The sequence below is a fragment of the Tenacibaculum sp. 1_MG-2023 genome, assembly GCF_030547425.1.
Lineage (GTDB): Bacteria > Bacteroidota > Bacteroidia > Flavobacteriales > Flavobacteriaceae > Polaribacter.
Map to the genome: position 1 here is coordinate 1 of NZ_JAUORH010000013.1, position 100440 is coordinate 100440.

Consider the following 100440-nt stretch of genomic DNA (forward strand, 5'->3'; position numbering starts at 1 on the left):
TGAATTACAAAATGCAACCATATATCTTTAGAAAATCAAGAAAAAGAATAGAAACATTATTTTCTCAACTCTGTGATTAGTTTAATTTTCAAGGGTTTAAGACGATAATACTATTTAAAATAGCTGCCTTAACAATAATTCAATACATCAATAAATTTGTTTTTGATAGAAATATTAACAATATTAAAATTAGCATTATTTAAAATGCACAACGGGTTGGACATAAATATTAGTACATCCAAACCTACTATTTTTTTACCAAGTTCAAAGTTCTATAATTAATTTGGGAGAAGTTCAAAACTAAAGAAAGAGAAAACCACAGGTAGATAAGTATTTTTAATTGATAAAAACAGTTTCACCATCTTCAGGAGTAGAAGTCTTATCAAGTAAGTTATGTTGTTTTAGTATAATTTTAAGCTTTTTTCGGGTTAATGGGCAATGGTTTATAGCTTCCATATGATTAGCAATGACTAAGCCTGAAGAATTTTTTATAAATTGAAGAATATCTTCTACGCTCATAATAAGTTGTTTGAAAACATCAAACTGAGCAGCCCCGCAAGCTAAAACATTAACATCTGGTTTATAATTAGTCAATACATTATGCACAGCATCAGTATAAATAGTATCAGAGCTTAGGTAAATAGTTTTTTTATTGGGTAACTTTATGTAAAAACCAAGTACATTTCCCATAAGTTTAGCTACAAAGCCATAACCATGTTTAGCAGGTATTCCTTCAATTTCACCTCCTAAAAAGGGTTGTTTTTCCCAATATTTTAGACTTTGCACAATGTTTAATCCTCTCTTTTTAAAAGCTTTTTCATCTTTTACACTACAGGTAACAGGAATGTTATTTTTTATTAGAAATTGTACGCCTGCATTATCTATATGGTCAGGATGTTGATGGGTTATTAAGCAATGGGTTACTTTTTTAAGAAGTATATGTGTTTCTATAGGAAGAGGAACAGTTGGATTCTTTCTGGCTTTATGTCTGAATAGTGTAAAAGAAGGCATAATTCCTTGGTTACCTAACATAGGATCTACAAGAATAACCTCTTTTTCAGTTTCAATAATTATAGTAGCGTTTCTTATTTGATGTATGTGTAACATTGTATAACATTTTAGTTATGCAAATGTCTTTTATATACTATTTGTTTTCATTGATTCAAATCAAGAAATCCGTTTTTTAATTCTACTTAACGTTTCTGGAGTTATATTTAAGTATGAAGCTAAGTGATATTGAGGTATGTTTTGTATCCATTCAGGTTTGTAAATGAATAACTCGTTGTATAATTCTTCAGGTGATTTTGTTATGCGATTAAATTCTAATTTTTCTTTTTGTTTTAATAGTTTTTGAAAAGAGGCATCAACAAAGGTTTTACCACATTGATACTTTTCTAACAAATTAAAAAAAGCTTGTCTTTCAATACTTAAAATTTCTACAGAAATTAAGGTCTCTTGATTTTTCTTGGTAGTAGTATTTTGACTAAAAGTTAGTAAATCGGATATAAACTGAGGTTTTATGTAAAAGTTAATATTGACTTCCTTGTCTTCATTTGCGTAATACTCTCTTACAATTCCATTATTTAAAAAACGTAACTTGTTTTCTTTGGAGTTTTCTTGAAGTAAAATAGTTCCTTTAGCATGTTTTTCTACTTTAAATAGACTAAATAGTTCATCAAGTCCGTGTTGATTTAAAGGAAACTCAGTTTCGAAGAATTTGGAAATTTCTGAAAATTGTTTCATTAATCTTGTTTTTCGGTTCCAAATACCAATGGCTTAGAATCTTTATCTAACAAAAATAAAGAAAGGTTTATAAATGAAAATGCGATACTAATAACTGAGAAAAAAGTTAATGACATGTTTATATAGTTTAAGTTGTCAACTTTAAAAATTATCATAATGACAGAAGTAAGACCTATAACATAAGCTATTAAACAAATGAGGTACTTGAGAAAAGAGAAAGTTGTGTTTTTTAATCTCATGTAAACCAGTTTTAAATACCATATAAAAAGTATACATATTACAATTAAGAGAGGTAAAAAACTACCGTAACTTAAAGTAGCTATACTTTTGTTAGTGTTGAATAGTAGAGTAGTTATGATAAGACCGAAAAATGTTGCTATAAACCATATACCTAATTGTTTAATAAATTGATTAATAGTTAAACTTCCTTTCTTATAGACATCTTTTATATAAGATTTAGTTCCTTTAAGAATAGAAAGGAATAGTATTGAGCCTATTCCTATAACAACATAAAAAAGCATACTTGAAATATGAAAAATCTTTATTTGATTATCAATTTCGAATCCCAATAAATTAGAAAATATACCTGTGCTAGTAGTTGTTTTAAAAAAGAGAGCATCAAAAAAAAGAAATATGAATATTCCTACCACTACACCTATCCATAATTTAGATTGTAAATCTTTTACTCGTTTAATAGCTAAAATTACAGCACTGTAAAATAAAATAAAACTTATAGGTAAATTAGGTATAGTAAATGGTTTTATAACTTGATGTGTAGCTAGCAAGTGTACACTTTTTGAGCTTATAATTGACATTATACTAGCATTTATAGTAAAATCACTAATGAAACTAAAAGCAAAAAAGAATAGAACTATTATCCCAAATAAAAATTCTTCTTTATTAATAGTTTCTCTAGGGTCAAAGAGTAGTTTTATTATTTTGTAATTCATAGCTATTGTATTAGAGTGTTATTTTATTAATTTTTGTTTAAATTAATAAGGTAATCTATTGTTTCTTGTTTTGAAGTGAAAATTTTATCAAAAGAACCTTCTATCATAGCATTTAATTTAGAATCGATAAAGGAAGCTCTCATATCAGTATGAAGGCCGATTATATGTTTTTTATTACTGTATGCAATACCAAGCTCAAAGCAAGCACCCTCATCTGGAACTCGACCATCTAGAACAAATAAAAAAATATCACAATTTAATATTTGTTTTATATCTAGATTAAATATAGCTTTATTTCTCTCGGTTTGAGTCATACCATCGAAAGGAGGCTTGTCTAATTCAGCACCGTCTCGTTGAGGTAAAAAAACTGTAAAACCAATATTTTCTATTTTAGATGTAAGGTTTTGATTAAAAGCTCTTTCAGCTTCATTAAAAAGAGGTCCAGCAAAATATACTTTATTTTTTAGCATAAATTAATAGTTAGTTTTTGTAAGGATAGGTTAAATATGTATTGAGGCATTTCGTTTTGTTATATCTAATTTATTCTCTCAGTTAATTCTAAGTAATTATCTTTTCCGAATGATATATAATACAAAGGGTATAGAATAATAACTCCAGCAAGAATCAGAAAAATAAGACTTTTTGAAAACATAAATAAAGCAACAAGTAACATCATAACTGTTCTTATAATTCCCTCATATTTAAAACTGTTAAGAGTTAAGGTTACGGTTTTGTCATCAGTAACATTTATGTTGATTTTTTGACTACCACACCAAGACGCTTTGGCATAAATTTCATATTTGCCATTTTCTAATTCATATTCTTTGTCTTCTCTTTTTATTAGACCTAGTTCTTTTTCGTTAGCATAAATTTTAGCTCCAACTGTGCTCTCAATTTTAATTTTTCCCATTTTAATTTTTAAGTGTTTTAATATATTATGTGTTTCTTTTTTAAAGAACTATAACCAATATTACTTAGCTAGTTCTTTTGTTTTGTTCCAGAGACTTTTCCCTTTGTTTTTTAAGTCCTCTGTACTAGCATACTTTTTTAAGTTATCAATAAAACTTTTCAGATTGTCAATGGTTTTAAATATTTCATCTGTATGGGGAACGTTTTGTTTCTTCATGACTTTTCCCCAATCTACTTTAGATAAAATTGCATACATGTATTTTGTAGCGATTTTACTTAAAAAGAATTTATCATAAAAACCATTTAAGACCTTATCTGATTCTCTGTTCTTAACATATTCAATAGATTCATCTATTCTTTTTTTATCTTCTGAAGAAAGAAAGTCACTTGTTTTAAGTTTGGTTAAAGAAGCAATAGCCTTTTCGTTTTCTTCGTTTTTTAAATATAAATAGGTTTCTATCGACCAGGTAATTTCATTATTTAAACCAATTTTATTAGCGTCTTTTAAAAATGCTTCAAAATCTTCAAGTGCGCGTTTTTCATCAATTTCTCTTTCCATCATCAATCGGTCAAAACCTCTAAATAAATGATTTAAAGAATGAAGCCCCAAATGAGTGTTTTTATTATCAAGATTTCCCCATTGAAAGAAAGCTCTTGTATAAGGTAAATCCACACTTTTATTATTATTTAACCAATTAATGTTTCTTGAAATTTCATCTTCGGATAAGTAATAGAGCCCTTTTTCAAAAAAAAGGAAACCTCTAAAGTATTGTAGTAATGTTTTAATTTCAGAGTTAGGAAGTAATTCTGGGTTTGTTTTTGTGCATTCGTAAAGTGATACTTCCTTACCTAAGTCTTTACTTAATATTACAATTGCACTTAGAGCAGCGTGTTCTATATTTTGAACATATTCTTTTTTCTTTCCTTTATAGTATTCTCTTTTTTTACTTATAGAATCTCCGTAAATTAGATTAAAAGAATCTACTAATGTTGGAAAAATATCCTCATCAGTTTTCATAATGAAGTCTTCCATTTTTTTATAATCACGGTATATTAAAATGTAATCTAAGAGTGATAAATTTTCTGGGTTTTCAATATTATATTTTACAACTTTATTAAAAATCCTATCAAGATCTTTTTTAAAAGACTGAAATTCTGTAGAAATAGTATCTTTTTCTGCTGAAGATCTGATTAGAATTTTACCAAATTTATACGTTGCTATTTTATAAGAATCTAAGTTTTCTTTTAATTCAATTTTGTCTTTTTCAAGTAGTTCTTCATCTGTTTTATTTTTAGTTGAGCAACTAATAGTCAGTAAAAATAGTACAGGGAGTAGGTGTTTAAAGTTTATTATGTGAACTGTTTTCATAGTGGTTTTGGATAATAGAAAGAACGAATAAACTTTAGGCTGATTGTTCTATTCCTTTTTGTATTTAAATAGCAGTTAATTTATAACTATAATTTTTGTCGAAAATATTCATAAAAAAGGTATATGGCAAGCATAAAAAGAGTTTAATTAAAACCTAAGCCTTAAAGAATTTAAGGCTTAGGTAGTTTGTTAGTAATTTACTATTCTTTTAAATTACTGTTAATTAAGAGAGACCATTTATTGGCAATTAATAATTCATTACTTATTAGAAGGTCTGTTTCTTCATTATAAATTGTAATACTAATATTATCTTTTTTACTAGCATTAATGAAGTTAAGTTGTATTAAAGAGAGTGTTCTATCATTTATACTTCTTGTTTTTTTTACAACTGTACATTCTTCAATAGTTTGTAAATCAATAATTTTACTATATGTGTTTTCTTGAGATTGTTTGTAAAAGAAAAGAGTTTTTTTTGTTTTATCAATCCCCAAAACAAAATCGTTACAAAATTCATGCTCTTGTATGGTACAATTATACTCTTGCGAAAGAGTATGTAGTGCTTGGAGTTTTTTATTCCTTTTTGTTAATTGTTTTTTGCGTACGAGTATAAAGGGAGCTACACACATAACTAATAGCGTAGCACCAACAATTGTGGTTCCTAAGTCCATTTTATTTTTAAATTAATTGTATTAAGTTTTACTCTTTAATTTATAAAGAGTATTATTTTTTAATGATGAGTTTGATTAATTCACTGTAAAAACTAAATGAAGCTTCACCAGTGATAATGAAAAGGAAAAATTAAATCGGACTTTCTGTGATTTATTAATATACTTCTTGATAGTAAGGTATATTGAAGGTATTTTCTGTTGAAAAATAATTCAATAGATTTTAAAGTTATACCAAATCCAGAAAATGAATTTTTTGCATTTGTTGTGGGAAGGTTGTTAAAGTAGTTTGAAAGGTTTTCTGATTCGGAAGTACGGTATAAAGCTTTGGTATAGAGCTTTTTAATGTATTTTTCATGAGAAGAATTATCGCTTCCAAAAACTTTAGAAAAAGATTGATTTTTTTGGATATAACTAATAGCATAAAAATACACTACTGTTACAAATAGTACGTTTAAAAACCTTAACAACTTATTCATGCCACAAAGGTAATTTAATATTTAAAATAAAACTGATTTACTATTGGTTTTTAAGGCTACTATTAACTTCTTTAAAAATAGTAATTTTATCAGCAAGGACAATTAAAATGTCAGAAGCATTTATTGTAGTAGAGCCATTGGGAGTAATATAACTTCCTTCTCTTTTTATCATGGCAATTATTGCATTTTTAGGGAAATTCAATTCTACAATTTTTTTACCTACAGCAGCACACGATTTAGTAATTACAATTTCTTCCATTAAAGCTTTTGGGTTTTCTTCTAAGAGCATATCAGTAGCACTCAATTTCTTTGTTTCTTCTGGTAAGGCAACATTTAACCATTTAGCAACAATACTTAATGTAGTACCTTGTATTAATATGGAAGTAACAGAAATAAAAAAAACAATATTAAAAATAATATTAGCTTTATCTATACCAGCTAAAAGAGGATAGGTAGCAAATACTATAGGAACTGCTCCACGTAAACCAACCCATGAAATATAAAAGCGTCTTCTTAATTTCATTTTAAAAAAAAGCAAACTAATAAAAACACCTACGGGACGAGCAATAAAAATTAAGAATAAAGAGATTATAAGTCCAATACCTAAGTAAGGAATTATTTCTGAAGGAAAAACAAGCAGGCCTAATGTTAGGAAGAGTACAATTTGCATTAACCAAGCTAAACCATCAAACATTTTTAAGATGGTTTTTTTATGTATTAAGTTTTGATTTCCTAAATAAACAGCACATATATAAATGGCAAGGAACCCGTTGCCGCCTATAAAATCACTAAATGAGAAGGTAATAAACATAAGCGCAATTACTAAAACAGGATATAATCCTTCAAAATCAAGCTTAATACTATTAATTATAGTTTTACTTAACATTCCAAATAAAAAACCTGTAATAGCTCCAAAAATCATTTGTTGTAAGAATAAAGGAATAATTGAAGTAATACTTTGATCTTGGTTGGTAACTAATGTTAAAAAAGCAATAGTTAATACATATGCCATAGGGTCGTTACTACCACTTTCTAATTCTAAGGTAGGACGCAAATTTTCTCTTAATGCTAAGTTTTTAGAACGTAAAATAGAGAATACTGCAGCTGCATCGGTAGAAGAAACAATGGCGCCTAGTAGCAAGCTTTCATAAATTGTAAAATTGGTAACATTCCAAACAAATAGCCCTAAGGAAACTGCCGTAAGTAATACACCTAAAGTAGAGAGTACTAAACCTTCTTTAAGAATTGGTTTTACTGCTTTCCAATTGGTGTCTAATCCCCCTGAAAATAAAATAAAATTTAAAGAAACAATTCCTATAAATTGAGCAGCTTTTGGATCGTTAAAAATAATACCTCCAATACCATCAGAGCCAGCTAGCATTCCAATACTTAAGAATAACAATAAGGTAGGAACCCCAAATTTATATGATGTTTTTCCGACAATAATACTTATTAAAAGTAATAAAGATCCTATTAATAAAATGTTCTCAATGGTTAAACTCATACAAGGAAAATTTTAAGCAAAGATATAGGTTTTAGTATTTTAATTATTGACTTTTTCATACAAAGAAAAAGCCAAAGCTGTACTGCTTTGGCTTAATTAATAAAACCAAGTATTAGTGTCATCGGAGTTAGCTAAACCAATGAACTAATGTTTTTAATATTGTTACGATAATTAAAATAAGATGTATCTCTTATTTTTTGGTCTCAACAAATTAATGTAGGCTAATTACTTTTGTCATTAACCATTGAGCGTTTTCTTTTTTCCAAATAGCTATAAACTTACTAGGAGTAGACTTAGCATTAGGTTCTCTATTATTAAAAAACGTATGATATCCAATTTCTACAGCTCCATAATTATTTATAGGATACACTTCAATGCTCCCTTTTATTAAGGTACGAGTAACCTTGCCACAAATATTTTTTTTAGTAGCAGCAATAATTTCACTTTTAGAAGTAGATAAACCTCCTTTATCATGAAAAAACTCAATATCATCACTTAAAATATTAGATTGCACTTTCATATCACATGTATTGTAAGCATTGAAAAAAATGCTATCCATTTTTACAATTTGATTGTGTAAGTCAATATCAACAGGCTTGTAATTTGGAATTTTTTGTACTTGTCCGTTCATTACCCAAGAAAGCAATAGTGTATATAGTAGGGTAACTATTTTTATAAAAAAGTTACCCTTAAAGAAGAAATCAAATAAATCGTTCATAGTTTTTCAGTTTATGTATTTACCAAATTTTAAAAGCTAAGCTTTTATCTTCTTCGTTATACTTTCTCGTAAATCCGTGTTTACTGTTATTGATTATTACTCCTTTATAGGCACTGTTACCATTAAATCCGTCGTTACAGTCTACAGTTAAAGAATAGGTTTTAATTTTTCCATCAGGATAAAAATCAGAACCAGAAAAATCGATGTCAATATTTTTACGTTTTTTAAACCAGTCAGCAAGTTTTTCTAATTCTTTTTTAGTAGTTTCTTTAGTAATAATTAATTCAGCTTTTACATTATTTATAGTACTATCAAATAAAAAACTTACATCATCGTCGTTACTAGAGTCCCAATTATCAGAATCATTATTATTGATATCTTCATCATCACAATCCATACATTCAAAACCTTTAGATGTCATTTTAAAATGATGATTAGCCATATCACGATCGTATACATTTTGAACGTTTTTTACATCATCTAAAAAGTTACGAGACGAACCTTCAAAATATATAGTTGTTCCTTCAGGAATGTATAAAACAGCATCAATTTCTTCATCTTTCCACATGTTTTTGTATTCGCTAATAAAAAAGGCATCAAAAACAATAGTATTGTTAGCCGTTTTAAAATTGTACTGAATCGCTTCAGCATTATTATTAGCATCGTTACGTTTTCTTCCTTCTGAAGTTTTTTTGATTTCTATATATGCACTGCCTGTTTCACTCTTACGAACATCTATATTTATATCGTTAGAGTATTTCATTTCTTTATCATTTACATGAACAGATATTGAATTATCACGATTTCGTAAACTGTGTTGGTAATAAATATTGTCATCGTTTACTATTCTTAGTTTTAGTGGCTCTTCTTTATCGTATGTAATGCTGTGTTTTGAAATATGTGCACCATCATAAGCATGAGTGGTAAAATATTCAATACCAGAGAACCCAATAGCTAATAAGGAAATTAGCCAAAGCCCGAATAATGTTAAAACTGTAGTAATACCGAGTCTTTTAACATTAGGAGATAAAATTCGTAATCCTAAAATAAATAAGACAACAAAAGGAATTCCTATTAAAAAGAAAACAAATGTCATTAACAACCATTTAGGCATTGCCGAATCGTAGAAGAAAGGAGGGTAGTGAATCATATCTCCATCAAAATTTAAGATTTCTAAGCTTCCTACCGAAAATAAGCCCAACAATAATGAGATGATGGTAATACCAGCGATAAATATTAATAATACGCCCATGAATTTACCAAACACTTTAAATATGGCTAATAAAATTTTACCGATAGTGTCTATGAAATCCTGAAAACCAGATTTAGTTTGGTTACGTAGTTTTTGATAATCAGCATTGGAAATTTTATCCGATAAATCATGGGCGCCTTCCTTTACTTTTGAAGAAAGGTTTTCAAATTCGTTACGAATTTTTTTTTCAATATTATCAATATTTACAGCTTCACCTTCCATCTGTAATTTTTCTGAGGTAGTTTTAGCTTCAGGCAAAATAACCCATAAAATGATATATCCTATAATTCCGAAACCAAACCCTGCTAATGTTAAAATAAGGAAAGCTAAACGAATCCAAACAACATCAATATTAAAATAATGTCCTAGTCCAGAACAAACTCCTCCTAAAAACTTGTCATCACCATCTCTAAACATTTTTTTGCTAGAGGTGTTTCTGTTGTAGTTGTAAGAGGTATTCTCGTTATACCCTTCTTCAGCCTCTGCATAATCCTCTGGTTGTCCCATGATAGCAATAATTTCTTCAATATCGTTTTCATTTACTACTTGACGAGCATCGGTAATTCTTTCAGATAATAACTCACTAATACGAGCTTCGATATCTGCTATAATTTCATTTTTTCCTTGCGGATCGTTACTTAACGAACGAGCGATGGCGTCTAAGTATCGTTTTAATTTCTGATAGGCAATTTCATCTATATGGAAGAAAAATCCGCCTAGGTTTATATTTATTGTCTTATTCATCTTTAGTTGATTTTGTACTTGTTACTTGGTTTACTGCGTTTACTAAATTATACCATGTTTTATTTAATTCTTTTAAAAACATTCCGCCATTTTCAGTGAGTACGTAATATTTTCTTGGAGGTCCAGAGGTTGATTCTTCCCATCTGTAACTTAATAATCCTGCATTTTTTAAGCGGGTAAGTAACGGATATATGGTTCCTTCAACCACAATCATTTCTGCACTTTTAAGGCTAGAGAGTATTTCAGAGGTATAAGCATCTCCTTTTTGTAGAATAGATAAGATGCAATATTCTAAAACGCCCTTACGCATTTGTGCTTTTGTATTTTCTATCTTCATGTAATGCGGTTTATGGGTTATTTTATAAATTTTATTGTAAGCGGATAATGATACATTTCGCCTTTGTTAGCTTTCATAGCTGCTATAATTATTAGTGCTACTTTAATAAGAGCAACAATGCTTACTATTGAAGCAAATCCAAAAAAGCCAAACAATCCTCCATGTCCATGATGTCCACCAAAATCGATATCTACACCATTAAATCCGTTAAAAAGACTTCCGAAGAAAAAAGGAATAAAGGAAAGACCTAGTATAAAAATGTATAGACTATAACTGATGTTAAAGTTAACAGCTTCTTTACCATGCTCATCTAAAAAATGACTTCTTTCCTTTAAAGTTTGCCATAATATAAGCGGGGTAAGTATACTACCTAAAGGAAATAAATATCCTGCAAAAGCAGCAATATGTATTAAAAAGGCATTGGTGTTTTGGTTATTATGTTGCATAGTGAAATGATTTATATAATACTGTACATTGCAAATATATGTCTTTTAAAAGGTATTATGCAATACATAGTACTAAGATTTAACAAGATTTAACATTTACTTCAAACTAAATAATTAAATAAAAAGCTGTACATTGCCTGTAAATACTGAAAAAATGAAGTTTACACCTCGAAAAGTCAATGCCTTTTTATTATTCAAGTTACCCTCAGCTTTTTTTACAGGAGTGCGATTAAAGTCACTTACAAATAATGCAGCAGTGGTTAAAGTTACCTATAGATGGGTAAATCAAAATCCATTTAAATCGATGTTTTGGGCGGTGCAAGGAATGGCGTCGGAGTTATCAACAGGTATTTTGGTAATGAAAGAAATAGATGCGTCAAATAGAAAGATTTCGATGTTAGTAACCAATATGAATGGAACGTTTACTAAAAAGGCAACGGGTAAAATTCGTTTTGAATGTAATGAAGGAGAGTTAATAAGAGCAACTATTCAAAAAGCAATTGAAACAGGAGAAGGACAAACAATAACTGTTACTTCTGAAGGTTTTAACGAGGAGGGAATTTCAGTTTCGAAATTCGAATACGAATGGAGTTTAAAAGCTAAAAATTAGTTTAAGATGAGGTTTAGTTGGGGTTTTATAATTATTGTATTACTGCTCTCTTGTAAAAATGAAAAAAAGAGTAAAAAAGAGAAGGTAGAAGCAAAGCTTGTAGTTAATAATCAGTTTCAAGAAATTCTTGATAGCACAAAGTTAGAAGGCGCTATACTGGTATATGATTTGAGTAAAGATATTTATTATTCAAATGATTTTGATTGGTGTGAAAAAGGAAACTTACCTGCATCAACATTTAAAATTCCGAATTCTATCATTGCTTTAGAAACAGGTGTAGTTAAAAATGATAGTGTAATTTTTAAATGGAATGGAGAATCTAGATATCTAAAAGTTTGGGAACAAGATTTAACGTTAAAAGAAGCATTTCATCATTCTTGTGTGCCCTGTTATCAAGAAGTTGCTAGAAAAATTGGAGTAGATAGAATGAAATCTAATTTAGCAAAGTTAGATTTTGGTTCAATGGATGTAAACGAAACGACTTTAGATAATTTTTGGTTAGAGGGAAAATCGAAGATCAATCAATTTAAACAAATAGAATTTTTAAAACGACTACATAATTCAGAGTTACTTATTAGTGAGCGTACTGATAGTATCATGAAAAATATGATAATAATGTCTAAAAATAACCAGTATGTACTGAGGGGTAAAACAGGTTGGTCAGTAAAAGGTGAAGTAGATAATGGTTGGTTTGTTGGTTATGTTTTGGTTAAAAACAAAGCTTATTTCTTTGCGACAAATGTAGTTCCAAAAAAGAGCTTCGATATGAGCTTTTTTAATAAAGAAAGGAAAGAAGTAACTTTTAAAGCTTTAGATATGCTTAAAATATTAGGAGAGAAAGAATCATTTGTAACAAAACAATAAAAAACTCTTCTTATAAATATAAAAACAAAAATTATGAATGCACACGAAATAGATTATCGCATTTTTGGAGAAGAAATGCAGTATGTAGAAATAGAATTAGATCCGCAAGAAGGAGTAGTTGCTGAAAGTGGTAGCTTTATGATGATGGATGCCGATGTAAAAATGAATACGATTTTTGGAGACGGTTCAAACCAAGAAAAAGGATTGTTAGGAAAGATTTTTTCAGCAGGAAAACGAATATTAACAGGAGAAAGCTTGTTTATGACTGTATTTACAAACGATGGTCAAGGAAAAAAACAAGTATCTTTTGCATCACCATATCCTGGGAAAATAATCCCGATTGATTTAACTGAGTTTGGTGGGAAGTTTATTTGTCAAAAAGATGCTTTTTTATGTGCAGCTAAGGGTGTGTCTATCGGGGTAGAGTTTTCAAAACGCTTAGGTAGAGGATTGTTTGGAGGAGAAGGATTTATTATGCAAAAAATGGAAGGAGATGGTATTGGTTTTGTACATGCAGGTGGTACCATGGCAAAAAAGGTCTTACAGCCTGGGGAAGTTTTAAAGGTAGATACAGGGTGTATAGTAGGTTTTACACAAGGTGTTGATTATGATATTGAGTTTGTTGGAGGGATAAAAAACACCATTTTTGGAGGAGAAGGATTATTCTTTGCTAAGCTTAGAGGTCCAGGAACTGTATATATTCAATCATTACCATTTAGCAGATTAGCAGGTAGAGTGTTAGCAATGGCGCCTCAAACAGGCAAAGGAGATAGAGGAGAAGGAAGTGTTTTAGGTGGTTTAGGAGATATTTTAGATGGAGATAATAGGTTTTAATTATAACCTATAAAGTAGTATTGAATATAAAAAGCAGCTAAATTAAATTTTAGCTGCTTTTTTAGTTTGTGTTAGTTTTTTAAGTTTAAATACCTAACTCTTCAAACATATTGATTAAACGCTCTCCCTGTGATGGAGCAGGAGCATTAGGACTTACAATATTACCTTCAGGATCTATTAAAATAAATCTTGGTAATCCTTTAATTAAGAAGTTTTGTGCCCACTCTAATTTTAAGTGACTATCACCTGCCATTAACTGTATACCAGTCATCTCTCTGTCTTGAATGGTTTCTTTCCATTTGTCGTCATTACCCTTCGCGTCAACATTAATACTTACAAACTCAATGTTTTTACCATGGTATTCTTGCTCTAATCGCTTTAACAAAGGAATTTCTCTTTTACAATACGCACACCAAGTAGCCCAAACATCAATATATAAGTACTTCCCATGGCCTAATAAATCATCAAAAGAAGTTGTTCCGCCATTATAGTTTACATAGTTTGTAAATTTAGGTGCAGGTTGCCCTTTAGCAGTAGTTTTTAAAAGATCGTAGTCTTTAGTAATTTCTTTTTTATGTGTTTCATTTGTAGAATATGCCATAAATTTTCTGTAAAACTCTTTTAAGTCACTGGTGTATGTTATACTGCTTTCAGCACTATTATATAATAAATCATTTTTAGCAATTGTATCGGTAACTTCAGTTTGTACAGTTTCTAAATAAGTCAAGTATAAATCTTCACCTTCTTTGTTTTTTTCTTTAGCTATGTTGTTTAACTCAGTTTCTAACATTACTCTATAGAAGTATGAAGTAGTATAGTCGCCACCACTATAGTTAAAGTTTTCTAGTGGGTCAGGAAAATTTTCAGAAACAGTGAAATCTTTATTTCCTGTTAACGTTCTGTGATAATCTTGATAATTATATAAGTTTCTTAAACATTCATAGTCAATGTTTTTTACTTCTTTTTTTAAAAAATCAGCAGGTAATTGTTTAGAGATAGAAGCTTCGGTTACAGCATCTTTATATTCATTAGTTTTTGCTAAAAACTCTTCTTCTTCTAAAGCAAAATATTGATTAGCACTAACAAGTATTTCAGGCCAAGTTTTTTGTTTTTCATGAAGGTAACTATTTATTCTTTTGTTAGTACCTTCAAAATTAATAAAGTCAGGGTTATCGTAATCAAAGACAATACCTGTATCATCAGTTTTTGTTAAATATAAATTGATAGTTTTAATAGGTTTAGTATTATAAACTAACGTGTAATACCCATTTCTATTAATTTTAAGAGTATCGATAAAAGAACCAGTTTTTTTATCAAACTTTATTTTCTTTTCAAACTGAAAGCCATTTAAAGTAACATTTCTTTTTTTGAAGTTGTCAATCTTTCCAGTCAAAACTAAGTAGTCTTTAACAGGTTTCTCTTCCTTTTTACATGAAATTATGGTAACTCCTAAGAGGACTAAAAGTACTAGTTTTTTCATTGTTTAATGTTTAGTGAAAATATGGTGTTTAAGGCGCCGAAGTTACTTTTTTTAACTTTTTTATCAAAGAAATTAACATTTTATTTAAACTAAGCTTTATTTTTTACAAAAAATCACCTTGGAGTTTTATCTTTTTTTTGGTTCTTTGTACATCTTAAAAATATTAAAATGGATACTACACATATAATAAATTCACAACCAGTAGGTTTAGAAGATATTCATGGTATTTTATTACTAGATAAAAAACTTTCTTTATCAGAAGAATCAACTGAAAAGATATTAAAATGCCGCGCCTATCTTGACAAAAAAATGAAAATTCATAGTGATCCAATTTATGGAATCAATACAGGGTTTGGTTCATTGTGTAATGTTAAGATTAGTGGAGATAATTTGCAACAACTTCAAGAAAACTTAGTAATGAGCCATGCTTGTGGAACAGGTGATGAAGTGCCACAAGAAATTGTAAAGTTAATGTTGTTGCTAAAAATACAATCGTTAAGCTATGGTCATTCTGGAGTACAGTTGGCTACAGTTGAGCGTTTAATAGAGTTTTACAATAACGATATTTTTCCAGTTGTATATACACAAGGTTCGTTGGGGGCATCTGGTGATTTAGCACCGTTAGCGCACCTTTCATTACCATTAATTGGTTTAGGAGAAGTGTATGTTTCTGGTGAACGAGTTTCTGGAGAAAGTTTATTAGAAAAATTTGGATGGGAGAAAATAAACTTACAATCTAAAGAAGGTTTAGCACTGTTAAACGGAACTCAATTTATGAGTGCTTATGGTGTTCATAATTTATTAAAAGCGTATAAACTTTCATACTTAGCTGATGTTATTGGTTCGATTTCTTTAGAAGCTTTTGACGGACGAATTGAACCTTTTAATGAGTTGATTCATTTAGTGCGTCCACATAACGGACAGTTAGCTACAGCTAAACGTATTAAAGAAGTATTAGAAGGGAGTGAGTTAATTAAGCAACCAAAAGAACACGTACAAGATCCTTATTCTTTCAGATGTATGCCACAAGTTCATGGTGCAACAAAAGATACACTAGAGTTTGTAAAGAAAACATTCATAACAGAAATAAATTCAGTAACAGATAACCCAAATGTTTTTGTTGATGAAGATATTATTGTTTCAGGAGGAAATTTCCACGGGCAGCCACTTGCTTTAGCATTAGATTATTTAGCGATTGCAATTGCCGAATTAGGAAATATTTCTGAAAGAAGAACCTACCAGTTAGTTTCTGGTTTAAGAGGATTACCTGACTTTTTGGTGTCTAATCCAGGATTAAATAGCGGATTTATGATTCCACAGTATACAGCAGCAAGTATTGTAAGTGCAAACAAGCAACTTTGTACACCATCTAGTGTAGATTCTATCGTGTCAAGTAACGGACAAGAAGACCACGTAAGTATGGGAGCTAACGGGGCTGTTAAAGCTAAAAAGGTAATAGATAATGTATGTTCTGTATTAGCTATTGAATTGATGAATGCTTCTCAAGGACTTTCTTTTAGAAAAAATAACACTTCTGAATTTTTAACTTCTTTTGTAAGTATGTTTAGACAAGATGTACCTATAGTAAATGATGACAGAGTATTGCATAACGACATTAAAAAAGCAGAAAACTTTATTAATAACTTAACTATTGAAGTTGAGGAATTGTTTTAAGCAATTATAAAAAATAGTATAAGAAAAGCTCAAACTGTAAATTTTTACAATTTGAGCTTTTTGTTTGTTATTGATGGTTAACTTCCAAAACTAGAATATAAGAAGAACACAATTGAAGCATTTCTATACGTGTCATTTTTAACAGGTGATATTTTTATTCCTGTACTTTCATTTCCTCTCATTAACTCACCATTTTCAGACCATTCGATAAAAGTTTCTGAACCATTGTCCATTTTTCCGTTTTCGTCAATTTTAATTAGAGTTTTACCTTCTGAATCTTGAAGTATATTATCTACTCCTATTGTTGTGATTACAGTTCCGTTTTTATCTGTCACAGTTCCATCTTTTGCAATAGATAAGGTTATTATTAATAAAGCTTGTAGTAAAAAAACTTTTAATCAGAGAGGTAGACTCTTTAGATAAGCCCCCCCTTTTTAAGTTCTTTCTTGATAAAATTTTGGTTTGTACTATAATCTCTTCCTGAAGTTACAAAGCTAAAAATAATTTCCCTAAGAGCTTTATAATCAATATCAAATTACTCATGTATTACCATTTTTGTTAGTGTTTGTAGCTCAATCTCAGCAAGGTTTACATTACTTAGGTGAATATGTCCTGCAATAAGAGATTTCATATTATCTGATTTATTTTTGTAATTGTCTTTTAAATAAATCCAATCTTTTTCATTGAGATTCTTAATAATATCTTCATCGATAGCTTGATGAGCGTGTTCAACCCAATCCATAGAATCTGTTCCTTCTTTTTCATATTCCTCTAACTCAGAGAAAAGTTTTTTATGTTTGGAGTCATGTTTTTATTTTAAAATTGATGTCAACTTGTTTATTAAGGTTTATTATCTGTGAAAATATACAAGGTTTTAATAATATGTTTTTTACTCTTTATTCATTTGAGAACCTATAAAAGGTATTCTTGGGGCTAAAAAATATCCTGTTAAACTTGCAAATAGTATAGGGATGAAATGACCAAACCCTGTTAAAGTAGCAAGTAGAATTGTTGTACTCATTGGTGTTCGAGTTACGCAAGCGTTTATTGCTGCCATACAGCTAACTATTGCTAAAGTCAAATTTATTGATGGAAATAGTTGATGGATGATTATACCTAATGTTGCTCCTACGAAAAAAAGAGGAATAATAAATCCACCTCTCCAACCCGATGTAACGGTTATTGAAATAGCAACTATCTTAAATATTAAAATTGCAAACAATAAACTCAGGGAGAAATTTCCCAAAAGTAACTCGTTAATCTCGTGGTGTCCAAAGTATCTTGTTATTGGAAGATAAAAGGCTATAATACCAAGTATAATTCCTCCAATCAGTGTTTTGATATAAATGGGTATTGGCTTTTTTTCAAAAATAGATTTGAAAAATTTAGTACAAAAAATAAAAACCCAGCCAAAAGTAGCACCGATAATAGCAAATAAAACAGCATAGCCAAAATCAAACATTCCTGAATATTCATAAGCAGATAAGTCCCAAACAGGGCCAAGTCCTAAATGAATTATTAAAGCAAAAACTAAAAAACTAAAACAACTAGAAACAAATGCCGGAATAATTGCTTTGTAATATTCAACTGCGTGTTTGTGGTGAAGTATTTCTAATGAAAAGAGACTACCTCCCAAAGGAGCGCCAAATAAAGCTGTAAACCCTGAAGCCATACCTGCAATACTTAATGACCGTAATTCTTCTCCTTTTAGACGGAATAATTTGCCTATCCAAGTTCCTGTTGATCCTGTCACTTGAACCAATGGTGCTTCGGGTCCAAGACTTCCTCCTGATGCAACACATAACAAAGAAGAGAGAACCATTGATGGATTATTCTTAGGGTTAAGTTTTCCTTTATTAAACCTAATATTGTTTACTATTAAATGTATTTCTCCAGGGTCACCAATAAAGTGAATTATCAAACCTGCTAAAAGTCCACAAATACCCATCAGAGGAATCACTTTCCAACCATTAAAAACAGCTAAATAGTGTGATAAAAATTCAAGTCCAATCCAATAAACTCCAGCTATTATCCCCCCTAACAGCCCAAGTAGAGCCCATAATAGAAAAATTCGACTAAAGACAAAAGGATTGAACCGAATAGGTTGATCTAAAACGTTTAAATACGTTATTAGTTTTCTTTTTTGTTTTAATTTCACTTTATTGTTTTATGTTAAACGATGTGCTGTCTCGAGGACAGTACTAAACTTTGGAAATATACATCACAAGTTGAATATTTCAGAAATAGGTAAGAAGGAATAATTACTTACAGCTATTCTAAATTATATAGTTTTTTACTCGTTTAGAAACTGTTCAGTAGTTAAAACCGTCGAATAATAATAATTTAAAGCTCCTAAAAATGCTTTTTGAACTTCTTTTGTTTTAACTATTTCGGTATTGATTTCAAGGTCTTTTGTAGCACAGGCATCACTTATTACAATACATTCAAATCCGAAATCTTTTGCAGCTCTTATTGTCGCATTTATGCACATATGTGTCATCATTCCACTTATTACCAATTTTTCTATTCCTATAACCTTTAAATATTCCAAAAGTTCAGTTTCTCTAAAGCTATTGGGATAGTTCTTTGTGATTATTTTCTCATTTTTTGTTTTTTTGTCACTAAATAGAATGAATTCTTATGATCGTTAGTCACAGTTTTAAAGTTACAAACTTTTTAGGAAGGTATAGATGTTAGAATTTTTGAGTTAATTAGGATATCTCGTGAAGCCTTTCGTAACTGTATTTACAACTAAAAGGCTACTTTTTTGCACGTTCAACCAATTCTAACTGTTCAATTTTAGCTTCAGTGGTGAACATCCCGTAATTAATAAACGCTTTTTTCTTTTCTACTTTATCAATAGTACCTACGGCATTTCCATCAACTAAACGAACACGATCTCCTATTTTAAAAATATAAGCAGCTTTTTCTTTGGCAATTTTTTCGGCTTCTTTTTCTTTTTCTTCCCGAACCTTCACAACTTTTTGTAGCACTTCTTTTTCTACCTTTTTAATAGCTTCTTGCTGCTTCTGTGTTGCTGCTTTTTCTTGTTTTTTTTCTATTTTAGTTTTCTTTTGTGGCGGATTCTTTTTTAAATGTTTTGTTTTTTCAGCGGTTACCCATTTAAAAAAGTTAGTTGACAATTCTTTTTTATTGTTGGTTTGAAAGTACTTGTTCAATAACTCATTAATCTTTCTACCTAACGAAAGCATACGTTGATTGTTATCATATAATTCTTGAAAACCTTCTAGTTTTTCACGTATTTTAAGCTCTTTTTCCTGTAGGTTTTCAATATGTTCTTGTCCTTTTGATTTTTGTTTGTTTAAACTTTCAGAAGTTTTTTGCAAACGATTTCGCTCTTTTTGAAGTTTAGAAATCGTTTTATCTAAACGAATCTTTTCTGTTTCTACACGTTTTTTAGCACGGTTGATTAAACTGTACGGAATTCCATTTTTCTGTGCTACCTCAAAGGTGAAAGAACTTCCTGCTTGTCCAACATATAATTTATACAATGGTTCTAAAGTTCGTTCATCGAATTGCATGTTAGCATTAGCAACATTATCTAATTCATCTGCCAATACTTTTAAATTAGCATAGTGCGTAGTAATAATACCGAAGGCTTTTTTCTCATAAAATTCTTCTAAGAAAATTTCAGCTAAAGCTCCACCTAATTCAGGGTCAGACCCTGTACCAAATTCATCAATTAAAAACAAGGTATTTTCGTTACATTTTCTAAGAAAAAAGCGCATGTTTTTTAGACGGTAACTGTACGTGCTTAATTGGTTTTCAATAGATTGGTTGTCTCCAATATCTGTTAAAATGGTGCTGAAAAGTGTGGTTTCGCTACGTTCATGTACCGGGATTAACAAACCGCTTTGTAGCATAGCTTGTAGTAAGCCAATAGTTTTTAAAGTGATGCTTTTTCCTCCAGCATTGGGACCTGAAATAACAATAATTTGTTGTTGTTCACTTAATTGAATAGTTTGCGGTATCGTTTCAATGTTCTTAGCTTTATTTTTTTGCCATAAAATAGGGTGGAAAGCATTTTTGAAAAACACCTTTTTCTCTTTGGTAATTTTTGGGAGTAATCCGTTAATCGTCTTAGCATATTTTGCTTTCGCACCAACCATATCTAAATGCGCTAAAAATGAAACGTATTCAGTTAATAGTGGTGTAAAAGGCCTAATTTCACTGGCTAAAGCTCTTAATATGCGTACTATTTCTTGTTTTTCTTCATATAACAAATTTTGTAATTCTCTACTATACGAAAGTGTTGCTTGTGGAGCGATATAAACAATATTTCCTGATTTTGATGAACCTAATAGACTCCCTTTTATTTTACGTCGGTGCATAGCCAAAACCGCTAATACACGCTGGTTGTCAACAACAGTTTCTTTAATATCATCTAAATATCCGCTAGCTATATTTTTACTTAAGGCACGTGAAAAACTTTCAGAAATTTTGCCTCTTACTGAGCCAATTTCCTTTCGTATTTGTTTTAAGGTAGGAGACGCATTGTCGGCAACTTCACCGAATGGAGTAATAACTTTCTTAATACTATCTACAATAATGGTAGTAAACTCAACTTCATCACTCAGAGCAAACAGTGTAGGGTAGTAGGTTTGAAATTTTTTTAAAAACTTCTTTTGTTCATTTACAGTTTCTGAAACTGAAGCAACTTTTAAGAAACCATCTGTTTCTAAAAAACTATTTTCAATAGCAAGTCGTTTAATTTCTTCAGAAACATCTTCAAAATAATGATTCGGAATTCTGTTTTCGTTTTCAAAAGAAGACAAATATTCATTAACCATATTCAGTTCAAAAAATAACTTTTTTTTGTTTGAAATAGGCTGAATTTGCATTGTTTTCTCTTTTCCTAAACTAGAAATACAATGCGTTGCAACTTGTTCTAAAACCGTTGTGAATTCTAAATCTTGAAGTGTTTTTTCTGTAATACTCACTATCAAATTTCTATTTTTGTTTTTAATTGTCACATCGAGTTAATTTGTGAGGAACAAACAAATTTGTATCGAGATGTAAAGAGTTCTCGATACATTTTTCTTCCTTTGTCAGAAAATCACTCGAACTGACATATTTTTTGAGAACCACAAAAATAACAAACAATGCAAGTAAAAATTAATGATAGTTGGAAAAATATTTTACAACCAGAATTTGAGAAACCATATTTTGAGAGTCTTACCAATTTTGTTAAAAATGAATACACAAAACATACATGTTTTCCAAAAGGTTCAGATATTTTCGCAGCGTTTGATTTTTGCTCATTAGACGATTTAAAGGTGGTGATTTTAGGTCAAGATCCATATCATGGGGTAGGGCAGGCGAACGGACTGTGCTTCTCGGTTCATGATGGAATTTCACATCCGCCATCGCTGATCAATATTTTTAAGGAGATAGAAAAGGACATACATATTCCATATCCAAAAAGTGGTGATTTATCGCGTTGGGCAAAACAAGGGGTGTTATTGTTAAACGCTACTTTAACGGTTAGAGCAGGGGAGGCAGGAAGCCACCAAAAACAAGGATGGGAGCAGTTCACCGATGCTGTGATTCAGAAAATATCCGAAGAAAAAAAAGATGTAGTGTTTTTACTTTGGGGTGGTTTTGCAAAGAAAAAAGCAAAACTGATTGATAAAAATAAGCATCACATTTTAACCTCAGGGCATCCATCACCATTGAGCGCCAATCGTGGGTATTGGTTTGGTAACAAACATTTTTCTAAAACCAACGATTTTTTACAAAGTATAGGTGCAACAACTATTCAATGGTAATTTCTGGTAAAATAGTTTTGTTGTAATACGGTAAAATGATTGCATCTAACATATCTTCAGTAACATCAGGGTAGTGGACTTCAATAATTTTGTTAGAGTTAATCCACTTTTCAATTTTAGGAAGCTGTTTTTTACTTAGTTTTTTTACGACTGTAACTCCCATTTCTTTTAAAGTAACAGCGTTGCATTGTTGTTCGTACTGATTTTTCATTGGAATAACCAATAGTTTTTTACGTAAGTATAAAGCCTCTGTAGGTGTTGCAAAACCGGCACCACAAACTATTCCTTTAGCAGAAGCCATGCTACGAATAAAAGCATCGTCGTTTATTGGTAGGATGGTAATATTATGAAAGAATTGATGTTCTTTAGTTTTCTTAGAAAAGACTTGCCATTTTATGTCTTTTATTTTTGAAAGTACTTTGATTATTTTTTCATCACTATAAGATGGTAAATACACTGTGTAATGTCCTTTGTTTGTAATGTTTCTATAGCGAATTTCCTTACGGATAATAGGTAAGAAGGTTGAAGATGAATGAGTTTTAAAATGAAATCCGAATTTATTTTTTGCAGGTGCATAGTATTTAATAATCAAACGCTCTAACCTAAACCTTTTAAAAGCAGAGTTTTTTTCGTTTAACAAAGCATTTTGATTGCTCAAAGAAATAATGGGGACATTTCTAAATAAACATGCCCAAGCTGAGATAGGCTCAAAATCGTTGATAACTAAATCGTACTCTTTTACGGGAAGTGTTTTAATTTCTTTGTAAACTTTCTTTAGGTTTAAGTCTTTTAAGGTGTTAATTAGATCAATTCCACCCTTTTTACCAAAAAAGAACCCCAAGCCATGTAGTTTATATTTTATATCGAAAGGAAGTCCTATTTCATATTGTGACCCGCTAACCAATATATCAACATCACCACGTCTCTGTAAATGTGGAATTATCTCTAAGGCTCTACTTGCATGTCCGTTTCCTGTTCCTTGAAAAGCATATAATATTTTCATCTTTTTAAATTTTTTGTAATTGGTTGTTTTCAGAAAATTACCTATTTAGTAGGTACTGACCATTTCCTAACATAATGCCATTATGGGCTTCATGGTTATTGGGTTTTAATATTAAACTCTTTGAGAAGCTCTGTAAAAAGTTCGCTATTATTGTGTTCAGAACTAATTAGCTCTAAATCTTTTATAGGGTAGTCTAAATGAATATTTTCAGCTATCTCATCTTTTTCATATTCATATAAAGACCACGCTTTATTTTTATATTCTAAAGCTGTTAAATTTTCAATCCAATCGCCAGAATTTAAGTAAGTAGTACTTCCTTTTTCAGTTTTGATAGTTCTTATTTCTGGTTGATGAATATGTCCGCATACCACATAATCGTATCCTTCATCGATAGCAATGTCGGCAGCAGTGGTTTCAAAATTGTTAATAAATTTAAGAGCACTTTTTACGCTATTTTTAATTTTTTTAGAGAAAGATAATCTGCCATAACCCATTTTATGACTTATCCAGTTTACAACGGTGTTAATCAGAATTAAAAAATCATAACCCATACCGCCTAGTTTAGCAAGCCATTTAGAGTGTTGCATGGTAACATCAAAAACATCTCCGTGGAAAAACCACCCTTTTTTACCATCGATATCTAAAACCACTTTGTTTACGATTTCAAAGCTTCCTAAACGAAACCCTTTAAATCTTCGTAGCATTTCATCATGGTTTCCTGTGATATAGTAGACTTTTGTTCCAGAGGTAATAAAATTCATCAGTTGTTTGATGATTTTCATGTGAGGCTTAGGAAAATACCGTTTGTTAAATTGCCAAATATCAATAATATCACCATTTAAAATTAAAACCTTAGGATTAATGGTTTTTAGGTAATTGTTTAGCTCAGTAGCTCTACAACCGAAAGTGCCTAAGTGTACATCTGATATTACAGCAATATCTAATTTACGTCTTTTTTGTTTTTTCATTCTAAGTGTACTTCGATGTTTATCAAAGTTACTTTTCGAATGTTTTTAAAAAGTGAAGTAATTATAAAGTGTTAGTAATAAAATCTTTACTGAAAAGTGTTGTAAAGGTTATGAAAAAGTAAAAAGCTCGGTTTTTACCGAGCTTTTTATATATAATTTGTTTTAATATTATTTGTTGTACAATACCCATTCTCCTTTTTCTAATAAAGGAATAGCTTGTTTGTACTTAACTTCTTTCTCTTCACCAGACATTACATTTTTGATGGTAACCTTTTCGTTACGACCAATTTTTGGCTGCTCACGCACAACAGTTTCTACTACTTGTTGTTCTTGAGTTTGTTGGTTACGAGCATTGCTAATAGCTTGTTGAGTAGAGTTTTGAACTTCGTCTTTACGTAAATCTAATTGCTCACGTTGTTCTTCACGAGCTTCTGATACTTGTGAAGCTTCTTGACTTGGTAGCTTTCCTTTAAATAAGAAAGATAAAACTTCTTTGTTTACTTTATCAATCGTTTCTTGGAATAACTCGAAAGCTTCAAACTTATAAACTAATAAAGGATCTTTTTGTTCGTACGTAGCATTTTGAACAGTTTGCTTTAACTCGTCCATTTTACGTAAGTGATCCTTCCAGTTTTCATCAATAATTGCTAAGGTGATGTTTTTTTCAAAGTCGTTTATTAATGATTTTCCTTCACTTTCGTAAGCTTCTTTTAAGTTGGTAACTACTTGTAAGTTTTTAGTACCATCAGTAAAAGGAACCACAATACGTTCGTAACGATCACCTTCGTTTTCAAAAACATTTTTAATTACTGGGAACGCGTTTTCAGCATTTCTTTCTGCGTCGTTTTTGTAGTGTTCTGTTACTATTTTGTATAGCTTGTCAATTAAATCTTGCTCTGATGTTTTATTGAATTCTTCTTCAGAAAAAGGAGAAGTCATTGCAGAGAAACGGATTAATTCGAACTCAAAGTTTTGGAAATCTTTAGCTTCTTTGTTTTGTCTTACAATTGAATCACAAGTATCATAAATCATATTTGCAATGTCAATTTGTAAACGTTTTCCGTCTAAGGCATGACGACGACGTTTGTATACAAACTCACGTTGTGCGTTCATAATATCATCATATTCTAATAAACGCTTACGAATACCAAAGTTGTTTTCTTCAACTTTCTTTTGCGCTCTTTCAATAGATTTTGAAATCATAGAATGCTGAATTACTTCACCTTCTTTTAATCCCATTCTATCCATCATTTTTGCAATTCTATCTGAACCAAATAAACGCATTAAGTTATCGTCTAAAGCTACATAGAATTGAGAAGAACCAACATCTCCTTGACGTCCTGCACGACCACGTAACTGACGGTCTACACGACGAGAATCATGACGTTCTGTACCAATAATAGCTAAACCACCTGCTGCTTTTACTTCGTCAGATAATTTAATATCGGTACCACGACCAGCCATGTTAGTTGCAATAGTAACAACACCAGGTTTACCTGCTTCTGCAACTACATCTGCTTCTCTTTTGTGTAATTTTGCATTTAAGATATTGTGAGGAATTTTACGAATTTGTAACATTCTTCCTAACAATTCAGAAATTTCAACCGAAGTAGTACCCACTAATACTGGTCTTCCTTCTCCGACTAATTTTACAATGTCTTCAATTACCGCGTTGTATTTTTCACGCGTAGTTTTATAAACTAAATCTTGTTTGTCGTCTCTTTGAATAGGTCTGTTGGTTGGTATTTCAACAACGTCTAATTTGTAAATTTCCCAGAATTCACCTGCTTCTGTAATCGCTGTACCCGTCATACCAGATAACTTGCGATACATTCTAAAGTAGTTTTGTAAAGTAACAGTAGCAAATGTTTGCGTAGCGTCTTCAATTTTTACATTCTCTTTCGCTTCAATGGCTTGGTGTAATCCGTCAGAGTAACGACGACCGTCCATAATACGACCTGTTTGCTCATCTACAATCATTACTTTATTATCCATCACAACATATTCCACATCTTTTTCAAAAACTGAATACGCTTTTAAAAGTTGATTCATTGTGTGGATACGTTCGCTTTTTATACTAAACTCACGATATAATTCTTCTTTTTGATCTGCTTTTTCTTCAGGAGTAGCATCACTGTTATCTATTTGACCAACTTTTACACTAATATCTGGTAAAACAAAGAAAGTTTCATTTTTTGTGATATCAGAAAGGTGTGCTATACCTTTATCAGTTAAGTCAATTTGATTATTTTTTTCTTCAATGGTAAACCATAACTCTGCATCAACTTCAGGCATTAGCTTATTGTTGTCTTGCATGTAAAAGTTTTCAGTCTTTTGAAGAATTTGTTTAACTCCTTCTTGTGATAAAAACTTAATTAAGGCTTTGTTTTTTGGAAGTCCTCTGTAAACTCTTAATAATAAGAAACCACCTTCTTTAGTATCACCTTCTTTAATTAAACGTTTTGCTTCTGCTAAAACACCTACTAAATATTTATTTTGAAGTGAAACTAAATCAGCTACCAAAGGTTTTAACTCATTAAACTCATGAGTATCTCCTTGTGGTACTGGTCCAGAAATAATTAATGGTGTACGAGCATCATCAATTAAAACAGAATCCACCTCGTCAATAATAGCGTAGTTTGGCGCACGTTGTACTAAGTCTTTCCTAGAGTTTGCCATGTTATCACGTAAGTAATCGAATCCAAATTCGTTATTGGTTCCATAAGTGATGTCTGCATTATAAGCTTCTCTACGTGCTTCAGAGTTTGGTTGGTGAAAATCAATACAGTCTGTACTTAATCCGTGGAACTCAAAAATTGGAGCCATCCACGCACGGTCACGTTTTGCTAAGTAATCATTTACAGTAACAACGTGTACTCCGTTACCCGTTAAGGCATTTAGGTATACAGGAAGGGTAGAAACTAACGTTTTACCTTCTCCTGTCATCATTTCGGCGATTTTACCTTGGTGTAAAACTGATCCACCGATTAACTGAACATCATAATGAATCATGTCCCAAATTACTTCTTTACCAGCAGCATCCCATGAGTTAGCCCAAAAAGCTTTGTCTTCTTCTAAAGTAATATGTTCTCTAGTAGCTGATAATTCTCTATCGAAAGGAGTAGCGGTAACTTCTAATTCTGTGTTTTTGGTAAAACGTTTCGCAGTTTCTTTTACAACAGCAAAAGCTTCTGGCATAATGTTTAGTAAAACAGCTTCAGAAGCTTGGTAGGCTTCATCTTTCAATTTGTCTATTTCTGTATAAATTTCTTCTTGACGATCGATGTCTGCACTTTTAGCTTCTTCCTCAAGTTCAGTTATTTTGTCAAGAAAAGATTTCGTAGCATCATTAATTTTCGATTTAAATTCGATTGTTTTTGCCCGTAATTCATCATTTGATAAACTGCTTAATGAATTTTCAAAAGATCGTACCTTTTCAACGATCGGCTGTAGTGATTTTAGGTCTTTTTGTTGTTTGTCTCCAACAAACAGTTTTATAATCGAATTTAAAACGCTCATTTGTAAAATATTGTTTTATAGCTAATTAAGTTGTTTTTAATTAGCGTTTTATAGTTGTTTTATAAGGTGCTTAAAAGTAAGCAAAAAAAAAGCCTCTGTAACAGAGACTTTTAAGATTGTATTTTATTAGTATTCATCTTCATTCCAAAGATAATCTTCTTCTGTTGGGTAATCTGGCCAGATTTCAATAATAGAATCGTACGCCTCACCTTCATCTTCGATATCTTGTAAGTTTTCTACCACTTCTAACGGTGCTCCAGTACGAATAGCATAATCAATTAATTCGTCTTTAGTTGCAGGCCAGGGTGCATCTGCTAAATAAGATGCTAATTCAAGTGTCCAATACATTTCTTTATCTGTTTAATAAGATTTCCGCAAAAATAATTTTTTTTTGTAGAAAGTCAAGTTTTTTTTAAAAAATGTGAAATCAATAATTAAAGAACTTAGTTAAAACTTTTCAGGAATCCATTTAATTTCCTCAGCTTGTAAGTCTTGAGTCAACTTTCGTGCCAACACAAAAAGGTAGTCAGAAAGTCGGTTTAAATACTTTAAAACAGTTTCACTAATTGTTTCTTCTTCATTTAAAGCCACAGCTAATCGTTCCGATCTACGGCATACGCAGCGTGCTATGTGACAAAATGACACGGTTTGATGGCCGCCTGGTAATACAAAGTGTGTCATTTGGGGTAGGTCCTTATTCATAAGGTCAATATCGTCTTCTAAAAACTGAATTGACTCTTCATTAATTTTAGGAATGTTTAAGCGTTCTTTGCCACTTTTTAAAGTTTCTTTTTCTGGTGGTGTAGCTAACATTGCTCCTAATGTGAATAAATCGCTTTGGATTTTTGTTAATTTCTTTTTTAAAATGTCGTTAATGTTTTGATCTCTAATTAACCCAATGTAAGAGTTGAGTTCGTCAACGGTTCCATAGCTTTCTATTCTTAAATGGTGTTTTGGAACTCGAGTGCCTCCAAATAGGGCAGTGGTACCTTTATCACCTGTTTTAGTATATATTTTCATATGTTTTTACTTGTTTGATTAACTATTTTAAGATAGCTAATTTATCTAAAATATAATCAGGACAACGCATCGGTTTTTTTGTCTTATTGTTAATAAATGCTAACACGGTGTTTCCAGTTGAAATAAGTTCGTTATTCTGATTGGTAATTTCATAGTCGAATTCAATTTTTACTGAAGGTGTTTTTTTTAAAATGGTTGTAATGGTTAATTCATCATCGTATAATGCTGATTTTTTAAAGTTACAAGATAAAGAAATAACAGGCAACATGATTCCTGTTTTTTCCATATATTTGTAAGTAACGCCCAGAGAACGTAACCATTCGGTACGACCAATCTCAAAAAATTGTGCGTAGTTTCCGTGATAAACTACTCCCATTTGATCAGTTTCAGCATACCGAACACGTATAGATGTGTAATGTTTTTGCAAAAGATTAATTTATTTTAATTTGACTAACAATACGCAAAAAATAAATAAAAGTCAATAGTGATTTGATTTTTTTATACTGAAATTTATTCACACTTTTGTTCGCCCAGACATTGGTGTTTGGTGTCCCCTAAATCTGAATAAAAATTAACAACTAAAAATTTGATTTTTACCGCATATGACTAAAACAGCCGATTCAGTTTGGATGGAATGTTTGTCTTTTATAAAAGACAACATTAAGCCGCAGGCATATAAAACTTGGTTTGAGCCTATAAAGCCAATTAAATTGGCAGGGGAAGCATTGACGGTTCAGGTTCCTAGTAAGTTTTTTTATGAGTGGCTAGAAGAGCATTACATAAAACTGTTAAGAGTAGCTTTGGTTCGTCAGTTAGGAAGTGATGCAAAATTAATTTACGATGTACGTATGGAAAATACGTACAGCAGTAATAGTCCGCAAACAGTAAAAATACCTAGTTCAAACCGTAACCCTTTAAAACCACAAAAGGTAACAGTTCCGTTAGAGTCAAAACGAGAACTAAAAAATCCATTTGTTATTCCTGGGCTACAAAAGGTAAAGATAGAGTCTCAATTAAATCCAAATTACAACTTTGTGAATTTTGTTGAAGGTGATTCTAATCGATTGGCACGTTCTGCAGGTATGGCTGTTGCAAACAAACCAGGAGGAACTTCATTTAACCCATTGTTAGTATATGGTGGGGTTGGGTTAGGAAAAACACACTTGGCTCATGCTATTGGTGTTGAGATAAAGGATAAATATCCAGATAAGACTGTGTTATATATTTCTTCTGAAAAATTTACACAACAATTTATAGATTCGGTAAAATCGAATACAAGAAATGACTTTATTCATTTCTATCAAATGATTGATGTATTGATTATTGATGATGTACAGTTTTTATCAGGAAAATCAGGTACGCAAGATGTTTTCTTCCATATTTTTAACCATTTACATCAAAACGGAAAACAGGTTATTTTAACTTCAGATAAGGCACCTGTTGATATGCAAGATATTGAACAACGCTTATTATCTCGTTTTAAATGGGGGTTGTCCGCTGAATTACAAGCTCCTGATTATGAAACAAGAATTTCTATCTTACAAAACAAATTATATAGAGATGGTGTTGAGATGCCAGAAGAAATTGTAGAGTATATTGCTAAAAATATCAAATCAAATGTTCGTGAGTTAGAAGGGGTGATAATTTCAATGATAGCTCAGGCTTCTTTTAATAGAAAAGAGTTTACAATTGAGTTAGCAAAACAGATTGTAGATAAATTTGTAAAGAACACGAAAAAAGAACTGTCTATTGATTACATTCAAAAAGTTGTATCAAAATACTTTGATATGGATGTAGCAACGTTACAATCAAAAACACGTAAACGACATATTGTACAAGCACGTCAGTTGGCTATGTATTTTGCAAAACGTATGACAAAGTCGTCGTTAGCAAGTATTGGAAGTCAAATAGGTAAAAGAGATCACGCTACTGTATTGCATGCGTGCAAAACTGTAGATAACTTGACTGAAACTGATAAGCAGTTTAAAAAGTATGTAGAAGACTTAACGAAAAAGTTAACTTTATAAATAATGAACCTCACCTAGTGAGGTTTTTTTATGAGTATGAAAAAAATATTAATGGTTTGTTTAGGTAATATTTGCCGATCTCCGCTTGCTGAGGGTATTTTGCAATCAAAATTGTCATCAAAAAAATTTTTAGTTGATTCTGCGGGAACCGCAGGTTACCATGTAGGTGAGTTGCCTGATAAGCGTTCTATTGAAGTGGCTAAAAAGTATGAGATAGATATTACCGGTCAGCGTTCAAGAAAATTTATAAAAACTGATTTTGAAAAGTTTGACATGATTTTTGCAATGGATCAGAGTAATTATGGTGATATTATAGCTTTGTCTGAAAATGAAGAGGAACATGAAAAAGTAAAGATGATTCTGAACGAATTGTATCCTAATGAAAACAGGAATGTCCCAGATCCGTATTATGGAGGAGATCAAGGTTTTGAAAATGTATATAAAATGTTAGATGAAGCGTGTGAAATTATAGCTTCAAAATTAGAACAGAAATAATGAAAGGTAAATTATACTTGATTCCTACAACGTTAGGTGATACTGAACCATTAGAGGTAATGCCATTATCAGTAAAAAAAGTAGTAGAACAATTAAACTGCTTTATTGTTGAAAATGAAAAGTCTGCTCGAAGATTTATTAAAAGAATTACGCCAACAAAATCACAACCGTCATTGGAGTTGATGTTGTTAGATAAGTATTCTGATGATTTAGAAACTAAGAATTACTTAGATGCTTGTGAGAAAGGAATATCTGTAGGATTACTTTCAGAAGCAGGCGTGCCAGCAGTAGCAGATCCAGGGGCAAGTATTGTGAAGTTAGCGCATCAAAAAGGGATTCAGGTGGTTCCATTGGTAGGACCTTCATCTATCTTATTGGCAATTATGGCTTCTGGTATGAATGGGCAAAGTTTTGCGTTTAATGGATATTTACCTATTGATAAGTCAGATAGAAAAAGAGCGATTAAAGATTTAGAAAAACTTTCAAAAGAGAAAAATCAATCACAACTTTTTATTGAAACTCCTTATAGAAATGAAAAAATGCTGGATGATTTGCGAGCTACTTTATCACCAGATACAAGAGTTTGCGTGGCGTGTGATATTACGCTTCCAACAGAATATATTAAAACACTAACGGTAAAAGAATGGAAGCATATAAAGACTGATTTACATAAACGACCAGCAATTTTTATCATTCATAAATAAAAAAAGCATCGATTTAATCGATGCTTTTACTTTTTAATATTTTCTTATCAGTTAAACCGTTGGTTTTTTGTTGGCTTTGATGTTGGAAACATCATAACCAGCAAACTTTTTAAGGTATGATTGTATAGAGGTTCCATAGGCATCGTTAAAACGGATAGATCCATTTGAACGTAAGAACTTTTTTACATTACCGGCGCCACTTAAGTGCGCTGCTGCTAAAATACCAGATTCGGTTATTTTAACTCCGTTAATGGTTTTACCAACACTTCTTTTAATGTCTTTTCTTAAAATCCACTTGTTTAATTTACAGTATGCTGCAAATGTACGCTCTTGTAATTCTGGTGTTTTAAGAAAATGAGTAGTGTTGTAAATTCTGAACCTCTTTAGGGTTTCTTTACCAAATTGGTATTTTCCTAAATATCCAAGTGTGTTAACTACTCTGTATTTTCCTTGCGATTCTTTAAAAGCTAAGGCTTCTTTAAATCCTACAAAATCCCTTAATAAAAAAGGAATGTTAACCTTCTCTACCTTATGAATAGGTGTTGGGGTTATGGTAGTTTTTTCTTTTTTAGTTGTAGTCTCTGTAAAACTAGTTAAGAATACAAATCCTAAAAATACTAATACTAAATATCTGATAATTAATTACTTTCTGTTTAGCGAGGCAAAGATACGGTAATTTTTTATAACAGACTATGAATCAATAATTTACAGTTTTTTAACTATTGATGATTAAGTTGTTTTCCTGTATTTTTTTTAGGTAAAAACCAAAAAAAACTATTTTACATTAACTTTTTGATAATGTTTTGTTGAAATTGATAAGAATAAAATTTTGTTAATTTATCTCTTTATACCTTGTTGATTTATCCATTGTTGATATTTCACTGCATTTCGATTATGCTGTGCTAAAGAGTTAGCAAATTCATGAAAGCCAATCTTATCAACACTTGCACACATATAGTAATAATTGTGTTTTTGATGATTTAAAACAGCGTCAATAGATGAAATATCTGGCATTGCAATTAGAGTAGGAGGAAGTCCAGTGTTTTTATAAGTATTGTAAGGAGAGTTTATTACTAAATCTTTGTTTAAAACTCTTTTTACAACAAAATCTTGTCCTTTAACTTCTTTAATAGCGTATATAACTGTAGGGTCAGCTTGTAAAGGCCAATTATCTTTTAATCTATTCAAGTATAAACCTGCAACAATAGGACGTTCTGCTTTTTTAGCTGTTTCTTTTTGAACGATAGAAGCTAGAGTAATTACTTCTTCTTTTGAAAGATTTAGTTTTTTAGCCTTTTCTAATCTTGCAGAAGTCCAAAAACGATTGTACTCATGTAACATTTTGTCACGGAATTTTTCTGCGGAAGTATTCCAGTAAAGTTCATAACTATTTGGGATGTATATTCCTAAAGCTGATTTTTCAGTAAGATTATTAGTTGCTAAAAAAGAAGGATCTTTCATAGCTTGTAAAAGAGTAATAGAATCTGCTTCGATTTGTTCAGCAATCCTTCCTGCTAATTTTTCTAAGGTGTCTTGATTGTTGAAAGATAAAGTAATTGGTGTTTGATTTCCACTTCTTAAAAGGTTTACAACATCATTCATGTTCATACCTTTTTTTAATAGGTACTTTCCACCTTTAGGTTTTGTGAATTTCTTCTTTTCAGCAACCCATACAAAATTTTCAGGATGTTTAACAAACTCAGAAAGTTGTTTTTTTACGTCTACAAAAGAAGTATTAGAACCTATATATATAGCACCGTTTTTAATAACTGCTTTACCAAATATTTTTTGATAGTAGTTAAAACCAATAATTCCGCCAATTAAAAAAATAGCAGCAATACCTCCTAAAATAATTTTCTTATTCATTTATTAGTTGAAATAATAGTTCGTTTTTATATGTTTCGTTATGAAATATCCAATCTTTTTTAACACCAATTTGTTTAAAGTTTTGTTTTTCAAAAAGGTGTAAACTGTTGATGTTGTCATCAGTAATGTTTGCATATAATTGATGTAAATGCAAATGCGTAAAACAATATTTAATTAATAATTGAAGCGCTTCTGAAGCAAATCCTTTCTGTTGAAAATCAGGGTGGATTAAAATTCCGATACCAGCTCTTTTATGTTGCGGATTAAAATCGAACAAATCTATCATACCAATAGATTCATTTATAGATTTTTCTTCAATAATTAAACGTAATTGTTTAGCTTCATAAATATCTAAGTGAGCGTTTTCTAAATATTGCTTCAGTAAAAATTTAGAAAAAGGAGTCTGTGTATGACTCACTTCCCAAAAAGATTCATTGTTTTCAATTTGAAATAAAAACTCTAAATCTTCAGGTTCTAAGGCTCTTAACTTGATATGTGTTCCAGTTAACGTATGCACTAAATATTTATTTTACCTTTAAATACAAAAGTAGCTGGTCCTTTTAAAAAGACGTCAGAATAGATTCCATTTTGTTCTTTAAAAGAAACTTCTAATTCTCCACCTTCAACAGGTAAAATAATAGAAGAGCTGTTTGTTTTTTGTGTTGCATGCATGGCTATAGCAACGGCAGTAACACCCGTTCCGCAGGCTAAAGTCTCATTTTCTACGCCACGCTCGTAGGTACGTACTTTAAAAGTGTTATTTGTGATTTGTTCTACAAAATTAACGTTGCTACCTTCGGTACCATAAATTTCATTTCTGATTTTTTTTCCATTTGAAAATACATCATAACCAGCAAGGTTATTTACCAATTGAACATGATGTGGTGACCCTGTATCGGTAAAAACATGCTTGTCAAAAATATTCACCTTGTCAACATCAATCATTTGTAAAGAAACACGATTGTTAAGAATAGAGGCATGATGCAGTCCGTCAATAGCAATAAAAGTAGTTTCGGTTTGGAAAATCCCGAGTTTATGAGCAAACGCTACAATACAACGTCCGCCATTACCACACATAGTACTTTCATTACCATCAGAATTATAATATACCATCTTAAAATCGGTAGTGTCATCTTCTTCAAGTAAGATAAGACCATCAGCACCAATACCAAAGTGTCTATCACATAATTTTGCAATTATGTCAGTTTTGTTTTTTGGAAAGGTTTTTGAACGATTATCAATCATGATAAAATCGTTGCCTGTTCCTTGATATTTGTGAAATTCTAAATCCATATTAATGGACAAAGATACATATTTTATCAAGGAAAGAAGATTGTTAAATAGCGGTTAAAATCAGTTAAATAGAAGTTAAACATATTTACTTGAAATGTTAAAATAGTATATTTGAAGTATAAAATTTTGTAAGCATATGAAGAAAATTATTGGAACTTTAGGAATTGCGATTTTAGGAGGCGCAATAGCACTTGCAGGATATAAAGTATTGATAGAAGAACCGCAAGTGATTGTAGAGAGAGCGGTAGAACCAACACTGCAAACAGTAAAAGCAAGCTATACGCCAACAGTAATAAACTCAGCGTCAACGCCAACTGACTTTACAGAGGCGGCTGATAAAACGGTACACGCAGTTGTACACGTAAAAAACACATCAATAAGAACACAGCAAAATCCGTTAGCGGAGCTGTTTTATGGTAGAGGTAGCGGTACGAGGAAATTTGAACAAGTGGGAACAGGTAGCGGTGTTATTATTTCTCCTGATGGATATATTGTAACAAATAACCATGTAATAGACGGTGCAAATGATATTGAAATTACGTTGAATAATCAAAAGAAATTAAAAGCGACTTTAATTGGTGCAGATAAAGCAAATGATATCGCATTGTTAAAAGTAGAGGCTGACTTTGAATTACCAAATTTACCTTTTGGAAACTCTGATAATATAAAAGTAGGAGAATGGGTGTTAGCAGTAGGGAACCCGTATAACCTAACATCTACGGTTACTGCAGGTATTGTAAGTGCAAAAGGACGTGACTTAGATGGAAATACTAATATTGACTCATTTATCCAGACAGACGCAGCTGTAAACCCAGGAAATAGTGGTGGAGCCTTGGTAAACACGCGAGGTGAATTGATTGGGATAAACACAGCTATTTCATCAAGAACAGGTTCTTTTATTGGGTATTCATTTGCGGTGCCATCTAATATTGCAAAAAAAGTAGTAGATGATTTGTTAGAGTTTGGAGCAGTGCAAGAAGCTGTTTTAGGAATTAGTATAGATCCAGAAACAAAAGACATTGAAGGAGTAAGAATAGGAGCAGTTTTAGAAGAAGGAGGCGCTAAAAAAGCTGGGTTAAAAGAAGGAGATGTTATTACGAATGTAAACAATGTGAAGATTTCTAAGTTCTCAGATTTAAAAGGACAGTTAACAGCAAAAAGACCTGGAGAATATGTAAATGTAACAATTGATAGAGATGGAGAAGAATTAACTAAAGTGGTTAAGCTAACTAAGCTTATAAAGTTACCTGTAAGTAGAGTTTTACAAACCGAGTTTGAAGACCTTACAAAAGAAGATAGAAAAAAGTTTAAATTAGATGGAGGAGCAAAGATAAAGAGTACTCAGAATATGGCATTCAAACAGTTTGAGGTAGGGAAAGGATATATTTTGACTAAAATTAACGGAAAGAAAGTAAGTAATGCAAAAGAAGCTGTTAGTATGTTAGATCGTTCGTATGGTAGTGGTAAAAGGCTTTTATTAGAAATGATTAGTCCATCTGGTCAAATTGAAAGGTTTAGGTATTAATACCTAGTATTAAAAAGTTTATAGAAGAATAAATAATATACTTTAAAGAAAAAGCCTTGTTAAAATCGTTTTAACAGGGCTTTTTTCTTTTGTAAAACCAACAAGAAATAAAGAAGAAATACCTATTTTTGCACAAATTTTTTAATTTTAGTTAACACACAACTATGTCAACAATAACAAATTACGAAAAAGAAGTAGTAAATCAAGCGCAAGTTCGAAGAGCTACGGTTGAGTTTATTAATATCGTTAACGATTTATGGTACGATAAATCTATCGAGTTAGTATTATTTAGAAACCCATTAGTAGATAAAAGAGCTAGTGAGGTTTTAAACTTAATCGACTACGCTAAAGAATTTGTAGCGAAGCCAATAACAATAGAAGATGCTTTAGAAATAGCTAAAGCAATTCAATCGATTGATTTACCACCATCAAAATTAGATATTGGTAAATTAGCGTACGAATATCATTTACAAGACGATGCATCAGCAGATAAGGTAGCTTTTGTAAAAGAGCAATTAAAAGATGCAACTGAAACAGAAAACATTCAACCAAAAGATGTAGTATTATACGGTTTTGGACGTATTGGACGTTTATTAGCTCGTGAGTTGAGTAGTAAGATGGGGAAAGGTTCTCAATTACGATTAAGAGCAGTAGTTACTCGTGGTAAAATAGATCAAACAGTACTAGAAAAAAGAGCTTCTTTATTAAGTGTAGATTCAGTTCATGGAGATTTCTTAGGAACAGTTCAAGTAGATGCTGATAATAATGCATTAATCATTAACGGTACAACTGTATATATGATTTCTGCTGCGCAACCTGAAGATATTGACTATACACAATACGGAATTAACGATGCGTTAATTATTGATAACACTGGTGCTTTTAGAGACGAAGAAGCATTAAACCGTCATTTAAAAGCAAAAGGAGCAAGTAAAGTGTTATTAACAGCTCCAGGAGCAGGTGTGCCTAACATTGTACACGGAGTAAACCACGAAGAAAATAATCCTGATAATATCAATGTTTTCTCGGCAGCTTCATGTACTACTAATGCTATTACACCGGTATTAAGTGTGTTAGAAGATAATTTCGGAATTAAAAAAGGACACTTAGAAACAATTCATGCATATACAAACGACCAAAACTTGGTTGATAATATGCACAAGAAATACCGTAGAGGTAGAGCTGCTGCGTTAAACATGGTAATTACTGAAACAGGTGCAGGAAAAGCTGTAGCAAAAGCATTACCAGCATTAGCAGGTAAGTTAACTTCAAGTGCTATTCGTGTGCCAGTACCAAACGGATCATTAGCTATCTTAAACTTACAGCTAAAAACTCCAGCTACAGTTGAATCTGTAAATGCTATCATGAAGCAATATGCGTTAGAAGGAGATTTAGTAGAGCAAATTCAATACTCATTAAGTAATGAATTAGTGTCTTCTGATATTGTAGGAACAACAGCACCGTCTATTTTTGATAGTAAGGCTACAATTGCAGATGGAGATACCATTGTAATTTACGTATGGTATGATAATGAGTACGGTTACTCACATCAAGTAATGCGTTTAGCAAAACATATTGCTAAAGTACGTCGTTATACTTATTATTAAAATAGGTTAAAAACAGATAAAATGGCCGAAGCATTGATTTGCTTCGGCTTTTTTAGTATATTTGAGGAAGAGTAACCCCTTAAAAATTTCCCCTCAATGAAAAAAGTAATTGTATTACTATTTCTAATACTTGGTGCTACTTCACTAAGTTATTCTCAAGAATTAAAAACACTAGTTTCTGGTAAATGGTTTGTAGATTCAATGAAAATTGGAAATGAAAAATTTGAGTTTTCAGATGGTAAAAATTGGTTAGAATTAAGTCCTGATGGAAGATATCATGTAATGATGAGTAATAAAGAAGAAAACGGAACATGGAAACTAATTACAGATGCTAAGGAGCTAGAGTTTGATAACGAAAGTTTTGAAGAAAATTTAAAAATTGAAAAAATTAGCGAGACAATGTTGCTAGTTTCAGCAAGAAATAAAGAAACCATCTATACTATGTGGTTAAAAAAATAAACTATACACATAATAGTTTATTTTTTAACGACCGAGGTAAGGGATTGCCTCGGTTTTTTTATTTTTAATAGGCGTTATATTTACATATACTACTCATAAATCTTTTCCTTAAATTAGCGTCAAAAAATAAGATTAAATGAAGGCAGTACTTACACCACTACTATTGTTATTTGCAGCAATAACAACAAACGCACAATCTAAATTACCATATTACGAAATACCTAAAGAAGCCAAAGAGTTCACTTCAGGTTCTGTAATTAGTAGGATGATAGATGGATTAGGTTTTCGTTATTATTGGGCAACGGAAGGCTTAACAGAAAAAGATTTAGAATACAAACCAAGTGTAGAAGCAAAAACCACAGGAGAAACAATAGATCATGTGTTAAGTTTGTCGGAAGTAATTAAAAATGCAGCGTTAAAGGTTCCTCATAAAAAACTAAAGTCAGAAATGACATTTGCTGAAAAAAGAAAAACAACCTTAGAAAACTTAAAACAAGCCAGTGATATTTTGAGAGAAAGTGATGATGTGTCACAATTCAAAATAATTTTTGGAGAAAAAGAATTTCCATTATGGAATGCTATTAACGGACCTATTGCCGATGCTATTTGGCATGCAGGTCAACTGGCTTCATTTAGAAGAGCATCAGGAAACCCAATCAATTCAAAAATAAATCATTTTACAGGTACCGTTAGGAAATAATTTAATGACAGTTCAGGAGAAGATACAACAATTAAGAGAAGAGTTACATACACACAATCATAGTTATTATGTGTTGGATACACCAACTATATCCGATTATGATTTTGATATTAAGTTAAAAGAACTTCAGCAGCTAGAAGACGAAAATCCAGAATATTTCGATCCAAATTCACCAACACAACGAGTAGGAGGAGAGGTAACCAAAAATTTTGACACTGTTACTCATAAAAATAGAATGTATTCGTTGGATAACTCCTATTCTAAAGAAGATTTATTGGATTGGGAAAAGCGTATTCAGAAAATTTTAGGAACAGAAGATATCGAATATACCTGCGAGTTAAAATACGATGGAGCTTCTATTAATCTTACCTATGAAAATGGTCAGTTTGTACAAGCAGTAACTCGCGGAGATGGTTTTCAAGGGGATAACGTAACGACTAACATTCGTACCATAAAATCTATCCCTTTATTACCTAATAGTGATTTCGTCACTGATTTTGAAATGAGAGGAGAAATTATTTTGCCATTAGAGGGATTTCATAGAATGAATGAAGAGCGTGTTGCGAATGATGAAGAACCGTATAGAAATCCACGTAATACCGCTAGTGGAAGTTTAAAACTGCAAGATAGTGCTGAGGTTGCGAAGCGTCCGTTAGATTGTTTGTTGTACCAAGTAGTAACAACCGAGCGTAAATATGCATCACATTTTGAAAGCTTGGAAGCTGCTAGGAAAGTAGGATTTAAAATTCCAGATACGATTGCTTTAGCAAAATCTATAGAAGAGGTGCTAAACTTTGTAAAGGAATGGGATGTAAAACGCCATACATTACCTTATGAAACTGACGGGGTTGTAGTAAAAGTAAACTCATACCAACAACAAGATGAATTAGGGTATACTTCAAAAGCACCACGTTGGGCTATTGCTTATAAATTTAAAGCAGAGCAAGTTTCAACAATATTAAATGAAATTACCTATCAAGTAGGACGTACAGGAGCAATTACGCCAGTAGCAAACTTAGAACCTATACAATTGGCAGGAACGATTGTAAAAAGAGCTTCATTACACAACGCAGATCAAATAGCAAAATTGGATGTACGAATAGGGGATACGGTTTTCGTAGAAAAAGGAGGAGAAATTATTCCGAAAATCATTGCTGTTGATTTAACTAAACGTCCAGCGGATTCTGTTCCAACTCAATATGCAACTCATTGTCCAGAATGTCATACCGAATTGGTGAGAACTGAGGGAGATGCAAAACATTATTGTCCGAATGAATTTGGATGTGCACCACAAATTACAGGAAGAATCAAGCACTTCATCAGTAGGAAAGCCATGGATATTGATGGTTTAGGAGGTGAAACAGTGGATTTATTACGTAAAGGAGGATTGATAAAGAACTATGCTGACTTGTACGATTTAACAGTAGAACAAATAATTCCTTTAGAACGAATGGCAGAAAAGTCAGCACAAAATATGATTGAAGGAATTGAAAAATCAAAAGAAACTCCGTTCGAAAAAGTGTTGTTTGCGTTGGGAATCCGATTTGTAGGAGAAACTGTAGCTAAAAAATTAGCAAAATATTTTAAGTCGATAGATAACTTACTAAATGCTGATTTTGAAACACTTGTTGCGGTTGATGAAATTGGTGATAGAATTGCACAAAGTATTATTGATTTTTCGAATGATTTAGGAAATATCGATTTAATTAACCGACTAAAATCGCACGGAGTTCAGTTAGAAGTTTCTGCAGAGAGCTTAGAAGGTCAAACAGATAAGTTAGTAGGAAAAGTGTTTGTGGTGTCAGGAGTTTTTCATCAAATGAGTAGAACTGAACTTAAAAAAGCGATTGAAGACAATGGTGGTAAGGTGTCGAGTTCCATTTCTAAAAAAACAACTTATATTGTAGCTGGTGATAATATGGGGCCAAGTAAACTGATCAAGGCTGAAAGTTTAGGAATTCCAATTATCTCGGAACAAGATTTTATAAATATGATTGCTTAGTTTTTAGACTGCTGATAGTGAAAAAAACATTAGATCTAACTTTAAAAATATGACCAAACAAACTAAAATAACTATAGCATCCATCGTATTTTTATTGGTCGCTATTGTTGACGTATATGCAGTAATAACACAAACCAAAACAATCGAAATGATTTTTAAACCCCTACTAACGACAACACTAGCAGTGGTGTATTTAGTATCGGTAAGTAAGCCTAGTTTTTGGTTGTTATCGGCCTTGTTTTTCTCATTTTGGGGAGATGTTTTTCTATTAGATAAAACAAACTTTTTTGTGTTTGGTTTAGCATCGTTCTTAGTAGCGCATATGGTATATATTAAAATAACGACAAGCTTTTTGTATAAAGATTCAGTAGTTAAAATACTAACATCAGCAATTCCTTTTGTATTGTTGTTTATGGGACTCTTAGGTTTAATTTATAATAACTTAGGAGATATGTTGTTACCCGTATTGGTGTATGGAGTAGCTATTTCAATTTTTGGTACGGCTGCATTACTAAATTACCGTCAGCAAAAAAACACAGCTAATTCATGGTTATTATTAGGAGCTATTTTGTTTATTGCTTCTGATAGCCTTATAGCATTAAATAACTTTTATACACCTAAAAGGTTGTTTGATATTGCTATAATCATCCTGTATATCGTTTCTCAATACTTAATTGTTAAGGCAGTTATAGCTAAAGAAAAGTAAATTTCTAATGGAAAAACCGAGGTTAACAAGGTTAACTCAAATTGTAACATTACTGCAGTCAAAAAGATTGGTTACGGCTACTGAATTGGCAAAAAAGTTTCAAGTAAGTGTTCGTACAATTTACAGAGATATTAGAACGCTTGAAAGTTCAGGAATTCCTGTGGTTACTGAAGAAGGAAAAGGGTACTTTTTACAGGAAGGGTATCAGTTGCCGCCAATCATGTTTTCTGAAGAAGAAGCCAATGCACTGATAACAGCAGAGCAGTTGATTTTGAAAAACAAAGATACTTCATTAGTTGAAAACTACAGAGAAGCTATAACTAAGATTAAAGCAGCCTTAAGATATTCGCAAAAAGATAAGGTAGATTTACTTTCCCAAAGAATTGTTTTTAGAGCAAATACAGAAAAAGAACAATCAAGTAATTACTTAATTCAAATTCAGTCAGCAATTACAAATTTTCATTTACTAGAGTTAGATTATTTATCACTTGAAAACAACTTTACAAAGAGAACGGTAGAACCTTTTGCGTTATATAGTACCAATGAAAACTGGTTGTTAATAGCGTATTGTCAATTGAGAAATGAATTTCGGGTATTTAGGCTAGATTGTATTCAGAATATGAGGGTTTTAAATGATGTATTCACTCCTCATGAAATAACCTTGGAAGAATATTTTAAAATATGTCAAGAAAAGTACGGTGTACCCCTGACATAGGGTTGACATAGTGGGGTTTTACTTTTGTTGAAAATTTAAAAACAAAAGATGAGTACAGAACAAAAAAAAACGTTTTACGTAGTAGGAGTTTCAGTAAGAACTACTAACGAGAATCAGCAAGCAGCAAAAGATATCCCTGCTTTATGGCAACGATTTATGTCTGAAAACATAGCCAATAAAATCCCGAATAAATCTTCCAATGAAATCTATGCTGTGTATACCGATTATGAGTCAGACCATACGAAACCATATACAACAATCATTGGTTACAAAGTAAACGAGGTAGATAATGTCCCAGAAGGGTTTGTGAGTAAAAAAATTGAAGCGCCAAACTATAAAACATATGTAGCACAAGGTAATTTAACTGAGGGTGTGGTTTATGACAAATGGCTAGAGATTTGGGAAGAGGATATTAACAGAGCTTATACTTCCGATTATGAAGTTTACGGGGCAAAAGCATCTGACCCAACAAATGCTGAAGTAGAAATATTTATAGGAGTAAATTAATCAAAAAAAGGACAGTTCTAAAGCTGTCCTTTTCTGTATTGTAAAGTTATAGTTTGTTTCCAACTATCGGGATGTTTTTTCTATAGAAAATCAATAAAATTATTCCTGAGATAAAAGTTACGGTTGCGCTTATAAACAAAGTGCCACTATCTCCATTATGTTCGATACCTAAAATGGTTAAATGACTCATAATTGCTCCTGCCATTAAACCTATAGTTAACAAAGCACCCAACCAGGTTCTGTTAGGGGTAAATAAAAGTATAGAAGCAATTAGTTCAAAAACACCAGTGCCTATTCGCATGTAAGCTTCATTATTTCCAGCTATTTTAGTAAATAAAGCAATACTTTCTTGAGCTCCAGTAAATTTAAAAAATAACGTTTGAAGCATTATAATCGCAGCTATCAATTTTAAAATTAAAAGAATATATTTTTTCATAATTAACTAAATCTATTGAATTAGACGTTGCATTTTTTAATGCTTACATAAACTAAAAACAATACTTTTGTAGGTATGAAAAAAATAGTACTTGCCCTGTCGGTTTTTGGTTTGTTAGCTTGTAAACAACAAAAAATATCACTTAAGTTTTTAGATGAATATGTGATAAATGATTCTTTAGTTATTAATAATACTGTAATTGGTGGGGTTTCAGGGATTGATTTTTACAATAATAATTACTACATGGTAGTTGACGATGCTACTAATCCAAGAATTTTAATAGGTAATATTTCTATTGAAAATGATTCGATTCAATCTGTAGACTTTGAAAAAGTTATCGTAGTTGATACAACAAGTCAGTTTACTAAAAATCATGTATTAGATTTAGAATCTATTTTTGTTGATAAAGGAACAATTAATTTAACGAGTGAAGGTTCTATTCAATATAAAAAAGACCCAAGTATATTTGAAATACATACAGATGGAAGTTTTAAAAGAGAGATAAAAATACCTAATTACTTTAAAGCAACATCTAAAGCAAAACCAAAACATAATGGAATTTTTGAAGGCTCTTCAAAAAGTTTTGATGGAAAAGGTTTTTGGGTAGCAATGGAAGCTCCTTTAGAAGCAGATGGAGAAGAACCAACATTTCACGAAACACAATCTCCTATTAGAATAACCTACTTTGATAACGAATCAAAAAAGGCGACGAAGCAATTTGCTTATCAGTTAGAAAAGATTGATAAACCTGCGAAAGGAAACATAAACCTAAACGGAACAACAGCTATTTTAGAATATGAAAAAAATCACTTTTTCATAATCGAAAGAGCCTATCAAAGTGGTTATGAAAGCTATGGAAATGTAGTTAGAATTTTTAAAGCATCCATTAACGACAATTCAACAAACACCTTGGAAATACAATCTTTAAAAAACGAAAAATATACGCCGTTAAAAAAAGAACTGTTATTAGATTTTAGTACTGTTCAAAGTCAATTAACAGATGGAATTATAGACAATATTGAAGCGATTACATTTGGTCCAATATTGCAAAACGGAAATAAATCGTTAATCTTGGCTGCTGATGATAACTTTCAGTTGTATGGAAAGCAGTTAAATCAGTTTTTATTATTAGAAATTGAAGAGAAATAATATAAATTAGCTATTCGTAATTTTTACAGATGATAAGTACCCTAAAGAAAAAATCTATTCAGAAAGTATACGACAAATTAGTTGTAAAAAAAGAGAATATCCCACATAAAGAAACTAAAGTTAAAAGTGTAGCAATATTGTTAGATAATGAAGCTTTAGTAAATGTAGTAATAGCCAACTTAACAAACATTTTTCCTTTTCAAAAAGCAGATATAAGAGTACTAGTTTACAAAGAGTACTCAAAGAAAGAAGAGCCATCTACAGAGTTATTTACCGAAAAAGATTTTGGTTTCAAAGCGAGTTTAAAATCCGACAATTTAAAAGATTTCGTTAAAAACAAATATGACCTACTCATAAACTATACAAAAACGTCAAACTTATTAACGAATATGGTAACTTTGTTGTCACAAGCAGATTTTAAAGCTGGTTTCGCAGAAATTGATGACAGATTGTACGATATAGTAGTGTCTGATACTAGTTTTAATGAAGCAGTTTTAAATCAAGAATTAAAAAAATACCTAACGATTTTAAATAAAATATAATGCAAAAGTTTGTAGGAACTGGAGTAGCTTTGGTAACTCCCTTCAATGAAGATTTAAGTGTAGATTTCGAAGCACTTAAAAAGTTAGTAAATTACAATATTGAAAACGGTACAAACTATTTAGTAATAAATGGAACTACTGGAGAAAGTGCAACAATTACTAAAGAAGAAAAAATAGAAATAATAAAAGTAATTGCAGAAGAAAATAAAGGACGTTTACCTTTAGTTTTAGGTGTTGGAGGAAACAACACACAAACTGTTGTAGAGGAATTACAATCTTTAGACTTATCTGAAATAGATGGAATTTTATCAGTAGCTCCATACTATAGCAAACCAACGCAAGAAGGATTCTATCAGCACTATAAAGCAATTTCTTTAGCGAGTCCTAAGCCAATTATTATGTATAATGTTCCTGGCAGAACAGCAAAAAATATGGAGCCAGCAACAACTTTACGATTAGCAAGAGATTTTGAAAACATTGTTGCAGTTAAAGAAGCAGGAAACAATCAACAACAATACTATGAGTTGTTAAAAGACAAGCCAGAAGATTTTTTAGTGATTTCTGGTGATGATGATTTGGCTGTTGGAGTAGCTTTAGCAGGTGGAGCAGGAGTTATTTCTGTAATTGGGCAAGCATTACCTAAAGAGTTTTCAAAAATGATTCAGTTAGGATTAGAAGGGAAAGTAAAAGAGGCTTACGATATACACTACAAACTAATGGATATAGTAAATCTAATTTTTGAAGAAAATAATCCTGCGGGAATTAAAGCAGTATTACAAAAATTAGGAATCTGTTTAGATGAAGTACGTTTACCATTAGTAACAGCCTCAGAAGAATTACAAACAAAAATATCAGATTTTATAGATAATCTATAAAAGAGGCATATAGAAAACAAGGAGTTAAAAAGGCTATAGTTTCATATACTATGGTCTTTTTTTAGTTAGAATATTATTTCCATTGTTTTTAAAAACTATAAATTATTAAATAGATAAGTTTTTATTATTTTTTTTACTAATTAAAAAGCCCCTAAAAAGGGGCGTTTGAAACTGTAAAATATAGAATAGGATTAGTTTGGGTTGTCTTCACAAACTACTTCCATAACCCAACCCCAACCGTCATGAACCATTCTTTCATAACAACATACAGGTTCGTCACAGGCTTCTTTGAGATAATCTAAACCACCATGTACGGCTTTTTGCTCATTACTGTTTAAAATTTTCCCTAAACTTTTTAAATTTTTCATATTAAAGTTTTTATAATTAGATATGCTTTGGTCATTTTAAGGCACCCAAAGTTTATGCCTATAATTTTCAAAACTCATTTACCATGAAATAAATAAGTTTTGCTAGGTTATTCTTTTATTAAAATTTGTTTCCAGAAAATAATTTTTGATTATTTATCCTTCAAGAATGCAATTTTATTTCAATAAATGTATGGAAACAAAATGAAAGTTTTTCTATTTTTAATAAATTTTAACGTTTGTTTAAAAGATTACAATAGATTAAATTACTTTTATTTTTAAGCCAATACAAAAGGTATAATAACAGACATATTTAAAAAAGTAGCATACTTTTTATAACTGTAGAGTATGGTATTTGCTTTTCACCTAAGCATTTTTTTAGCATCTTTGTATAAAGATGTAATTTTTAAAGTAGAAAATATGTTATCAAAAGTAATAGAGCAGGCATTAAACGACCAAATAAGAGTAGAAGCAGAGTCATCACAAGTATATTTAGCTATGGCATGTTGGGCAGAAATTCAAGGTTTTGAAGGTGTAGCACAATTTATGTATGCACATTCAGATGAAGAGCGTATGCACATGTTAAAATTAATAAAGTTTGTAAATGAACGTGGCGGACACGCACATATTTCTGATTTAAAAGAACCACCAGCAAAGTTTGGGTCTTTTAAAGATATGTTCCAAACATTATTTGATCATGAGGTAATGGTATCTAAATCAATAAACGATTTAGTACATATTACATTACAAGAAAAAGATTATGCAACCCATAACTTTTTACAATGGTATGTATCTGAGCAAATAGAAGAAGAAGCATTGGCACGCAACATTTTAGATAAAATTAACCTAATTGGAGATGATAAGGGAGGATTGTATCTATTTGATAATGATGTTAAACAAATAGTAGCTCAATCTGCTGCTGGAGCTCAGCAATAAGATTAACAAACATTTAGGAGTTCTGTGGAAAAATTATAACAGATTTTGTAGTTTCTTGTTAATCTCATTTATGAGATAAAAAATCGTTTTAATAATCCATAATTAATCACTAATTTTGCCAGATGCAAAAAATGAAAAATCTAGCGTATATTGCTGTAATGCTTTTAGTACTTTCTTCATGTGGAGAATATCAAAAAGTATTGAATAAAGGAACTGTAGAAGAACAATACAAAATGGCTGTAAAAATGTACGAAGCTCAAAAGTACAGTAAAGCTTTACGTTTGTTCGAAAAAATAACCCCTTCATACAGAGGTAAACCTCAAATGGAGCGTATTCAATTTATGGTTTCTCAATCTAACTTTAATGAGAAAAATTATGGGTTAGCAGGGTATTACTTTAATAGATTTACAGGAAATTATCCAAAAAGTTCAAAAAGAGAAGAAGCCGCTTTTTTATCAGCTTTAAGCTATTACAAAGCTGCACCTAGTTATAGTTTAGATCCAACTGATACAAACAAAGCGTTAGAGGCTTTTCAAAAATTTATTGATAATTATCCAGATTCAGATAAGATAGAAGAAGCTAACAAGTATCATGCGGAGTTAAGAGCAAAACTTGAAAAGAAATCTTTTGAAATAGCAAAAACATATTATAGAACTGCTGATTATGACTCTAGAAATTATAAAGCGGCAATTGTAGCTTTTGATAATTTATTAGAAGATTATTTAGGAACTAAGTATAAAGAAGAAGCTTTATACTATCGTTTAAAAGCAGCTCATGATTTTGCAGTTAAAAGTACGCAACGTAGAAAAGAAGAAAGAATTAAAGAAGCAGTTAAAGCGTACGATAAATTAAAAAGAAATTTTCCTGAATCAAAATTCATGGAAGAATCAAACGAAATGTTAGCAACATTAAACAAAGAACAAGAACAATTAGCTAAAAGTTAAAAAATGGATTATAAAGAAACGAAAGCGCCGTTAAGTACTATAACTTATAACAAAGAAGCTATCGAGGCTCCAACGCATAATATTTATGAAGCTATTTCTATCATAGCAAAGAGAGCTACACAAGTTAATTCTGATTTAAAAAAGGAATTAGTTGATAAGTTAGATGAGTTTGCTACTTATAACGATAGTTTAGAAGAAGTTTTTGAAAACAAAGAGCAAATCGAAGTTTCTAAATTTTATGAGCGTTTACCTAAACCACATGCTATTGCTGTAGAAGAGTGGTTAGACGGGAAGGTGTATTACAGAACTCCAGAGACAAAATAATATGTCTGTACTAAGCGGTAAAAAAGTATTACTTGGTGTTACCGCCGGTATAGCGGCATACAAAACTGCGAACTTAGTTCGCTTATTTATAAAATCAGGCGCAGAAGTCAAAGTAATTATGACTCCTGCGTCTAAAGATTTTATAACACCTCTTACACTTTCCACCTTATCAAAAAATCCAGTTCATTCTACTTTTTATGATAAAGAAGATGAAAATGAATTGTGGAATAATCATGTAGATTTAGGTTTGTGGGCAGATTTAATGTTAATAGCCCCAGCTACAGCAAATACCTTGTCTAAAATGACAAATGGTACCTGCAATAACTTACTATTAGCAACCTATTTGTCAGCTAAATGTCCAGTATATTTTGCGCCTGCGATGGATTTAGATATGTACCAACATCCATCAACAAAAACCAGTTTAGAAAGTTTACAAAGTTTTGGGAATATCTTAATTCCTGCTACTTCTGGTGAATTAGCAAGCGGATTGGTTGGTGAAGGTCGTATGGCAGAACCAGAAGATATTGTTGACTTTATAGAGAAAGACATTATATCTAAATTACCACTTCGTGGAAAAAAGATGCTAATTACTGCAGGTCCAACCTACGAAGTGATAGATCCTGTACGTTTTATTGGAAACCATTCCTCTGGTAAAATGGGATTTGAAATAGCAAAAACAGCGGCAAATTTAGGAGCAGAAGTGTTTTTAGTATCAGGACCATCACATCAGCAGGTAAATCATTCATTTATTCATAGAGTAGATGTAAAATCAGCGCAAGATATGTATGAGGCGTGTCATAAGTACTTTGCTGAGGTAGATATAGCTATATTATCAGCAGCAGTTTCTGACTATCGACCAAAAAATGTAGCTACCCAAAAAATAAAAAAGAAAGAAGCAGCGTTAAGTATTGAGTTAGAACCTACTAAGGACATCTTAAAATCTCTAGGAGAAATTAAGAAAAATCAGTTGTTAGTTGGGTTTGCCCTAGAAACGAACGATGAGGTGCAAAACGCAAAAAGTAAGCTTACACGCAAAAATTTAGATTTTATTGTATTAAATTCGTTACGTGATAAAGGTGCCGGTTTTGCGACCGATACCAATAAAATTACAATTATTGATACTGATTTTAATGAGAAATCATTTGATTTAAAATCGAAAACAGCAGTGTCAAAAGATATCGTTAACGAAATAATACAAAAATTAAATGCGTAAGTTTTTCTTTATAGTTTTTCTTCTTTCAGTTACTTTTTCTTCTTATTCACAAGAGCTGAACGCTACTGTAATTATCAATTCAGATAAAATACAGAGTAGTAATAAGCAAGTTTACCAAACGTTACAAAAAGCACTAACGGAGTTTATTAATGATAAACAATGGACGAATAGAAACATTAAACAACAAGAACGAATTAATTGTGCATTTAATATTATAATAAACGAGCAAAACGGGAGTAATTTTTCAGCAAGTTTACAAGTGCAATCAACAAGACCTGTATATAACTCAACATACGCTACACCTGTTTTAAATATTAATGATACAAACTTTAATTTTCGTTACAATGAGTTTGATCCGTTAATTTATAACCCAACAGTTTACGAGTCGAACTTAATTTCAACAATTGCTTTTTATATATATGCAATTTTAGGCGTTGACGCAGATACTTTTGCTTTAAAAGGAGGAGAAAGCTATTTGAAACAAGCAGAAAATATTATGTTGTTGGCGCAATCTAATGGAGAGTCTGGTTGGCAAAATCAAGTAGGAAAACAAAATCGTTTTGCTTTGATAGATAATTTACTGTCTTCAAAGTTTAGCGCTTTACGTAGTATTTATTACAATTATCACCGTAATGGTTTCGATAATTTTGCAGATAACAAGAATTCGGCTAAAGAAGCAATTGAAAAAAGTGTTTTAGATTTAGATAAGTTACACAATATTACTATTGGTAATTATATGATCCGTGTTTTCTTAGATGCAAAAGGAGACGAAATAGTGAATGTGTTTTCCGATGGAACTCCTTCAAGAAATGAATCGCAAATGATAACGGTTTTAAATAAAATTGCTCCTACTTATAAAGACAAATGGAAGAATCTTCAGTAAAATAAGATTTATTATAAAGGTCTTAAATGTAACGTTTATAAGCTGTTGAAAAATCAATAGACTTCCTTTGTTTTGGTTAGACTTAATTCATTCAAAATCCTTACTTTTATTCACTCTAAAGAATAGAATTTGCTTACACATTTATCTATACATAATTACGCATTAATCAATCAGTTAACGATTGATTTTACAAACGGTTTATCTATTATAACAGGTGAAACTGGAGCAGGAAAATCCATTTTATTAGGTGCTTTAGGGCTAGTAATGGGGAATCGTGCCGACTTAGCTGCTTTAAAAGACACAGAAAAAAAATGTGTTATTGAGGCTCAATTTTCTGTTGAAGGATATGCTTTACAAGAATTGTTTGAAGAATTAGATCTTGACTATGAGCAGGAAACCATAATTCGAAGAGAAATTTTACCATCTGGGAAATCAAGAGCTTTTGTTAACGATACGCCGGTTACATTATCGGTGTTAAATGCTTTGAAAACAAAGCTCATTGATATTCATTCGCAACATCAAACCATGCAGTTGTCTGATGTATCTTTTCAATTCTCTGTTATTGATGCCTTGGCAAAAAATCAGGCTAAAATAGCATCGTATAAAAGAGGTTTGCGTACGTATAACAAATTACGAAAAGAGCTGAAAGTACTTCAAGAAGAAACTGAGAAATCGAAAGAACAATACGAGTATAATTTACACCTGTTTAATGAGTTTGAAGAGGCTAATTTAAAAGAAGGAGAGCAAGAAGCTTTAGAAGAAAAGTTAGATAAATTAAATAATATTGAAGAAATAAAATTAAATTTATCTGAAGCTTTAGGTGTTGCGATTAATGAAGAAATAGGAATTCAAACGTTGCTAAACTCTTTAGAGAGTAAACTGCAAAAAATTAGTTCTTTTTCTAAGCAATATGAAGAGTTAGCGAATCGCGTAACAAGCGTGAAAATTGAGTTAGATGATGTAGTTACTGAGTTAGAAAGTGCGAATGAAGAAGTTGAATTTAATCCGAATGAAATAGAAGAACTAAATGATAGGTTGCAACTTATTTACAATCTTCAAAAGAAACATTCAGTATCAACTATAAGTGAATTACAAGAAATGCATACATCATTATCTGAAAAAGTAGCACAAGTTGAAGATGCAGGGGGAGTCGTGGCTCAAAAAGAAGTAGAAATTAAAGAGGTGGCTAAGAAGTTAGATGACGTAGCAAAAATGATTACGACATCTAGAAATAAAGTAATTCCAAAGTTGAAAAAAGAGTTAGAATACCTTTTATCAGAGTTAGGAATGCCAAATGCTCGTTTTACTATTGAATTACTACCGTCAGAAGAATACTTATCAAACGGGAAAGATAATTTACAGTTCTTATTTTCAGCAAATAAAGGAGGCAATTTTGGAGAGTTAAAGAAAGTTGCTTCTGGAGGTGAATTATCTCGAATCATGTTATCTATCAAAAAAATATTATCAGAAAACATACAATTACCAACGATTATTTTTGATGAAATTGACACAGGTGTTTCAGGAGAAGTATCTAATAAAATTGCAAAAATAATGCAAGATATGAGTACTCATATGCAGGTAATAACCATTACGCATTTACCTCAAATAGCTTCAAAAGGAGTACAGCATTATAAAGTGTTTAAAGGCGAAGAAAAAGGAGTAACAACCTCTAACTTAAAGTTACTGTCAAACGACGAACGCATTAGAGAAATAGCAGAAATGTTAAGTGGAAAAGATGTTTCTGAAAGCGCTTTAACGCATGCAAAAGAATTATTAAATTAAGAGTATATTTGCTTTTAGAACAAACAACGATAGACTAAAATATTTTAAATATGTATAATTTATTAAAAGGAAAAAAAGGAATTATTTTTGGGGCATTAGATGAGAATTCTATTGCATGGAAAGTAGCTGAACGTGCTCACGAAGAAGGAGCAGAATTTGTGTTAACTAATGCACCTATTGCAATGCGTATGGGAGGTATTAAAGATTTAGCAGCGAAAACAGGATCAGAAATTATTCCAGCTGATGCGACTTCTATGGATGACTTAAACAATTTAGTTGAAAAATCTATGGAAATTTTAGGAGGTAAAATCGATTTTGTTTTACACTCTATCGGTATGTCAGTTAATGTACGTAAAGGACGTCATTATACAGATTCTAAATACGATTTCACAACGAAAGGATGGGATGTTTCTGCAGTATCTTTTCATAAAGTAATGAATGTTTTATATAACAAACAAGCCATGAATGAATGGGGTAGTGTTGTTGCATTAACTTATATGGCAGCACAACGTGTATTCCCAGATTACAATGATATGGCTGATAACAAAGCGTATTTAGAAAGCATCGCACGTAGTTTTGGTTATTTCTTTGGAAGAGATCATAAAGTACGTGTAAACACAATTTCTCAATCACCAACGCCAACGACTGCAGGTCAAGGAGTAAAAGGATTTGATGGATTTATTTCATATGCTGAAAAAATGTCTCCATTAGGAAACGCTACAGCGTTAGAGTGTGCAGACTATACGATTTCATTATTCTCAGATTTAACAAAGAAAGTAACCTTACAAAATTTATTCCACGATGGAGGGTTTTCTAACATGGGAGTAAGTGATGCTGTAATGGAAAGATTTACTGAAGAGTAAATTAACTTGTGCCTTGAGCGTAGTCGAAAGGTACTGAAAGAATATATAATTAAATGCAAATCGTTAGATTTGCATTTTTTATTGACAGTTATAAATGAGCAATATTTTACACATAGTAAAGGAATTAAAACCCTTAAGAAAACAGCTTAAAGAACATGAGCTATATAATTCGTTAAATGATATAAACGATGTAAAATTATTTATGGAATCGCATGTATTTGCTGTGTGGGACTTTATGTCGTTGTTAAAGGCATTACAACGAGAACTTACTTGTGTAAATTTGCCTTGGTTACCTGCTGTAAATATTAAAACAGCTCGTTTTATTAATGAAATTGTGTTAGGTGAAGAAACTGATATTAATGAGTTAGGAGAACCTAAGAGTCACTTTGAAATGTATATTGATGCGATGCGTCAAGCAGGAGGAAGTGTTTCTGAAATTTCAAGTTTTATTTCAGATATCCTTGATGGTAAACCTGTTGACCAAGCTCTGGAAAACTGTTCAATTATTGAAGAAGTCAAAGATTTTGTAAATTTTTCTTTTGAAATTATTAAAACAAAACAACCACATATTATTGCATCTAGTTTTACTTTTGGAAGAGAAGATGTAATACCAGATATGTTTTTAGAAATTGTAAAAAATACGGAAGAGAAAGAAGGGAGTTCATACAGTAAACTTACGTATTATCTTAATAGACATATTGAGTTAGACGGTGATGAACATGGACCATTATCATTACAAATGATAGAAGAGTTATGTGGAAATGATGAACAAAAATGGAATGACGCATTATATTATGCTAAAGAATCTTTGCGAAAAAGAATACAACTCTGGGATGGTATAGCTAAACAAATTAAACAAGCAGCTTTAGTGTAGTGGATATACAGTTTTCAATAATAATACCTGTTTACAACCGACCACAAGAAATTGATGAGTTGTTAGAAAGCTTAACAAAACAAGACTTGAAAGACGATTTTGAGGTATTAATTGTTGAAGATGGTTCAGAAAATTCATCTGAAGAGATTGTAAATAAGTATAGGTCAAAACTCAATCTAAACTATTTTTATAAAGAAAATAGTGGAGCAGGGGCAAGTCGTAACTATGGAATGCAGAGAGCCTCAGGAAATTATTTTATTATTTTAGATTCTGATGTAATTGTTCCATCTCAATATCTTTCTGAAGTAAAAAAAGCATTAGAAGAAAATTATACTGATGCTTTTGGTGGTCCAGATGCAGCACACCCCAGTTTTACAGCATTACAAATAGCTATTAATTATTCAATGACTTCGATGTTAACCACTGGAGGTATTAGAGGAAAGAAAAAAGCTGTAGGAAAATTCCAACCTCGAAGCTTTAACCTTGGTTTGTCTAAAATTGCTTTTGAAAAAACAAATGGCTTTTCTAAAATGAAAGCGGGAGAAGACATCGATTTAACCTTTCGCCTATGGAAGAAAGGTTTTGAAACACAATTAATAGAAAAGGCTTTTGTATATCATAAGCGTAGAAGTACTATTAAACAGTTTTTTAAACAAACATTTGCTTTTGGTACTGCAAGACCTATTTTAAATAAAAAGTACCCTGAAACAGCAAAGTTAACTTATTGGTTTCCGAGTTTATTTATTATTGGAATTGATTTTGCGATTATAGTAGTATTCTTTGGGTATTGGCAGTTGTTAGTTTTTTATGGAGTTTATTTTACGGGGATCTTTTTAGATTCTCTATTACAAAATAAAAACTTGCAAGTAGCTTTTTTGAGTATTATTACAACCATCACTCAGTTTTATGGTTACGGGCTTGGTTTTCTTGAGTCTAGATTTCTGAAAAAATAAAAAAAACTCCCAAATTATTGAGAGTTTTTGAATGGTTTATATAACTTCTTTGATAATTTCCGGCGGTCGTCCAATAACAGCTTTATTACCTTTAATAACAATAGGACGTTCTATCAACTTAGGGTTTTCAATCATTGCTTTAATGACTTCAGAATCTGATAGTTCTTTTCCTTTATATTCATCTTTCCAAATTTTTTCATTTTTACGAACTAAATCAATCGGAGAAATATTTAATAAACGAATAACTTCTTTTAATTCTTTTTCGGAAGGAGTGTTGTCTAAATATTTTACAATTTCAAATTCCTTTCCAGAGTTTTCTAAAATTTCTAAACCTTGTCTCGATTTAGAACAACGTGGATTATGGTATATTTTTATCATTTTATTGTTAGTTTACAAAGTTTAAAGGTTTATTTGTTTGTAAATTGAAAAAACAAATGTTCCTAATTCCTAGTCTTCTTTTTGTCCCATCATCATTAAATAAGCCTTTAAAAACGGATTAATATTCCCATCCATAACAGCATCTACATTTCCTGTTTCATGAGCTGTACGAACATCTTTTACTAATTTATATGGATGCATTACATAGTTCCGAATTTGGCTTCCCCATTCATTTTTCATTTTATTAGCTTCTATTTCTTCACGAGCAGCTAGTCGTTTTTGTAATTCAATTTCGTATAATTGCGATTTTAACATTTGCATTGCTGTAGCTCTGTTATCGTGCTGAGAACGTGAGTTTGAACATTGAATTTGAATCCCGGTTGGCTTATGTAATAATTGAACCTTAGTTTCAACCTTATTTACATTTTGTCCACCAGCACCGCTAGAACGAGCTGTAGTAATTTCAATATCGGCAGGGTTTACTTCAACTTCGATAGAATCATCAGCAACAGGATATACATATACAGAAGCAAATGAGGTATGACGTTTTGCATTGCTATCAAAAGGAGAAATACGCACCAAACGATGCACGCCATTTTCACCTTTTAACCACCCGAAAGCATAATCACCTTCAAATTCTAAAGTAACGGTTTTTATACCGGCTACATCACCTTCTTGATAGTTCAGTGTTTTAATTTTAAATCCTTGTTTTTCTGCCCACATAGTGTACATTCGGGTAAGCATTTCTGCCCAATCACAACTTTCTGTACCTCCAGCACCTGCGGTTATTTGTATGGTAGCACTTAAATTGTCACCTTCTTCCGACAGCATGTTTTTAAACTCAATATCTTCTAAAAAAGTAGCTGTTCTTTCAAATTGTTCTTCAACTTCGCTATCCTCAATATCACCTTCTTTATAAAAATCGTATAAGACTACTAAATCGTCGTTCATTGCTACAACAGTATTATAATCTTCTACCCATTTCTTTTTAAAACGAAGCGATTTCATAACAGTTTCAGCCTCTTTAGGATTATTCCAAAAGTCAGGGTTTGCTGTTTTTTCTTCTTCATTTGAAATTTCAATTAACTTCTTGTCAATTTCTAAATATCCTTTTAACTTGCCAATTCGTTCAGCGATATTTTTAAGCTGTTCGTGTGTAATCATAGATGCAAAAATACATTTTATAAATCGTAGTTAGAAATGGAAATAAACTTAATAAGTGATACTGTAACTAAGCCAACTCAAGGAATGTTGGAGGCAATGATGAGTGCTAAAGTAGGAGATGATGTTTTTAAAGCAGATCCGACAGTGAATTTGTTACAAGAAAAAGTAGCGGATCTGTTTGGAATGGAAGCTGCGTTGTTTTTTCCTTCGGGAACCATGGCAAATCAAACTGCGATAAAAATCCACACACAACCTGGTGATAGAATGTTTTGTGATAAATGGGCGCATGTATATAACTATGAGGGAGGTGGAGCTGCTTTTAATGCAGGGGTAACCTCTTGTTTAATTGATGGTAATAGAGGTATGTTTACTGCAGTACAATTAAAGAGTTTAGTAGGAGGAAGAAATGATATTCATACACCATATAGTAGATTAGTTTGTGTTGAAAATACCACGAATAAAGGTGGAGGTGCTTGTTGGGATTTTGAAGAATTACAAAAAATTCAAAAAGTAGCTAAAACAAATGATTTAGCTTACCATCTTGATGGAGCACGTTTATTTAATGCTTTAGTAGCTAAAAATGAAACTCCAAAACAGTATGGAGAATTATTTGATACGATTTCTATCTGTTTGTCGAAAGGATTGGGGGCTCCTGTAGGTTCAGTATTAGTGGGGAGTAAGGCACATATAGAAAAAGCGTTACGTGTACGTAAGTTGTTCGGTGGAGGAATGAGACAAGCTGGGTTTTTAGCAGCCGCAGGAATTTATGCTTTGGACAGTCAAGTAGAGCGTTTAGCAACAGATCATCAAAAAGCAAAAGAGATAGGAGAAGTTTTAGAAAAATGTTGGTATGTGACTAAAGTGGAACCTATTGAAACGAATATTGTTATTTTTTATGTAAACGATTCTATAAATCCAGATGATTTTATAAAAAAAATGGCAGATAAAGGTATTTTGCTAATTTCTATGGGGGAAGGGAAAATACGCATTGTAACACATTTAGACTTTACGGATGAAATGTTAAATGTTTTGTTAGGAGTATTAAACAACTATTCTTAAAAGAAAACCCTTACAATAGGTGAGAAAGCAGAAGCGTACACGCTTCTGTCTTCTTTATGTAAAACATCGTATTGCACACCTAAAGAAACAGCACCTATTCTATAAGAAGCTCCAATATTTAAAGCGGGGTAGTTGTGTCTCTTCGAGATACCATTAATGTTAGTGTTAACGTACATTTGCTGTAAATCGGCAGAAAACTCAACTTCTCTAATAGGTCTAAATAGTGTAATTACTTTAGGTGTAATAATATTAGAACTTAAACCTTCATTCTTATTATAGGCATAACCAATTCCTATACCTATAGAAAAAGATTCGTTAAAATCATAAACAGCAGCTGGAGATATAGCAAGAGTCGTATTGTTTGAGCCAAAACCAAAGCTAACATCCCCACCAAAACGAACATTTTTCCAAAAATTATCTTCTTGAGTAAAAGCTATAGTAGAATAAATAAAAAAGCTAAAAAAAAATAATCTACTCATAAGTAAATAGTTAACTCAGCTAATATAATAAATAGTCATCATAAAACGTTAAGAGAAGTTTATAAAAAATTAGTGTTTTTTAATTTAACTTTTCGAGTTTAGCTAACTCTTTGTAGTTTTTGTTTAGTTTTCTTAGTAATATTCCATACAAGAGTTGATAAAAGCACCATAGAATTATAAGCATAATTATTAACATTATCACTGTAACAATTATTGAAATTAAAACTTGCTTAGAGTTAAACTCTGGGTGGGTTTTTAATGATGCAATGGCAACTATAATTCCAAAAATAAATACATACAATAAGTTGAATATAACGTAGTACTTTACAGTTTTTCTAGTTTTAATAATCTTTGTCATTAAAGTTTTAGTAGAGTCTACAACAGAAATGCTTTTATAATTAAGGTAAAATTTAATCAAGAAATAGAGTAGTACAGGGTAGATGATGAATTGTGAATAAATCATAAAGCTATATAAGCCAAGTTTTTTATATTCTTCATAAGCTTCTTCCATATCAAAAATAAAATAGAAAGAATTCAAGAAAATAAACTCTAAAATTCCAATAATAAAAATCCATTTTACGATTGAAGATGACTTGGAATGTGCCATTCTATAGATATCAATTTTAGAAACTTTATCTGTTTCTTCTGATTGGTTACCCCAAGCTTTTTTATATTTATCTAAATCTAAATCCATTTATAATTATGGGTTTAATACTTTTTTTAATTTATCTTTAGCTCTGTTCATTTTCACACGAGCATTTACTTCACTTATACCTAAAGTTTCAGAGATTTCCTTATAGGGTTTGTCTTCTAAGTATAAAAAAATCAGAGCCTTATCAATATCATTTAATTTACGAATTGCACCATACAAAGCTTTTAACTGTACTTCTTCAGTATCATCATATTCTTCTGCTTTAATTTTAAAAGAATAGTCTGTAAAGTCTTGTGTTTTTATACTTCTTGTTGATTTTCTATATAAAGAAATAGCAGTATTCAATGCTACTCGATACATCCAAGTACTAAATTTTGCATCTCCTCTAAATTTACTATAGTTTTTCCATAACTGAATGGTGATTTCTTGAAACAAATCGTTATGTGCATTTTGGTTGGTAGTGTAAATCCTACATACCTTATGCACAATGTTTTGATTGGCTTCGAAATCAGTTAAAAATTTATTTTCTAATTCTTTTTTCACTGAGTTTAGTAGAGTTGATATGTTATAAGTAGCTCAAAAATACAAATTGTTACAATTCATCCTAAAAATAATACAATTCAGTTTGTTATTATTTTAAAAATAGAGTTTCCGATGAATATTTGTGTCAGAATTAACCATAAAAAATAAACAAAATGAAATTCTTAATACACATTTTTGTTATAGCAGTTTTATTTACAGTTAAAACAGTTTCAGCTCAAAACAAAACAGTTACAGCAACAGTTGTGAATGTCACTTCTGACAAAGGAAAAGTAAAATTTGCTTTATATATTAAAGAGAATTTTAGAAAAGAATCGTTACAAGCGAAAGAATCAGTAATTAAAGAAGGAAAAAGTACTGTGATTTTTGAAAACATTCCAACTGGTGAGTATGCTATAATTTGTTTTCATGACGCAAATAATAATAGTAAAATGGATTTTGAGCCTAATGGAATGCCTTTGGAAGATTATGGAGCATCAAACAATAAATTATCTCGTTTTGGACCTCCTCAATTTGAAGAAGCAAAATTCTTAGTTGAGGATAAAAATGTATCTTTCGATATTAAATTTTAGAATAAAGAAGGTAAACCTTTAAATATAACAAGCATAAAGAATGAAAACACCAGTAAAAAAAATATTTAATAATTTGAAGAATGATATTTGGATTTGCTTAAAGCTTACAATCATTTTTGGTGCTGTTTTTACTTTAATAAATCAAGCTTTTACATTAAAAGAAGCTGGGTTAGTGTTTTTGTTTTCTGCAATGTATTCTTTTGTTTTGGGCTTAGGTAATGGAGTTATTAATGGTTATTTAAGTAAAAAGTGGGACTGGGTTTTGCAAACCAACCAAAGGGTTTGGGCAGGGATTATAGCAACAATTAGTTATACAGTAGTAGCTGTATTACTAATTCATTATATACAATACTTTGTTATTTTTAATAACAACATAGGTAACTTTTTTAAAGGGCAGTTTTTATGGATGCATTTATTTGCAATTATACTTTCATTGGCCATTGCTGTATTTTTTCACGCGAAAGACTTTATGGTTAACTGGAAAGCTTCTGTAAAACAAGAAACTACACAACATGAAATAGTAGCCAAAACAGAAACTGCAAAGTTTGAAACTTTAAAAAGTCAGATAGATCCACATTTTTTGTTTAATAGTTTAAATGTGTTAACCTCTTTAATTAGTGAAAACCCAAAGCAAGCAGAAAGGTTTACCACAAAACTATCTAAAGTATATAGGTATGTATTAGAACAACGAAATAAAGAGTTAGTGCCTATTCAAGAGGAGTTACAATTTGCTAAGACGTATATGGAATTATTGCAAATGCGCTTTGAAGAAGCTGTACAGTTTAACATTCCAGAAGAAGTAAGTAACTTAGATTTAAAAATAGTGCCGTTATCACTTCAATTATTATTAGAAAATGCAGTGAAACACAATGTAGTTTCTTCAACTAAACCTTTAGAAATAAGTATTTATGAAGAAGATGGCTTTTTAAAAATTCAAAACAACGTTAATCCGAAAGAGGCTATAGGTAAAAGTACAAAAGTAGGATTAAGAAATATAGCAGATCGTTACGGTTTAATAACCGATAGAAACATTCAAATAATTAATAAAAACAAAACATTTACAGTGTGTTTACCACTGTTAATTAATATAAAAAATAGTATCATGGATACAAAAAATTTAGAAAACAGCAGTTACGTAAAAGCAGTAGAAAAGGTAGAGAAACTAAAAGAGTTTTATCAAAATTTAGTCTCGTATTGTATAGTTATTCCTTTTTTAATATTTATAAACCTCAAAACATATTCAAAATTTCAATGGTTTTGGTTTCCAATGATAGGCTGGGGGATAGGATTAATTTTTCATTATTTAGAAGTAAATAGTTATAACTTATTCTTAGGGAAAAACTGGGAAGAACGCAAGATTAAGGAGTTGATGGATGATGATAAAAATTATAAGTAATATGGAAAAAGAATATACAACAGCTTACAAATATGCAAAAGCAAAAAAGAGAGTAGAGAAAATCAAAGGGTTTTACATTCATATTATAGTCACTGTATTAATCATTCCAGTTTTAATTTTTATAAACTTAAAGTTTGTGCCAAGTTATTATTGGTTTTATTACCCAATAATAGGAATGTTAATTGGTGTCTTTTTTCATTGGTTTGGAATTTTCGGAATTGATAAAATAGGTTTAGGAAAAGATTGGGAAGAACGTAAGATTAAAGAATTTTTAGAAAAAAAACATCATGGAAAATAATTTTACAGAAGAAAAAAGGTATTTGGAAGCCAAAAAAAAGGTGAAGCAAGTAAAAGGGTTTTATGCTCATGTTTTGGTAAATATAGTTTCAATAATAATCATTGTAGTAGTAAATTTAAAGTTTTCACCTTATTATCATTGGTTTTGGTTTCCTGTTATAGGAATAGTACTAGTGACTTTTATTCATTGGATGCTAGTTTTTGGTGTTAACATTTTAGGGCTTGGAAAAGATTGGGAGGAGAAAAAGATAAACGAATACCTAAATAAAAAAGATTAGTATGGAAAATGATTATAAAGAAGAACATAAATATTTATTAGCCAAAAAAAGAGTAGAAAAAATAAAAGGATTTTATTGGCATTTGGCAGCATATATAATTGTGAATATATTTATTTCAGTCGTAACTATTATGGGCTTGATGAATGAGGATAAGTTAACTTTTATCAAAGCAATAAGCAATTTTGGTGTATATGCCACCTGGTTTTTTTGGGGGATTGGAGTCTTTTTTCATTGGTTAGGAGTATTTGGAACCAATATGTTTTTTAATAAAGATTGGGAGAAGCGTAAAATACAAGAGTATCTAGATGAACTAAAAAAGAAAGAAAATGGAAACTATTAATAGAGAACAACAATATATAAGAGCTCAAAAAAGAGTAGATGAAATTAAAAAGTTTTACAAACATTTAGTGGTTTACATGCTTATAAACTTAGTTTTTATAGGAAGAAGAATATATAAAGATATTGTTTATAGAGACGAATCTGTTATGGATGCTTTCTTAGATATAAGCAACTATAATTTATTTTTTTTGTGGGGAGTTATAGTATTTTTACACGGATTTAGTGTCTTTGCAAAAGGAAAATTATTCTCTAAAAAATGGGAAGAGCGAAAGATTAAAGAATACATGAATAAGTAATTGTTAAAAATAGACCAAACTAAACTATGAATGTTATAATTATTGAAGATGAAAAGCCAGCTGCAAGAAGGTTAAGTAGAATGTTAGCTGAATTAGATATAGAAGTTCAGCAAATGTTGCACTCGGTAGAAGAATCGATTAATTGGTTTCAAAATAATGAGCATCCCGATTTAATTTTTTTAGACATTCAGCTTTCAGATGGATTATCATTCGAAATTTTTGAAGAAGTAACTGTAAAATCAGCTATCATTTTTACAACGGCTTATGACGAGTATGCATTAAAAGCGTTCAAGTTAAACTCTATAGATTATCTCTTAAAACCGATAGATGAAGATGAGTTAACAATAGCAGTAAATAAATTTAAAGAACATCAACCTATACAAAGTAATATACAAGTTAATATAGATGACATTCGTAAGTTGTTGATTAACCCTGTTGATAGAAAATACAAAAAACGATTTACTATAAAAGTAGGACAACATTTAAAAATAATTAATACTGAAGATATCGAATGTTTTTATTCAGAAAATAAAGCAACCTATATTCACACATCTTCTAATAGAAATTATTTAATAGATAACTCTTTAGAGTATTGGCAAGAAGAGTTAGATCCCGAGCATTTTTTTAGAGTAAATAGAACATTTATAGTACACATAAATGCGATAAAAGATATTGTTTCATATACTAACTCACGCTTACAATTAAAGTTGCAATCTTACGATGATACTGAAATAATTGTAAGCAGAGAGCGAGTAAAAGATTTTAAGTGTTTTATTGAGTAAGTAATTTTCTAAACTCATTAATTTTAACTTTAGCATCGGGGTGAATTTCATTTCCGTCTTCAGTAAACCAAGCATGAGTACTACCAAGATAATTCATGCCTAAATATTTAGCACTTTCTATAAAAGGCATTTCAAAGCCATCTCTAAGATCGTTAGCACCAGAATTACTAATCATAGCCATGTTTTTACCTCGTAATTGTCTTCCTAAATCTTTTTTGTAATGAAGTAAGTCTGAAAGTCTATCAAAAAATGTTTTCAAAGTAGCACTCATGCTATACCAATATACAGGGGTAGTAAATACAAGAGTATTATATTTACTAACAATTTCTTCTATGAGAGAGATAAAATCATCATCAGAATTGCTAAAATCATATTCAAATACACCAATTTCTTTTGTTTTTAAGTCAATAAAATTAAAAGACTCATTGTTATTGAGGTAATTAACTACTTTGTATGTGTTTCCTAAACTTTTAGAACTTGCTTGTATGATAACTGTTTTATTCATTATGTCATTTATTTGGAAGTAAAGCTCAAAAAAATAAATAAAAGAATATTTTGAATTTAATTGTAATATTTGATAATAACCAAGAAAAAATCAATAGAAGAAGTCTATATTTTTGTACTTTTATGCTATAAAAAAGCGGATGAACACAAATGCCTACATATTTTCTGAAAAAAGAAAGTTAAATGAATTTTCTACTAAAGAAGTTGTTGATAATGCTAAGAAGAAGCTGAAAAAATCAAGAAAAAAAATTAGTAATTTACAAGACACAATGTACGCAGAAGGTAAGTATAGTGTTTTATTGTGTTTACAAGGAATGGATACAGCAGGTAAAGATAGTTTGATTCGAGAAGTTTTTAAAGATGTTAATGCACGTGGAGTAGTAGTACATAGCTTTAAAGTACCGACAGAATTAGAATTAAAACATGATTTTTTATGGCGTCATTATATAGCCTTGCCTGCTAAAGGAAAAATAGGAGTTTTTAATCGTACACATTATGAGAATGTCTTGGTAACAAGAGTGCATCCAGAGTATGTTTTTGTCGAAAATATACCTACGGTAAATAGTCTTGATGATTTAAATGATGAATTTTATCATGGTAGAATGGAACGTATTAATCAGTTTGAGAGGCATATATCTGAAAACGGAACAATTATTTTAAAGTTTTTTTTAAATGTATCTAAAGAAGAACAGAAAAACAGGTTATTACGTAGGTTAAATATTCCTGAAAAGAATTGGAAATTTTCTGCGGGTGATTTAGAAGAACGAAAGTTATGGGATAAATATCAAGAGTGTTACGAAGATATGTTACAGAGAACATCAACAAGTTATGCGCCTTGGTATGTAATACCTGCAGATGATAAACCTACAGCACGTTACATTGTAGCAAAAGCATTAGAAAAAGAATTAGAAAAATATAATTTTAAAGAGCCTACACTGCCAAAGAAAGTGTTAGACCAAATAGATGAATTTAAAAAAGAATTAACGAACGAATAATACATAGAAAAGACAATAATAGATATATGTAAAGTAAATAGAATATTGTCTTTAAGCACTACAAAAAATGAATTTAAATTTAACAAAACCAATAGTATTTTTTGATTTAGAAACCACAGGAATAAACATCGCTAAAGATAGGGTAGTTGAAATATCTATCTTAAAAGTGTTTCCTAATGGAAATAAAGAAAGTAAAACATGGTTGGTAAACCCAGAAATTGAAATACCAAAAGAATCTTCAGAAATTCATGGAATTACTAATGAAAAGGTAGTTACTGAGCCAACCTTTAAAGAGTTAGCACCACAAATAAATGAACTAATTGGAGATGCCGATTTAGCTGGGTTTAATTCAAATCGATTTGATATTCCTTTATTAGCAGAAGAGTTATTACGAGCGGGAATTGATTTTAACATGAATGATCGTAAAGCGGTAGACGTACAAACTATTTTTCATAAAAAAGAGCAACGAACATTAAGTGCAGGGTATCAATTTTACTGTGGAAAAGAGTTAGTAGGAGCGCATGGTGCTGAAGCGGATACGAATGCAACCTATGAAATCTTATTAGCACAGGTTGAAAAATATGAAGATTTAGAAAACTCAGTAGAAGCATTGAGTGAATTTTCAACTCATGGAAAAAGAGCAGATTTTGCAGGGTTTATCTTATTTAATGATAAAGATCAAGAAATCTTTTCTTTTGGAAAGTACAAAGGAAGAACTGTTGAAGAGGTATTCAAAGAAAACCCAGGGTATAATACTTGGATTCAAAATGCCGATTTTCCTTTGTACACAAAAAAGGTGTTAAAAAAAATAAAAGAACGAATGTCGGCACCCAAAAATATGATGACCGATGAAGAAAAGTTACAAGCCCTACAACAGAAGTTTAATTTAAGGTAATCTTTTAACATTTATTTTTAATAATTATCTCAGTTGTTTTTTAATTTAGATAGTACGAAAACAAATACAATAAAAATGTTCACAGAATATAAAAAACTACCCCAAAATGCAAGAATTTGGGTGTATCAGTCAGATAGAGAGTTTACACAAGAAGAAATAGAATTTATAAGTGCAAAAGCACTGCTTTTTATTGATAATTGGACACGTCATGGAGACGATTTAAAAGGGTCATTTACTATTAAATATAATCAGTTTTTAATATTGGCAGTAGATGAAGGTTTCAACAATGTTTCAGGTTGTTCAATTGATGCTTCTGTACGTTTTATAAAGGAGTTAGAAAAAGAGTTAGAGCTAGATTTAATGAACAAAATGAATGTTTCTTTTAAAGATGGAGATAACATTAATATTGTTAAACTTCCAGAGTTCCAAAATTTTGTCAAAGAAAAAAAAATAATAGCAGAAACAATCGTGTTTAATAATATGGTAAATACAAAAGGAGATTTTGAAACAAAATGGGAAGTACCAGCAAACCAGAGTTGGCATGCACGATTTTTGGTATAACTATTGATTTTATAAAAAAAGAAAATATTAAAACTTTACAAAAAACTGTAAAGCTTATAAAGAAGTAAGATATATGAAGGGAAAAATAGTTACGTTATTAACGTTTGTTTTTGTACAAATAATTCAAGCCCAACAAGTAGACCCTTTGTTAGCCAAAGACTCTATAGCGCAAAATATATGGGTAGATAGTATTATGAAAAATATGTCTATTGATGAAAAAATAGGACAATTATTTATGATACAAGCATATTCAAACAAAGATAAAAAGCACGAAAATTTTATTTCAAATATGGTAACGAAGTATCATGTAGGAAACATTATTTTTATGCAAGGAACACCCGATAAACAAGTAGTTTTAAATAATAAGTATCAAAAATTAGCAAAGATCCCTTTAATGGTTGGTTTTGATGGTGAATGGGGTTTGGATATGCGTTTAAAAAACACATACCGTTTTCCTTGGAATATGACTTTAGGAGCTATAAAAGACACTTTATTGTTGCAAGAGGTAGGAAAAAGAATTGGAGAGCATTGTAAACGTGTAGGAATTCATATGAATTTTGCTCCAGTAGTAGATGTAAATACTAATCCTAAGAATCCTATCATAGGAAATCGCTCTTTCGGAGAAAGTAAAGAAAATGTTGCCGAAAAAGCTATAGCGTTTACAAAAGGAATGCAAGGAGAAGGTGTATTAGCAAACGCAAAGCACTTTCCAGGGCACGGAGATACCGAAGCAGATTCACATCACACATTACCAACAATTAATTTTGGAGAACAACGATTAGACTCGATAGAGTTGTACCCGTTTAAAAAAATATTTGAAGCAGGAGTAGGGAGTGTTATGACAGCACATTTAAGCATTCCAGCTTTAGAAACCAATCCAAAATTACCATCATCATTATCAAAAAGTGTAGTAACTAATCTATTACAAAATCAGTTAGGCTATAAAGGGTTGGTTGTTACGGATGGTTTAAATATGAAAGGAGCAGCAAACTATTCAACACCTGCAGAAATAGATTTGGCAGCAATTTTGGCGGGAAATGATATATTATTAATTCCTCAAGATGTGCCAGGTTCAATAAGCTTGATAAAAAAAGCAATTGTAGAAGGAAAGCTGTCGGAAGCACGTATAAACAATTCAGTAAAAAAGATTTTAAAAGCAAAATACTTAGTTGGATTAAACAAGTACAAACCTATTGAAACAGAAAATGTTTCTAAAGATATAAATAGTCCTTATGATGAGGTTTTACACCGTAAATTGATAAAGAACTCTATCACGATTTTAAAAAATCAAGAAGCTATTTTACCAATTAAAAACCTTAAAGAAAAGAAAGTGGCTTATGTTTCTCTAGGAAATGATAGTGGGTCAGACTTTTATGAAATGCTAACAAATTATACGAAAGTAGATAAGGTTTCTGATAAACATTTAAGTGTACTAACAAAGAAGCTAGAAAAGTATAACCTTGTAGTTGTAGGGTTTCATAAATCGAATAAGAACCCATGGAAAAGTTACAGGTTTTCTAGTAAAGACCTTACATGGTTGCAAGAAATAGCTAGAAACAATAAAGTTATTTTAAATGTTTTTGCAAGTCCTTATAGTTTACTTCAAGTGCCTTCTTTTACTAACATAGAAGGATTAGTAATGTCGTATCAGAATAGTAAGTTAGCTCAAGAACTTTCTGCACAAGCACTTTTTGGTGCTTTTGACTTAAAAGGGAAGCTACCAGTATCTATAAAAAATGAATTTAAAGTTGGTGATGGATTATTTGTAGAGGGCTTAGATGTGCTGCAGTATACAATCCCTGAAGAAGCAGGAGTTTCATCAGAAAAACTTTCAATTATTGATAAAAGAATTGATACGATTTTACAAGAAAAGATGGCTCCTGGAGGGCAAATCTTAGTAGCCAAAGATGGAAAAGTAATCTACAATAGAAGTTTTGGCTATCATACCTTAGTAAAAAAAAAGCCAGTTAAGAATTCAGATATTTATGATTTAGCTTCTTTAACTAAAATTTTAGCCTCGTTACCTATGATAATGAAAGCTGAGGAGGAGAGAAAAATTAGTTTGTTTTCAAATTTAGGAGATGTATTACCAAGGTATAGTAAATCGAATAAAGACACCTTGTTACTAAAAGAAGTATTATCTCATTATGGACGTTTACGTGCTTGGATTCCTTTTTACTTACATACTAAAGACAGTATAACAGGAAAAAACTCTACACAGTTTTATAGAAAAAAACGAACCCCAAGGTTTAGTATAAAAGTAGCAAGAAATTTATACTTAGCTAAAGAATATAAAGACTCCATTTATAAACAAATAGTTGATTCAGAACAACGAAAAAGAGTGGGGTATAAGTATAGCGATTTAGGGTATTATATTTTTAAAGAAATTATTGAACGAAAATATAAAAGGCCTTTAAATAAACTGGTAGATGAACACTTTTATCAGTCTATTGGAGCAGATAGAATGACTTACTTACCTTTGAATAAATTTACAAAAGATGAAATTGTTCCTACAGAAAGAGATAATTATTACAGGCATCAGTTAGTTCATGGTTATGTTCATGATATGGGAGCAGCAATGCTTGGAGGAGTAGGGGGACATGCAGGTTTATTTGCAAACGCAAATGATGTAGCTAAAATTATGCAAATGTTTTTACAGGATGGTTCTTATGGAGGAAATAAGTATTTAGAGCCTGAAACAGTACATAAGTTTAATAAACGCTATTATGAAAATAAAAGAGTACGAAGAGGATTAGGTTTTGATAAACCACAATTAAACCCTAAAGTGAAGGCTACTTGTGGTTGTGTGTCAGATGTAAGCTTTGGACATAGTGGCTTTACAGGAACTTATACTTGGGCAGACCCAGCAACAGGTGTTGTGTATGTCTTTTTATCAAACAGGATTTATCCAACAATGAGAAACTATGGTTTAGTAAAAAGTAATATACGTACCAAAATTCAACAAGATATTCAAGATGCTATTTTGATGGTGGAGTAGGTGATAGTTTAGTATATAATAGAATAAGAAAAAGAGAAGCTAAAAAGTATACTAAAGTTAATTTCCAACCAAAATATAAATATATAATCCAGCTTTGGATAGAATAAAAGGAAGGAAATAAAATAGCGTTTACACCAAATCTAAAGGTGTCTATAAACTCTATTTCGTCCACTTTTTTACTTAAAAGCTTCCAAACTGAATACGGAACTAAGCTATTTAAAATAATTAATAAAAAGAGAGGAAGAGCATAGTTTACACTGCGTTTTTTTTCTGTAAGTGTTTTTTTATCTCGTATAAGAGTGTTTATTAGATTGACTTTGGTGAAATCAACTTGAGCGTTATTTAAGTTAGATAAAGTAGTTTTATAGTCTTCATTTTGTTTTATATGAACACTTAAATCTTTTAATTGATTTGAAACAAGCTCCTTTATGTCCTTTACTGATTGATTTATATTTTGTTCATCATAATAATCATTAGCTAGAATAGGAGAACCGAAATGTATAGCAGTTTTAGAAGGATAATTAGATACATTTTGATATGTAATTCCTACGGGAACAATATTAATTTTAGTGTCAGGGAAACTATCTAAAGTTTTAAAAATAATTCTTGTAAATCCTTTACTCAAAGGTCTAATAGCTCTGTCTTTTTTATGAGTTCCTTCAGGAAAGATTAATAAGGTTTTTTTGTTTTTTAAAAGTAACTGACATTTGTTAAAAATTTCTTCATTTTTACTAAGTTGTTGTACACCGTCTCTAATACGGTATATAGGCATCATTCCAAGTAAATTAAAAAACTTAGCTATTGTAGGGTTGTTAAATACAGCGGCACGCACTAAAAAGTTTGTTCTTCTTTTTATATGGGTAGCTATAAGCAAAGGATCAATTAATCCGTTAGGATGATTAGCTGTGAAAATTACAGCTTCTTTTTTGGGGATTTGTTCACTCCCAACAACTGTTATTTTTTTAGAGTAAAAGAATAAGCCAGTTTTTACAAAAAGTTTAAAAAAGTAGTATATCAGTGTTTTCATTTATTATTTATTTCTTCCCCAGTAAGTAGCTAACATCATGCCTGAAAAAATATCCCAAACTCCCCAAAAAGCAGCAAGAAGAGCCATTCCTCCTAAGCCATCAAAAAAGCTAAAAATAAGAAGTAATCCTAAACCACCGTTTTGGATTCCAGTTTCCATAGAAATAGTTTTACAGTCCTTTTTATTTAACTTAAAAGATTTAGCTGTTACATAACCTATCACAAACGCATAAATGTTATGAAATATTACCAGAAACAATACTAAATGTATGTAGTTTTTAAAAATGTCCGCATTGTCATATAGGGCTATTACAATTAATAAAAGAAAAAAGAAAATAGAAAAAGGACGTAAAAGCTTATTTATTTTTTTAGCCATTTCATGATGATAGTGATTTACGAACATTCCTAATACTATTGGAATTCCTAAAATGAGAAGTACTAGTTTAAAAAGTTCAAAAGGGTTTAAAGAAACACTTTTAAGAATTTCGTTTGTAGGTTCATATAAACTTCCCCATAATTGCAAATTTAAAGGAGTCATTATTAAACAAATTAGAGTTGAAAAAGCTGTTAAACTTACCGATAGCGCAGCATTACCTTTTGCCATTTTACTAAAAAAGTTAGAAACATTCCCTCCTGGACAAGCAGCAATCATTATCATACCTAAAGCAAAACTAGGGTAAGGATTAATGATATTGATAAGAATAAAGGTTAAAAGAGGAAGTAAAATAAACTGAGATAAAAGTCCAACAAATAATATTTTAGGTTTTTTAATAAGCCTTTTAAAGTCATCTATTTTAATGTCTAGTGCAATACCAAACATAATTATAGCAAGGGCAATGTTAAGCATCCACAAAGCCTCAGTGTCAAAATTAATTTTGATATTGTCAATTTGTAAAGTATTAATGTTTAAAAGCATACTCTATTATATTAGCTCCCATTTGTAGAGCTTTTAGTCTAGTTTCTTTAGGGTTGTTGTGTACAGCAGTATCCTCCCATCCATCACTTAAATCACTTTCGTAATCATAAAAAACAACAAGTCTTCCTTCGTAAAATAGGCCAAATCCTTGAGGTGGTTTTTTATCGTGTTCGTGAATTTTTGGCAATCCTTTAGGAAAGGAAAAAGCTTGATGATAAATAGGATGATTGTTTGGTATTTCTTGAAGCTGTAGTTCAGGGAAAACTTTTTTTAGTTCTCTTCGGACGTACTTGTCAAGACCATAATTATCAGATATATGTAAAAAACCTCCAGAAATAAGGTAGTTTCTTAGTGTTAAAATTTCATCGTTTGTAAATAAAATATTACCATGCCCAGTAATGAAAACAATTGGGTAGTTAAGAATTGACTCATCATCAAGCGTAATACTTTGTATGTTTTTGTTAATCTGAGTTTTCGTGTTCTGGTTGGCAAACTTTACAAGGTTAGGTAAAGCCGTAGGATTAGCATACCAATCACCACCTCCTTTATATTGTATAACTGCTATTTCTTGAGAAAAAGTATTGAGATTTAGTAGAAATAAAAAAAACAGGGTGAGGTTCTTCATTAATTAACTTAAATTTAAAAGCAATATAGTAAAAACAATAATAAAAAACACCAACAAACTTGTTGGTGTTTTTTCCCTTAAAAAAATAAATTAAGCTTTATTCCGAAAATTCCCCAATTTTTTAGAAAAGCATTTTTATTTATGTGATAAATGTATTGTATGCTTTTATATACCCAGTTCAATTACATCTAAAAAGGTGTTTTAAAACTAATTTTTTGTAAAAAGCATAGTTAGTGAAAATTATATATAGGTTGTGTTAGGCTTATGAAAAGTAAAAAACACCAATATTAATATTGGTGTTTTTAATAACTATAGCTTTTCCTTTTTCGTATTGAGAATAAGTATTCTCAATAATTTTCTAGAAATCTTAATTATCAATTGAAAACCCCTTCAACTATTTTCAATTATTAATTTTTTAATTTCAACAAGTAAATATACTTTGGAATGAGGAGATAGGGGTTCGGAAACATCCATTTTGGACGTTTTCGAACTGTCTTTTTGTAAAATAAAAGTAATTTTTAACTTAAAATAGCTAATGATGAGTTTTTAAACTCTACAGGAGTGTGTCCTGTATGTTTTTTAAAGACAGTATAAAATGTAGATTTAGAATTAAAACCAGACTCTAAGCCTATAGAAGTTATTGTATAATTAGTATAATCTGGATCTAATAAAAGAGTTTTAGCTAAATCAATTCTCATTTCGTTTAAATAATCGGTAAAAGATTTTCTAGCAATATTGTTTATAATAAGAGAAAGTGTACTAGAGCTTAGTTCTGTATCTTCAGATAGGTCTTGTAGTGTGTATTTGTTTAATAAGTATTTCTTTTTAGATCTAATAAACTTATCTATTTCTATAAATTGTTCTTTTTGTCTTTCAACTTGGTTTTCAGAGAAGTTTTTTTCGATATTTAAATTAATTGTATCAATACTAAAATCACCGTTTAAATCAATTAGAAGAGATTCTCTAATTCTCTTACGTTCTTTTAATAGACGGATTTGTTTTAGTCCCTGATAACCTAACCAATAAATTAATATAGTAGTATAAACTCTTAAAGGGTAGTAAGAAAATAAAAAACCAGTAAAATTCATTTTTACTTTAATAAATAAAGCTAAAATCCAAAGAGCATATCCTATAGAAGTTAATATAAAGAATGTATAAATCCATCTAAGATTGTCAAAGGATAGAATTTTAGGAAACAGTTTTTCTTTTTTATATAATATGTAAAAAGAGTACACAAAAATACTTAATGAAGTAGCTAAACTAAAAATTTCTTCTATAGAAGTGTATCGTTCGTAAATAAAATTTAAATATTCTCTAGAAGCTGAATCACTATAATAAAGAACAAAACTAATTTGACTTGCAACTAGAATTAAGAAAAGTGGAATAATTATTTTTAATATTTTATAGGATCTCTTAGCAATATTTAAATAATGAATTAAAAACATATATAAAAAGGGCATCGCTAAAAAGTGCCAAGGCACTTGTACATAGTCTAGGGCAAACTTATGTTGAAATAATTCTCTTTCTAAAGCCCAAGATTGTATGTTGTTTAATGAGATAGCTAATATTAAAAGGTTTAAATATATCATACTTTTTTCTCGTCCATTTTTTGAACAGAAAAGTATAATACTAAAAGCGAAACCGTGAACGGCACTAATTAACAAAAAGAGATTAAAAAAATCTGCTGTAGTCAAAATAAAAAACTTTAAGAGCAGCTAAATATACAAAAAATGAATTATTGATGTAAGTAAGCTATACTCTGTACTACATTTAAACCAGCAGTTTCAGTTCTGAGTCTATTTTCTCCTAAAGAAATAGGAATGAATTCTTTGTTTAAAGACTGCTGAATTTCATCGAGTGAAAAATCTCCTTCGGGACCAATGAGAATTGTGTATTTTGATTTAGGAGAAGCAATATTTTTTAAAAACTTCTTTTCAATACTTTTTTCACAATGTGCTATGAAAACTTCTTCTGAAAAATCATTCTTTATAAAATCAGAAAAATTTATTGGAGGGTTAAGTTTAGGTAATGTAAATTGTAGTGATTGTTTCATTGCAGATTGTATAACTCTTTGTAAACGATCAATTTTTACAACTTTTCTTTCAGAGTTTTTACAAATAATAGGGGTTATTTCATCAATACCTATTTCTGTAGCTTTTTCTAAAAACCACTCTAAACGATCGTTATTTTTTGTTGGTGCTATGGCTACGTGTAAATAATAATCTCTAGTATGAGTTCTTTTTTCAGACTTAATAATTTTAGCAACACATTTTTTGTCATTTCCAATAATTACTTCGGCAAAGAAAAGAATTCCACCTCCGTTAGTAATGTGTAATATATCTCCTTCCTTTTTTCGTAAAACACGAATTATATGGCGACTTTCATCTTTATTGAAAGTAATTTCTTTTGAAGTGATTAATAAATTTGGATTATAAAAAAGCTGCATTATAAATCGAGTTTGTATGTTCTCCTTCTTTTATGAATTTTTGGGTCAAAATCTTTCCAGATTTGATGGATTGCTTGGTTTTCTTCAAGCTCTGGGGTTCTAATACAGTTTTGAATTCCTCTAGCTGAGAATACAGGGTGGAATTGTTCAAATATAATAGCTGTTACTCCTTTATTTTGATATTCAGGGTCAACGCCAATTAAATAAAAAGTAACATCTTTAGAGTTTTTTCTTGCATTCAACAAGTGGAAAATTCCAAAAGGAAAAAGTTTTCCTTTAGCTTTTTGCAAAGCTTTAGAAAAAGAAGGCATCACAATAGCAAAAGCTACTAGTTTATGATTTTCGTCAACAACAAATTTTATATACTCAGGGTTTATAAAGCTTATATATTTCTTTTTAAAATAAGCTATCTGAGCATTTGATATGGGGACATAAGTTGATAGTTTAGAGTAAGTTTTACTAAACAAGTCAAACATTTCGTCAACATAAGGCATAATCTTATCTGTGGACGTAAAGTTCAAAGGAGTTAAGTTATATCTTCTTTGAATAATATTGCTTGCCTTTCTATATTTTTTAATATCAACATTACTAAAAGAGAATATACTTTCAATATATTCTTTTTCTTTAGTAAAGCCTAATTGCTCCAAATGTTTAGCGTAGTATGGGTGATTGTACCAGGTAATCATTGTTCCCATATAATCAAACCCCTTAATAAGAACACCAGTTTTATCTAGGTTGTTAAAACCAACAGGACCTTCTATATATTTTAAGTTGTTTTCGCGCCCTATTTCTGCAACTTTATTTAACAAGGCTTTAGATACTTCTATATCATCAATAATATCAAACCAACCAAAACGTATTTTTTTTATATGTTGTTTTTCTACTTCATAAGAATTTATAATAGCTACAATTCTACCAACTATTTCATTGTCTTTTAAGGCTAAGAAAAAGCGAGCATTGGCATATTCAAAAACAGGGTTTTTATTTTTGTCAAAACTTTCTATTTCATCCTTAATAATAGGAGGAACCCAATACTTATTATTTTTATAAAGAGAAAAAGGAAACTTAACAAATTGTTTCATTCCCTTTTTGGTTGTTATTTCTTTAATTTGAATCATTTTGCAAATTTAAGGACTTTTAATTATCCTCCTTTTCTTTTTCCTTTTCTTTCTCTTGTTGCTCTTCTTTTTTGATTTCTTCTTCTAATTTTTTTATCTCTTTTTCAAGTTTTAAACGCTCCTTTTCTTTACGCTTGGCTTCTTTTTCTTCCTCTTTTTTAATCTTCTTTTCAAGCTTTAAGCGTTCTTTTTCTTTACGTTTAGCTTCTTTTTCGGCGTTCTTTTTAGCTTTTTTAGCAGCCTTTTTTTCTTCTTTGGCTGTTTTTTTCTTTTGTTTTTTGTCTTCTTTAATAATCATGTCAACTAAAGACCCTTGACGTTCTCTTTTAGGTTTTTCATTTAAAAGCTCACCATCGCTAGATTCTGTATCCAGATCAACTTTTCGTTTTTCCTTTTTAGAGAATAATTTACCTGCTTTACTAAACATTCGACCAAAGAAATTTTTATTCTCGTCATATTTAACAGGCTTTTCTTTTTCAATTTTGTTTCCAAATTCATCTATTTCAACAAAATCGTCTTTATGTCTATTAATTCTATAGGATACACCTAAGGAGCTATAAATTCCAATTTCATCTTGTTGTAAGTTAGCTCTTAATGATGCGTTAAATTGTAAGTTTTCACTAAAAAGATAGGCAGCACCAGCCCCTATATTAGTTTTTTTCTCATATTCTTCAAAAATGCCTTGTATTTCAGCAAAACCAGACCAGTAGTCATTAAAATTGTAGGTACCAGTTACAATATAGGAAAGTTGAGAAAAGTCAGTACCAATATAATCATAATGAAGATTGGTAACAACATTTAATTTGTCTGAAAATTCATTTTGAAGTAAAATACCGACTTTAGGGCTAAAACCACCTCTTTCGTGATAATCAGTTAAAAAACTACCAACATTTATACCTGCTGAAATACCAATGTGTGGTATCCATCGCTTCCAGTCAAAAGAGTGTCTAGCTTTCCAGCTTCTTATTTCTTTACTTTTATCATCATATTTAGGAGCATAAATCATGTATTTTGCACCTAAACTGAATTGACTCAATCCTGTTTTATTATATGATGATTCAAAAATATTTTTAAAAGCTATTTTATCTCTTTGTAAAGAAGTATTTACATTAAACTCTAGTTTTTCAGAAAAAAAACTAGTTCTAAAAAATAGGTTTAAACCTAAAGCTTCTGGATTGCTAAAAGTTGGCGTAGCATTCATTTTTCTATAAAACAGACTTGTTTCAAACTGATAAACACCCGAACCAACACTGTATGGACTCTCAGAAAAACCTGGTCTATTTGAATTTATAACAGGTGTATACTGCGCGTTAGCAGTTAAAATAGAACAAAAAATAAAAAGGATAAGAAGTTTCTTAATCATATATAATAAATCCAAATTTTTGGGTTGTACAAACATACGTAAAAATACAATTACCTATATAATATAAGTTTTGTAAACTCTTAACGCTTCCTTTTGCTTCAAATTGTTATTTTTGATTGATTTTTTTATTTTAAGAAAAAGATGACATATTTAAATGAAGCTGGACCTGTGAATTTTTTAAAGACCATATTAATTATTCTGTTAGTTTATTACGTTATAAAGTTTTTAGCGAAACTTTTTGCACCATACCTAATAAAAAAAGCAGTAGACAAAGTACAAAAGAAAGCTGAGCAACAGTATAGAAACCAACAACAAGCATCTGATGTTGAAGTAGGGAAAACTGTTATTGATAAAAAGCCAAATAATTCGAAAGAAAGTAATAATTCTGTTGGCGAGTACGTTGACTATGAAGAAATAGACTAACCATGAACTTAAAGAAATTTTTACCGTTTGCAATAGCAATTATTGTTTTTGCAATAGCATCTGTATTGTATTTTAATCCGGTTTTAAGCGGAAAACAAATTAAACAAAGTGACATTACCCAATTTATAGGAATGTCAAAAGATGTAAAAGAGTATAGAGCAGAAAAAGGAGAAGAGCCTTATTGGTTAGATAATGCTTTTAGTGGAATGCCAGCATATCAGGTAAGTGCTTATTATCCGAATGATTTTGTACGTTATATTGATAGGGTTATTCGGTTTTTACCTAGACCTGCAGATTATCTTTTCTTATACTTTTTAAGTTTTTTTGTACTGTTAACAGCTTTAAAAGTAGATTGGAAGCTAGCTATTTTAGGTAGTTTATCCTTTGGGTTTTCTACCTATTTGATAATTATTTTTGGAGCAGGACACAATGCGAAAGCACATGCTATAGGTTATATGCCAATGGTGATTGCAGGAGTTATTTATATTTTCAGAAAACGTTACCTATTAGGGTTTGTTCTAACAGCTTTGGCAATGGCTTTAGAGATTTACTCTAATCACCCGCAAATGACTTATTATTTAGGGTTTTGTTTGTTGATTTTGGTAATTGTTGAATGTGTTGAAGCTTTCAAATCGAGAACATTACCTGTGTTCCTTAAACAATCAGCTATTTTGGTTGCAGCAATGTTAATTGGTGTTGGAGCTAATTCTACCAGACTGTTAGCAATGAAAGAATATGCAGATTATAGTACGAGAGGTAAATCGGAGTTAACAATTACTCCTGATGGGATGCCTAAAGAAAAATCTTCTGGATTAGATAAGGAGTACATAACAGAGTATAGTTATGGGATTGCTGAAACATTTAATTTAATGATTCCTCGTTTTATGGGAGGAGGAACGGTTGAAGAGTTAGGAGAGGATTCAAATTTTTATCAGGTTTTGGAACAAAATATAGATAGAAGTATTGCTAAAAGAGAATCTAACCAAGCATTAACTTATTGGGGGAAGCAACCTATTGTTGAAGCCCCAGCTTATATTGGTGCGATAGTTTTTTTCTTATTCTTTTTAGGAGTTTTCCTAGTAAAAGGACGATTAAAATATTGGTTGGTTGCAGCTACTATTTTTTCCATCGTATTAAGTTTGGGAAAAAATTTCTCTATAATAACGAACTTCTTTATCGACTATGTTCCGTTGTATAATAAGTTTAGAGCGGTTTCGTCTATTCAGGTAATTGCAGAACTATGTGTTCCATTGTTAGGGATTCTGGCATTAAAAGAATTTTTCTCTTCAAAAAATTCTTCCGAAGAAAAAGAAAATGCACTAAAGAAAGCTTTTTACATTATTGGAGGTATTTCTTTATTATTCTTATTATTTGGATCTAGTTTGTTTGCTTTTGAAGGATTACGTGATGGACGATATCAACAACTTCCAGAATTAATAGATGCTTTAATTACAGATAGAAAATTAATGTTATTTAATGATAGTTTACGTTCTCTTTTATTGGTTTTAGCTGTTGCAGGAATGTTATGGCTTTACTTAAAAGGAAAATTGAAGCAAGTACCTGTGTTAATTGTATTGGGAGGATTGATAATTTTTGATTTAGTTTCAATAGATGCAAATTATGTTAATAAGGAAGATTTTACTTCAGCTAGAAGAGTGCAAAAACCATTTACAGCAACAAAGGCTGATACAGAAATTTTAAAGGATACTGGAAATTATCGAGTTGTTGTTTTTAGCATAACCGAAACACCAGAAAAGAAAAAATTATATTATCAAACATCTATGCAAGATGGTAGAACTTCTTATTTCCACAATTCGATAGGAGGGTATCATGCTGCCAAAATGAAACGTTATCAAGAGTTGTTTGATTATCAAATAGCTAAAAATAACATGGAAGTACTAAATATGTTAAATACCAAGTACTTTATTGTTAATGAAGAACAATTTCAAGAAAATCCCGAAGCTAATGGAAATGCATGGTTTGTAACTTCTTTAAAAGAAGTTGATTCTGCAAATGAAGAAATTATAGCATTAGATAGTCTGAGAACAAAAACGGAAGCAGTTATAAACTCAAAGGAGTTTAAAGTAGGAGTTGATGCGTTTGAAAAAGATTCAACAGCTACTATTTCTATAAAAAAGAAAGATCTTACTGAATTGGTGTATGAATCAAATACAAGTTCAAATCAATTTGCTGTATTTTCAGAAATATATTATAAAGATGGATGGAAAGCTTATATTGATGGAGAGAATGTTCCGTATTATAGAGTAAATTATATATTAAGAGGACTCAATGTTCCTGTAGGTAAACACACCATAACTTTTAAATATGAGCCTGCAATAATTAAAACAGGAAGTTTGGTGTCGCTACTTTGCTATGGTTTATTAGTTTTAGTGCCCTTAGGTTGGTTAGCAGTATCGCAAAAAAATAAAAATAGTTAGGGTAGTTAGTTATCAAGATTTTTTATAAGCTGAAGGTGTTATACTTTTTGCAAAGCGTCAATATAAAAGTTTTTTATAAATGACTGTAACTATACTTTTGTAGGAGAGTAAATAGCTGATGTTTGTTGTAAAGAAGGATAAACAAAGGTTATGAAAAGATAAAGAAAAGAGACCTTCGATTCTCTTTTTTTGTTTAAGATATATTGAGTTACATTTGTTGTTATATAAGCAGTGTATGAGAATAGGAATGATTTTGGATAAGGTTTTTCCACCCGATCCACGTGTAGAAAATGAAGCAATAGAGTTAATAAAATCGGGACATGAGGTTTTTTTATTTTGTTTAAATTATAAAGATGAACCTTCACAAGAGATTATTAACACAATAAATATAAAACGATATAAATCAAATAAAATAGAATATAAATTATCAGCATTAGCTTACACTTTTCCTTTTTATTCTTTATTAATGAAAAGAAAGCTTACATGTTTTTTATATAAAAATACCATTGAAGCTATACATATTCATGATATTAGAATAGCTGAAGCAGCTTTTTTAGCGAATAAAAAGTTTCAGTTACCAATTGTTTTAGATTTACACGATAACATGCCAGAGGTAATGAAGTTTTATCCGCATTTACAAAAGTTTCCTGGAAAATACTTGATTTCTCCAAAAAGATGGAAAAAGAAAGAAGAAGAATTTATAAAAAGAGCAGACAAAGTTATAACAGTATCGCAAGAGTTTATCAATGAAGTAATTCAAAGAACAAAAGTACCGGAAGAAAAAGTTGTTTTAGTACCAAATACAATTAGAAAGTCGTTTTATGAATCGTATAAACTTGAAAACAAAATAATCAAAAAGTTTAAAGATAATTTTGTAATTCTTTATTTAGGAGATACACATTTAAGAAGAGGATTGTTAACAGCTATAACCTCTGTAAGCAAACTTAAAAATATAATTCCTACAATAAAGTTAGTAATAGTAGGAAAAAATACAACAGATATTAAACTAAAGAAAAAAGTTGCAGAATTACAAATAGAAAAATATGTTAGTTTTGAAGGTTGGCAAAACGTTTTATTATTTCCTTCTTATATTAAAGCTAGCAGTATTTGTATATCGCCACTACACAGAAACATACAGCACGATGTTGCCTATGCTAATAAATTGTTTCAATACATGAGTTTAGAAAAACCTTTGTTGGTAAGTAATGCAATTGCACAAAAAAAATTAATAGAAAAGATAAAAGCAGGACTAGTGCATGAGGAAAAAAATGTAGAAGATTTTAGTAAGAAGGTTTTAACCTTATATAATGATGCAACTCTTAGAGATAAACTAGGAAAAAATGGAGCAACTTTTGTTAGAAATCAGTTTACTTGGGATAAGACCTCAGAAGAGTTAATAAACACATATAACAATTTGTAGTTTGAGAGCACTTATAATAACATATTATTGGGTGCCTGCAGGGGGCTCTGGGGTACAACGCTGGTTGAAATTTGTAAAGTACTTACGTGATTTTGGCATAGAACCAGTCATTTATACAGTAGATGGAGCAAATTACCCAATTATAGATACTTCTTTAGAAAAAGATATACCTGAAGGTATAGAGGTGGTTAAAAGTACTATACGAGAACCTAACAATATTTTTTCAATTTTAAAAAAAAGTGAGACAAAAACAAGTGCTGGTTTTTTAGATCTTAACCCGAGTTTAATAGGTCAGGTAATGCAATATGTTCGAGCTAATTATTTCATTCCTGATGCAAGAAAATTTTGGGTAAAACCTTCAGTTAATAAGCTGAAAAAATATTTAAAAGAAAATACTATTGATGCTATTATAACTACCGGACCACCACATAGCTTACACTTAATCGGGTTACAGCTTAAAAAAGAACTAGGATTGAAGTGGATTGCAGATTTTCGTGATCCTTGGACAGATATTGATTATTTTCATCAACTACCTCTAACGGAAAAGGCTAAAGCTAAACATCATCAGTTAGAGCAAGAAGTACTAAGGTATGCTAACGCAAGTTTGGTGGTAGGGGAGACAATGAAAAAGAACTATCAAAAATTTTCAAAGAATATTCACGTTATAACTAATGGCTTTGACTCTGAAGAGAATAATAAAGAGAATGTTATTCTTGATGAAAAGTTTTCAATAACACATATAGGTTTGATGAATGCTGATAGAAATCCAAAAATTTTATGGAGAGCATTGTCAGAATTATGTAAAGAGGATAAAGAGTTTACAGAAGACTTAGAAATTAAACTAATAGGAAAAGTAGCAGAAGAAGTTGAAAAAGCTTTGGGAGTATACGAGTTTAAAAATATTACAAAAATTGCATATGTTCCGCATAAAGAAGTACAACAACACCAAAAAACTTCGCAAGTTTTGTTGTTAGCTGTAAATAAAGTACCAAGTGCTAAGGGAATTATAACAGGTAAAATTTTTGAATATTTACAGGCAAAACGCCCTATCTTAGCGGTAGGTCCAGAAGATGGTGATTTAGCAGAAATACTTGCTAAAACTAACTCAGGAACTATTGTTGATTTTGATGATGTAGTAAAAATGAAAAAAGAAATTAAACTTCTTTATAATCAATATAAGAAAGGAGCTTTAGAAGTTAATTCTGAAAACATAGAGCAGTACCATCGAAAAAAACTAACAGAAAAATTATCTATCATACTAAAACAAGTCGTTAATTCTTGAAAAAAGTAGTAACTATATTAGGTGCACGCCCACAATTTGTAAAAGGAGTTGTGTTAAGTAGAGTGATTCAAAAACACAATAAAGTAGAAGAAATAATAGTGCATACAGGGCAGCATTTTGATGCTAATATGAGCGCTGTTTTTTTTGAGGAAATGCAAATACCTAAGCCTAAGTATAATTTAAATATTAATGGGTTAAATCATGGGGCGATGACTGGGCAAATGTTGGAGAAAATTGAAGAGATTTTACTAGTAGAAAACCCGGATGTCGTTGTTGTGTATGGAGATACAAATTCGACGTTGGCAGGTACTTTGGCAGCCAAAAAACTTCATATAAAAGTAGTGCATGTTGAAGCTGGATTACGCTCGTTCAATATGCAAATGCCAGAAGAAATAAATCGTATCTTAACAGATAGGATAGCAAATTTATTAAGTTGTCCAACAGAAATAGCAGTATCAAATTTAAAAAATGAAGGATTTGATAGCTTTAATACTTTGATAGAAAAACATGGTGATATAATGAAAGATGCTGTGGAGTTTTATAGTAAGGTGTCAGAGGAGAAATCAACTATTATAAAAGATTTAGGTTTGATTAAAAATGAATTTGTATTAGCAACAATTCATCGCCAAGAAAACACTGATGATAAAGAGAAATTAACTAATATTTTTGAAGCTCTTGAAAAAATTAATGTTTCAAAAAAAGTAGTATTACCATTACATCCAAGGACAAAAAAAATGCTTGATGAGTACAAATTAAAGCCTAATGTAACTTTTATTGAGCCTGTAGGTTATTTTTCTATGTTAGAATTGTTAAAGAATTGTACTCTTGTTATAACTGACAGTGGAGGATTGCAAAAAGAGGCTTTCTTTAATAAGAAATTTTGCGTAATAGTAAGAGAAGAAACAGAATGGAAAGAATTAGTGGATAACGGTTATGCTGCTATAACAGGGGCTAATTCAGAAAAAATAGAAACTCATTTTCAACAGTTCTTAGCCCTGTCAAAAGACTTTAAAGAGTCACTGTATGGAGATAATGTAGGAGAAAAAATATATAAATCAATACTAAAATTAATAAAAGAATAAATTGGGAATTGTATTTAAACAATCGTTCAGAAACACTCTAATAATCTATTTAGGGTTTTTAATTGGAGGTATTAACACCTTGGTGTTATACACACGGTTTTTAGGAGATGAGTATTATGGGTTAGCAACCTATGTTTTTTCGGCTTCAAACTTAATTATGCCTATAACAGCCTTTGGAGTTCACTTTACAATTATCAAGTTTTTTTCTGGATATACTTCAAAAGTAGAAAAAGATAAATTTTTAAGCTCTATAATTTTTTTACCATTATTTATAGCGATTCCAATAGGATATTTTTGGAATTTCTTTCATAACTGGATTATGAATTATGTAGTAGCAAGTGGTTCTAATGAAAATTTAATAATTGAAGACTACACAATTTATATTTATATAATAGCGGTTGCTTGCGCCTATTTTGAAGTGTTTTATTCATGGGCAAGAGTACAAATGCAATCGGTTTTTGGTAATGTTTTAAAAGAGCTATATAACAGAGTAGCTGTAATGGTTTTACTTTTGGCTGTGTATTTTCATTTGATAACTAAGGAAGAGTTTCTAGTATATATGTCGGTAGCATATATATTTAGAGTGTTGTTAATGATGATATATGCGTTTCGTTTATATACACCAAAATTTGCATTCAGTTTACCAGATAATTTTAAAGAAGTTTTACGATACACTTTTTATATCATTTTAGCAGGTAGCGCAGGAGCAATAATTTTAGATATTGATAAAGTAATGATACCAGGCAAAGAAGGCTTTGCTACTGCGGCGTATTATACTGTAGCAGTATTTATTGGGTCGTTTATAGAAGCACCAAGTAGAGCTATGGGACAAATTTTGCAACCGCTTACTTCTAAAGCGATCAATGAAAATAACCCAAAAGAAACAGAAAGTTTATATAAAAAGAGTTCTATTAACTTATTATTGATTGGAGGATTGTTTTTTGTATTAGTGAATTGTAATGTAGAAGAATTATTCAGGTTGATGCCTAATGAAAATTACGGAGCAGGAGGAGTATTAGTAGTATTACTGATTTCTTCTGCAAAATTATTTTTAATGCTATTAGGAAGCAATGGAGCTATTATTAGTAATTCTAAGTTTTATCGCATAACCTTACCAGTAGGTCTTGGAATGGCTTTTTCGGTATATTTTTTAAATATTTATTTTTTTAATGATTTAGAAATGGGAACAAAAGGGTTAGCACTGGCAACACTTATCACAGTTTTAGTATTTAATACATTTAAACTATGGTTTGTAAAAGAAAAATTCAACATGACGCCTTTTACTAATAAAACACTTTTAATGATTGTAATCATTTTAATTATGTTTTTAGGGTTTTATTTTTGGAATTTTTCAATACCTAAGTTTTATCTTTTTGACTTTCCAATTCACCCAATAGTAAACATTATTTTAAAAAGTATATTAATTATAGCGATTTATGTTTTTGTAGTAGTAAAATTATCTATTTCTGAACAGATTAACAATTTAGCTAAAAGATATATAAAGTAAAAAGACCTGAACACAAAGGGAACAAGTCTTTTCTTAATAATAAGGGAAATGAAACATTAAAAGGGGGAAATGCTTCGTTGACAAATATATATAAAATAAGTAAATAACCTTTTAGTTTATGTAAAAAAATATAGGTTATTTAATCTCCGTCTTTCAAAGTCAGATGTCTTTTCTGTTGAAGTAAATGAAAAAATATTTAAGAGTAAATTTTCGGCTTTAAATATATTTTTTTCTAGTGTCTTTTTTATAGAATAAACTATTGAATAGCTCTAAAATATTAAAAATTCTATTTAAAGCAGCTTTAGATAAAGGATGAAAACCTCAGAAAAACTTTCTAAGTAAAATAAGTAAAGGATGAAATAATTAGAGGGGACTATCTCAAATTTACATTAATTTTTTCTAAAAAGCTAACAGTGTTAGGACCTTCCATAAAAAGAAGATCTAAAATAGATAAATTAGGTATAAACCCGTATTTATCATCAAACATTTGAATATAAGAATCCATTTCTATTTCAATTCCTTTTTTAGCAATAGCTAAAGGTCTAAAATCTGTGCTTTCAGAGTTTAGTTCGTAACTGGTTGTTTTATTGAATTGTTGCTTAATTTGTAGAGCATCAGTTACAAATAAATGAGTATCAATATTTAAATCTTGTAAGAATTTATACTTTTTGTTGAAAATAGTGAGTAAATCATTTTCAAAAAATTCAAAAAAAGGAGAGGAGCGATAAGCTGACTGTAATGACTTAAAATGTTGCTGTTGCCAAGGGAAGTCATTTTCAACTAAAGTATCTTTTGTCTTTTTTCGACCTTCTTTTGTTTTGTTTTTTACAGGAATATTTAGAGCAAGTTTACCATTAGCGCCATAAATATAACAACGGTTACGGTAGGTTTGTTTTTGATAATTATCATTAACCTCAAAAGTAATAGCATCCGATTGATAGATTGCTGCATATTGCGAAATAGGAGCAAAGTATGTTGGGATAAAAAGTGACATTAGGCTTTCTTCTTTTTACTTTTTCTAAAACTATACACAATATAGCCCCCAATTGATAATAAAACTAACCAAAGATAAGAAACTGGTTTACCACTACCCCCAACAGTTGTAAACATTCTGTCCCAACGAATAGAGTTTAATTTAGCTATAAAACTAGGTGCATTGGCATCCCAACTTAACCAAATCATAACAGGTTTACCAACTACATGATCAAAAGGTACATACCCCCAATTTCTAGCATCTAATGAGCGTTGACGATTGTCACCCATCATCCAGTAATAGTCTTGCTTAAAAGTGTATTCTTTTGCCTTCTTACCATTGATGTAAATATCGTCTCCAAAAATAGTTAAATTGTTGTTTTCATATCTTCGAATAATTTGCTCGTAAAAAGGAATGGTTGCAGCATTTAATTCAACCGTTGCTCCTTCTTTTGGAATATATATAGGGCCAAAATTATCAGTAGACCAAGCATATCTTGGGTCGTGAGGAAAAACAGATTTATCATAAGTTCCTTTTGGAGTTAAGTGTTTTTCAATGTTTTTTACAATTGGGTTTTTAGCTATTAAAGCAGCCTCTTCATCAGTTAAATTCAATACATATTTATCACCTTGCATTCCCCATTCTCTGATGTTGTATCTCTTTACTGCGCCTTCACTAAACTTTTCACCGTTAGTGTCTACAATATGTAGCCATTGTGGTTTTGCTCTATCAGGTAATACAGTTCTCTTTCCATTAATAAATACATAACCATCACGCACTTCTAAAGTATCACCAGGAGTACCTACTGCACGTTTTACATAGTTTGTACGTTTATCAATGGGTTTATAAGTGAAATTTCCAGAATTATCTCCCCACATCGTAGCTAGGGAATCTGAAGGCCAGCTAAAAACAACAATATCATTACGCTTAATTTTTTGAAAGCCAGGAACTCGCATGTAAGGTAAAGATAGCTTGTTTAGCAAACCATCTTTATTTTTATCGTCAGATAAGAATGATTTTGTACCTAACACAGGAATAGTATCATGTGCCATAGGTGCAGCAACAGTGGTCATAGGTACACGAGCACCGTAATGAAATTTACTTACAAACAAGTAATCACCAACCAATAAGGTTTTTTCTAATGATGATGTAGGAATGGTGTAGGGTTGCATAAAGTAAGTATGCACTAAAGTAGCAGCAATAATAGCAAAAGCAATAGAACTTACCCATTCACCCAAAGGAGATCTTGGTTTTAAGCTCCTATTTTCTATATGCTCTGCATTCGTAAAATAGTTAATATAATAGATGTATAACCCTAAAGTTAGAATAGCAAGGATAGTATCAGGTCTTTTATTAAAACCAAAACTTCTACAAGTTTCAACCCAAATTATAGGAAACATTAATAAATTTACAATAGGAATAAATAATAAAACTACCCACCATTTTGGGCGATTTATTATTTGCATTAATACGATAGCATTGTATACAGGTACCGCTGCTTCCCAAGCTTTTCTGCCAGCTCTAGTATATAACTTCCAAGTACCTAAAAAATGAATAACTTGTATGAATAAAAAGAATAAAAACCATTCAGTAAATGTCATAATCTATATATTTTGTATTTCCTTTTAAGGAATAAAATTCAATATTATTTGTGTGTTTTTAGAGTTTTTTGTTACGCTATTAACCTAAGTTTAACACATCTCTCATCGTAAAAACACCTGTCTTGTCTTTCTTCAACCATTCAGCAGCAATAACAGCTCCTAAAGCAAACCCTTGACGGTTATGAGCAGTATGCTTAATATCAATAGTATCTACTTCAGAATTATAAGTTACAGTATGAGTACCAGGAACATCTGGAGTTCTAATAGCTTTAATAGGAATATTTTCGTCTGATGTTTTTTCATCTAATTCCCAAGCCTTTTGGTTAGTGTTTTCAATAACACCTTCTGCCAATGTAATTGCAGTACCGCTTGGAGCATCTAACTTTTTAGTATGATGAATCTCTTCAATAGAAACATTATATTGTTCTAAAGTACTCATCATTTTAGCAAGCTGTTTGTTTAGTTCAAAGAAAACATTAACACCTAAACTAAAGTTAGAGGCATAAATAAATGCACCGCTTTTTTTATTACATAAATCAACAACATCGTTGTATTTATCTAACCAACCAGTAGTACCAGAAATAATAGGTATATTATTGTTAATACAATTGCTGATGTTGTTGTATGCAGAAGAAGGAATACTAAAGTCTATTGCTACATCAGCTTTTGTAATATCATAAACTTCTTTTCCAGAATTTTTTATAACGATTTCATGTCCTCTTTGTAAAGCAATTTTTTCAATTTCTTTACCCATTCTACCATAACCAAGTAAGGCTATTTTCATCTTAAAAAGAATATTTTAGTGTTAAACCAACTTTTGGGGCTTCAATAAATAAAGGATCAGGAGTTATTACTGGTTTTACAGATAAACTGTCATCTGTGTCAAATTGTAATAAGTGCGCATTAACACTAGCCTCAACAATTTGTAAAACGTATAAAAGCACACCAGTTAATAATGATAAATCTCTATTTTTTCGTAAAGTTTTTTGAGCACTTTCTAAACCAGGAGTAGAAATAAGAACAGTTCCATCCTCTCTAGTAAATTCGTCTTTTAATCCTTGGCTTCTTAGCTTAAAAGCTGTTCGGTAGCGATCATACTGGTTACTATTATCAATATAAAAATAAGCACTAGCACCCATTGCCGCCCATACTATAGGAGCTTTCCAATACTTTCCATTATAAATTTGCCCACCTCCAGGGAAAATAGCCGAATAAAAAGCAGCTTTTGAAGGAGATAAAGGGTTGTATTTGTCGCTAGTTAATTGAAGCTGTTTTGCTCTAACTGCAATAGAATCTTTTTGAGCAAAGGCATTTTGAAACAAAAAAAGACTAAAAAAAGCGAATATGATTATACGTACGTTCAATTACTTTAATAAGTTTTTAATGCGATTAAAATCTTCTTCTGAATGAAAAGGAATAGAAATTTTACCTTTTCCACGATTATTTACAGAAACATCAATCTTATGACCAAAATAATCACTGATATCTTTAACACTTTCAGAAATATAATTAGGTAAAGGTTTCTTTTTTACTGCCTTAGCAACTTTACCAGCTTTTAAGTTTTTGACTAGTTCTTCAGTTTGACGTACTGATAATTTATCACGAACAATTTTCTCATAAATATTTAATTGATCAGAATTACTATCAACATTAATCAAAGCACGACCGTGTCCCATTGAAATAAATCCGTCACGCATTCCTGTTTGAATAATTGGGTCTAATTTCAATAAACGTAAGTAGTTGGTAACTGTAGAACGTTTTTTACCTACACGAGTACTCAATTCTTCTTGTGTAAGTTGAATTTCATCAATTAAACGTTGGTATGAAAGAGCAACTTCAATTGGGTCTAAATTTTTACGTTGAATATTTTCAACCAATGCCATTTCAAGCATTTCCTGATCGTTAGCTAAACGAATATAAGCAGGAACAGTCTTGTTTCCAATAAGTTTAGAGGCTCTGAAACGGCGCTCTCCAGAAACTAATTGAAATTTATCACTAGAAAGTTTACGGACAGTAATAGGCTGAATAACACCTAATTCTTTAATAGAACTAGCTAATTCGCGCAACGCTTCTTCATCAAAATAAGTTCTAGGTTGATACGGGTTTACATCTATCGAATTTATATCGATTTCAAGAATGTTTCCTACTAACTTATCTGCATTTTTGTCTTCTGCTGAATTTACTTCTGCAGTTTCCTTTAATAATGCTGATAAACCTCTACCTAAAGCTTGTTTTTTTGTTGCTTTTGCCATGTACAGTAATTATGCGTTTTTAGTTAAAATTTCGTTCGCCAAATTTAAGTAATTTACGGCACCTTTACTCGTTGCATCGTATGAAATTATACTTTCTCCATAACTTGGTGCTTCACTTAAACGGATATTTCTGTGTACTATTGTTTCAAAAACCATAGAACTGAAGTGTTTACGTACTTCGTCTACAACTTGATTTGATAAACGTAAACGAGAATCGAACATAGTTAATAATAAACCTTCAATTTCTAATTCTTGATTGTGTATTTTCTGAACACTTTTAATGGTGTTTAATAACTTTCCTAAACCTTCTAAAGCAAAGTATTCACATTGAATAGGTATAACAACAGAGTCTGCTGCTACAAGTGAGTTTAAGGTTATTAAACCTAAAGATGGAGCACAATCAATTAAAATAAAATCGTAATCATCTTTAATATCTTCTAACGCTTTTTTTAACATGTATTCGCGTTGTTGCTTGTCTACCAATTCAATTTCAATGGCTACTAAATCAATATGAGCAGGGATTAAGTCAACGTTTGGAGAGTCAGTTTTTAAAACAGTATCCTTTGCAGAGATTGTATGTTCTAAAACCTGATATGTTCCAATTTCTATACTTTCAACGTCTAAACCTAAACCAGAAGTAGCATTTGCTTGGGGATCAGCATCAATTAACAATACTTTTTTTTCTAAAACACCTAAAGCCGCAGCTAAGTTCACAGATGTAGTAGTTTTACCTACGCCACCTTTTTGATTTGCAATTGCAATAATTCTACCCATTATAATTTATAAAGTTTGAAAGAGGTAAATTTACAATTATTTATCATTTTTAAAAGAGAAAGACGTTAATAAAATTACAAAAGCCACAGACTTTTGATTCTGTGGCTTTTGTAATTTTATATATTGTGAATTTATTATCCGTTTAACATCACAGGCATAACAAGCATAGTTACTAATTCACCTTCTTCAGTTCCGTCAATTGGAGTTAAAATTCCAGCTCTATTTGGTAAACTCATTTCAATTAAAACATCGTTAGAGTTTAGGTTGTTTAACATTTCGCTTAAAAAACGAGAGTTAAACCCAATTTGCATATCATCTCCTTGATAATCACAGTTTAATCGTTCATCAGCTTTGTTAGAATAATCTAAATCTTCTGCAGAAATATTCAACTCAGTTCCCGCCATTTTTAAACGAATTTGATGCGTTGTTTTACTAGAGAAAATAGACACACGACGAACAGAGTTTAAGAAAGAAGCCCTGTCAACAGTTAACTTGTTAGGGTTTTCTTTTGGTATAACAGCTTCGTAGTTAGGGTATTTTCCATCAATTAATCGGCAGATTAATACTACGTTGTCAAAAGTAAACTTAGCATTGGTGTCGTTGTACTCAATAATAACATTATTTTCTGATCCACCTAAAATTCCCTTTAATAAGTTCAAAGGTTTTTTAGGCATGATAAATTCGGCTGATTTATCAGCAGTAATATCGGTACGAGTATATTTTACTAATTTATGAGCATCCGTAGCTACAAAAGTTAACTCTTTCGAATTGAACTGAAAAAATACACCACTCATCACTGGACGTAGATCATCATTACCAGCCGCAAAAATAGTTTTAGAAATAGCTGTAGCTAAAATATTTGATGGGATTTCTGTACTACTTGGAGAAGGTAATTCTACAGCTTTAGGGAATTCATCTCCACTAAAGTATGCCATGTCATATTTTCCTTGTTCAGAAATAATCTCAATAGTATTATCTCCTTCAACCTTAAAAGTAAGTGGTTGCTCAGGAAATGTTTTTAAAGTATCTAATAACAAACGAGCATTAATAGCAATCGCTCCAGTATCAGTACTTTCTACTTCAATAACAGAAGACATGGTAGTCTCAAGATCAGAAGCAGATATTTTTAATTCGTTTTCAGATAGTTCAAATAAAAAGTTATCTAAAATTGGTAACGTGTTATTGCTATTTATAACTCCTCCTAAAACTTGTAGTTGTTTTAATAACTGTGAGCTAGATACGATAAATTTCATTTAGTAATTTTTCTATTTATTAGACTTACAAATATATCTTAATTTGATGATTTTAAAAATTATTTTTTTTAAAGAGCACAATAAGTTTAATTGAATTGATAATTTAATTGTATTGTGCCATAAAAATTCCCTTTAGGAACACGTGAGCTTTTGAGTTTTTTAGTGTGATAATTGATGGCGTATCCAAAATTAAAACGATTACTAGTAAAACGAATTCCAAACTCTGTTGTAAACTTAAAAGGCTCTACTTCAAACGTAACTGGGCTGTCGTCGTTTAAAAAACTTCCTTCAATAGTTGCGTCATAAACAACATAATGAAGCATTGGTTTTAGGTATAAAAAGACTTCCGCCTTATTTTCGAAGCTAGTGTTTTGGTTATTTAAGTTTCCATGAAAAGCGATGGAATTTGTAATGCTCTCTAAAGGCTTAAAACCAACACGAGTATACAAGCCTGTTGATAAGTCAGTGTAAACAGTACCTAACCTAGCAGAGTTTATCCAGTTAAGGTCAAAAATATTATCTCGGGCTATTTTTTTAATATAATCAGTATTTAAATTAAGAGCAAATGCATTTTTTATTTGGTACTCCCATCCTGTAGCTTCTCTAAAACCATACATTTTATGGATAATACCTTGCAATTCTTCACTTAAAGAAGATGAACCGATGACACCTATTTGAATGGATGTTTTTAAAATAGATTCATTTGTGTAAAACTTGTTTATACCAAAACTACCATATAAATAACCAGCAAAAGGACGATCATGCTCTTCAATAGTTTCAACAACAGCTTTGTAGGGAGTGTACATATGGTGTCCTAATTGAATTTCATATATTTTTTTATCAATATTTCCAACTTGCTTTTTACTTAGGAAGCGGTATGTTAAAAAGGCTCCGTTAGTATAATATCTGTCTTGATAAGTAGAAGTATATAAGTCATTATCATTTATAAAACTAAACTCCTTAGTGTATTTACGTTGTGAGAATGTACGAAGAGAAAATAAGATAAATAAAAGTAGTATATTTTTTTTCATAGCTGTAAATATCGTATTATTTTAGCACAACCTTGGTTAAATTATTAACAAGAATAACTAAATAAACTTATGAAAGAAAAACCTGAATTAACAATTGAAGACTTTGAAAGTGTTTCGACAAACGAAGAATTGTTGGCTATTATTGAAGAAAAGGGAATTTCTATTACAAAAGTTAAAGTAAAGCTAAATTATGAAGAAGAGCTGAGGAAGTTACAAATAGAGTTAGTAAAACTTCAGCAGTGGATAGCAAAAAATAATAAGCGAGTAGCTGTAATCTTTGAAGGTAGAGATGCAGCAGGAAAAGGAGGGAGTATTCGACGTTTTATGGAGCATATGAATCCGCGTTCTACTCGTTTAGTAGCTTTAAATAAACCAACTGAAGTAGAAAAAGGGCAATGGTATTTTCAACGATATATTAAAGAGTTGCCTAACCCAGGCGAAATTGTATTTTTTGACCGTAGTTGGTATAATAGAGCAGTGGTTGAGCCAGTGATGGGATTCTGTACAGATGACCAGTATAAAAACTTCTTAGTACAGGTACCAGAGTTTGAGCATATGTTGTATGAAGACGGTGTTGTGGTTATAAAGTTTTGGTTGTCAATTTCAAAAGAAGAACAATTACGACGTTTCAATTCTCGAAATAACAATCCTTTAAAACGTTGGAAGTTTAGCCCTGTTGATAAAAGAGGACAAGAATTATGGGATACATATAGTTACTATAAAAATGAAATGTTTAGTAAAACACATACGGCTTATAGCCCGTGGATAGTAGTAAAAACAAACAATAAAAAAGAAGCTAGAGTAGAGTGTATGCGCCATGTATTATCTCAGTTTGATTATGATGGAAGAGAAGAAGAAACAACAGTTTTAACGCCAGATCCAAATATTGTAATGCGTTATTATCGTTCAGTAAAACATTTAGATTAAGAATGGGAAAGTTAACTCAAAGAGACGTAAATAAATTAAATACAACAAGAGGTTTAAAAGCTTTATTATCGAAATCTTTTAATTTAGAAAGAGCAATCCGATATGTTGATTATGAGCGAAAATTAAAAAAGTTACAAGTTGAAATAATTCGTTTACAAGCCTGGGCGATTCAAGAAAATGAACGAATAATCGTGATTTTTGAAGGAAGAGATGCTGCGGGAAAAGGTGGGGCAATACGTAGAATAACAGAACGTATCAATCCTCGTCACATGCGAATTGTAGCGCTTCCTAAACCTAATGAAGATCAAAAAACACAATGGTATTTTCAGCGATATGTTGAACAGTTTCCTAAAGCAGGAGAAATTGTGTTTTTTGATAGAAGTTGGTATAATCGCGCAGTAGTTGAGCCCGTGAATGGTTTTTGTACTCAAGAGGAATATGAGATTTTTATGAATCAGGTAAACGATTTTGAACGTATGATTTTAGAATCTGGCATTCGGTTGGTGAAAATTTATATGTCTATCAATAAAAAAGAACAAGCAAAACGATTCAACGATATAAAAAATAATCCATTAAAACAATGGAAAATGACGCCTGTAGATGAAAAAGCACAAGAACTTTGGGATGATTATACAGAATATAAAAAAGCAATGTTCTCTAAAACAAATACAGAAATATCTCCTTGGAAAGTCATTCGAGCTAATAGAAAAACAGTAGCAAGGGTAAATGTAATTAATTATATTTTAGAAAGAATACCTTACGATAAAAGTATAAAAGTATAACTAAGGTAGCCTTTGTTGTATTTCTTTAAAAATAAAAAACAATTCACCAGCAATTTGTTTACTTGTTTGAAGATAAGTTTCTTCGGTTAAGTCAGTATTGTCTGATGTTTTAGGATCTTTATAAGGTAAATGAAAACGCTCGATAGCATCAGGAATAAACGGACAATTTTGATCAACACTATCACAAGTAGTAATTGCAATAAAAGGAAAACTATTTTGAGGATGATCATATAACTTTGAAAAACCTAAGATAGATTTCTTAGTCCCGTTAAAAGATACTAAATATCTAGGATTCTGATGAGAAAAATCAACAACACTAAAAATAAAGCCAGTTTTTTGTAAGCTTTTAACTGTGTTTCTGTGAAAAGAAGTAGTTTCTGTTCCACCAGAATAGGTAAACATATTCTTTAAATTAAAATATTCAATAGCAAAGAAGCTCCATACCTGGGCAATCTGACTTCTACGAGAATTATGAGTACAAATAAAGTTTAAATTTATTTTTTCTCTATCAAGATACTCTTCAAAAATAGTATCAGCTATTTCAAGTAATAAATCTTTACGGTCTTCAGTAAGAATTAATTCTTTTCTTGCTTCCTCAAAGAAATTTTTTGTGTTGATATTCTTAGTGTTTATCATTTATTTGCAGTTATTTTGCAGAGTGAAATTATTTGTAAAAATACAAGCTAATGCCCTTTTAGCTAATTAAATAAAGGTTAAGAATGTGTTTGGAAATAGGAAATAAAGTAGCTGTTATAGATGCTAACATTAGAGGAGTAGTAGTGAAATTAAATGGAGATAATGTTTTTGTATTAGATGATGAAGGTATGGAGTATTGCTTTACAAAAAAAGAACTAGTGAAGGTTGAAGTCGATCAAAATGAGCTAAGCAAGTATTCTGATATAAACAACCCAATGCTGAAAGCTAAAATTCAATCAAAAGAAAAAAAGAAAAAAACATCTTTTGTAAAAGATAAAAAAGAAGTGATAATGGAGGTAGATTTACATGCTGAAAAGTTAGTGAAATCTACAAGAGGAATGGATAATTTTGATATTTTGTCATTACAAATTAATACAGCAAAGCATAAATTAGAATACTGCATATCAAAAAAAATATCTAAGTTAGTTTTGATACATGGAATAGGAGATGGAGTTTTAAAAACAGAATTAAAATACTTGTTAAATAATTATCCAGTTAAATATTACGATGCTTCTTATCAAAAATATGGACAGGGAGCTACAGAGGTGTATGTTTTTCAAAATGGATAATTCATTTACAAAACGCCTAATGAGTTTAACTATCAACTAGAAAATCTTACTTTTGTGTTATGAATTCTATATACTTAGACAATGCCGCAACAACACCTATGCTGCCAGAAGTTATTGAGGTTGTTCAACAATCAATGCAAACAAATTATGGAAACCCATCATCTACGCATCAATATGGAAGGAAGGCTAAAGCTGCGGTTGAAACAGCTAGAAAAAATATAGCGAAACATTTTAATGTGTCTTCAAGTGAGATTATTTTTACAGCAGGAGGAACTGAAGCGGATAACTTAATTTTATTTAATGCTGTATTAAATTTAGGAGTAGAACGAATTATTACTTCTAAGATAGAGCATCACGCTGTTTTAAACACGGTGCAGTTTTTAGAAAAAAAGTATAAAATAACTGTTGATTACATTGAAGTAAATGAAAACGGGACTGTTTTAGTAGACGATCTGGGAGACATACTAAATAAATCAAAGAAAAAAACGTTGGTGAGTTTGATGTATGTAAATAATGAGATTGGCAATTTATTACCAATTGACAAAGTAGCGAAATTATGTAAAGAGCATAATGCTTATTTTCATTCAGATACGGTACAAGCCATAGGGCATTATGCCATTGATTTACAAAAAACACCAATAGATTTTATTGCAGCAAGTGCTCATAAATTTCATGGACCTAAAGGAGTAGGATTCGCTTATTTTAAAAAAGGAATTGGAATACTTCCAATGTTACATGGAGGTGAACAAGAAAAAGGAGCAAGGTCAAGTACTGAAAATGTACATTCAATAATTGGTATGGAAAAGGCGCTAACTATTGCTTGTGAAAACCTAAGAAAAGATGAGGAATATATAAAAGGGTTAAAGAAGTATTTTATAAGAAAAATAAAAGAAATAATCCCAAGTGTTATGGCTAATGGAGAATCGATGGAAGAAACAAGTTATACCATACTAAATTTACGATTTCCTGTTGAAGATAAAATGTTGTTGTTTAATTTAGATTTATCTGGAATAGCTGTATCTGGAGGTAGTGCCTGTCAGAGTGGTAGTAGTAAAGGATCTCACGTGTTACAAGAGTTTTTAGGTGAAGAGGAAGAAAAGAAAACATCCGTACGATTTTCTTTTAGTAAATTAAACACAATTGATGAAATTGATTATGCGTTGAACCAGTTAAAAAAGGTATTAAAAATAAAATAATTTTTTTTATTTGTTTTAAGTAAAAGTTAAAAAATATTGATTCTGTTATTGATATGTTTTATTGATGATAAGATTGTTTGTTATTTTTTTTTATTATAACGTGACTTAAATTGTTAATTTTACGTCTAATGTTTTAGTGAGAGTAAAAAAAGTTTACTTTTGCACATTCAAAATTTTAGAGGCCCCCCACAAGAAATAAGTTGTAAAAGAGCAACTTAATGTTTTTTTTGTGTGGGGTTTTTTATATCCCACCGTATTGTTTATTAAAAAATAAAAAGCCTTGAAGAACTTTAAGGCACAACATTGTATATAAAATAATATGTATTAATATGAGGGAGAGTTACATTTCAAATAACTTTACAATAAGAAAAGGTATTAAATTCTTTTTAACCTTAATTTTTTTAAGTGTAATTGTACACGTAAAAGCTCAGGTAGTAGTAACACCTAATCCTACAGCTGTACAAATAGCAACAGAATTACAATCAGCAGGTGTAATCATAACAAATCCTGTAATCACTAGAGGGGCAACAAACCAAATAGCTCTTTTTACAAATGGTGATGGAGGTGCTAACTTAGAGGTTGATAGAGGAATCGCTTTTACAACATCTAATGTTAATCAGGTTTTTGTTACAAATAATCAAACAGGACTATCTGTAAATGCTTCTGGAACAAATTATTCAGATACCGATTTAACAACAATTGATCCAGAGGCAACTAGGGATGTAGTTGTTTTTGAGTTTGATTTTAGAGCATTGCCAAACTATACAGGAGTTCTTTTAGAATATCAGTTTGGATCTGAGGAATACCCAGACTTTGTAGGATCTCCTTTCAATGATATTTTTGGTTTTTTTGTGACTGATCCTTTAGGGGTAGATCCAACAATACCAAATACTGCTCCTGGTGCAAATCTAGCACAGGTACCTAGTACTGCAAATCCAGTGGCAATTAATAATATAAATGCTGGTTTTAGAGGGAGTTCAGGAGGAGTTGGGGACTACCCCGGTATCACTCCTGATTTGTCGCAAGGTGCATTATATATTAATAATGGGCATGTTTTAGATAATGATACAAACCCAAATAATGCTGGCCCTGTAAATAATAATCCAGGAACCACTCCTATAGGCGTAGAGTTTAACGGTATTACTAGAAAATTAACCGCAAATATAAACTTAACACCAGGAATAACTTACCATATGAAAATAGCGATTGCAGATGTTTTTGATTCAAGTTATGACTCTGGTGTGTTTATTACAAAAGTAGGAGGTGTACCTATTATAGTTGCTGAAGATGATTCGGGAGAAGTTGTTAGTACTAATGGAGGGGTAGCCGTAGTAAATGTTTTAACAAATGATACAGTAGCAGGTATAACTAATCCATCTGCATCAGGAGTAGAGCTATCTGAAGTTAGTTCTGAAAATTCAGGAATAATATTAAATACAAATACAGGAGAAGTTACTGTAGCTTCTGGTGTACCAGCGGGGGTATATGAATTAGTGTATAGTTTATGTCAGCCTTCAACAAATTGTGATACAGCAGTGGTTACGGTAACAGTTTTAGCAGATAGTGATGGAGACAATGTTGCGGATAGAAATGATTTAGATGATGATAATGATGGTATTTTAGATACAGAAGAAAATAATTGTATAGGATCTATAAGTTATGAATTCTACAACTCTTACCCTGCATCTAATTCAGTAGATGATATACCAACTACAGGGGCTTTAGCTATAGGAACTCGGTCTAATTTCAATGTAGACCAATTATGGGCGCTACATACCCCAGGAGATGATGAAACATTTAGTGTTAGATATAAAGGGTTATTAAGAATAGATACTGATGGAGTTTATACATTTTATACAACATCAGATGATGGGTCTAAATTATTTATAAATGGAATAGAAGTTGTTGATAATGATGGATTACATGGTAGTCAAACCAGAAATGGTCAAATATCTCTTAAACCAGGAGTACATGAACTCGAAGTGTTATTTTATGAAAGAACAGGAGCTGAAAGTTTGTCGGTGGAATATGCAGGACCATCTATATCAAGAAGAAATTTACCATTCTCAAGATTAAGCTGTCTGTTAGATTCCGACAATGATGGAATACCAAATCATTTAGACTTAGATAGCGATAATGATGGATGTTATGATGCTATAGAGGGAGATGAGAATGTTCTTAGTTCTCACTTAAACTCTGACGGTAGTATCAACATTGCTGCTAATGGTGGAGCTGACACAAATGGTGTTCCTGTTTTAGTAAATTCAGGAAGTGCAGACATAGGAGGAGATAAAGGGCAAGGAATAGGAACTAGTACTGCAGCCAACCCCGCTCCAGATGCAGGAACATTAAGTGGAGGAAATGTGGTTTATGTTAATAATAGTATAACATTAACTTCGGATGGAAATTCGGGTGGGGTTTGGAGTTCATCAAATCCTTCTAGGGCAACAGTTAACGTTAGTACAGGAGAAGTTTCAGGGGTGCTAGCAGGAACAGTAACAATTACTTATACAGTTACTTCTATAGGAGGATGTGAAGATAGTTCAGATATATCTATAACGGTACGTATCCCACCAACTGTAACAATAGGAGATGTAACGGTATCAGAAGGAGATGACGCGATTGTTCCAGTAACGTTAAGCAATCCAAGTGTAGAAGATACTACCGTAGAAGTAACGGTTGATGGTGTGGCTTATTCAGTGACAATTTTAGCAGGAAATACTACAGGAAGTGTAACAGTTCCAACGATAGAAGATACTGTATCAGGAGAAGCTGACGAAGTTTTCCCAGCAACAGGAGTTGTAACAGCAGGAGCAACAGGAACTATAACGGATGGATCGGTAACAATAAATGATGATGATGGAGCCCCAACCGTAGCAAGCATTACAGATGCAAGTGGAACAGAAGGAAGTGCTGTAGAGTTTGACTTTACG

Annotated in this window: 104 protein-coding genes and 1 pseudogene; 52 read left to right on the forward strand and 53 right to left on the reverse strand. The window is 30.8% G+C overall.

What is annotated here, in order from left to right; all coding sequences use genetic code 11:
• Positions 1–203, forward strand: a pseudogene (locus Q4517_RS09985) (IS982 family transposase); the annotation flags it as partial.
• Positions 204–336: 133 nt separating this feature from the next.
• Here the strand turns inward: Q4517_RS09985 and Q4517_RS09990 are convergent.
• The 13 genes from Q4517_RS09990 to Q4517_RS10050 form a co-directional block, all read right to left on the reverse strand.
• Positions 337–1107: an MBL fold metallo-hydrolase gene (locus Q4517_RS09990; protein ID WP_303508716.1), complete on the reverse strand. Its 771-nt coding sequence runs from the start codon at positions 1105–1107 to the stop codon at positions 337–339.
• 60 nt (positions 1108–1167) lie between these two features.
• A complete protein-coding gene (locus Q4517_RS09995; RefSeq protein ID WP_303508719.1) occupies positions 1168–1743 on the reverse strand; it encodes a Crp/Fnr family transcriptional regulator in 576 nt (191 codons plus the stop codon).
• Complete coding sequence (locus tag Q4517_RS10000; protein WP_303508723.1) at positions 1743–2693, reverse strand: hypothetical protein; 951 nt, start codon at positions 2691–2693, stop codon at positions 1743–1745. The genes Q4517_RS09995 and Q4517_RS10000 overlap by 1 nt, the downstream gene beginning before the upstream one ends.
• A gap of 26 nt (positions 2694–2719) precedes the next feature.
• Positions 2720–3163: a nucleoside 2-deoxyribosyltransferase gene (locus tag Q4517_RS10005; RefSeq protein ID WP_303508726.1), complete on the reverse strand. Its 444-nt coding sequence runs from the start codon at positions 3161–3163 to the stop codon at positions 2720–2722.
• Between the two features lie 65 nt (positions 3164–3228).
• Positions 3229–3603: a hypothetical protein gene (locus tag Q4517_RS10010; protein WP_303508728.1), complete on the reverse strand. Its 375-nt coding sequence runs from the start codon at positions 3601–3603 to the stop codon at positions 3229–3231.
• Positions 3604–3663: 60 nt separating this feature from the next.
• A complete protein-coding gene (locus tag Q4517_RS10015) occupies positions 3664–4971 on the reverse strand; it encodes a short-chain dehydrogenase (RefSeq protein ID WP_303508730.1) in 1308 nt (435 codons plus the stop codon).
• Positions 4972–5171: 200 nt separating this feature from the next.
• Complete coding sequence (locus Q4517_RS10020; protein ID WP_303508733.1) at positions 5172–5639, reverse strand: hypothetical protein; 468 nt, start codon at positions 5637–5639, stop codon at positions 5172–5174.
• A gap of 104 nt (positions 5640–5743) precedes the next feature.
• Entirely contained in the window at positions 5744–6115 is a 372-nt protein-coding gene (locus Q4517_RS10025; RefSeq protein ID WP_303508736.1) for a DUF4214 domain-containing protein, read from the reverse strand.
• A 40-nt stretch (positions 6116–6155) separates the two neighbouring features.
• Entirely contained in the window at positions 6156–7619 is a 1464-nt protein-coding gene (locus Q4517_RS10030) for a potassium/proton antiporter (RefSeq protein ID WP_303508739.1), read from the reverse strand.
• A gap of 211 nt (positions 7620–7830) precedes the next feature.
• Positions 7831–8337: a nuclear transport factor 2 family protein gene (locus tag Q4517_RS10035; protein WP_303508742.1), complete on the reverse strand. Its 507-nt coding sequence runs from the start codon at positions 8335–8337 to the stop codon at positions 7831–7833.
• 19 nt (positions 8338–8356) lie between these two features.
• Positions 8357–10333 (reverse strand): PspC domain-containing protein, encoded by a 1977-nt coding sequence (locus Q4517_RS10040; RefSeq protein WP_303508746.1) that lies wholly within the window; start codon positions 10331–10333, stop codon positions 8357–8359.
• A complete protein-coding gene (locus Q4517_RS10045) occupies positions 10326–10670 on the reverse strand; it encodes a PadR family transcriptional regulator (RefSeq protein WP_303508748.1) in 345 nt (114 codons plus the stop codon). The genes Q4517_RS10040 and Q4517_RS10045 overlap by 8 nt, the downstream gene beginning before the upstream one ends.
• 17 nt (positions 10671–10687) lie before the next feature.
• Positions 10688–11116 (reverse strand): DUF4870 domain-containing protein, encoded by a 429-nt coding sequence (locus Q4517_RS10050; RefSeq protein WP_303508750.1) that lies wholly within the window; start codon positions 11114–11116, stop codon positions 10688–10690.
• A 133-nt stretch (positions 11117–11249) separates the two neighbouring features.
• Here Q4517_RS10050 and Q4517_RS10055 point away from each other — a divergent pair, with 133 nt between their 5' ends.
• Genes Q4517_RS10055 through Q4517_RS10065 form a run of 3 tightly spaced genes read left to right on the forward strand, consistent with a single transcriptional unit; the run spans position 11250 to position 13424 of the window.
• The gene (locus Q4517_RS10055) at positions 11250–11726 is read left to right on the forward strand and encodes a DUF4442 domain-containing protein (RefSeq protein ID WP_368506467.1); all 477 of its coding nucleotides are present in this window, start codon (positions 11250–11252) and stop codon (positions 11724–11726) included.
• A 6-nt stretch (positions 11727–11732) separates the two neighbouring features.
• The gene (gene blaOXA, locus Q4517_RS10060; protein WP_303508753.1) at positions 11733–12590 is read left to right on the forward strand and encodes a class D beta-lactamase; all 858 of its coding nucleotides are present in this window, start codon (positions 11733–11735) and stop codon (positions 12588–12590) included.
• 33 nt (positions 12591–12623) lie between these two features.
• Entirely contained in the window at positions 12624–13424 is an 801-nt protein-coding gene (locus Q4517_RS10065; RefSeq protein ID WP_303508756.1) for a TIGR00266 family protein, read from the forward strand.
• Positions 13425–13509: 85 nt separating this feature from the next.
• Here the strand turns inward: Q4517_RS10065 and Q4517_RS10070 are convergent, their stop codons facing one another.
• The gene (locus tag Q4517_RS10070; protein ID WP_303508758.1) at positions 13510–14904 is read right to left on the reverse strand and encodes a TlpA disulfide reductase family protein; all 1395 of its coding nucleotides are present in this window, start codon (positions 14902–14904) and stop codon (positions 13510–13512) included.
• Positions 14905–15072: 168 nt separating this feature from the next.
• Between Q4517_RS10070 and hutH the strand changes: the two genes are divergently transcribed.
• Positions 15073–16578, forward strand: coding sequence for a histidine ammonia-lyase (gene hutH / locus Q4517_RS10075; protein ID WP_303508761.1), 1506 nt, complete (start codon positions 15073–15075; stop codon positions 16576–16578).
• A gap of 77 nt (positions 16579–16655) precedes the next feature.
• On the opposite strand, the gene Q4517_RS10080 is transcribed toward hutH, so the two are convergent.
• From Q4517_RS10080 to Q4517_RS10100, 5 genes are all read right to left on the reverse strand, one after another.
• Positions 16656–16913 carry a hypothetical protein gene (locus Q4517_RS10080; protein WP_303508764.1) on the reverse strand — a complete coding sequence of 86 codons (258 nt, stop codon included), beginning with the start codon at positions 16911–16913 and terminating at the stop codon, positions 16656–16658.
• A 200-nt stretch (positions 16914–17113) separates the two neighbouring features.
• Positions 17114–17320 (reverse strand): hypothetical protein, encoded by a 207-nt coding sequence (locus Q4517_RS10085; protein WP_303508766.1) that lies wholly within the window; start codon positions 17318–17320, stop codon positions 17114–17116.
• A gap of 147 nt (positions 17321–17467) precedes the next feature.
• Positions 17468–18736, reverse strand: a complete 1269-nt coding sequence (locus Q4517_RS10090) for a chloride channel protein (protein WP_303508767.1) — start codon at positions 18734–18736, stop codon at positions 17468–17470.
• 135 nt (positions 18737–18871) lie between these two features.
• Positions 18872–19210 (reverse strand): isochorismatase family protein, encoded by a 339-nt coding sequence (locus Q4517_RS10095; protein ID WP_303508964.1) that lies wholly within the window; start codon positions 19208–19210, stop codon positions 18872–18874.
• Positions 19211–19337: 127 nt separating this feature from the next.
• Positions 19338–21542, reverse strand: coding sequence for an endonuclease MutS2 (locus tag Q4517_RS10100; protein ID WP_303508966.1), 2205 nt, complete (start codon positions 21540–21542; stop codon positions 19338–19340).
• A gap of 159 nt (positions 21543–21701) precedes the next feature.
• Here Q4517_RS10100 and Q4517_RS10105 point away from each other — a divergent pair, with 159 nt between their 5' ends.
• Complete coding sequence (locus Q4517_RS10105) at positions 21702–22367, forward strand: uracil-DNA glycosylase (protein ID WP_303508769.1); 666 nt, start codon at positions 21702–21704, stop codon at positions 22365–22367.
• On the opposite strand, the gene Q4517_RS10110 is transcribed toward Q4517_RS10105, so the two are convergent.
• From Q4517_RS10110 to Q4517_RS10135, 6 genes are all read right to left on the reverse strand, one after another.
• The gene (locus Q4517_RS10110) at positions 22354–23370 is read right to left on the reverse strand and encodes a glycosyltransferase family protein (RefSeq protein ID WP_303508770.1); all 1017 of its coding nucleotides are present in this window, start codon (positions 23368–23370) and stop codon (positions 22354–22356) included. The genes Q4517_RS10105 and Q4517_RS10110 overlap by 14 nt on opposite strands.
• A 95-nt stretch (positions 23371–23465) precedes the next feature.
• Positions 23466–24338 carry a UDP-2,3-diacylglucosamine diphosphatase gene (locus Q4517_RS10115; RefSeq protein WP_303508772.1) on the reverse strand — a complete coding sequence of 291 codons (873 nt, stop codon included), beginning with the start codon at positions 24336–24338 and terminating at the stop codon, positions 23466–23468.
• 168 nt (positions 24339–24506) lie between these two features.
• Entirely contained in the window at positions 24507–27857 is a 3351-nt protein-coding gene (gene secA, locus Q4517_RS10120) for a preprotein translocase subunit SecA (protein WP_303508774.1), read from the reverse strand.
• Between the two features lie 126 nt (positions 27858–27983).
• On the reverse strand, positions 27984–28205 hold the full coding sequence (locus Q4517_RS10125) for a DUF2795 domain-containing protein (RefSeq protein ID WP_047789198.1): 222 nt from the start codon (positions 28203–28205) through the stop codon (positions 27984–27986).
• 99 nt (positions 28206–28304) lie between these two features.
• Positions 28305–28877 (reverse strand): cob(I)yrinic acid a,c-diamide adenosyltransferase, encoded by a 573-nt coding sequence (locus tag Q4517_RS10130; RefSeq protein WP_303508781.1) that lies wholly within the window; start codon positions 28875–28877, stop codon positions 28305–28307.
• Positions 28878–28899: 22 nt separating this feature from the next.
• Entirely contained in the window at positions 28900–29304 is a 405-nt protein-coding gene (locus Q4517_RS10135) for a thioesterase family protein (protein WP_303508784.1), read from the reverse strand.
• A 175-nt stretch (positions 29305–29479) separates the two neighbouring features.
• On the opposite strand from Q4517_RS10135, the gene dnaA reads away from it, so the two are divergent.
• The 3 genes from dnaA to Q4517_RS10150 are packed head-to-tail and all read left to right on the forward strand — an operon-like array spanning position 29480 to position 32103.
• Positions 29480–30904 (forward strand): chromosomal replication initiator protein DnaA, encoded by a 1425-nt coding sequence (gene dnaA, locus Q4517_RS10140; RefSeq protein ID WP_115901174.1) that lies wholly within the window; start codon positions 29480–29482, stop codon positions 30902–30904.
• Between the two features lie 36 nt (positions 30905–30940).
• On the forward strand, positions 30941–31399 hold the full coding sequence (locus Q4517_RS10145; RefSeq protein WP_303508789.1) for a low molecular weight protein-tyrosine-phosphatase: 459 nt from the start codon (positions 30941–30943) through the stop codon (positions 31397–31399).
• Complete coding sequence (locus tag Q4517_RS10150) at positions 31399–32103, forward strand: SAM-dependent methyltransferase (protein ID WP_303508791.1); 705 nt, start codon at positions 31399–31401, stop codon at positions 32101–32103. The genes Q4517_RS10145 and Q4517_RS10150 overlap by 1 nt, the downstream gene beginning before the upstream one ends.
• A gap of 51 nt (positions 32104–32154) precedes the next feature.
• Here Q4517_RS10150 and Q4517_RS10155 read toward each other — a convergent pair whose 3' ends face one another.
• The 4 genes from Q4517_RS10155 to dapF all read right to left on the reverse strand — a co-directional run bounded on the left by Q4517_RS10155 (position 32155) and on the right by dapF (position 35262).
• Positions 32155–32739, reverse strand: coding sequence for a peptidoglycan-binding protein LysM (locus Q4517_RS10155; RefSeq protein ID WP_408034054.1), 585 nt, complete (start codon positions 32737–32739; stop codon positions 32155–32157).
• Between the two features lie 201 nt (positions 32740–32940).
• Positions 32941–33969, reverse strand: a complete 1029-nt coding sequence (gene mltG / locus Q4517_RS10160) for an endolytic transglycosylase MltG (protein WP_303508793.1) — start codon at positions 33967–33969, stop codon at positions 32941–32943.
• Complete coding sequence (locus Q4517_RS10165) at positions 33962–34486, reverse strand: GNAT family N-acetyltransferase (protein WP_303508796.1); 525 nt, start codon at positions 34484–34486, stop codon at positions 33962–33964. Before Q4517_RS10165 ends, mltG begins: the two co-directional genes overlap by 8 nt.
• Complete coding sequence (gene dapF, locus Q4517_RS10170; protein WP_303508797.1) at positions 34486–35262, reverse strand: diaminopimelate epimerase; 777 nt, start codon at positions 35260–35262, stop codon at positions 34486–34488. Before dapF ends, Q4517_RS10165 begins: the two co-directional genes overlap by 1 nt.
• Before the next feature lie 136 nt (positions 35263–35398).
• Between dapF and Q4517_RS10175 the strand changes: the two genes are divergently transcribed.
• The 8 genes from Q4517_RS10175 to Q4517_RS10210 all read left to right on the forward strand — a co-directional run bounded on the left by Q4517_RS10175 (position 35399) and on the right by Q4517_RS10210 (position 43483).
• Positions 35399–36787, forward strand: coding sequence for a trypsin-like peptidase domain-containing protein (locus Q4517_RS10175; protein ID WP_303508800.1), 1389 nt, complete (start codon positions 35399–35401; stop codon positions 36785–36787).
• 164 nt (positions 36788–36951) lie between these two features.
• Positions 36952–38394 (forward strand): glyceraldehyde-3-phosphate dehydrogenase, encoded by a 1443-nt coding sequence (locus tag Q4517_RS10180; protein ID WP_303508802.1) that lies wholly within the window; start codon positions 36952–36954, stop codon positions 38392–38394.
• A 96-nt stretch (positions 38395–38490) separates the two neighbouring features.
• A complete protein-coding gene (locus Q4517_RS10185) occupies positions 38491–38853 on the forward strand; it encodes a hypothetical protein (protein WP_303508805.1) in 363 nt (120 codons plus the stop codon).
• Between the two features lie 136 nt (positions 38854–38989).
• Complete coding sequence (locus Q4517_RS10190; protein WP_303508807.1) at positions 38990–39553, forward strand: hypothetical protein; 564 nt, start codon at positions 38990–38992, stop codon at positions 39551–39553.
• A 4-nt stretch (positions 39554–39557) separates the two neighbouring features.
• A complete protein-coding gene (gene ligA, locus Q4517_RS10195; RefSeq protein WP_303508809.1) occupies positions 39558–41555 on the forward strand; it encodes an NAD-dependent DNA ligase LigA in 1998 nt (665 codons plus the stop codon).
• A gap of 49 nt (positions 41556–41604) precedes the next feature.
• The gene (locus Q4517_RS10200) at positions 41605–42261 is read left to right on the forward strand and encodes a lysoplasmalogenase (protein WP_303508811.1); all 657 of its coding nucleotides are present in this window, start codon (positions 41605–41607) and stop codon (positions 42259–42261) included.
• A 7-nt stretch (positions 42262–42268) separates the two neighbouring features.
• Positions 42269–42976: a YafY family protein gene (locus Q4517_RS10205; RefSeq protein ID WP_303508812.1), complete on the forward strand. Its 708-nt coding sequence runs from the start codon at positions 42269–42271 to the stop codon at positions 42974–42976.
• A 48-nt stretch (positions 42977–43024) separates the two neighbouring features.
• On the forward strand, positions 43025–43483 hold the full coding sequence (locus Q4517_RS10210; RefSeq protein ID WP_303508813.1) for a GyrI-like domain-containing protein: 459 nt from the start codon (positions 43025–43027) through the stop codon (positions 43481–43483).
• 46 nt (positions 43484–43529) lie between these two features.
• Here the strand turns inward: Q4517_RS10210 and Q4517_RS10215 are convergent, their stop codons facing one another.
• Positions 43530–43919, reverse strand: coding sequence for a DoxX family membrane protein (locus Q4517_RS10215; protein WP_303508814.1), 390 nt, complete (start codon positions 43917–43919; stop codon positions 43530–43532).
• 75 nt (positions 43920–43994) lie between these two features.
• On the opposite strand from Q4517_RS10215, the gene Q4517_RS10220 reads away from it, so the two are divergent.
• From Q4517_RS10220 to dapA, 3 genes are read left to right on the forward strand one after another with little or no spacing between them, the layout of a single operon-like run.
• Positions 43995–45068 carry an esterase-like activity of phytase family protein gene (locus Q4517_RS10220; RefSeq protein ID WP_303508817.1) on the forward strand — a complete coding sequence of 358 codons (1074 nt, stop codon included), beginning with the start codon at positions 43995–43997 and terminating at the stop codon, positions 45066–45068.
• Positions 45069–45097: 29 nt separating this feature from the next.
• Positions 45098–45610, forward strand: a complete 513-nt coding sequence (locus Q4517_RS10225) for a DUF6913 domain-containing protein (RefSeq protein WP_099216410.1) — start codon at positions 45098–45100, stop codon at positions 45608–45610.
• Positions 45610–46485, forward strand: a complete 876-nt coding sequence (gene dapA / locus Q4517_RS10230; RefSeq protein ID WP_303508826.1) for a 4-hydroxy-tetrahydrodipicolinate synthase — start codon at positions 45610–45612, stop codon at positions 46483–46485. Before Q4517_RS10225 ends, dapA begins: the two co-directional genes overlap by 1 nt.
• Before the next feature lie 191 nt (positions 46486–46676).
• Here dapA and Q4517_RS10235 read toward each other — a convergent pair whose 3' ends face one another.
• Entirely contained in the window at positions 46677–46853 is a 177-nt protein-coding gene (locus tag Q4517_RS10235; RefSeq protein WP_164723450.1) for a hypothetical protein, read from the reverse strand.
• Between the two features lie 417 nt (positions 46854–47270).
• On the opposite strand from Q4517_RS10235, the gene Q4517_RS10240 reads away from it, so the two are divergent.
• From Q4517_RS10240 to Q4517_RS10280, 9 genes are all read left to right on the forward strand, one after another.
• Positions 47271–47786 (forward strand): ferritin, encoded by a 516-nt coding sequence (locus Q4517_RS10240; protein WP_099216412.1) that lies wholly within the window; start codon positions 47271–47273, stop codon positions 47784–47786.
• Positions 47787–47917: 131 nt separating this feature from the next.
• Complete coding sequence (locus Q4517_RS10245; protein ID WP_303508834.1) at positions 47918–48730, forward strand: outer membrane protein assembly factor BamD; 813 nt, start codon at positions 47918–47920, stop codon at positions 48728–48730.
• A 3-nt stretch (positions 48731–48733) separates the two neighbouring features.
• A complete protein-coding gene (locus Q4517_RS10250) occupies positions 48734–49054 on the forward strand; it encodes a DNA-directed RNA polymerase subunit omega (RefSeq protein ID WP_303508836.1) in 321 nt (106 codons plus the stop codon).
• A 1-nt stretch (position 49055) separates the two neighbouring features.
• On the forward strand, positions 49056–50267 hold the full coding sequence (coaBC, locus tag Q4517_RS10255) for a bifunctional phosphopantothenoylcysteine decarboxylase/phosphopantothenate--cysteine ligase CoaBC (protein WP_303508839.1): 1212 nt from the start codon (positions 49056–49058) through the stop codon (positions 50265–50267).
• Positions 50260–51150 (forward strand): DUF4835 family protein, encoded by an 891-nt coding sequence (locus tag Q4517_RS10260; protein ID WP_303508841.1) that lies wholly within the window; start codon positions 50260–50262, stop codon positions 51148–51150. Before coaBC ends, Q4517_RS10260 begins: the two co-directional genes overlap by 8 nt.
• A gap of 129 nt (positions 51151–51279) precedes the next feature.
• Complete coding sequence (gene recN / locus Q4517_RS10265; RefSeq protein ID WP_303508843.1) at positions 51280–52932, forward strand: DNA repair protein RecN; 1653 nt, start codon at positions 51280–51282, stop codon at positions 52930–52932.
• Positions 52933–52982: 50 nt separating this feature from the next.
• A complete protein-coding gene (locus Q4517_RS10270; protein WP_303508846.1) occupies positions 52983–53795 on the forward strand; it encodes an enoyl-ACP reductase in 813 nt (270 codons plus the stop codon).
• 94 nt (positions 53796–53889) lie between these two features.
• The gene (locus Q4517_RS10275) at positions 53890–54669 is read left to right on the forward strand and encodes a DUF3050 domain-containing protein (protein ID WP_303508848.1); all 780 of its coding nucleotides are present in this window, start codon (positions 53890–53892) and stop codon (positions 54667–54669) included.
• A gap of 5 nt (positions 54670–54674) precedes the next feature.
• Positions 54675–55622 (forward strand): glycosyltransferase family 2 protein, encoded by a 948-nt coding sequence (locus Q4517_RS10280; protein WP_303508972.1) that lies wholly within the window; start codon positions 54675–54677, stop codon positions 55620–55622.
• A gap of 36 nt (positions 55623–55658) precedes the next feature.
• Here the strand turns inward: Q4517_RS10280 and arsC are convergent, their stop codons facing one another.
• Both arsC and prfB read right to left on the reverse strand, forming a co-directional pair.
• Positions 55659–56000: an arsenate reductase (glutaredoxin) gene (gene arsC / locus Q4517_RS10285; RefSeq protein ID WP_303508851.1), complete on the reverse strand. Its 342-nt coding sequence runs from the start codon at positions 55998–56000 to the stop codon at positions 55659–55661.
• A gap of 69 nt (positions 56001–56069) precedes the next feature.
• Positions 56070–57164 carry a peptide chain release factor 2 gene (prfB, locus tag Q4517_RS10290; RefSeq protein ID WP_303508853.1) on the reverse strand — a complete coding sequence of 365 codons (1095 nt, stop codon included), beginning with the start codon at positions 57162–57164 and terminating at the stop codon, positions 56070–56072.
• 36 nt (positions 57165–57200) lie between these two features.
• On the opposite strand from prfB, the gene Q4517_RS10295 reads away from it, so the two are divergent.
• A complete protein-coding gene (locus Q4517_RS10295) occupies positions 57201–58223 on the forward strand; it encodes a low specificity L-threonine aldolase (RefSeq protein WP_303508855.1) in 1023 nt (340 codons plus the stop codon).
• Here the strand turns inward: Q4517_RS10295 and Q4517_RS10300 are convergent.
• The 3 genes from Q4517_RS10300 to Q4517_RS10310 form a co-directional block, all read right to left on the reverse strand.
• Complete coding sequence (locus Q4517_RS10300; protein ID WP_303508858.1) at positions 58220–58702, reverse strand: hypothetical protein; 483 nt, start codon at positions 58700–58702, stop codon at positions 58220–58222. The genes Q4517_RS10295 and Q4517_RS10300 overlap by 4 nt on opposite strands.
• Before the next feature lie 79 nt (positions 58703–58781).
• The gene (locus tag Q4517_RS10305; protein WP_303508861.1) at positions 58782–59396 is read right to left on the reverse strand and encodes a hypothetical protein; all 615 of its coding nucleotides are present in this window, start codon (positions 59394–59396) and stop codon (positions 58782–58784) included.
• A gap of 6 nt (positions 59397–59402) precedes the next feature.
• Positions 59403–59897: an RNA polymerase sigma factor gene (locus Q4517_RS10310; RefSeq protein WP_115901137.1), complete on the reverse strand. Its 495-nt coding sequence runs from the start codon at positions 59895–59897 to the stop codon at positions 59403–59405.
• Between the two features lie 152 nt (positions 59898–60049).
• Between Q4517_RS10310 and Q4517_RS10315 the strand changes: the two genes are divergently transcribed.
• The 7 genes from Q4517_RS10315 to Q4517_RS10345 are packed head-to-tail and all read left to right on the forward strand — an operon-like array spanning position 60050 to position 63854.
• On the forward strand, positions 60050–60466 hold the full coding sequence (locus Q4517_RS10315) for a DUF2141 domain-containing protein (RefSeq protein ID WP_303508865.1): 417 nt from the start codon (positions 60050–60052) through the stop codon (positions 60464–60466).
• Between the two features lie 40 nt (positions 60467–60506).
• Positions 60507–61862: a 2TM domain-containing protein gene (locus Q4517_RS10320; RefSeq protein WP_303508868.1), complete on the forward strand. Its 1356-nt coding sequence runs from the start codon at positions 60507–60509 to the stop codon at positions 61860–61862.
• A 1-nt stretch (position 61863) separates the two neighbouring features.
• Positions 61864–62160, forward strand: a complete 297-nt coding sequence (locus tag Q4517_RS10325; RefSeq protein ID WP_303508871.1) for a 2TM domain-containing protein — start codon at positions 61864–61866, stop codon at positions 62158–62160.
• Positions 62150–62437 carry a 2TM domain-containing protein gene (locus tag Q4517_RS10330; RefSeq protein WP_303508873.1) on the forward strand — a complete coding sequence of 96 codons (288 nt, stop codon included), beginning with the start codon at positions 62150–62152 and terminating at the stop codon, positions 62435–62437. The genes Q4517_RS10325 and Q4517_RS10330 overlap by 11 nt, the downstream gene beginning before the upstream one ends.
• 1 nt (position 62438) lies before the next feature.
• Entirely contained in the window at positions 62439–62777 is a 339-nt protein-coding gene (locus tag Q4517_RS10335; RefSeq protein WP_303508875.1) for a 2TM domain-containing protein, read from the forward strand.
• The gene (locus tag Q4517_RS10340) at positions 62764–63072 is read left to right on the forward strand and encodes a 2TM domain-containing protein (RefSeq protein WP_303508879.1); all 309 of its coding nucleotides are present in this window, start codon (positions 62764–62766) and stop codon (positions 63070–63072) included. Before Q4517_RS10335 ends, Q4517_RS10340 begins: the two co-directional genes overlap by 14 nt.
• A gap of 26 nt (positions 63073–63098) precedes the next feature.
• Positions 63099–63854, forward strand: a complete 756-nt coding sequence (locus Q4517_RS10345; protein WP_303508882.1) for a LytTR family DNA-binding domain-containing protein — start codon at positions 63099–63101, stop codon at positions 63852–63854.
• On the opposite strand, the gene Q4517_RS10350 is transcribed toward Q4517_RS10345, so the two are convergent.
• Positions 63844–64359 carry a flavodoxin family protein gene (locus Q4517_RS10350; protein WP_303508885.1) on the reverse strand — a complete coding sequence of 172 codons (516 nt, stop codon included), beginning with the start codon at positions 64357–64359 and terminating at the stop codon, positions 63844–63846. The two genes, Q4517_RS10345 and Q4517_RS10350, sit on opposite strands and share 11 nt — an antisense overlap.
• Before the next feature lie 139 nt (positions 64360–64498).
• On the opposite strand from Q4517_RS10350, the gene Q4517_RS10355 reads away from it, so the two are divergent.
• The 4 genes from Q4517_RS10355 to Q4517_RS10370 all read left to right on the forward strand — a co-directional run bounded on the left by Q4517_RS10355 (position 64499) and on the right by Q4517_RS10370 (position 69807).
• Complete coding sequence (locus Q4517_RS10355) at positions 64499–65353, forward strand: PPK2 family polyphosphate kinase (protein ID WP_303508888.1); 855 nt, start codon at positions 64499–64501, stop codon at positions 65351–65353.
• A gap of 67 nt (positions 65354–65420) precedes the next feature.
• Entirely contained in the window at positions 65421–66248 is an 828-nt protein-coding gene (locus tag Q4517_RS10360) for a 3'-5' exonuclease (RefSeq protein ID WP_303508891.1), read from the forward strand.
• Between the two features lie 75 nt (positions 66249–66323).
• On the forward strand, positions 66324–66809 hold the full coding sequence (locus Q4517_RS10365) for an ABC transporter ATPase (RefSeq protein ID WP_303508894.1): 486 nt from the start codon (positions 66324–66326) through the stop codon (positions 66807–66809).
• 73 nt (positions 66810–66882) lie between these two features.
• On the forward strand, positions 66883–69807 hold the full coding sequence (locus Q4517_RS10370; protein ID WP_303508896.1) for a glycoside hydrolase family 3 N-terminal domain-containing protein: 2925 nt from the start codon (positions 66883–66885) through the stop codon (positions 69805–69807).
• Here Q4517_RS10370 and Q4517_RS10375 read toward each other — a convergent pair.
• The 7 genes from Q4517_RS10375 to Q4517_RS10405 form a co-directional block, all read right to left on the reverse strand.
• Complete coding sequence (locus tag Q4517_RS10375; RefSeq protein WP_303508898.1) at positions 69788–70834, reverse strand: lysophospholipid acyltransferase family protein; 1047 nt, start codon at positions 70832–70834, stop codon at positions 69788–69790. The two genes, Q4517_RS10370 and Q4517_RS10375, sit on opposite strands and share 20 nt — an antisense overlap.
• Positions 70835–70837: 3 nt before the next feature.
• Entirely contained in the window at positions 70838–71749 is a 912-nt protein-coding gene (locus Q4517_RS10380; protein ID WP_303508900.1) for a bile acid:sodium symporter family protein, read from the reverse strand.
• On the reverse strand, positions 71733–72374 hold the full coding sequence (locus tag Q4517_RS10385; RefSeq protein ID WP_303508903.1) for a DUF4159 domain-containing protein: 642 nt from the start codon (positions 72372–72374) through the stop codon (positions 71733–71735). Before Q4517_RS10385 ends, Q4517_RS10380 begins: the two co-directional genes overlap by 17 nt.
• 518 nt (positions 72375–72892) lie before the next feature.
• Positions 72893–73963 (reverse strand): AraC family transcriptional regulator, encoded by a 1071-nt coding sequence (locus tag Q4517_RS10390; protein ID WP_303508906.1) that lies wholly within the window; start codon positions 73961–73963, stop codon positions 72893–72895.
• Positions 73964–74109: 146 nt separating this feature from the next.
• A complete protein-coding gene (locus Q4517_RS10395; RefSeq protein WP_303508907.1) occupies positions 74110–74820 on the reverse strand; it encodes a 16S rRNA (uracil(1498)-N(3))-methyltransferase in 711 nt (236 codons plus the stop codon).
• On the reverse strand, positions 74820–75938 hold the full coding sequence (locus tag Q4517_RS10400) for a GTP cyclohydrolase (RefSeq protein ID WP_303508909.1): 1119 nt from the start codon (positions 75936–75938) through the stop codon (positions 74820–74822). The genes Q4517_RS10395 and Q4517_RS10400 overlap by 1 nt, the downstream gene beginning before the upstream one ends.
• Positions 75939–75957: 19 nt before the next feature.
• Entirely contained in the window at positions 75958–77301 is a 1344-nt protein-coding gene (locus tag Q4517_RS10405; protein ID WP_303508912.1) for a transporter, read from the reverse strand.
• A gap of 141 nt (positions 77302–77442) precedes the next feature.
• Here Q4517_RS10405 and Q4517_RS10410 point away from each other — a divergent pair, with 141 nt between their 5' ends.
• The 6 genes from Q4517_RS10410 to Q4517_RS10435 all read left to right on the forward strand — a co-directional run bounded on the left by Q4517_RS10410 (position 77443) and on the right by Q4517_RS10435 (position 85453).
• A complete protein-coding gene (locus tag Q4517_RS10410; RefSeq protein ID WP_303508915.1) occupies positions 77443–77724 on the forward strand; it encodes a DUF4834 family protein in 282 nt (93 codons plus the stop codon).
• A gap of 2 nt (positions 77725–77726) precedes the next feature.
• Positions 77727–80162 (forward strand): YfhO family protein, encoded by a 2436-nt coding sequence (locus Q4517_RS10415; protein ID WP_303508917.1) that lies wholly within the window; start codon positions 77727–77729, stop codon positions 80160–80162.
• Between the two features lie 235 nt (positions 80163–80397).
• Positions 80398–81582: a glycosyltransferase family 4 protein gene (locus Q4517_RS10420; protein WP_303508920.1), complete on the forward strand. Its 1185-nt coding sequence runs from the start codon at positions 80398–80400 to the stop codon at positions 81580–81582.
• A 1-nt stretch (position 81583) separates the two neighbouring features.
• A complete protein-coding gene (locus tag Q4517_RS10425; protein WP_303508922.1) occupies positions 81584–82864 on the forward strand; it encodes a glycosyltransferase family 4 protein in 1281 nt (426 codons plus the stop codon).
• Complete coding sequence (wecB, locus tag Q4517_RS10430; RefSeq protein ID WP_303508923.1) at positions 82861–83946, forward strand: non-hydrolyzing UDP-N-acetylglucosamine 2-epimerase; 1086 nt, start codon at positions 82861–82863, stop codon at positions 83944–83946. Before Q4517_RS10425 ends, wecB begins: the two co-directional genes overlap by 4 nt.
• Position 83947: 1 nt before the next feature.
• Entirely contained in the window at positions 83948–85453 is a 1506-nt protein-coding gene (locus tag Q4517_RS10435; protein WP_303508925.1) for a lipopolysaccharide biosynthesis protein, read from the forward strand.
• A gap of 373 nt (positions 85454–85826) precedes the next feature.
• Here Q4517_RS10435 and Q4517_RS10440 read toward each other — a convergent pair whose 3' ends face one another.
• The 8 genes from Q4517_RS10440 to Q4517_RS10475 form a co-directional block, all read right to left on the reverse strand.
• A complete protein-coding gene (locus Q4517_RS10440) occupies positions 85827–86447 on the reverse strand; it encodes a WbqC family protein (RefSeq protein ID WP_303508928.1) in 621 nt (206 codons plus the stop codon).
• On the reverse strand, positions 86447–88027 hold the full coding sequence (gene lepB / locus Q4517_RS10445) for a signal peptidase I (protein ID WP_303508932.1): 1581 nt from the start codon (positions 88025–88027) through the stop codon (positions 86447–86449). The genes Q4517_RS10440 and lepB overlap by 1 nt, the downstream gene beginning before the upstream one ends.
• A gap of 79 nt (positions 88028–88106) precedes the next feature.
• Positions 88107–88811, reverse strand: coding sequence for a 4-hydroxy-tetrahydrodipicolinate reductase (gene dapB / locus Q4517_RS10450; protein WP_303508935.1), 705 nt, complete (start codon positions 88809–88811; stop codon positions 88107–88109).
• A gap of 1 nt (position 88812) precedes the next feature.
• Positions 88813–89391, reverse strand: coding sequence for a DUF5683 domain-containing protein (locus Q4517_RS10455; RefSeq protein ID WP_303508938.1), 579 nt, complete (start codon positions 89389–89391; stop codon positions 88813–88815).
• Entirely contained in the window at positions 89392–90279 is an 888-nt protein-coding gene (locus Q4517_RS10460; protein ID WP_115900743.1) for a ParB/RepB/Spo0J family partition protein, read from the reverse strand.
• Between the two features lie 9 nt (positions 90280–90288).
• Positions 90289–91053, reverse strand: coding sequence for a ParA family protein (locus Q4517_RS10465; RefSeq protein ID WP_047789668.1), 765 nt, complete (start codon positions 91051–91053; stop codon positions 90289–90291).
• 134 nt (positions 91054–91187) lie between these two features.
• Complete coding sequence (gene dnaN / locus Q4517_RS10470) at positions 91188–92306, reverse strand: DNA polymerase III subunit beta (protein WP_303508952.1); 1119 nt, start codon at positions 92304–92306, stop codon at positions 91188–91190.
• An 86-nt stretch (positions 92307–92392) separates the two neighbouring features.
• Entirely contained in the window at positions 92393–93337 is a 945-nt protein-coding gene (locus Q4517_RS10475; protein ID WP_303508953.1) for a lipid A deacylase LpxR family protein, read from the reverse strand.
• Between the two features lie 69 nt (positions 93338–93406).
• On the opposite strand from Q4517_RS10475, the gene ppk2 (Q4517_RS10480) reads away from it, so the two are divergent.
• Both ppk2 (Q4517_RS10480) and ppk2 (Q4517_RS10485) read left to right on the forward strand, forming a co-directional pair.
• Positions 93407–94264: a polyphosphate kinase 2 gene (ppk2, locus tag Q4517_RS10480; RefSeq protein WP_303508954.1), complete on the forward strand. Its 858-nt coding sequence runs from the start codon at positions 93407–93409 to the stop codon at positions 94262–94264.
• 2 nt (positions 94265–94266) lie between these two features.
• The gene (ppk2, locus tag Q4517_RS10485) at positions 94267–95046 is read left to right on the forward strand and encodes a polyphosphate kinase 2 (RefSeq protein WP_115900739.1); all 780 of its coding nucleotides are present in this window, start codon (positions 94267–94269) and stop codon (positions 95044–95046) included.
• Here the strand turns inward: ppk2 (Q4517_RS10485) and Q4517_RS10490 are convergent, their stop codons facing one another.
• Entirely contained in the window at positions 95047–95682 is a 636-nt protein-coding gene (locus Q4517_RS10490) for a hypothetical protein (RefSeq protein WP_303508956.1), read from the reverse strand.
• A gap of 83 nt (positions 95683–95765) precedes the next feature.
• Here Q4517_RS10490 and Q4517_RS10495 point away from each other — a divergent pair, with 83 nt between their 5' ends.
• The 3 genes from Q4517_RS10495 to Q4517_RS10505 all read left to right on the forward strand — a co-directional run.
• Positions 95766–96311, forward strand: a complete 546-nt coding sequence (locus Q4517_RS10495) for a Smr/MutS family protein (RefSeq protein ID WP_303508958.1) — start codon at positions 95766–95768, stop codon at positions 96309–96311.
• A 59-nt stretch (positions 96312–96370) separates the two neighbouring features.
• Complete coding sequence (locus tag Q4517_RS10500; RefSeq protein WP_303508960.1) at positions 96371–97507, forward strand: cysteine desulfurase family protein; 1137 nt, start codon at positions 96371–96373, stop codon at positions 97505–97507.
• 329 nt (positions 97508–97836) lie between these two features.
• A partial coding sequence (locus Q4517_RS10505; RefSeq protein WP_303508962.1) for a choice-of-anchor L domain-containing protein occupies positions 97837–100440 on the forward strand: 2604 nt, incomplete at its 3' end.

Bases quoted from the DNA above. Each gene is read 5' to 3' on its own strand.
- Q4517_RS09990 (WP_303508716.1), bottom strand. From the start codon at position 1,107: ATGTTACACATACATCAAATAAGAAACGCTACTATAATTATTGAAACT.
- Q4517_RS09995 (WP_303508719.1), bottom strand. From the start codon at position 1,743: ATGAAACAATTTTCAGAAATTTCCAAATTCTTCGAAACTGAGTTTCCT.
- Q4517_RS10000 (WP_303508723.1), bottom strand. From the start codon at position 2,693: ATGAATTACAAAATAATAAAACTACTCTTTGACCCTAGAGAAACTATT.
- Q4517_RS10005 (WP_303508726.1), bottom strand. From the start codon at position 3,163: ATGCTAAAAAATAAAGTATATTTTGCTGGACCTCTTTTTAATGAAGCT.
- Q4517_RS10010 (WP_303508728.1), bottom strand. From the start codon at position 3,603: ATGGGAAAAATTAAAATTGAGAGCACAGTTGGAGCTAAAATTTATGCT.
- Q4517_RS10015 (WP_303508730.1), bottom strand. From the start codon at position 4,971: ATGAAAACAGTTCACATAATAAACTTTAAACACCTACTCCCTGTACTA.
- Q4517_RS10020 (WP_303508733.1), bottom strand. From the start codon at position 5,639: ATGGACTTAGGAACCACAATTGTTGGTGCTACGCTATTAGTTATGTGT.
- Q4517_RS10025 (WP_303508736.1), bottom strand. From the start codon at position 6,115: ATGAATAAGTTGTTAAGGTTTTTAAACGTACTATTTGTAACAGTAGTG.
- Q4517_RS10030 (WP_303508739.1), bottom strand. From the start codon at position 7,619: ATGAGTTTAACCATTGAGAACATTTTATTAATAGGATCTTTATTACTT.
- Q4517_RS10035 (WP_303508742.1), bottom strand. From the start codon at position 8,337: ATGAACGATTTATTTGATTTCTTCTTTAAGGGTAACTTTTTTATAAAA.
- Q4517_RS10040 (WP_303508746.1), bottom strand. From the start codon at position 10,333: ATGAATAAGACAATAAATATAAACCTAGGCGGATTTTTCTTCCATATA.
- Q4517_RS10045 (WP_303508748.1), bottom strand. From the start codon at position 10,670: ATGAAGATAGAAAATACAAAAGCACAAATGCGTAAGGGCGTTTTAGAA.
- Q4517_RS10050 (WP_303508750.1), bottom strand. From the start codon at position 11,116: ATGCAACATAATAACCAAAACACCAATGCCTTTTTAATACATATTGCT.
- blaOXA (WP_303508753.1), top strand. From the start codon at position 11,733: ATGAGGTTTAGTTGGGGTTTTATAATTATTGTATTACTGCTCTCTTGT.
- Q4517_RS10065 (WP_303508756.1), top strand. From the start codon at position 12,624: ATGAATGCACACGAAATAGATTATCGCATTTTTGGAGAAGAAATGCAG.
- Q4517_RS10070 (WP_303508758.1), bottom strand. From the start codon at position 14,904: ATGAAAAAACTAGTACTTTTAGTCCTCTTAGGAGTTACCATAATTTCA.
- hutH (WP_303508761.1), top strand. From the start codon at position 15,073: ATGGATACTACACATATAATAAATTCACAACCAGTAGGTTTAGAAGAT.
- Q4517_RS10085 (WP_303508766.1), bottom strand. From the start codon at position 17,320: ATGGATTGGGTTGAACACGCTCATCAAGCTATCGATGAAGATATTATT.
- Q4517_RS10105 (WP_303508769.1), top strand. From the start codon at position 21,702: ATGCAAGTAAAAATTAATGATAGTTGGAAAAATATTTTACAACCAGAA.
- Q4517_RS10110 (WP_303508770.1), bottom strand. From the start codon at position 23,370: ATGAAAATATTATATGCTTTTCAAGGAACAGGAAACGGACATGCAAGT.
- Q4517_RS10115 (WP_303508772.1), bottom strand. From the start codon at position 24,338: ATGAAAAAACAAAAAAGACGTAAATTAGATATTGCTGTAATATCAGAT.
- secA (WP_303508774.1), bottom strand. From the start codon at position 27,857: ATGAGCGTTTTAAATTCGATTATAAAACTGTTTGTTGGAGACAAACAA.
- Q4517_RS10125 (WP_047789198.1), bottom strand. From the start codon at position 28,205: ATGTATTGGACACTTGAATTAGCATCTTATTTAGCAGATGCACCCTGG.
- Q4517_RS10130 (WP_303508781.1), bottom strand. From the start codon at position 28,877: ATGAAAATATATACTAAAACAGGTGATAAAGGTACCACTGCCCTATTT.
- dnaA (WP_115901174.1), top strand. From the start codon at position 29,480: ATGACTAAAACAGCCGATTCAGTTTGGATGGAATGTTTGTCTTTTATA.
- Q4517_RS10145 (WP_303508789.1), top strand. From the start codon at position 30,941: ATGAAAAAAATATTAATGGTTTGTTTAGGTAATATTTGCCGATCTCCG.
- Q4517_RS10150 (WP_303508791.1), top strand. From the start codon at position 31,399: ATGAAAGGTAAATTATACTTGATTCCTACAACGTTAGGTGATACTGAA.
- mltG (WP_303508793.1), bottom strand. From the start codon at position 33,969: ATGAATAAGAAAATTATTTTAGGAGGTATTGCTGCTATTTTTTTAATT.
- dapF (WP_303508797.1), bottom strand. From the start codon at position 35,262: ATGGATTTAGAATTTCACAAATATCAAGGAACAGGCAACGATTTTATC.
- Q4517_RS10175 (WP_303508800.1), top strand. From the start codon at position 35,399: ATGAAGAAAATTATTGGAACTTTAGGAATTGCGATTTTAGGAGGCGCA.
- Q4517_RS10180 (WP_303508802.1), top strand. From the start codon at position 36,952: ATGTCAACAATAACAAATTACGAAAAAGAAGTAGTAAATCAAGCGCAA.
- Q4517_RS10185 (WP_303508805.1), top strand. From the start codon at position 38,491: ATGAAAAAAGTAATTGTATTACTATTTCTAATACTTGGTGCTACTTCA.
- Q4517_RS10190 (WP_303508807.1), top strand. From the start codon at position 38,990: ATGAAGGCAGTACTTACACCACTACTATTGTTATTTGCAGCAATAACA.
- ligA (WP_303508809.1), top strand. From the start codon at position 39,558: ATGACAGTTCAGGAGAAGATACAACAATTAAGAGAAGAGTTACATACA.
- Q4517_RS10200 (WP_303508811.1), top strand. From the start codon at position 41,605: ATGACCAAACAAACTAAAATAACTATAGCATCCATCGTATTTTTATTG.
- Q4517_RS10205 (WP_303508812.1), top strand. From the start codon at position 42,269: ATGGAAAAACCGAGGTTAACAAGGTTAACTCAAATTGTAACATTACTG.
- Q4517_RS10210 (WP_303508813.1), top strand. From the start codon at position 43,025: ATGAGTACAGAACAAAAAAAAACGTTTTACGTAGTAGGAGTTTCAGTA.
- Q4517_RS10215 (WP_303508814.1), bottom strand. From the start codon at position 43,919: ATGAAAAAATATATTCTTTTAATTTTAAAATTGATAGCTGCGATTATA.
- Q4517_RS10220 (WP_303508817.1), top strand. From the start codon at position 43,995: ATGAAAAAAATAGTACTTGCCCTGTCGGTTTTTGGTTTGTTAGCTTGT.
- Q4517_RS10225 (WP_099216410.1), top strand. From the start codon at position 45,098: ATGATAAGTACCCTAAAGAAAAAATCTATTCAGAAAGTATACGACAAA.
- dapA (WP_303508826.1), top strand. From the start codon at position 45,610: ATGCAAAAGTTTGTAGGAACTGGAGTAGCTTTGGTAACTCCCTTCAAT.
- Q4517_RS10235 (WP_164723450.1), bottom strand. From the start codon at position 46,853: ATGAAAAATTTAAAAAGTTTAGGGAAAATTTTAAACAGTAATGAGCAA.
- Q4517_RS10240 (WP_099216412.1), top strand. From the start codon at position 47,271: ATGTTATCAAAAGTAATAGAGCAGGCATTAAACGACCAAATAAGAGTA.
- Q4517_RS10245 (WP_303508834.1), top strand. From the start codon at position 47,918: ATGAAAAATCTAGCGTATATTGCTGTAATGCTTTTAGTACTTTCTTCA.
- Q4517_RS10250 (WP_303508836.1), top strand. From the start codon at position 48,734: ATGGATTATAAAGAAACGAAAGCGCCGTTAAGTACTATAACTTATAAC.
- coaBC (WP_303508839.1), top strand. From the start codon at position 49,056: ATGTCTGTACTAAGCGGTAAAAAAGTATTACTTGGTGTTACCGCCGGT.
- Q4517_RS10260 (WP_303508841.1), top strand. From the start codon at position 50,260: ATGCGTAAGTTTTTCTTTATAGTTTTTCTTCTTTCAGTTACTTTTTCT.
- Q4517_RS10270 (WP_303508846.1), top strand. From the start codon at position 52,983: ATGTATAATTTATTAAAAGGAAAAAAAGGAATTATTTTTGGGGCATTA.
- Q4517_RS10275 (WP_303508848.1), top strand. From the start codon at position 53,890: ATGAGCAATATTTTACACATAGTAAAGGAATTAAAACCCTTAAGAAAA.
- arsC (WP_303508851.1), bottom strand. From the start codon at position 56,000: ATGATAAAAATATACCATAATCCACGTTGTTCTAAATCGAGACAAGGT.
- prfB (WP_303508853.1), bottom strand. From the start codon at position 57,164: ATGATTACACACGAACAGCTTAAAAATATCGCTGAACGAATTGGCAAG.
- Q4517_RS10295 (WP_303508855.1), top strand. From the start codon at position 57,201: ATGGAAATAAACTTAATAAGTGATACTGTAACTAAGCCAACTCAAGGA.
- Q4517_RS10300 (WP_303508858.1), bottom strand. From the start codon at position 58,702: ATGAGTAGATTATTTTTTTTTAGCTTTTTTATTTATTCTACTATAGCT.
- Q4517_RS10305 (WP_303508861.1), bottom strand. From the start codon at position 59,396: ATGGATTTAGATTTAGATAAATATAAAAAAGCTTGGGGTAACCAATCA.
- Q4517_RS10315 (WP_303508865.1), top strand. From the start codon at position 60,050: ATGAAATTCTTAATACACATTTTTGTTATAGCAGTTTTATTTACAGTT.
- Q4517_RS10320 (WP_303508868.1), top strand. From the start codon at position 60,507: ATGAAAACACCAGTAAAAAAAATATTTAATAATTTGAAGAATGATATT.
- Q4517_RS10325 (WP_303508871.1), top strand. From the start codon at position 61,864: ATGGAAAAAGAATATACAACAGCTTACAAATATGCAAAAGCAAAAAAG.
- Q4517_RS10330 (WP_303508873.1), top strand. From the start codon at position 62,150: ATGGAAAATAATTTTACAGAAGAAAAAAGGTATTTGGAAGCCAAAAAA.
- Q4517_RS10335 (WP_303508875.1), top strand. From the start codon at position 62,439: ATGGAAAATGATTATAAAGAAGAACATAAATATTTATTAGCCAAAAAA.
- Q4517_RS10340 (WP_303508879.1), top strand. From the start codon at position 62,764: ATGGAAACTATTAATAGAGAACAACAATATATAAGAGCTCAAAAAAGA.
- Q4517_RS10345 (WP_303508882.1), top strand. From the start codon at position 63,099: ATGAATGTTATAATTATTGAAGATGAAAAGCCAGCTGCAAGAAGGTTA.
- Q4517_RS10350 (WP_303508885.1), bottom strand. From the start codon at position 64,359: ATGAATAAAACAGTTATCATACAAGCAAGTTCTAAAAGTTTAGGAAAC.
- Q4517_RS10355 (WP_303508888.1), top strand. From the start codon at position 64,499: ATGAACACAAATGCCTACATATTTTCTGAAAAAAGAAAGTTAAATGAA.
- Q4517_RS10360 (WP_303508891.1), top strand. From the start codon at position 65,421: ATGAATTTAAATTTAACAAAACCAATAGTATTTTTTGATTTAGAAACC.
- Q4517_RS10365 (WP_303508894.1), top strand. From the start codon at position 66,324: ATGTTCACAGAATATAAAAAACTACCCCAAAATGCAAGAATTTGGGTG.
- Q4517_RS10370 (WP_303508896.1), top strand. From the start codon at position 66,883: ATGAAGGGAAAAATAGTTACGTTATTAACGTTTGTTTTTGTACAAATA.
- Q4517_RS10375 (WP_303508898.1), bottom strand. From the start codon at position 70,834: ATGAAAACACTGATATACTACTTTTTTAAACTTTTTGTAAAAACTGGC.
- Q4517_RS10380 (WP_303508900.1), bottom strand. From the start codon at position 71,749: ATGCTTTTAAACATTAATACTTTACAAATTGACAATATCAAAATTAAT.
- Q4517_RS10385 (WP_303508903.1), bottom strand. From the start codon at position 72,374: ATGAAGAACCTCACCCTGTTTTTTTTATTTCTACTAAATCTCAATACT.
- Q4517_RS10390 (WP_303508906.1), bottom strand. From the start codon at position 73,963: ATGATATATTTAAACCTTTTAATATTAGCTATCTCATTAAACAACATA.
- Q4517_RS10395 (WP_303508907.1), bottom strand. From the start codon at position 74,820: ATGCAGCTTTTTTATAATCCAAATTTATTAATCACTTCAAAAGAAATT.
- Q4517_RS10400 (WP_303508909.1), bottom strand. From the start codon at position 75,938: ATGATTCAAATTAAAGAAATAACAACCAAAAAGGGAATGAAACAATTT.
- Q4517_RS10405 (WP_303508912.1), bottom strand. From the start codon at position 77,301: ATGATTAAGAAACTTCTTATCCTTTTTATTTTTTGTTCTATTTTAACT.
- Q4517_RS10410 (WP_303508915.1), top strand. From the start codon at position 77,443: ATGACATATTTAAATGAAGCTGGACCTGTGAATTTTTTAAAGACCATA.
- Q4517_RS10415 (WP_303508917.1), top strand. From the start codon at position 77,727: ATGAACTTAAAGAAATTTTTACCGTTTGCAATAGCAATTATTGTTTTT.
- Q4517_RS10420 (WP_303508920.1), top strand. From the start codon at position 80,398: ATGAGAATAGGAATGATTTTGGATAAGGTTTTTCCACCCGATCCACGT.
- Q4517_RS10440 (WP_303508928.1), bottom strand. From the start codon at position 86,447: ATGTCACTTTTTATCCCAACATACTTTGCTCCTATTTCGCAATATGCA.
- lepB (WP_303508932.1), bottom strand. From the start codon at position 88,027: ATGACATTTACTGAATGGTTTTTATTCTTTTTATTCATACAAGTTATT.
- dapB (WP_303508935.1), bottom strand. From the start codon at position 88,811: ATGAAAATAGCCTTACTTGGTTATGGTAGAATGGGTAAAGAAATTGAA.
- Q4517_RS10460 (WP_115900743.1), bottom strand. From the start codon at position 90,279: ATGGCAAAAGCAACAAAAAAACAAGCTTTAGGTAGAGGTTTATCAGCA.
- Q4517_RS10465 (WP_047789668.1), bottom strand. From the start codon at position 91,053: ATGGGTAGAATTATTGCAATTGCAAATCAAAAAGGTGGCGTAGGTAAA.
- dnaN (WP_303508952.1), bottom strand. From the start codon at position 92,306: ATGAAATTTATCGTATCTAGCTCACAGTTATTAAAACAACTACAAGTT.
- Q4517_RS10475 (WP_303508953.1), bottom strand. From the start codon at position 93,337: ATGAAAAAAAATATACTACTTTTATTTATCTTATTTTCTCTTCGTACA.
- ppk2 (WP_303508954.1), top strand. From the start codon at position 93,407: ATGAAAGAAAAACCTGAATTAACAATTGAAGACTTTGAAAGTGTTTCG.
- ppk2 (WP_115900739.1), top strand. From the start codon at position 94,267: ATGGGAAAGTTAACTCAAAGAGACGTAAATAAATTAAATACAACAAGA.
- Q4517_RS10490 (WP_303508956.1), bottom strand. From the start codon at position 95,682: ATGATAAACACTAAGAATATCAACACAAAAAATTTCTTTGAGGAAGCA.
- Q4517_RS10495 (WP_303508958.1), top strand. From the start codon at position 95,766: ATGTGTTTGGAAATAGGAAATAAAGTAGCTGTTATAGATGCTAACATT.
- Q4517_RS10500 (WP_303508960.1), top strand. From the start codon at position 96,371: ATGAATTCTATATACTTAGACAATGCCGCAACAACACCTATGCTGCCA.